Annotated in this window: 90 protein-coding genes and 1 riboswitch (1 of these 91 cut by a window edge); of the genes, 35 read left to right on the top strand and 55 right to left on the bottom strand. The window is 45.0% G+C overall.

Features of this window, described 5'->3' with window-relative positions:
- Together JJU34_RS09215 and JJU34_RS09210 are read left to right on the top strand one after the other, a co-directional pair.
- Window positions 1-401: T9SS type A sorting domain-containing protein (locus JJU34_RS09215; RefSeq protein WP_228692054.1), on the top strand; the 401-nt coding region annotated here is incomplete at its 5' end.
- Window positions 402-1,080: 679 nt separating this feature from the next.
- Window positions 1,081-1,548: a hypothetical protein gene (locus JJU34_RS09210; protein ID WP_228692053.1), complete on the top strand. Its 468-nt coding sequence runs from the start codon at window positions 1,081-1,083 to the stop codon at window positions 1,546-1,548.
- 235 nt (window positions 1,549-1,783) lie between these two features.
- Here JJU34_RS09210 and JJU34_RS09205 read toward each other — a convergent pair whose 3' ends face one another.
- A complete protein-coding gene (locus tag JJU34_RS09205) occupies window positions 1,784-2,077 on the bottom strand; it encodes a hypothetical protein (protein ID WP_228692052.1) in 294 nt (97 codons plus the stop codon).
- Window positions 2,078-2,230: 153 nt separating this feature from the next.
- Here JJU34_RS09205 and JJU34_RS09200 point away from each other — a divergent pair, with 153 nt between their 5' ends.
- Together JJU34_RS09200 and JJU34_RS09195 are read left to right on the top strand one after the other, a co-directional pair.
- A complete protein-coding gene (locus tag JJU34_RS09200; RefSeq protein ID WP_228692051.1) occupies window positions 2,231-2,710 on the top strand; it encodes a hypothetical protein in 480 nt (159 codons plus the stop codon).
- 207 nt (window positions 2,711-2,917) lie between these two features.
- Window positions 2,918-3,358 carry a hypothetical protein gene (locus tag JJU34_RS09195; RefSeq protein WP_228692050.1) on the top strand — a complete coding sequence of 147 codons (441 nt, stop codon included), beginning with the start codon at window positions 2,918-2,920 and terminating at the stop codon, window positions 3,356-3,358.
- A gap of 50 nt (window positions 3,359-3,408) precedes the next feature.
- Here JJU34_RS09195 and JJU34_RS09190 read toward each other — a convergent pair whose 3' ends face one another.
- Window positions 3,409-4,308, bottom strand: a complete 900-nt coding sequence (locus JJU34_RS09190; RefSeq protein ID WP_366512690.1) for a transposase — start codon at window positions 4,306-4,308, stop codon at window positions 3,409-3,411.
- A 14-nt stretch (window positions 4,309-4,322) separates the two neighbouring features.
- Window positions 4,323-4,865, bottom strand: coding sequence for a hypothetical protein (locus JJU34_RS09185; RefSeq protein WP_228692049.1), 543 nt, complete (start codon window positions 4,863-4,865; stop codon window positions 4,323-4,325).
- A 991-nt stretch (window positions 4,866-5,856) separates the two neighbouring features.
- Here JJU34_RS09185 and JJU34_RS09180 point away from each other — a divergent pair.
- Together JJU34_RS09180 and JJU34_RS09175 are read left to right on the top strand one after the other, a co-directional pair.
- Window positions 5,857-6,273, top strand: coding sequence for a hypothetical protein (locus tag JJU34_RS09180; RefSeq protein WP_228692048.1), 417 nt, complete (start codon window positions 5,857-5,859; stop codon window positions 6,271-6,273).
- A gap of 132 nt (window positions 6,274-6,405) precedes the next feature.
- Entirely contained in the window at window positions 6,406-8,619 is a 2,214-nt protein-coding gene (locus JJU34_RS09175) for a S8 family serine peptidase (RefSeq protein ID WP_228692047.1), read from the top strand.
- A gap of 250 nt (window positions 8,620-8,869) precedes the next feature.
- Here the strand turns inward: JJU34_RS09175 and JJU34_RS09170 are convergent, their stop codons facing one another.
- The 12 genes from JJU34_RS09170 to JJU34_RS09115 form a co-directional block, all read right to left on the bottom strand.
- A complete protein-coding gene (locus JJU34_RS09170; RefSeq protein ID WP_228692046.1) occupies window positions 8,870-10,660 on the bottom strand; it encodes an acyl-CoA dehydrogenase family protein in 1,791 nt (596 codons plus the stop codon).
- 124 nt (window positions 10,661-10,784) lie between these two features.
- The gene (locus tag JJU34_RS09165; protein ID WP_228692045.1) at window positions 10,785-11,138 is read right to left on the bottom strand and encodes a four helix bundle protein; all 354 of its coding nucleotides are present in this window, start codon (window positions 11,136-11,138) and stop codon (window positions 10,785-10,787) included.
- Window positions 11,139-11,236: 98 nt separating this feature from the next.
- Complete coding sequence (locus tag JJU34_RS09160; protein ID WP_228692044.1) at window positions 11,237-12,412, bottom strand: acetyl-CoA C-acyltransferase; 1,176 nt, start codon at window positions 12,410-12,412, stop codon at window positions 11,237-11,239.
- 51 nt (window positions 12,413-12,463) lie between these two features.
- The gene (locus JJU34_RS09155) at window positions 12,464-14,869 is read right to left on the bottom strand and encodes a 3-hydroxyacyl-CoA dehydrogenase/enoyl-CoA hydratase family protein (RefSeq protein ID WP_228692043.1); all 2,406 of its coding nucleotides are present in this window, start codon (window positions 14,867-14,869) and stop codon (window positions 12,464-12,466) included.
- 21 nt (window positions 14,870-14,890) lie between these two features.
- Window positions 14,891-15,331, bottom strand: coding sequence for a MarR family winged helix-turn-helix transcriptional regulator (locus JJU34_RS09150; RefSeq protein WP_228692042.1), 441 nt, complete (start codon window positions 15,329-15,331; stop codon window positions 14,891-14,893).
- 588 nt (window positions 15,332-15,919) lie between these two features.
- Window positions 15,920-17,593 carry an Ig-like domain-containing domain gene (locus JJU34_RS09145; protein ID WP_228692041.1) on the bottom strand — a complete coding sequence of 558 codons (1,674 nt, stop codon included), beginning with the start codon at window positions 17,591-17,593 and terminating at the stop codon, window positions 15,920-15,922.
- 74 nt (window positions 17,594-17,667) lie between these two features.
- Complete coding sequence (locus JJU34_RS09140; RefSeq protein WP_228692040.1) at window positions 17,668-18,495, bottom strand: class I SAM-dependent methyltransferase; 828 nt, start codon at window positions 18,493-18,495, stop codon at window positions 17,668-17,670.
- Window positions 18,496-18,557: 62 nt separating this feature from the next.
- The gene (gene mnmG / locus JJU34_RS09135) at window positions 18,558-20,423 is read right to left on the bottom strand and encodes a tRNA uridine-5-carboxymethylaminomethyl(34) synthesis enzyme MnmG (RefSeq protein WP_228692039.1); all 1,866 of its coding nucleotides are present in this window, start codon (window positions 20,421-20,423) and stop codon (window positions 18,558-18,560) included.
- A 97-nt stretch (window positions 20,424-20,520) separates the two neighbouring features.
- Complete coding sequence (ybeY, locus tag JJU34_RS09130; protein WP_228692038.1) at window positions 20,521-20,949, bottom strand: rRNA maturation RNase YbeY; 429 nt, start codon at window positions 20,947-20,949, stop codon at window positions 20,521-20,523.
- A 1-nt stretch (window position 20,950) separates the two neighbouring features.
- A complete protein-coding gene (locus JJU34_RS09125) occupies window positions 20,951-21,352 on the bottom strand; it encodes an ATP-binding protein (RefSeq protein WP_228692037.1) in 402 nt (133 codons plus the stop codon).
- 42 nt (window positions 21,353-21,394) lie between these two features.
- On the bottom strand, window positions 21,395-22,159 hold the full coding sequence (locus JJU34_RS09120; RefSeq protein ID WP_228692036.1) for an exodeoxyribonuclease III: 765 nt from the start codon (window positions 22,157-22,159) through the stop codon (window positions 21,395-21,397).
- A complete protein-coding gene (locus tag JJU34_RS09115) occupies window positions 22,160-22,522 on the bottom strand; it encodes a hypothetical protein (RefSeq protein WP_228692035.1) in 363 nt (120 codons plus the stop codon).
- Window positions 22,523-22,627: 105 nt separating this feature from the next.
- On the opposite strand from JJU34_RS09115, the gene JJU34_RS09110 reads away from it, so the two are divergent.
- Window positions 22,628-23,320 carry a phosphoribosyltransferase family protein gene (locus JJU34_RS09110; RefSeq protein WP_228692034.1) on the top strand — a complete coding sequence of 231 codons (693 nt, stop codon included), beginning with the start codon at window positions 22,628-22,630 and terminating at the stop codon, window positions 23,318-23,320.
- Here the strand turns inward: JJU34_RS09110 and JJU34_RS09105 are convergent, their stop codons facing one another.
- The 5 genes from JJU34_RS09105 to dapF are packed head-to-tail and all read right to left on the bottom strand — an operon-like array spanning window position 23,321 to window position 30,064.
- Window positions 23,321-24,103 carry a S1/P1 nuclease gene (locus tag JJU34_RS09105; protein WP_228692033.1) on the bottom strand — a complete coding sequence of 261 codons (783 nt, stop codon included), beginning with the start codon at window positions 24,101-24,103 and terminating at the stop codon, window positions 23,321-23,323.
- Between the two features lie 20 nt (window positions 24,104-24,123).
- On the bottom strand, window positions 24,124-25,311 hold the full coding sequence (locus tag JJU34_RS09100) for a M20 family metallopeptidase (protein WP_228692032.1): 1,188 nt from the start codon (window positions 25,309-25,311) through the stop codon (window positions 24,124-24,126).
- Window positions 25,298-25,840 (bottom strand): hypothetical protein, encoded by a 543-nt coding sequence (locus JJU34_RS09095; RefSeq protein WP_228692031.1) that lies wholly within the window; start codon window positions 25,838-25,840, stop codon window positions 25,298-25,300. The genes JJU34_RS09100 and JJU34_RS09095 overlap by 14 nt, the downstream gene beginning before the upstream one ends.
- A gap of 12 nt (window positions 25,841-25,852) precedes the next feature.
- On the bottom strand, window positions 25,853-29,233 hold the full coding sequence (gene secA, locus JJU34_RS09090; RefSeq protein ID WP_228692030.1) for a preprotein translocase subunit SecA: 3,381 nt from the start codon (window positions 29,231-29,233) through the stop codon (window positions 25,853-25,855).
- A gap of 33 nt (window positions 29,234-29,266) precedes the next feature.
- Window positions 29,267-30,064: a diaminopimelate epimerase gene (gene dapF / locus JJU34_RS09085; RefSeq protein ID WP_228692029.1), complete on the bottom strand. Its 798-nt coding sequence runs from the start codon at window positions 30,062-30,064 to the stop codon at window positions 29,267-29,269.
- 350 nt (window positions 30,065-30,414) lie between these two features.
- On the opposite strand from dapF, the gene JJU34_RS09080 reads away from it, so the two are divergent.
- The 3 genes from JJU34_RS09080 (at window position 30,415) to JJU34_RS09070 (ending at window position 32,954) form a co-directional block, all read left to right on the top strand.
- Complete coding sequence (locus tag JJU34_RS09080) at window positions 30,415-31,182, top strand: superoxide dismutase (RefSeq protein ID WP_228692028.1); 768 nt, start codon at window positions 30,415-30,417, stop codon at window positions 31,180-31,182.
- Window positions 31,183-31,303: 121 nt separating this feature from the next.
- Window positions 31,304-31,777, top strand: a complete 474-nt coding sequence (locus JJU34_RS09075) for a nucleoside triphosphate pyrophosphohydrolase family protein (protein ID WP_228692027.1) — start codon at window positions 31,304-31,306, stop codon at window positions 31,775-31,777.
- A 46-nt stretch (window positions 31,778-31,823) separates the two neighbouring features.
- Window positions 31,824-32,954 (top strand): P1 family peptidase, encoded by a 1,131-nt coding sequence (locus tag JJU34_RS09070; protein ID WP_228692026.1) that lies wholly within the window; start codon window positions 31,824-31,826, stop codon window positions 32,952-32,954.
- Between the two features lie 69 nt (window positions 32,955-33,023).
- On the opposite strand, the gene JJU34_RS09065 is transcribed toward JJU34_RS09070, so the two are convergent.
- Complete coding sequence (locus JJU34_RS09065; RefSeq protein ID WP_366512689.1) at window positions 33,024-33,983, bottom strand: DUF1080 domain-containing protein; 960 nt, start codon at window positions 33,981-33,983, stop codon at window positions 33,024-33,026.
- A 343-nt stretch (window positions 33,984-34,326) separates the two neighbouring features.
- Between JJU34_RS09065 and JJU34_RS09060 the strand changes: the two genes are divergently transcribed.
- Together JJU34_RS09060 and JJU34_RS09055 are read left to right on the top strand one after the other, a co-directional pair.
- Entirely contained in the window at window positions 34,327-34,506 is a 180-nt protein-coding gene (locus JJU34_RS09060; RefSeq protein WP_228692025.1) for a hypothetical protein, read from the top strand.
- A 49-nt stretch (window positions 34,507-34,555) separates the two neighbouring features.
- Window positions 34,556-36,349 carry an alpha-amylase family glycosyl hydrolase gene (locus JJU34_RS09055; RefSeq protein ID WP_228692024.1) on the top strand — a complete coding sequence of 598 codons (1,794 nt, stop codon included), beginning with the start codon at window positions 34,556-34,558 and terminating at the stop codon, window positions 36,347-36,349.
- Window positions 36,350-36,767: 418 nt separating this feature from the next.
- Here JJU34_RS09055 and JJU34_RS09050 read toward each other — a convergent pair whose 3' ends face one another.
- Window positions 36,768-36,959 carry a CsbD family protein gene (locus JJU34_RS09050; RefSeq protein ID WP_228692023.1) on the bottom strand — a complete coding sequence of 64 codons (192 nt, stop codon included), beginning with the start codon at window positions 36,957-36,959 and terminating at the stop codon, window positions 36,768-36,770.
- A 510-nt stretch (window positions 36,960-37,469) separates the two neighbouring features.
- On the opposite strand from JJU34_RS09050, the gene JJU34_RS09045 reads away from it, so the two are divergent.
- Window positions 37,470-38,006 carry a hypothetical protein gene (locus tag JJU34_RS09045; RefSeq protein WP_228692022.1) on the top strand — a complete coding sequence of 179 codons (537 nt, stop codon included), beginning with the start codon at window positions 37,470-37,472 and terminating at the stop codon, window positions 38,004-38,006.
- A 185-nt stretch (window positions 38,007-38,191) separates the two neighbouring features.
- Here the strand turns inward: JJU34_RS09045 and JJU34_RS09040 are convergent, their stop codons facing one another.
- The 3 genes from JJU34_RS09040 to JJU34_RS09030 all read right to left on the bottom strand — a co-directional run bounded on the left by JJU34_RS09040 (window position 38,192) and on the right by JJU34_RS09030 (window position 41,695).
- Window positions 38,192-39,646, bottom strand: a complete 1,455-nt coding sequence (locus tag JJU34_RS09040; protein WP_228692021.1) for a hybrid sensor histidine kinase/response regulator — start codon at window positions 39,644-39,646, stop codon at window positions 38,192-38,194.
- A 17-nt stretch (window positions 39,647-39,663) separates the two neighbouring features.
- Window positions 39,664-40,107 (bottom strand): response regulator, encoded by a 444-nt coding sequence (locus JJU34_RS09035; protein ID WP_228692020.1) that lies wholly within the window; start codon window positions 40,105-40,107, stop codon window positions 39,664-39,666.
- A gap of 178 nt (window positions 40,108-40,285) precedes the next feature.
- On the bottom strand, window positions 40,286-41,695 hold the full coding sequence (locus JJU34_RS09030; RefSeq protein WP_228692019.1) for an ATP-binding protein: 1,410 nt from the start codon (window positions 41,693-41,695) through the stop codon (window positions 40,286-40,288).
- Between the two features lie 163 nt (window positions 41,696-41,858).
- On the opposite strand from JJU34_RS09030, the gene JJU34_RS09025 reads away from it, so the two are divergent.
- The 6 genes from JJU34_RS09025 to JJU34_RS09000 all read left to right on the top strand — a co-directional run bounded on the left by JJU34_RS09025 (window position 41,859) and on the right by JJU34_RS09000 (window position 49,472).
- Complete coding sequence (locus JJU34_RS09025; RefSeq protein ID WP_228692018.1) at window positions 41,859-42,014, top strand: lmo0937 family membrane protein; 156 nt, start codon at window positions 41,859-41,861, stop codon at window positions 42,012-42,014.
- Window positions 42,015-42,253: 239 nt separating this feature from the next.
- Window positions 42,254-42,604, top strand: coding sequence for a response regulator (locus JJU34_RS09020; protein ID WP_228692017.1), 351 nt, complete (start codon window positions 42,254-42,256; stop codon window positions 42,602-42,604).
- Between the two features lie 4 nt (window positions 42,605-42,608).
- Window positions 42,609-44,033: a sigma-54 dependent transcriptional regulator gene (locus JJU34_RS09015; RefSeq protein ID WP_228692016.1), complete on the top strand. Its 1,425-nt coding sequence runs from the start codon at window positions 42,609-42,611 to the stop codon at window positions 44,031-44,033.
- 240 nt (window positions 44,034-44,273) lie between these two features.
- Window positions 44,274-45,341, top strand: a complete 1,068-nt coding sequence (locus tag JJU34_RS09010) for an acyl-CoA desaturase (RefSeq protein ID WP_228692015.1) — start codon at window positions 44,274-44,276, stop codon at window positions 45,339-45,341.
- Window positions 45,342-45,439: 98 nt separating this feature from the next.
- A riboswitch (TPP riboswitch) is annotated at window positions 45,440-45,536 on the top strand.
- Between the two features lie 83 nt (window positions 45,537-45,619).
- The gene (locus JJU34_RS09005) at window positions 45,620-48,025 is read left to right on the top strand and encodes a TonB-dependent receptor (RefSeq protein ID WP_228692014.1); all 2,406 of its coding nucleotides are present in this window, start codon (window positions 45,620-45,622) and stop codon (window positions 48,023-48,025) included.
- A gap of 661 nt (window positions 48,026-48,686) precedes the next feature.
- A complete protein-coding gene (locus JJU34_RS09000; protein ID WP_228692013.1) occupies window positions 48,687-49,472 on the top strand; it encodes a hypothetical protein in 786 nt (261 codons plus the stop codon).
- A 257-nt stretch (window positions 49,473-49,729) separates the two neighbouring features.
- Here the strand turns inward: JJU34_RS09000 and JJU34_RS08995 are convergent, their stop codons facing one another.
- From JJU34_RS08995 to dxs, 4 genes are all read right to left on the bottom strand, one after another.
- Complete coding sequence (locus JJU34_RS08995; protein WP_228692012.1) at window positions 49,730-50,602, bottom strand: mechanosensitive ion channel domain-containing protein; 873 nt, start codon at window positions 50,600-50,602, stop codon at window positions 49,730-49,732.
- A 175-nt stretch (window positions 50,603-50,777) separates the two neighbouring features.
- Window positions 50,778-51,554: an alpha/beta hydrolase gene (locus JJU34_RS08990; protein ID WP_228692011.1), complete on the bottom strand. Its 777-nt coding sequence runs from the start codon at window positions 51,552-51,554 to the stop codon at window positions 50,778-50,780.
- On the bottom strand, window positions 51,547-52,707 hold the full coding sequence (locus JJU34_RS08985; RefSeq protein WP_228692010.1) for a cellulase family glycosylhydrolase: 1,161 nt from the start codon (window positions 52,705-52,707) through the stop codon (window positions 51,547-51,549). The genes JJU34_RS08990 and JJU34_RS08985 overlap by 8 nt, the downstream gene beginning before the upstream one ends.
- Window positions 52,708-52,848: 141 nt before the next feature.
- Complete coding sequence (gene dxs, locus JJU34_RS08980; protein ID WP_228692009.1) at window positions 52,849-54,765, bottom strand: 1-deoxy-D-xylulose-5-phosphate synthase; 1,917 nt, start codon at window positions 54,763-54,765, stop codon at window positions 52,849-52,851.
- Window positions 54,766-54,951: 186 nt separating this feature from the next.
- On the opposite strand from dxs, the gene JJU34_RS08975 reads away from it, so the two are divergent.
- Window positions 54,952-55,698, top strand: a complete 747-nt coding sequence (locus JJU34_RS08975) for a segregation/condensation protein A (protein WP_228692008.1) — start codon at window positions 54,952-54,954, stop codon at window positions 55,696-55,698.
- Window positions 55,699-55,704: 6 nt separating this feature from the next.
- Window positions 55,705-56,796 (top strand): lysylphosphatidylglycerol synthase transmembrane domain-containing protein, encoded by a 1,092-nt coding sequence (locus tag JJU34_RS08970; protein ID WP_228692007.1) that lies wholly within the window; start codon window positions 55,705-55,707, stop codon window positions 56,794-56,796.
- Window positions 56,797-56,849: 53 nt separating this feature from the next.
- Here the strand turns inward: JJU34_RS08970 and JJU34_RS08965 are convergent, their stop codons facing one another.
- The 9 genes from JJU34_RS08965 to JJU34_RS08925 all read right to left on the bottom strand — a co-directional run bounded on the left by JJU34_RS08965 (window position 56,850) and on the right by JJU34_RS08925 (window position 71,858).
- Window positions 56,850-58,550 (bottom strand): DUF262 domain-containing protein, encoded by a 1,701-nt coding sequence (locus tag JJU34_RS08965; protein WP_228692006.1) that lies wholly within the window; start codon window positions 58,548-58,550, stop codon window positions 56,850-56,852.
- Between the two features lie 183 nt (window positions 58,551-58,733).
- On the bottom strand, window positions 58,734-61,949 hold the full coding sequence (locus tag JJU34_RS08960; RefSeq protein WP_228692005.1) for a type I restriction endonuclease subunit R: 3,216 nt from the start codon (window positions 61,947-61,949) through the stop codon (window positions 58,734-58,736).
- Between the two features lie 10 nt (window positions 61,950-61,959).
- Window positions 61,960-63,213 (bottom strand): McrC family protein, encoded by a 1,254-nt coding sequence (locus JJU34_RS08955; RefSeq protein WP_228692004.1) that lies wholly within the window; start codon window positions 63,211-63,213, stop codon window positions 61,960-61,962.
- The gene (locus tag JJU34_RS21800; protein WP_228692003.1) at window positions 63,203-65,794 is read right to left on the bottom strand and encodes an AAA family ATPase; all 2,592 of its coding nucleotides are present in this window, start codon (window positions 65,792-65,794) and stop codon (window positions 63,203-63,205) included. The genes JJU34_RS08955 and JJU34_RS21800 overlap by 11 nt, the downstream gene beginning before the upstream one ends.
- Window positions 65,795-65,893: 99 nt before the next feature.
- A complete protein-coding gene (locus tag JJU34_RS08945) occupies window positions 65,894-66,166 on the bottom strand; it encodes a helix-turn-helix transcriptional regulator (RefSeq protein WP_228692002.1) in 273 nt (90 codons plus the stop codon).
- 175 nt (window positions 66,167-66,341) lie between these two features.
- Complete coding sequence (locus JJU34_RS08940) at window positions 66,342-67,562, bottom strand: restriction endonuclease subunit S (protein WP_228692001.1); 1,221 nt, start codon at window positions 67,560-67,562, stop codon at window positions 66,342-66,344.
- The gene (locus JJU34_RS08935; protein ID WP_228692000.1) at window positions 67,559-69,169 is read right to left on the bottom strand and encodes a type I restriction-modification system subunit M; all 1,611 of its coding nucleotides are present in this window, start codon (window positions 69,167-69,169) and stop codon (window positions 67,559-67,561) included. The genes JJU34_RS08940 and JJU34_RS08935 overlap by 4 nt, the downstream gene beginning before the upstream one ends.
- Before the next feature lie 232 nt (window positions 69,170-69,401).
- Window positions 69,402-70,523: a TIGR03364 family FAD-dependent oxidoreductase gene (locus JJU34_RS08930; protein WP_228691999.1), complete on the bottom strand. Its 1,122-nt coding sequence runs from the start codon at window positions 70,521-70,523 to the stop codon at window positions 69,402-69,404.
- A gap of 6 nt (window positions 70,524-70,529) precedes the next feature.
- Window positions 70,530-71,858 carry a DUF5690 family protein gene (locus JJU34_RS08925; RefSeq protein ID WP_228691998.1) on the bottom strand — a complete coding sequence of 443 codons (1,329 nt, stop codon included), beginning with the start codon at window positions 71,856-71,858 and terminating at the stop codon, window positions 70,530-70,532.
- 301 nt (window positions 71,859-72,159) lie between these two features.
- Here JJU34_RS08925 and JJU34_RS08920 point away from each other — a divergent pair, with 301 nt between their 5' ends.
- The 4 genes from JJU34_RS08920 (at window position 72,160) to JJU34_RS08905 (ending at window position 77,273) form a co-directional block, all read left to right on the top strand.
- The gene (locus JJU34_RS08920) at window positions 72,160-72,744 is read left to right on the top strand and encodes a phosphonate degradation HD-domain oxygenase (protein WP_228691997.1); all 585 of its coding nucleotides are present in this window, start codon (window positions 72,160-72,162) and stop codon (window positions 72,742-72,744) included.
- Window positions 72,745-72,791: 47 nt separating this feature from the next.
- Window positions 72,792-74,366: a serine hydrolase domain-containing protein gene (locus JJU34_RS08915; protein ID WP_228691996.1), complete on the top strand. Its 1,575-nt coding sequence runs from the start codon at window positions 72,792-72,794 to the stop codon at window positions 74,364-74,366.
- 60 nt (window positions 74,367-74,426) lie between these two features.
- Window positions 74,427-75,023, top strand: coding sequence for an NUDIX domain-containing protein (locus tag JJU34_RS08910; protein WP_228691995.1), 597 nt, complete (start codon window positions 74,427-74,429; stop codon window positions 75,021-75,023).
- A gap of 96 nt (window positions 75,024-75,119) precedes the next feature.
- The gene (locus JJU34_RS08905; RefSeq protein ID WP_366512688.1) at window positions 75,120-77,273 is read left to right on the top strand and encodes an alpha-glucuronidase family glycosyl hydrolase; all 2,154 of its coding nucleotides are present in this window, start codon (window positions 75,120-75,122) and stop codon (window positions 77,271-77,273) included.
- Window positions 77,274-77,331: 58 nt separating this feature from the next.
- On the opposite strand, the gene JJU34_RS08900 is transcribed toward JJU34_RS08905, so the two are convergent.
- The 4 genes from JJU34_RS08900 to JJU34_RS21795 form a co-directional block, all read right to left on the bottom strand.
- Window positions 77,332-77,859: a hypothetical protein gene (locus JJU34_RS08900; RefSeq protein ID WP_228691994.1), complete on the bottom strand. Its 528-nt coding sequence runs from the start codon at window positions 77,857-77,859 to the stop codon at window positions 77,332-77,334.
- A 45-nt stretch (window positions 77,860-77,904) separates the two neighbouring features.
- Window positions 77,905-79,362, bottom strand: coding sequence for a hypothetical protein (locus JJU34_RS08895; RefSeq protein ID WP_228691993.1), 1,458 nt, complete (start codon window positions 79,360-79,362; stop codon window positions 77,905-77,907).
- A gap of 164 nt (window positions 79,363-79,526) precedes the next feature.
- Complete coding sequence (locus tag JJU34_RS08890) at window positions 79,527-80,306, bottom strand: LytTR family DNA-binding domain-containing protein (RefSeq protein WP_228691992.1); 780 nt, start codon at window positions 80,304-80,306, stop codon at window positions 79,527-79,529.
- 2 nt (window positions 80,307-80,308) lie between these two features.
- On the bottom strand, window positions 80,309-82,333 hold the full coding sequence (locus tag JJU34_RS21795; protein ID WP_228691991.1) for a histidine kinase: 2,025 nt from the start codon (window positions 82,331-82,333) through the stop codon (window positions 80,309-80,311).
- A gap of 669 nt (window positions 82,334-83,002) precedes the next feature.
- Between JJU34_RS21795 and JJU34_RS08880 the strand changes: the two genes are divergently transcribed.
- From JJU34_RS08880 to JJU34_RS08870, 3 genes are all read left to right on the top strand, one after another.
- Complete coding sequence (locus JJU34_RS08880; protein WP_228691990.1) at window positions 83,003-86,281, top strand: SusC/RagA family TonB-linked outer membrane protein; 3,279 nt, start codon at window positions 83,003-83,005, stop codon at window positions 86,279-86,281.
- A 23-nt stretch (window positions 86,282-86,304) separates the two neighbouring features.
- On the top strand, window positions 86,305-87,933 hold the full coding sequence (locus JJU34_RS08875) for a SusD/RagB family nutrient-binding outer membrane lipoprotein (RefSeq protein ID WP_228691989.1): 1,629 nt from the start codon (window positions 86,305-86,307) through the stop codon (window positions 87,931-87,933).
- A gap of 169 nt (window positions 87,934-88,102) precedes the next feature.
- Window positions 88,103-88,675: a hypothetical protein gene (locus JJU34_RS08870; RefSeq protein WP_228691988.1), complete on the top strand. Its 573-nt coding sequence runs from the start codon at window positions 88,103-88,105 to the stop codon at window positions 88,673-88,675.
- Window positions 88,676-88,886: 211 nt separating this feature from the next.
- Here the strand turns inward: JJU34_RS08870 and JJU34_RS08865 are convergent, their stop codons facing one another.
- Complete coding sequence (locus tag JJU34_RS08865; RefSeq protein WP_228691987.1) at window positions 88,887-90,179, bottom strand: hypothetical protein; 1,293 nt, start codon at window positions 90,177-90,179, stop codon at window positions 88,887-88,889.
- A 93-nt stretch (window positions 90,180-90,272) separates the two neighbouring features.
- Between JJU34_RS08865 and JJU34_RS08860 the strand changes: the two genes are divergently transcribed.
- From JJU34_RS08860 to JJU34_RS08850, 3 genes are read left to right on the top strand one after another with little or no spacing between them, the layout of a single operon-like run.
- Window positions 90,273-90,626: a phage holin family protein gene (locus JJU34_RS08860; protein WP_228691986.1), complete on the top strand. Its 354-nt coding sequence runs from the start codon at window positions 90,273-90,275 to the stop codon at window positions 90,624-90,626.
- A complete protein-coding gene (locus JJU34_RS08855) occupies window positions 90,627-90,956 on the top strand; it encodes a hypothetical protein (RefSeq protein ID WP_228691985.1) in 330 nt (109 codons plus the stop codon).
- Window positions 90,940-91,719, top strand: coding sequence for a geranylgeranylglyceryl/heptaprenylglyceryl phosphate synthase (locus tag JJU34_RS08850; protein ID WP_228691984.1), 780 nt, complete (start codon window positions 90,940-90,942; stop codon window positions 91,717-91,719). The genes JJU34_RS08855 and JJU34_RS08850 overlap by 17 nt, the downstream gene beginning before the upstream one ends.
- Here the strand turns inward: JJU34_RS08850 and JJU34_RS08845 are convergent.
- The 6 genes from JJU34_RS08845 to panC form a co-directional block, all read right to left on the bottom strand.
- Complete coding sequence (locus tag JJU34_RS08845) at window positions 91,699-92,631, bottom strand: helix-turn-helix domain-containing protein (RefSeq protein WP_209331020.1); 933 nt, start codon at window positions 92,629-92,631, stop codon at window positions 91,699-91,701. The genes JJU34_RS08850 and JJU34_RS08845 overlap by 21 nt on opposite strands.
- A 140-nt stretch (window positions 92,632-92,771) precedes the next feature.
- Window positions 92,772-93,911 carry an acyl-CoA dehydrogenase gene (locus JJU34_RS08840; RefSeq protein ID WP_228691983.1) on the bottom strand — a complete coding sequence of 380 codons (1,140 nt, stop codon included), beginning with the start codon at window positions 93,909-93,911 and terminating at the stop codon, window positions 92,772-92,774.
- A gap of 100 nt (window positions 93,912-94,011) precedes the next feature.
- Window positions 94,012-94,704, bottom strand: coding sequence for a zinc metallopeptidase (locus JJU34_RS08835; RefSeq protein ID WP_228691982.1), 693 nt, complete (start codon window positions 94,702-94,704; stop codon window positions 94,012-94,014).
- Window positions 94,705-94,725: 21 nt separating this feature from the next.
- Window positions 94,726-95,745, bottom strand: a complete 1,020-nt coding sequence (locus JJU34_RS08830; RefSeq protein ID WP_228691981.1) for a flippase-like domain-containing protein — start codon at window positions 95,743-95,745, stop codon at window positions 94,726-94,728.
- Window positions 95,746-95,749: 4 nt separating this feature from the next.
- Window positions 95,750-96,094 carry an aspartate 1-decarboxylase gene (gene panD / locus JJU34_RS08825; protein WP_228691980.1) on the bottom strand — a complete coding sequence of 115 codons (345 nt, stop codon included), beginning with the start codon at window positions 96,092-96,094 and terminating at the stop codon, window positions 95,750-95,752.
- 8 nt (window positions 96,095-96,102) lie between these two features.
- Window positions 96,103-96,948 (bottom strand): pantoate--beta-alanine ligase, encoded by an 846-nt coding sequence (gene panC, locus JJU34_RS08820; RefSeq protein ID WP_228691979.1) that lies wholly within the window; start codon window positions 96,946-96,948, stop codon window positions 96,103-96,105.
- Between the two features lie 127 nt (window positions 96,949-97,075).
- Between panC and JJU34_RS08815 the strand changes: the two genes are divergently transcribed.
- Window positions 97,076-97,891, top strand: coding sequence for a glycogen/starch synthase (locus JJU34_RS08815; protein ID WP_209331014.1), 816 nt, complete (start codon window positions 97,076-97,078; stop codon window positions 97,889-97,891).
- Window positions 97,881-99,230 carry a DUF4270 family protein gene (locus JJU34_RS08810; protein ID WP_228691978.1) on the top strand — a complete coding sequence of 450 codons (1,350 nt, stop codon included), beginning with the start codon at window positions 97,881-97,883 and terminating at the stop codon, window positions 99,228-99,230. Before JJU34_RS08815 ends, JJU34_RS08810 begins: the two co-directional genes overlap by 11 nt.
- Window positions 99,231-99,273: 43 nt before the next feature.
- On the opposite strand, the gene prmA is transcribed toward JJU34_RS08810, so the two are convergent.
- Both prmA and tpiA read right to left on the bottom strand, forming a co-directional pair.
- The gene (gene prmA / locus JJU34_RS08805; protein WP_228691977.1) at window positions 99,274-100,101 is read right to left on the bottom strand and encodes a 50S ribosomal protein L11 methyltransferase; all 828 of its coding nucleotides are present in this window, start codon (window positions 100,099-100,101) and stop codon (window positions 99,274-99,276) included.
- Between the two features lie 86 nt (window positions 100,102-100,187).
- Window positions 100,188-100,949 carry a triose-phosphate isomerase gene (gene tpiA, locus JJU34_RS08800; RefSeq protein WP_228691976.1) on the bottom strand — a complete coding sequence of 254 codons (762 nt, stop codon included), beginning with the start codon at window positions 100,947-100,949 and terminating at the stop codon, window positions 100,188-100,190.
- Between the two features lie 70 nt (window positions 100,950-101,019).
- On the opposite strand from tpiA, the gene JJU34_RS08795 reads away from it, so the two are divergent.
- Window positions 101,020-101,532: a regulatory protein RecX gene (locus JJU34_RS08795; protein ID WP_228691975.1), complete on the top strand. Its 513-nt coding sequence runs from the start codon at window positions 101,020-101,022 to the stop codon at window positions 101,530-101,532.
- Here the strand turns inward: JJU34_RS08795 and JJU34_RS08790 are convergent.
- From JJU34_RS08790 to JJU34_RS08775, 4 genes are read right to left on the bottom strand one after another with little or no spacing between them, the layout of a single operon-like run.
- Window positions 101,513-102,154, bottom strand: a complete 642-nt coding sequence (locus tag JJU34_RS08790; RefSeq protein ID WP_228691974.1) for an ATP-binding protein — start codon at window positions 102,152-102,154, stop codon at window positions 101,513-101,515. The two genes, JJU34_RS08795 and JJU34_RS08790, sit on opposite strands and share 20 nt — an antisense overlap.
- 4 nt (window positions 102,155-102,158) lie before the next feature.
- A complete protein-coding gene (locus JJU34_RS08785) occupies window positions 102,159-102,596 on the bottom strand; it encodes a hypothetical protein (protein ID WP_228691973.1) in 438 nt (145 codons plus the stop codon).
- A gap of 1 nt (window position 102,597) precedes the next feature.
- A complete protein-coding gene (gene uvrB, locus JJU34_RS08780) occupies window positions 102,598-104,634 on the bottom strand; it encodes an excinuclease ABC subunit UvrB (RefSeq protein WP_228691972.1) in 2,037 nt (678 codons plus the stop codon).
- Window positions 104,635-104,694: 60 nt separating this feature from the next.
- Window positions 104,695-105,885, bottom strand: a complete 1,191-nt coding sequence (locus JJU34_RS08775; RefSeq protein ID WP_228691971.1) for a DUF4105 domain-containing protein — start codon at window positions 105,883-105,885, stop codon at window positions 104,695-104,697.
- A 489-nt stretch (window positions 105,886-106,374) separates the two neighbouring features.
- On the opposite strand from JJU34_RS08775, the gene JJU34_RS08770 reads away from it, so the two are divergent.
- A protein-coding gene (locus JJU34_RS08770) for a T9SS type A sorting domain-containing protein (protein WP_228691970.1) crosses the window boundary here: on the top strand, window positions 106,375-108,494 show its 5' portion. It continues 1 nt past the right edge of the window; 2,120 of the gene's 2,121 nt are visible here — the first part of the coding sequence; its start codon is at window positions 106,375-106,377; only part of the stop codon is in view: it crosses the right edge, with 2 bases visible at window positions 108,493-108,494.

The raw sequence follows: 108,494 nt of genomic DNA, 5'->3' as shown, positions 1-108,494 counted from the left end.
TTAACGCCGACGTGGAGATTGACCTATGGCACAATCCCCTTCCTGCACAGCAGACCATCTACGTACGTGTCCGAAACCCGTGTGGGTGGAGCCTGTGGCAGGAGACTTTCTGGGATGTTGTAGGGGGGTGTAGCTTCTGTGCCTTTACGGTGTACCCCAACCCGGCAGCGGAGACACTGCATATCAGGCTGGAAAATGGAGAGGGCAAACCCTCCGGATCCAACAATTTAGCCAGCTATACCATCGGCATTTACAGCGAAAACGGCAATCTGGTCTGGGAGAAGGAGACGGACAGCACGGAGGAACAAATCCCAACAGCTGCCTGGAAAGAGGGCATCTACCACGTCCGCATCCATCACCCGGAAGGTAACTACAGCCAAAAGGTGATTATCAGGCACTAAACGGCAAAAAGCAGGGAAGCGGTATGGTGCCGTTTCCCTGCTTTTTAATGCCCGGACAGCATTGACTATCTCTTCCGTCATGGGAGAAAGGAAATCTGTATCGAGGCATTGGGGATGGTAGGTTATCCGATAAAAAAGGTTCACGCAAAGGCGCAAAGAAAATAGGGGTGAATTTGTCGCCCTCATTACAAGAAGCAACCAAAAATACCTGTAGGAAAGTCTTCTAATCACGCCAGGGGCGTTAGCCCTGATATCTTATTAGAAAATACCAGGTCGAGTGCAACCTCAAAGGGGCTGAGCCCTGTCATCTTCGTACGGTGTCCTCTAAGATAATCCTGGATATCGCTGTCCTGCCATTGTGTTCGTTGCGGGAAATGATCTCCTGGAATTCCTACCCTCTTCGTATTTGATAAATGGGCCGCATCCGGGGGGTATAATTGAAAATGCCTTTTGGCAACTGCACTTGGACTTTGTATGTCATTTGCTGGTTTGGATTTTCCAATACAAAACTCTTTTCTTTCACTTTGTAGCATTTTTCCGATCAAATACGTCTTGAAAAAAACTCGTTATTAATTTGTATAATTAAATTATAAACTTTAATTTAGTTGAGCTAAAGACAATATTAAGTTAACGTAATTTTTATTTATTATAAAGATAATTTTATTTAAATGGTATACCTATGAAGCTTTTTGAGAACTTTAATTTCAAATGGATTTTTTTAGTGGGAATCGTTTTTCTATTTCATTCATGTACTGAAACGGAAGAGGAACCCACTAAAATCGAAATACCAGTAGATACCTATTGGATGTACTCAAGTAGCTGTTTGGTGGATTTTGAAGAGAATTTCTTAAATCAGCAATCCATCCGTATCGCTGACAAGGAAGGCTTGGAAGTCGTTAATTCCTGCTCTGACGAAATTCCAGAAATAGATTTTGATAATTTTTTTCTTTTAGTTACTAGATTTGAATCAATGGGATTTCCAATTTTCAGGGATCAAGGATTGTATAGAGTAACAGGAACCGATCTTGTGTATGAAATTGAGATTAGTATTTCTGACTTTACTGGAAAGGGAATTATTTATTGCTTTGGAGTCATTCCCAACGATTTTTCTCAAAATGAAATTAAAGTCCAAGTTTATGAAAATTAAAATTTTGCACCCATTTTTCTTTTTAGCAATCGTTCAAGAAAAATATGCGTGTTCTCAAGTATTCATTCGTACCACGTGGTAAAAAAATCACCTCTATCCGCTCCATGCGCTGCCATCTCCATCTCTCCGATAAAAAAGGATCACGCAGAGGCGCCAAGACGCAAAGAAAATAGGGGTGAATTTGTAACCCTCATTACAAGAAGCAACCAAAAATACCTGTAGGAAAGTCTTCTAATCACGCCAGGGGCGTTAGCCCTGATATCTTATTAGAAAATACCAGGTCGAGTGCAACCTCAAAGGGGCAGAGCCCTGACATCTTCATACGGTGTCCTCTAAGATAATCCAGGATATCGCTGCCCCACCATTGCCTTCGTTGCGGGAAATGATCCCCTGGATATCTACCCTCGTCGTATTGGATAAATGGCCGCATTCGGGCGGCATAATTGAAATTGGCCTTTGGCAACTGCACTTGGACTTTATATGTCATTTGCCGGTTTGGATTTCCCAATACCAAACTCTTTTCTTTCACCTTGTAGCATTTTGCCAAATACTTACGTCTCGGGATGAGAGTGTACAAAGGTAATTTGTATAATTGGATCATTAACCTTAACTGGTGTTAAGACGATTAAACTTTGCTAAAGTTTTTTCTATATAAATAAGGTTTTAAGTAAACTAGATTAAGATGGAGTCACTAAGGATTTTTAGAATCAAATGGAGTGTTATTTTGGGCATGGTTTTCCTCTTGCCGATACTTGGGGGGTGCCAGGATGATGGTTTGCCGAATGAAATTAGGACAATTAATGACGCCTACGTTGCAATAGTTGGTTCTTGGGAGTGGGTTGAGACAGTCAGCCTGAATAGAATTGATAAATCCATCAGAAAAACAAGTCCCGCAACAGAAGATAAGTCGATTCAATATGTTTTCCAAAAAGACAATAAACTAACTATTACTGACGGTGGGCTAACAAATAACTATCTTTATAGTCTAGAATTGAATTCAGGAGGAGATGGTTTTAATAGCACCTTCTGGTTGATTTCACGTAATATCGAAAACGACTCTGAAACCAAAGAACCCATTCAATTTGGAAAAGATGGGATGTTAGTTTTCTATCATATGTCAGTTCCTATTTCTCACAGTTTTAGAAGAGTAATGTTAGAATAATTTCACCACGAGGGTAATTCGTTTCTAAGAAAATACCTTTTCCTTTCAATTTGTAACATTCTGCCGAAATATTAGCTCAGGTTGAGAAATTACTAAATCACTTCGTATAATTAAAATACTATATTTTATAAATTTTATGTTAAAACATTTTAAATCTATTCAAATTTCTGATAACATAAATCACGTTCTTAATTAAATAATATCAATATGAACGCTTTACGAATTTTCAGATCCATATGGATGGTTTGGGCAGGAATAATCTTTCTCCTTCCCCTGCTCGGAGGATGCCAGAATGACGAATTACCCGATGAAATTAGGACCGTGGATGAGGCATATAAAGCTATCGTGGGGAATTGGGAATGGAAGAAGTCTCTGGTTATTAATCGTAGGCAAGGAAACACCTTAGTTCAAACTCCCAAATCTGAAGGGATTACCAAACAATATGTTTTCCAGAGGAACAAATCCATGCAATATATCGAAAACGGCTCAATTTTGTGGAAATCGGAATATGAAATTGAAGTTAATGAAACGAAGTTACGCTTACAGATTTTGGAAACTGGTTTCTCAACGGGGATTTCTTTTAACTCTGACACGCTAGTTTTCATTAATAGAGTTTTCGGAGACAACGAGTTCTATATTCGGAAATGAGACGTTCATCAAGCCATTTCCAATTGTAGACTCCTGACTTCCGCAATGCGTCACCCAATTTGAGATTTCCAAAAATCATCCTCAAATAGTGGCGCGATTACTTTCTGTCTTTCTGTAATAATCATTGTCTTGTTGATCGTTTTCCCGCTTTGTGGTAGCTTTATTCTCAGAGTAGTGACCGTCTTGGCGATTTCCAAGACCTTATCTACACTTATCGTGTACAGATTTTTCTTTAGTACACGTTCCAGTTCCTTGTAGACTTTATAAGCTACAAAACACACACATACATGAGCTTCTATCCGTTTGGGAGTAAAGTGGAACATCGGCCTCATTTCAACTGTCCCCTTGGTAATTCTAAAAGCCCTCTCCACCTGCCATAAACTACTGTATTGAGCATAGACTTCTGCTGCCGGCAGATCTGTGTTTGTTATGTACCCCTTCAATCCATCCCATTTTGCATCCTCTTCCACTTTGCTTTTGTCTATGGTTACCTGGACATCTTTTGAGATCACCAAGAACTTGTTATAGCCACGTTTATTTATGTTCTCTTTAGAAATGGTACCTGCCTTAAATGCTTTTTCCAAACGGCTAATTCCCTTGGTACGGTTATGGGCATCCTTTTTAGCCCGCTTTTCAGAGTAACCCACTATCAATCTCCCATGCCAAACCGTTTTTTCATTAAATCTACCTTCCACCTTTTCTTGTGAGAGCAGCCACCCTTTTACTGCCTTGTTGGAATTTTTTATGCGTGCGCCTATAATATACCTGTACCCCTGGGCCCTAAGAAAGTCGATATTCTTTGTGTTTATTAAACCCGAATCAGCAACTAGCACAAAATCATCCAGCTTGAACCGTCTGACAAAATCATCTACAATCGGAATCATGGTATGTCCCTCGTATTGGGTGCCATTGAACATTGAATAAGATAATGGGTAGCCGTCCTCACTCACCAACAGGCCCAGTACTATCTGGGGTTGGCTGTGCTTGCCATTCCCAATACCTTTCTGGTATGTTCGACGCTGATTTTTTGGATGGATTCCTGTTGCGTATTATAGAGCTTGTCCATATACCGATAAATCTTATCCAATTGAAGGTCTTCATCAAAATGCGACTTCAGGTATTCAACCGTTGCCGATTTGCTCATCAGCTGACTTAATCTTGAGATGACCAGTTGCCTGAGGATATAATCATCTATCGCATCATATCCAATCGAGTCATACACCCTATTGAGTATAAGTTGGGTGCCATTGTGAAGGATGTTTTCAATGGTGGAAAGCAACATGTTGGTAACAAGCGCTTCTTCCTTCTCCCGGGTATGTTGCTGGAATAAATCCACTCCATTCGCATGATTATCAACCCATAGCTTGCCTTCCTTATATAACCGCTCAATCTCGGCCTCGTCCCGTGCGATACCAACTGTCTTAATCTCCTTAAATTTACCCTTCACCTTAACCGCGACAACAATGCTAGTGGTGCCAGAACGGTTCTTTTTTTTGCGGACAAACATGTCCAAATATAGCCCTTAATCGCTTTGCGTCACCCAAAGCGGTGATGCAAATTTGGTAATACAATGATTATCTGTATATTATGAAAAACCCCAAAAAACTGTGCGGAAGTCAGGAAATAAGTGTAAATATTTCAGATTTTCAAACTACAGGTATTATTTATTGCTTTGGAGTCATTCCCAACGATTTTTCTCAAAATGAAATTAAAGTACAAGTTTATGAAAATTAAAATTTTACTGTCATTCTTTTGTCTAGCAATCGGTCTAGTAAAAGATGCATATTCTCAAGTATTCATCAGTACCGCCTGGTAACAAACACACCTCTATCCGCTTGCTGCGCTGCTATTTCGGTCTCTCTGATAAAAAAGGTTCATGCAAAGGAAATGGGGGTGAATTTGTCGCCCTCGTTACAAGAAGCAACCAAAAATCGTTTTAGCAAAGGCTTATAATCACGGCAGGGGCGTTAGCCCTGAGATCTTATTAGAAAATACCAGGTCGAGTGCAACCTCAAAGGGGCAGAGCCCTGACATCTACATACGGTGTCCTCCAAGATAATCCAGGATATCGCTGCCCCACCATTGTGTTCGTTGCGGGAAATAATTCCCCGCCTACCCTCTACGTATTTGATAAATGGGCCGCATTCGGGGGGTATAATTGCAATTGGCCTTTTGGCAACTGCACTTGGACTTTGTATGTCATTTGCTGGTTTGGGTTTTCCAATACCAAACTTTTTTCTTTCTCCTTGTAGCATTTTGCCAAATGCTTACGTCTCTAGGTAAGAAAGTAAAAAATTAATTTGTATAATTGGATAATTAATTTTAACTTAATTGGTGTTAAGAAAAGAGTTTATACTGTAAGTGCCTAATTAAGTAAAATATTTAATTTGAAAGTCGAAACGGTTTTCGTAATGATAAAATTAAAAAATATGATTTTCATAAAATCTATTATTAGTGGATTTTTTATTTGTACATCCTTATTTTTATCCTGTACAAATATGGATACTGAAATTGTTGATTTTACTTCTTTAAAACAACTAAACGATTGTCCTGCTATTGTCATCAATAAACAGTTATCAGATGAGTTTTTGGTAATTAACTCACAAGAAGAATTAGAACAATCTGTCTTTTTTAGTGGAGAAAATCCATACCTATGTGATTTGCTTAAAGATGAATTAACGATAGACTTCACGAAGCAAACGTTGTTGATTGGTAAAAAAATAATTCCCCAAATAAGAGGGGAACTAGTATCTGAAAATGTGTTGCAAACCGATGGTAAAGATTATACCTACCGCATAGTGGTAAAGAATGGTGGTTACACCGCTTTAGGACTGTTCCTTTTTGGAGTTATTATTCCTAAAATCTCCAATGATACAAAAGTAAACTTGGATTTAACAATCCAAGAGCACTCATAAAGTTAATTTATACCTCAATCAATATGAAACGGAGCATGACGAGATCGTCACATAGTGGGTTGATATAGATTCGAGGTTCCATAGCCTGTTCCAACTAGTCGGGGTGGCCTTTGAAAAAACTATTATAATCATATGAAAAAGTATTTAATTATAGCTTTTGTAACTTTTGGACTTTACACTCCTGCTTATTCCCAAGTATTTAGTAATTTTCAAGGTAAGCAGTACGAACAAAAGAATAATAGATGGTATGATGAACATGGAAATATTGTAAACAGTAAGGTTATTACAATAAAACTTAAAAATAGTTCGCTGCAAACAGCTTCAATTGAATTCGGAAGAAGAATTAGGGAAAATGCATTGGGGTATATTGATATAGAACTTTCTAACAATATTGGCTTCTTTGAACAGTTGAGCACAATATCTGAAGATCCCAACTTTGAGTCGGTAGATATTAATACATTTGGAATGTATAATGCTATACAAGTTACACCAAATGATCCACAATTGGCCAACCAATGGTATATAGATCGTATACAGGCTCGAAATGCATGGAATCATACTATGGGCGGTGAGTGTGTAGTAGTTGGTGTATTAGATTCTGGAGTAGATTGGGAACACGAAGATTTGGGGATTGGGCATGACACATACCAGAATATTTGGCTGAATCCCGGGGAAGATATTTGGTCAAATCAAAACAATCCGAATACCGGTAACGGAATCGATGATGATACCGATGGCTTAGTCGATAATTGGAAAGGCTGGAATTACGACGTAAACTCTAACGATGTTCGAACGGGTAATGCCCATGGCACTCAAGTTTCAGGCATAATTTCGGCAAAAGCGAATAATGGCCGTGGAATTGCGGGAATAGCGGGAGGGAATAACAATGATGGCGTGAAGGTTTTAGGCCTCTGTATTGGAATAAATGCTCCTGATGGATCAGTTTTAGATGACGCCATTTTGCATGCTGTTGATAAGGGGGTACGCATAATACAAATAAGTGCTTCAGTGGGAGAAACATCTGCGATTAATGCTGCGATTCAACATGCGGTTGATAATGGCGTTGTAGTAGTTTGTGCTTCTGGAAATAGTACGACTAGTGTCAGCTATCCCGCAAGTAATAGTAATGTAATTTCTGTAGGGGCAACAGATCAAAATGATCAAAAGGCCTCATTTTCAAACTTTGGTAATAATTTAGTTCTTGCGGCTCCTGGGGTGAACATCCTTACTACTACTTCAAATAATGAGTATGGGCAATTCACCGGGACCTCGTGTGCAGCACCAATGGTTTCAGCAACGATTGCTTTGATGATATCAATAAATCCAACATTAACCCCAGCCCAAATTAGAAATATTGTTATTTCAACCTCAGATAAGGTCGGAGGGTATACTTATATAAACGGCCGCTGTGACGAACTCGGATTTGGTCGTTTAAATACGTATGCTGCATTGGCAGCCGTTTTGCCTACGGTAACCGGCCCCGACCGCATCTGTACCACAAACACAAACTTCACGCTACAAAACGTACCTGCCGGGCAGACGGTAAGCTGGGCGGTATCGCCCATTCACCTCTTCCCCACTACCGGACGAAGCGGCACCGGTGCCACCGCCGCACTTCGGGCAATGCACAGTAGCAGCAGCGGACTGGCTACGCTCACCTACACCATAGATACCGGCTGCGGGGAATTTCAGGTGCAGAAGCAGATCTGGGTGGGCGTACCCGACACCGGCATGCAGGTGGAGGCCAACTACTATCCCATCTGTATGAACGAATACACCTACATCAACGCCTTTTACGATCCGTACAACACCAATCCTGCCGGAAATAAGGCAAGCGATATTACCAACTTTATCTGGGAGCAGCCCTCAGGGGTATCCTGCTTTACGGCAGGTACTAAAAACGAAGTGCTGGCCTGCTGGTTTACCAATCCGGACAATTATATCGTCCGGGTACGGGCCGTCAACTCCTGCGGACAGGGGGCGCTGAGGACGGTCCATTTCAACGTCGATTCCTGGGGATGCTCCTACTTCTCCGTGGGAATCAACCCCAATCCGGCGAACGGCAACGTGACCATAGCACTTACCGAAACACCACTGGACGATGCGGCCAAATCGGTCCTGCAAGCTGAAAATAAAGGAAGCAGGGAATTCCAACAGTACAGCTTCAACACCCCGCCCCACCGCATACGGGTAGTTGATATCGTGGGCGCCGAAAGACTGTGCGTGGAGAATGTGCCGGAGGGCAACAGCTATCAACTGGACATCAGCCACCTCACGCCGGGCATCTACATCGTCCACCTGGAGCACCGCAACGGCACCGTGGTCCGGCAGCTTAGGGTGGAGTAAAGACCGTGCCTAAAGACACTAGCAAAGAGGGGCCATGCTACGGTATTCACTAGGACGAGCAGTTACCGAAGACACCTCTATCCCAACTATGCGCTACCATCTCGGTCTTTCCGATTCACGCAAAGAAAAATTGCAAGGATATATTCGCCGCTATGGTAAAAAATAGTAAAATACAAAGGCCTTTGCCCATTCCGTAGAATGAACAAAGGCCTGTTTAATCAATCGGGCCAAGCCAATGGGATTACCTTATTTACTGGAAGAACAGGTACTTCCCTTTGGCTATCAACGCATCGGCTATTTCCCGGCGAAGTTCCTTTACATTGACAGCTTCCATTTTCGTAAACCGCTTCAACCCCATCAACAGAACCTTTTGTTCATCTCCTGAAAGAAATGAATTGATAGCTTCTTTTCCGGCGGTCTGAATTTTTTCCACTGCTTCAAAAAGGTAAACCTGGGTGGCAGCCTGCTGAATCCGGGTATGCGCTACGCCCCTTTGCGAAATAAGCTTCTCTGTGCGGAGCACGGCAGATTCGGCTGCATAGATCTCAATCATGATATCCGCAAGGTTCATCATAATCTCCTGTTCAGCGTCGATCTTGGCACCCAACACCTGGGCGGCCCTTCCTCCTACCATGAGAAACACCTTCTTAAGCTTATTGAGCACGTCCTTCTCAGCCGCCATGGGCTGCGAAGTGTCCACCTGCTCAAAGCTGGGCACCGCCTTCAGCTCCTCTCCTACCGCCATGGCAGGGCCCATCAGATTAATCTCCCCCTTCAGGGCACGTTTCAACAACATCCCTACCATCAGGATGCGGTTAATCTCATTGGTTCCTTCGTATATTCTGGAAATTCGGGCGTCGCGGTAGGCTCTTTCCATCGGTGCATCTGCCGAATAACCCATACCTCCATATACCTGCACGCCCTGATCGACCACATAATCCAATACCTCCGAACCGTGTACTTTGGCTATGGCACATTCAATCGCAAACTGCTCCAGTCCTTTTAGCTTTGCCTCGGCATCACTCAAGCCCTCGGCTTCCAAAGCTGCCATGCGGTCTTCCACATCCTGGCCCGCTCTGTAACAAAGCGCCTCGCAGGCATAGGTGCGGATGGCCATCTCTGCAAGTTTTTGTTTGATGGCCCCAAACGTGTTGATGCTCACTCCAAACTGCTTGCGTTCACCGGCATACTGGATAGCATTTCCCAGCACTGTCCTACATCCACCCAGCACGCCGGCACCCAATTTGATCCGGCCTATATTCAGGATATTGACAGCGATTTTAAATCCGTTGCCACGTTCGGAAAGCAGGTTTTCCACGGGTACCTTGCAATCGTTAAAGAATACCTGCCGGGTGGAAGATCCCTTGATGCCCATTTTTTTCTCTTCCTCGTTCATGGTGATTCCGCCAAAGGTTTTCTCCACGATAAAGGCTGAAAGGTACTTGTCATCTTCAATGCGGGCAAATACAATGAATAGATCCGCAAAGCCTCCATTGGAGATCCACATCTTCTGTCCATTGATCAGGTAATGCTTGCCATCCTCGGTGAGGGTAGCTTTGGTCTTTCCGGAATTGGCATCAGATCCGGCGTCCGGCTCGGTAAGGCAATAGCAGGCTGCCCACTCCGCATTGGTGAGCTTGGGCAGGTACTTTTGCTTTTGTTCCTCCGTGCCGTAGTAGAGAATGGGCAGTGTACCTATTCCGGTATGGGCACCGTAGGTGGTGGAAAAAGATCCGGCCGAGCCTATGATATCGGCTATCAGCATAGAGGTATTGAAACTCATCCCCAAGCCACCATATTCCTCCGGCACCGAGACACCTAGTAAACCCAATTCACCGGCCTTTTTCAAAATACCCGGAACCAAGTCCGGATCCTTCATGCTGTCTATGGCGTCTGCCTTGGGCATGATTTCCATATCCACAAAATCCTGGCACGCCTGTGCCATCATCAGCTGCTCCTCGCTAAATTCCTCCGGAATAAATACATCCACAGCCTTGGTTTCTTTGATGAGGAATTCTCCTCCGTTTATTGGGGTTTTCATTTTTTTAGACGTAAGATTTAAGACGTAAGATTTTAGACTTTTTAGTCGTCTTGAAATTGAGTATAGTACATATTTGGAAATACGACTCGTTTAGGACAATAAGTCATACAAGAATTAACGTGCCTCAATTATCAAATTTCCTAATCAGCGAAAATAGAATACGCTGAACCTCGGACAAACTGTTGGCTACCGATAGAAAATCTTCTTCGTTTACCAACTGCAACTCTTTGCATACATGCAGTTGGGACTCCAATTCACACACAGAGGCATGAGAAATGCCGAGAAAATGTGCAAATTCCTTGTCGGTCCTTCTACCTGCACCTTCTGCAATGTTGGATGAAATAGATATGACGCTGCGGCGCATTTGGGAAACCAGCCCGAATTTTTCAGTATCCGGAAAATCACCTGATATCTGATAAATTTGAGTAGCCAAGGCTATCGCCTTTTTCCATACCAAAAGCTCCTTGTAATTATGCATTCTTCAGGTGCGTTTTTCGACTTTATCCATTCTTGGTTTAATTCGCATCGTCGATACTAAGACTAAAGATCTTATGTCTTATGTCTTAGTACTTATGTCTATCTCAATAGCTCCACCACACCCGCAACACCTTGGCCGCCTCCGACGCAGGCGGTGACGAGGCCGTATTTTCCGTTTCGGCGTCGTAGTTCGTTGATGATCTGTACGGTGAGCTTGGCACCGGTGCATCCGAGCGGATGGCCTAGGGCCACGGCGCCGCCGTTTACGTTGACGATATCTTCGTTCATGTCAAGGGCTCGGATCACCGCCAAGGCCTGTGTGGCAAAAGCTTCGTTGAGCTCGATAAGGTCGATATCATTCAGGGTCAATCCTGCCTGCTTCAACGCCTTGGGTACTGCCTCTTTGGGACCTATACCCATAATTCTAGGCTCCACGCCGGCCACACTGTAAGACACCAAACGCGCCACAGGCTCCAAGTTGAGTTCCTTCACCATGCCCTCTGACATGACCATCACAAAGGCCGCTCCATCGGAAGTTTGGGAGGAGTTGCCGGCAGTGACTTGTCCGCCTTGCTTGAATGCTGGCTTCAAGTTTGCCAACACATCCAACGTGGTACCGGGACGGGGTCCTTCATCTGTGTCCACGGTAAACGTTCTGGTTTTCTTCTTTTGGTTCTCATCCAAATAAGTTTCCTCTACCTGTACTGGTACGATCTCATCCTTGAATCTACCTCCTTGGATGGCACTGATGGCCCGCTCGTGGGAACGTACCGAAAAGCGATCTGCATCTTCCCGAGTGATGCTATAGTCCTTCGCCAACTCCTCTGCGGTGAGGCCCATGCTAAGGTAATAGTCCGGATTGTTGGAGGCAATGTCCCAGTTGAGGGCTGTGCGGTATCCCATCATGGGCAGCATGGACATGGACTCCGTACCTCCGGCAATGATGCAATCGGCCATGCCGGATTTGATTTTTGCCGTCGCCAATGCGATGGCTTCTATACCCGATCCGCAATAGCGGTTCATCACAAACCCGGGGACATCCTTGCCCAAGGCCAGCAAAGCGATCATCCTTCCCATTTGCATGCCCTGTTCTGCCTCTGGAATGGCATTGCCCACAATCAGGTCGTCTACCTGCTTTGGCGATACCTGCGGTACCTTTTCCATCAAAAACCTGATCACATCCGAGGCCAGATCGTCCGGGCGGTAAAAACGAAAACCTCCCTTCTTGGCCTTTCCTACTGCTGATCTATATCCATTTACAATATATGCTTCCATCTTTTTTCAGTTATTGGGGTTAAAAACATGCTGATTTTTTCCGTAAATACATCAGTTTCTCAGGGGTTTGCCCTTAAAGAGAATGCTGTGAATGCGTTCCAGCGTCTTCTTCTCTCCGGTCAAACTCAAGAAGGCCTCTCTTTCCAAATCCAGCAAATACTGCTCGCTGACCTCTGAGGCACTAGATAGATCGCCACCGCTCATGACATAGGCCAATTTACGGGCAATCTTCGCATCGTGATCGGAGATATAGGATCCGTAGATCATTCCCGTGATGCCGGCTTCAAACAACGCAAGAGACGTCTTTCCGAGCACTTTGATGTTGGTCTGCTGAATGGGTCGGGAATATCCCTGTTCATAGAGCGACAGCACCTTCGATTTTGCGTCTGCGAGCTGCCTTTTGCGGTTTAGCGTAATGGCGTCCTTCGCTTCAAGGTAACCCAATCCTTTCGCTTCCTGAGCGGATGTAGAAACCTTTGCCATGGCGATATTCATAAATATTTCCTGCAACCGGTTGAGCTCCACATCTCCGGGTACAATCGCATTGGCAAAGCGACGGGTCATTTCCTTTGTCCCGCCACCTGCAGGAATCAATCCAACCCCTACTTCCACCAAACCCATATACAATTCCGCATGCGCTTGAATGGCATCTGCATGAAGCGACATTTCGCATCCCCCGCCTAGTGCCATATTGTGCGGTGCTACCACCACCGGCACGTCTGAGTAGCGCACACGCATCATGGTATTTTGGAATTGTGCAATCATCAGGTTGATCTCGTCATACTCTTGATCGCCTGCAAACATGTACAGTATCGCCAGGTTGGCACCTGCGGAGAAATTACCTCCCTCGTTTCCGATGACCAGGCCTTTGTAAGACTTCTCTGCCATGGATATGGCCGTATTGATACCCTGCACTACTTCTGCACCCAATGAGTTCATCTTGGTATGGAACTCCAAAAGCAAGACCTCGTCGCCCATGTCGTACACAGTGGCACCTTCATTGCCCCATACTTTCTTTTTAGCTCCTTTGAGCGTGTCGATGAGGATAAAGTCACCCTGTCCAGGGATTTCCTTGTACGATTTGGAAGGGATGTCGTAGTAATTGCGCTTACCGTCTACCACCTTATAGAAGGAATCATTTCCTGCCTCCAACATCTCATATACCCAATCGGCGGCCTTATGACCGGCCTTCTCCATGTTGGTGACGGTTTCTTTTACTCCCAATATGTCCCAGTTTTCAAAGGGCCCATATTCCCAGCCAAAACCGGCACTTACAGCTTGATCTATGCGGTAGAGCTCATCAGCGATCTCTGGAATTCGGAAGGAGCAATACCTGAACAAATCATAAAACGTCTCTCTAAAAAACTCTCCGGATCGATCGTTATAGTTTACCAGGAAGCGGATGCGTTCTTTGAGGTCTTCGATAGGTTTGGCTTCGTCGAGGGACTTCAATCTTGGCTTTTCAACATCTTTGTACTCCATCGTCTGGAGATCAATCTCCTTGAGCTCTTTACTGCCATCCTTATGCCGGATCATTTTAAAATATCCCTGTCCGGTCTTATCGCCCAGCCATTTGTTTTCGTGGAGCACTTTCATGCTCTTTGGCAACTCAAAACGATCCTTGGATTCGTCGTGAGAAAGCACCTGTTTTAAGTTGGTAGCCACATTCACCGTGGTATCCAAGCCCACTACATCCATCGTACGGAAGGTGGCAGATTTAGCCCTACCTATGACGGTACCGGTAAGTTTATCCACCTCAGATACGCCCATACCTAATTTTTCAATGGTATGGATAGCGGAAATGATGGAATATACACCGATCCTATTCGCAATAAAAGCCGGTGTGTCTTTACACAACACGGTTTCCTTTCCCAAAAAACGGTCACCGTATCCCATCAAAAAGTCAATGATCTTCGGATCGGTTTTAGGACCGGGAATGATCTCAAGCAATCGTAGGTACCGCGGTGGATTGAAAAAGTGGGTTCCAGCAAAATGCACCTGGAAATCCTCCGATCGGCCTTTACACATCAAGTGCATGGGAATACCAGATGTATTGGAAGTAATGAGGGTGCCCGGCTTCCGATGCTGCTCTACTTTTTCAAATAAGGATTGCTTGATTTCGAGTTTCTCTACAACTACCTCAATGACCCAATCGTAGTCTTTGATTTTGGGCAGATCGTCGTCGAAGTTGCCAGTAGAAATCCTTGAAGCAAAGGCTGTGTCATAAATCGGAGAGGGTTTTGATTTAAGGGCATTTTGCAAGGCCTCGTTCACTAGGCGGTTTCTTACCTCCTTGTCTTCCAGGCTACGTCCTTTTTTCTGTTCCTGTTCGGTGAGTTCGCGCGGGACAATGTCCAGCAAAAGTACCTGCACGCCTATGTTGGCAAAGTGGCAGGCGATCCTGGAACCCATTACTCCAGAACCTAAAACGGCTACTTTCTGAATGATTCTGTTCATAAGCTATATTTCGGTTTATTATTAAAATTCGCTTTTTTGATTCTGATGTATTACGTCATTGATTTTCCGGAAAATTCGAAAAAAACTTTTCAATTCTTTTTCCGTCAATGCCTTTTGCACCTTTTGGTTGAAATCCATGACCGTCTCTACAGACTTTCCTTTTTTTTGCCTACCCAATTCTGTTAAGAAAATACGCACAGACCTGCGATCTAGGGGATCGGGTCTCTTTTCAATCAATCCCTTATCTTCCATACTTTTCAATACCCTGGTGAGGCTTCTGGTCTCCAAGCCCAACATAGGAGCGATTTTAGTTGCTGGCGTGCCATCCTTTGAATGTATATTGATCAACACATAGCCGATAGAAGCGGTAATGTCCTCCTGAGCGGCTTTTTGATTGTACATTCTCGAAATAGAATGCCAACAGGACTTTATGTGGAAATCGAAGGTCTCCTCTTTCTTCATTTGACTAGTATACGTAATTTCAGCAATGGCTACCTAAATTTACAGAAAAAAGTTATGCATGCATACTAAATAGACCCGATATTTTTCAACGGATTGCCAAAATTCATTGGCCCGGAAATTGGCCTTACCGGCAGTTAAAAAAGATGGGAGACCTTAATCCTACAAAGCTGAATGGAGTAGACAAGCCGTTTTTTTTGGGTTATCCACGTTTTTATAAAAACCGTTTTGATTAATTAAAAAATATCGGTTGTCTTTATTAAGGTGTGGATTTGTGGGTAACTCAGTGAGTATGGTTTATTCACGTTCGTTGAAACATTTTATCTCCTCTTTTCCCTAGTTTATCCACTGTTTGGTTTTTGCTAGTCGGTTGGTTTTCTTATGTTTAGTTTCGTTTGTATGTTGATTGTGGATAAGGCATTTTTTTCTAGGTGTTCGTAAGTTTGTGTGGGTGTGATTGTGTGTATGTGTGTGGAAGTTGTGCGTTATCCCCATGTTAAGGGGTTATTGGTCAGTGAGCGTTTTTCCGCTGTGCATAATAGAGGGCTTGTACCAGTTTTTATTCATGTTATCCACCCGTATTCCACATCCTCATTTTCGAGGATCTGTGTTAAATTCTGGTAGCTCAAAAGTATCAATTTCCTTCAGTTCTGTAGTGGTTTCAGTTGTCGATGTATCTGGATAGTAGCCGCTGTCCTTACGCTTTTCAAGCAGTATGTCCGTTAGTGTCCATCCCGCACGTAGGATAAATTCCTGGGATTTCGTTTCGGAATCGTAGAAGAAGTAGATGGGTTCCGGCTGGGTGTTTTTGCGGAAGTTTCCAGGGTCCCATCTGCGGTTTCTGTTTCGGTCGATGATAGCCCGTAGCTTATAGTCGGTTGCTTCAATGCGGTTGAATTCGAAGGTGTTCGTATCTTCTAGATACAATTCTTTGACGATTTCGTCTTTTTTGTTTAAGAGTTGGATCAGTATGGGTCTTTCATCTGTGTTGACAGACCCGCTTACACCATCTGCCAACCGGTCCTGTTTTAGTTTTTTGTAGTTTGCCTCTAGTTTGTCTTTGTTTGCTATTCCTTCTACATCGATCACTGAAGAGTCCCCAATATAAACTTTGTAGGTTTCAAAGGTTAGTGAATCGGGAATAGTTAATTCTAGAATGGCTTTTGTGAACTTGGTACTATCTGTAAAGTAAATGTGTTTGGGTTCTATTGGAATAATTCCGGCGGTATCGAATCTTACCATGAGAGAGTCAAAGTTGATATGTGCAATGGGTTTATTGAAAGTTAATTCGGCGCGGAGGTTTTGCACAAAACTCAGTCCCGAGTTGGCTTTGATTTCTAATGCCTCCTGACGTCTGTCGCTTTCTTCAAACTTTGCATAGAGAGTGGTGTCTATGGAGAAACCTACCGAATCTTTTAAAGAGAGCGTTACTTCAGTACTATCGTTGGATAGTTCGGTATGATAAAGACGTATGGTTCGGTCGTTTAGTCGGGAGAACAGTTTTTTGCCGGTTTCCGGGTGTTGGATCTCGTAAGTGATAGGTGCTTTGCTGAGTACAATGTCGAAGTTTTTTCCGATTGGTGAACTTCGATTTACTTTTAGGTCAGATAAGTCAGCTCTGAAAATATTTATGTGAAATCCTTCCATATTTTGTTGAATATCAATTACTTCTGGGTAAAAGCCATGGGCTTCACTTCGGTATTCTGCTTTCAGGGAGTTATTTTCATCGTGCCAGGCGTAGAGTCTGAATTGGCCGGCCTTGATATTGGTGATTTCGAATTTACCAGCTGTATCTGCTTGTGCTATGTAGTACGGTGAAGCTGTAAAAAGGTCAGTGGTATCCGATTCTTGGTATAGACCGACCAAAATATCTTTCATCTCGCGCTCTTTGCGTGGTTGCACATAGGCTACTCTTCCTGAGATGGTTAGACTGTCGATATAGTCTCCGGTTGAGAAAACCAGTTTGACGTTTTCAGCTGGATTCTTTTCGGTGATATCTTGAATGCTTTTCTGAAAATTGAATACGTAGGTGGTATTTTCTTCAAGATCTTGATTGAGTTTGATGTTGATTCGATTTTTGTTTGCTAGGAATTGGACCTCATCAGTTTTGATTTTGGGGGTGATAATGATCTGTTTTGTAGGGTTATCCAAAGCGACGAATTCATTGAATAGTAAGTTGATTTCATTAGGAGATAGGTTTGTTTGATTGTTTTCCGGATCTGTTGAAAGTAACACCGGTGGGTCTTCGTCTTTGGGACCTCCCATGGGCGAGCTTTGCTTAGCGCATGACGAAGCTAGTGCAGCGAGTATAAAAATAGCTATTATAGTAAAGAAACGGCTCATTTCTTTTTGATGATGTAAAGAAGGCTAGAATGTGTATTTGGTTGCTTTGTTGCTTGTTGATTATAGCGATACCCGTTCAAAAAGGATACTATTGGATTATTTTGGCCCATATACTTATCGGTTAATAGAGAAACGTAGTAGGCGTCAAATATAAGCGGCTTTTTTTCAATGATTTTTAAGCCGTACTTGTCGGCAAGGCGGTTCATGGCTTCATTGGTAAAGTGGTATAGGTGTCTGGGCACGTCTAATGCTGCCCAGTTTTCTTGATGTTTTTTGAAATCGACCGAATCTAGATTTGGAACAGCTATAAAGAGGAATCCACGTTTCTTGAGTAAATCTAGAATTATTTTTAGGGTTTTGTTCAAATCATGTATGTGTTCTAACACGTGAAAGAGCGTGATGGCATCGAATTTTTTCTCTTTTTTTAGCGTAGTTAAGCTAGTTACGGGGGTTAAACCGTTTATATTTTTAGCCTGTTTACATGCGGTGGGGTTTGGTTCGTATCCTATTACCTGCCATCCGTTTTTTTGGGCTGCTGCAAGTAGGTATCCTGTACCGCAACCATAATCCAAAAGACGTCCCTTTTTCTTTACTCGAGTATTGATCCAATTAATTTTTTGGCGTATGGTATATCTTCTTACCGCTTTATAGAGGATATGTATTAGGTTTTTGGATTGGTTGGTGTGGGATATGTAGTCTTCGGATTCATAATATGTATGGATGTATTTTTGCTCTGGCCGTGGATTAGTAAAAATTAGTCCACAATCTGTGCATTTACAAAGTGTAAAAGATTCCTTTGATATGGCGTGGTCTTTTACAACCATGTAGTTAAGAAAAAGCCCACTCTTGCATAGCGGGCATTTTGTTAGTCTCTCGTACATGATAGCTATCTCCCTAGGTATACGGTTAGAATCGATAGGTCTGCAGGTGTCACACCACTAATTCTTGAGGCCTGTCCCAAAGTCTCTGGCTGGATTTTGTTTAGTTTTTGGCGTCCTTCAGCCGATAGTGCTTTTACCTGTGAATAATCGAAGGTGGTAGGTATCCGATGGTTTTCAAGGTTAGCCATTTTTTGTACCAGTTGTTGTTCTTTGTCGATGTAGCTTTCGTATTTAATCTGTATTTCCGCTTGTTCCCGTACATCCTTGTCAAATGTCGAAAGGTATTGGTCTAATTTTGGGTCTAGTGTGCGTACTTCTTCCATGCCGATCTGCGGTCTTTTGAGTAGTTTTTCCACCGTTATCTTTTCCCGTATCTCTGCTGTATTCATACCGGTCAGTTCGGCATTGACGAGGTTTGGCTCTACTTTCAGCTTTTTTAATTCGTTAATTAAGGTTTCAGTAGCGGTTTTTTTGTGGAGGACGCGCGCCATACGTTTTTCGTCAGCGAGTCCCAAGAGGTATCCTTTTTCAGTTAAACGTAGATCGGCGTTGTCTTGCCGTAGTAGCAAGCGGAATTCAGCTCTTGAAGTGAACATGCGGTAAGGCTCTTCGGTACCTTTATTTACCAAATCGTCTATCAATACCCCAATGTATGCTTCAGACCGGTTTAATATGAAAGGTTCTTTTTCCTGGACGTTTTGATGTGCATTGATTCCGGCTATTAATCCTTGGGAAGCAGCCTCTTCGTAGCCCGTGGTTCCGTTAATCTGTCCGGCAAAAAATAGGTTTTTTACCAGTCTGGTTTCCAAGGTTGGTTTCAATTGGGTAGGTGGAAAAAAATCGTATTCTATAGCGTACCCGGGGCGGAACATTTTTGCTTGTTCGAATCCAGGTATCTTACGCATAGCCTTGTATTGCACATCTTCCGGAAGCGAGGTCGAAAATCCGTTTACATAGATTTCTACAGTATCCCAGCCTTCGGGTTCTACAAATATTTGGTGCCTTTCCCTTTCTGCAAATCGGTTTATTTTATCTTCGATCGATGGGCAGTATCTTGGGCCAAGCCCTTTTATTCTACCGTTGAACATCGGAGATCGGTCGAATCCGGTTTCTAGTGTTTCGTGAACATCTTTGTTGGTGTAGGTGATCCAGCAGCTGCGCTGTTGCTTCAAGGGTTGTGTGGATGCGGAATAGGAAAACTTTTCCGGGAATTCGTCGCCGAATTGCTCTTCCATCTTGCTAAAGTCTAACGATCGACCGTCCACTCTAGGAGGCGTACCGGTTTTCATTCTACCTGATTCGAATCCCAAATCAACGAGGTCTTCTGTGATTCCTTTAGCTGCGGATTCCCCAGTTCTACCGCCTCCCATTTGCTTTTCTCCTATATGGATGACGCCATTGAGGAAGGTTCCGTTTGTTAGTACTACTGTTTTGGCAGGTATTTCGATGCCTATTCCGGTACGTACCCCTTTAATTCTACCGTTCTTGACAATGAGGCCTTTGATCATTTCTTGCCAAAAGTCTACATTGGGCGTCTGTTCTAACGCGAGGCGCCATTCCTCGGCAAATCGCATTCGGTCGTTTTGGCTCCTCGGAGACCACATCGCCGGCCCCTTGGATCTGTTTAGCATTCTGAACTGAATCATAGACTTGTCTGAGACAATCCCTGACATTCCTCCCAGCGCATCAATTTCCCGAACAATTTGTCCTTTAGCGACTCCTCCCATAGCGGGGTTACAGGACATCTGGGCGATAGTATTCATATTCATCGTACAGAGAAGTACCTTCGACCCCATCCTTGCCGCGGCGTGTGCTGCTTCACAACCCGCGTGACCTCCTCCTACTACTATTACGTCATATTCTGGAAACATTCCTAGATTTGTTAAGTGTTCCACGTGGAACTATTTCTTGTCTGAAGTTCGATCTCTTGGATAGCTTCTCCAACTGTTCCACGTGGAACAGTTGGTTCTATCCTACAGCTTCAAATAGTTCGATCGCTGCTTCTTCCTTTTTTCTCATTTTTGCTGCCTCTGTTGCAGTCTTATCCTTGTATCCACAAAGATGTAGCAAACCGTGACTGATTACTCTTCTTAGTTCTCTGTCGAAAGATTGATTTAAATGGGTGGCGTTTTCCTGTACCCTATCTATACTAACGTAAATTTCTCCTTCAATAGTGTTTTTGGTTTCGCTTTGATCAAATGTGATGATATCCGTGTAGGTGTCGTGATCCAGATAGGTTAGATTGATTTGATGCAGATATTCATCGGAACAAAAAATATACAAAAGCTCTGTGATTTTTTGTCCCTCTGAAGTTGCCACTGCATGCAACCATTTCTTATATCGATTTTTTTTGGTCAGCCTAAAAGAGGTGTCTTCTTCAAAGAAAAGGATCGCCATCTCAATTCAGGTAAAAGGTGAGCGTTGTCCTGCTCCCATTCTCTTCAAATAAGACCTCATCGCAAAGGTGCTTCATCAAGAAAACCCCTCTTCCACCCGCTTTTTCTAAATTTTCGGGAGCGGTTGGATCCTTAAGGTGATGATAGTCGTAGCCCTCTCCTTCGTCTTCTATGATGAACTTTATCTGATCGTCATGAAACTCCAAAATTAGGATTACCTGCTTTTTGGGATCTTCTTTGTTGCCGTGAACAATAGCGTTGCTGACACATTCTGTCACAGAAATCATGATGTTTCCGTATATGTCGTCGTTAATGTGATATTTCACCTTCGCATTATCGATGAAGCTTTCTACGATTGTTATATTTTCAATCAAAGACGGAATAGAAATTTTGATCGATTTCATTTATATTCTTTTCTTAAATGTTGAAATACTTTAAATATATTTTCAATCAATTTCGATCAAAATTGGACAATGATCGGAGTGTTCTGCTTCATGTAAGATGGTCGAAGTTTTTATACGATCCGACAAGGGAGTCGTATTCATGTGGTAATCTATGCGCCATCCTTTATTTTTTGCTCTTGAATTTGCTCTGTAACTCCACCACGTATAGTTGGAAGGCTCCTCCGGATGCATTTTTCGAAAACTGTCCTCAAAGCCGGATTCGGTGAATTTGTCCATCCAAGCGCGCTCCTCCGGAAGGAATCCAGAGGATTTTTTGTTGGAAATTGGATCATGTATATCAATGGCTTTGTGACAGATATTGTAATCGCCGCTCCATATAAGGTTTGGCCGCTCCTCCCTAAGATCCTGCGAAAAACCGAAGAGGTCATCCAAGAATTCGTACTTGAAGGATTGTCTAGCCTCACCAGTCGTTCCTGATGGAAAATAGGTGTTTACAAAGCTGAAATCACCGAGATCTAGGCGTAGCACTCGCCCCTCATCGTCGTATTTTTGCATATCCATTCCGTAGACTACCTGGTTTGGCTTTACTTTGGTAAGCGTAGCAACTCCACTGTAGCCCTTTTTTACCGCAGCATGCCAGTATACGTTGTACCCCATATCTTTAAAAATTTCTGTATCAACTTGATCTTCGGTGGATTTCACTTCCTGCAAGCCGATCACATCTGGGTTTATTTGGGCTAACCAGTCTATAAAACCACGTTTGATAGCGGCTCTGATTCCGTTCACATTGTAAGAAACTATCTTCATTTAGTTAATCTCTATTTCAAATTCTTTTTCAAAGTATTCCAATACATGCAGTTTCAGGAGTTTTTCCTGTTCTGCGGCATCTAAGTGTGGAAGGTCGTGAACCAAATCCCAATGAGGCCAACCGTCTTGGTCGATAAAGGCCAATTGGTAAAATCCGGACAAGCTAAGTACCTTGCAAACGGCAATGTGCATCAAATCCTGCTTTTCTTCCTTTGAAAAGATTCGGTTTCCCTGACCCAGTTCCTGAACACCAATGATGAATAGAACGGCATTCAGGTCAGAGGGTTTTTTGTTGAGCAAATTTTCCAGACCGCTCAATAGTTTGCCCCATCGAAAATCTAAGTCTAGGTCTTTCTTAAACATAATTGACTTACAGCCTGATTTTTATTAAATTAACTGAAAACTACCCTCAATGTACAAATATAGTAGGAATTGACAGTACTTGTAACTTAACAACCCTTTTTACCTATGCGTTTCACCTTATGGGATGATTTTTTGGCGTTGGTATTTCCAGTTACCTGTAACCTGTGTAACAGAAGCCTCTTTGCATTTGAATCGGAGCTTTGCCGCACGTGCGAAGCCTCCCTCCCGGTCACACTTTTCCATCAATCGCCTCTAGAAAACGAACTCACGCAGAAGCTAATGGGTCTTACCGATATCCGTATGGCATTGGCTTACTTGCGGTTTTCCAAGCGAGGAAAAAGCCAAAAACTGCTGCATCAACTCAAGTATCGAAATAGGCCGATGCTTGGGGTCAAACTGGGTAGAATGTATGGGGAGTTGCTTGTTCAGCAGGGTTTAGAAAAGGAATGGGATCTAATCATACCTGTGCCCTTGCATCGCAGTAAAGAAAGGAGAAGAGGCTACAATCAAAGTCGATGCTTTGCGGATGGTCTAGGCGAGTCTTTGGGTATAAGGGTGGTCAATGGGCTGGAAAGGACGGTAAATACGGCAACCCAAACGAGAAAAAACAGGCTTCAGCGATGGGAAAATGTTTCGGAGGTTTTCCATATCGTGGATGAAGTCTCCTTAGTGGGAAAACGGATTCTTTTGGTAGACGATGTCATGACTACCGGGGCTACGTTGGCTGCCTGTGCGAATGTGCTACACACTGCTAGACCTAGTTATGTAGATCTAGCAGTGATTGCTGCTGGAAGGTAATTATCGGCCGTAGATATCGTTTAATATTCCTGCAAGGCGTAAGCCACCGGCAAGTAGGCGTTCTTCGATCACGGGAAAGGCCACATAGTCGTACTCATAGCTCAAGCGTCCGTCTTCAGGGAGGTCGTACACTATGGGTCTAAGAGCTACCGCTTCCTGAAGCCAATCTTCTATAGATGCTTTTTGATACCTTTGTATGATGCTTGGTTCTGCTCTCCGGTTGAGATGTTCGGACAATTCGGTGTAGCTAAGTTGTTTTCCATCAATGATCTGACTATCCCAAACCCGGTGAATATTGGAGTTTTGGTTGAAGTAAGTCACCCGGATATCGTTTCCTCCCCGATCATCGCCCCTTCCTACATGCAACGGCTGATGAAGATCTCCTACCAAATGGACGAGCATTTTTAAGTATTCGGATTCTTCTTTTGCCGACAATCCGCCTTTCTTCAGCACTTGGATGATCATCTTTGTTTTTTCATAAGCGTCACCCTCTTTTTCCTGAATGGCGGGGTTGTAAGCTTTCCCGTCTTCGATGCTGAGGTAGTGCCAGGTATTCAGGTGATCGTATCGCCTGTCAGACTTTACGTTGTCCATCCAGTTGGCTACCATTGCAAGCGACTCTGACCCCAACAGGGCATCGATGCGCTTTTTTGCCTTTTTGTTTAAGTGCCACTCGGCAAGCTGACCAACCACCCGATGTCCGGTCTGTCCCCAGCCCCAACTGTCAATTACAGAAAGCTGCGAGATAAGCAATAAGAAAAACCATTTTTTTAACGTAGGCATAGTTCCTAGGAGTTGTTATTTCATTTTTTGAGTTCTTCCAGTGCCAGCCAAGCCATCAATCCAGTACTAACTTCCAATGCATCTTCTTCGATGTCGAATGTAGGTGTATGGACGCCGGATACAATTCCCTTGGCTTCATTTCTGGTGCCCAGTCGGTAAAAACAACCCGCCATCTCCTGCGTGTAGTAGGAAAAATCCTCTGCGGCCATCCAAAGGTCTAAGTCCAAGACGTTTTCTTCGCCTAGATACTCTTTTGCCGCTAGTATAGATCGTTCGGTAAGTTCCGGATCATTTTTCAGATAGGGATAACCATGCAAGATATTTACTTCAGCTTTCCCTCCCATGCCCTCGGCTATGCCTGTGGCAATTTGATGGATCAACTCTTTGGCTCTTTTTCGCCAGGCCTCATCCAGCGTACGGAACGTACCTTCTATCTTCACCTCGTTAGGAATAACATTCGTGGCTCCATTGGCTATTACTTTCCCAAAAGATAGTACCGATGGAACCTTTGGGCTGGCGTTTCGGCTCACCACTTGTTGCAATGCTACTATCAAATGTGAAGCGATTAGCACGGGGTCTATGAGTGTTTCCGGCATCGCTCCATGGCCTCCTTTGCCCTTTACGGTGATGTAGATTTCATCTGCACTGGCCATATACATCCCGGGGCGAAACCCCACTTTTCCAGCAGGTATGTGGGGCATGACGTGCTGACCGATGATGGCGGAAGGTTTTGGGTTTTCCAGACACTTGTCTTTGATCATAAATGACGCTCCCCCGGGGGCCTTTTCCTCGCCAGGTTGAAAGATCAGCTTTACGGTTCCTTCAAATTCGTTTTTCAAGCGGTGTAGGATATGGGCTGTTCCCAATAGGGACGATGTATGCACGTCGTGTCCGCACGCATGCATGATTCCTGGTTTTTTGGATTTGTAGGGCACGTCATTTTCCTCAGTGATGGGAAGTGCATCCATGTCTGCCCGAAGGGCGATTGTCTTGTAGCTTGGGTTTTTACCCTCAATCAGCCCAACCAGGCCAGTAGTGGCTTTTTTCTCTATCTTATCGATGCCTATAGCCCGAAGCCGAGATTCTACGTACGCTGCTGTTTCAAATTCTTCGAACGAAAGCTCGGGATGCTGATGCAGATGACGCCTTGTAGCAATGGCTTCTTCTTTGATTTCCTTGGCAATGTCCTTGATCCTATTCTTGAGCATTCTCTATTGGGTCTTGTTGTTGATTTGGCAAATTGCGTTCGAATCGGTCTTGAATGATTCGTGCGGAAGGGAAATCTTCTTTGATTTTCTCATACCAGGCCAAGGCCTCGATCCGGTTGATGTAACGCCCCACTTTGACCAAATAACGTGGCTGCTGGTACTGCATAAAGGTGGTAATGTCCTTATAATCCGAATACAATGTGTTTCTGGTTTTGAATGCCAGCTCCCGATCCACTCCGCTATATACCAAAATCGTAAACCCGCTGAAAAAGTTTTCTCTTTCATTGGCTTGTATATAGTTTTTTATGGCTATCGCCAAATCGTCGTCTACCGGAGCGACGGGAGAGGCCTTGCTGCTAACTACTGCCACCGGACTTGGAAGCGGTTCATAAGATTTCAGGCTAGAACTCAAGTCCTCGCGGTAGTCGGCATATTTTTCTGCAGATCCCCCACTTTTGGAGATCGTAATGAAACCGCATCCGGTGGACATTCCCAGCCAAACACCGGCGAGCATGATTCGTCTAAACATTGTTTTCGGGTTTTATTCTTCGATTACCACACATTTAGCCTCGGCAATATCCTGTTCCACACTTTTGTATTTCACATCCTTTTTTATCGCTCCGTCCATGTAGCGTACAGAAACCCGGTCATTCCTCCCGTATACTTTTTCGGTTTTTCGTGGCATTACAGCTTCTCTCCGTGCTCCAGCAGACTGAGCAACAGCTGCTCGCTGGGCAGCCGGGTTGCCACCTAAGGTACTACCAACTTCCTCTTTAGAGGCGGTGACCTGGGGCTCTTCCTTTCGGGTCGTTTGTGCAGCTTTCACCTGTTCTGGGTCCTGCTTGGGCAGATCTGATTTAGCTATAAAGGATATGATATCATCATTCAGCCGTCCTACAAAGCGCTTAAACATTTCAAACGCTTCGAATTTGTAAATCAATAGCGGATCTTTCTGCTCATAGACGGCATTCTGCACAGACTGTTTTAGGTCATCCATATCCCGAAGATGTTCTTTCCAGTTTTGATCGATGATCGCAAGCGTAACCGTTTTTTCAATGGCTCGGATAAGGTCTCTCCCTTCGTTGTTAACGGTAGATTCCAAGTTGATGACTACGCCGATCTGCTTGATACCATCGGATATGGGAACCATAATTTCCTTGACAGTGGCTCCACGTTTTTGGTAAACATCCCGAAGGATCGGCATTGCTTTGGTTAGAATTCCGTTGTTTTTGGCCACGTAATTTTTGTAAGCGGCGTCAAACAGTTCCTTGGTCAATACAGTGCTATCTTTACTTTTAAGGTCTTCGGAAGAAATCGGATAGTCGATACCGAGTGAACTGAAGATATTCATCCGCAGATTTTCGGAGTCTTCAGTAGATTTAGCCATTTCGATGATGCTCTCGGCGACATCGTACATGATGTTCAATATATCCAACTCCAATCGATCACCGATCAACGCATTTTTACGTCGTCGGTAGACCACTTCCCGCTGACTGTTCATCACGTCATCGTACTCCAACAGGCGTTTTCTTACACCAAAGTTGTTTTCTTCGACCTTACGCTGTGCACGTTCGATCGACTTGGTGATCATGGAATGCTGGATTACCTCTCCTTCTTCCAACCCCATGCGGTCCATCAGTTTGGCAATTCTTTCTGAACCAAACAGACGCATGAGGTTATCTTCCAAGGAAACAAAAAACTGAGAGGAGCCCGGATCTCCCTGCCGGCCGGATCGACCCCGTAGCTGCCGGTCTACCCTTCTGGATTCGTGGCGCTCCGTTCCGATGATGGCCAGTCCACCGGCAGCTTTGGATTCTGCCGTTAGCTTGATATCGGTACCCCTACCGGCCATGTTCGTGGCGATGGTTACGGTCTTTGGCTTGCCGGCCTCAGCGACAATGTCTGCCTCACGCGCGTGCTGCTTTGCATTTAGTACCTGGTGCTTGATTTTGCGTATGGTGAGCATTCGGCTGAGAAGCTCCGAAATTTCCACGGAGGTGGTACCCACCAAAACGGGGCGATTTGCCTCGGTAAGCTCGTTGATTTCGTCTGCAACTGCATTAAACTTCTCACGAACGGTTTTATAGACTTTGTCTTCCCAGTCTTTGCGCTGAATGGGTTTGTTTGTGGGGATTACAATTACATCAAGCTTGTAGATCTCCCAAAACTCTCCTGCTTCGGTCTCCGCCGTTCCGGTCATCCCGGCCAGCTTGTGGTACATTCGGAAGTAATTCTGAAGTGTGATGGTCGCATAGGTTTGTGTAGCATCTTCGACCTTCACGTTTTCCTTTGCTTCGATGGCTTGGTGCAGGCCGTCAGAATACCTTCTGCCTTCCATCACCCTACCCGTTTGTTCGTCCACGATCTTCACCTTTCCATCCACCAAAATGTACTCGGTATCCTTTTCGAACATACAATAGGCTTTCAGCAACTGGTTTACCGTATGTATCCGTTGCGCTTTGACCCCATAGTCTTTGATGATTTCCTCTTTTCGAATCAGTTTTTCCGTATCGTCCAACTCAGCATTCTTTTCCATTTCAGCGATTTCCATCCCAATATCCGGTAGAATAAAGAAGTTGGGATTTTCGTTTTTGCGCGTGATGGTTTCGATACCATTGTCTGTCAGGTCAACGGTATTGGACTTCTCTTCAATCGTAAACAGCAGCGGTTCATCTGCCTCCGGCATGTTCCGCTTATTGTCTTGTAGGTAGTAGTTTTCCGTTTTCTGAAGGATCACGCGGATCCCGGGCTCAGAGAGGTATTTGATCAAGGGCTTGTATTTTGGCAAGCCTCTATAGGCCCGAAATAAGGCTAAGCCTCCTTCTTTTTCATTGCCTTCTTTGATGAGTCGCTTGGCGTCGGTTAGATACCCCTGCACCAGTTTTCGTTGTTCATCTACTAGGGTAGAAACCCTGGGTTTCATCTCGTAAAATTCGTGTTGGTCTCCTTTGGCGACAGGACCGGAAATAATAAGTGGCGTACGCGCATCATCGATCAATACGGAGTCCACTTCATCGATCATGGCAAAATGGTGCTTGCCCTGTACCAAGTCTCTGGAATCCCGCGCCATGTTATCCCGCAGGTAATCAAATCCAAACTCATTATTGGTACCATATACGATGTCGCAGGCATAGGCCCTTCTTCTAGCTTCGGAGTTTGGTGGGTACTTGTCTATGCAGTCCACCTTTAGCCCATGAAACTCAAAGAGTGGAGCGTTCCATTCCGAGTCCCTTTTGGCTAGGTAGTCATTGACGGTCACAATGTGTACTCCCCTACCGGAAAGGGCATTGAGGTATGCGGGTAGCGTGGATACCAGGGTTTTTCCTTCACCCGTAGCCATTTCTGCAATGTTACCCTTGTGTAGGGCCACTCCACCAAGCAATTGTACATCGTAGTGAAGCATTTCCCACGTTACTTCCACCCCGGCAGCAGACCAAGAGTTTCCCCAGGTCGCTGTTTCGCCTTCTAGTTGAACGTAACTTTTGGTAGCGGCGAGTTCCTTGTCCCACATGGAGGCCGTAACTTGCAGCTGCTTGTTTTCCTTTAACCTACGCGCAGTTTCCTTCACTACAGCAAAAGCCCAAGGAAGGACTTTCTCCAGGCTTTTTTCCAGCTCTTCGTTGCGGCTTTTCTCTATTTTATCAATCTCGTTGAACAGAGCGTCTTTGGCGTGTACCTCATCGGGGGGAAGCGCGTCGATCTTAGCCCTGGTTTCAGCGATGTTGTCGTCAAAGCTTTTCAGATCTGCATTGATTACCCCTTTGATTTCCTTGGTTTGTTGCCTTAGCTCGTCGTCTGTTAGCGTCGCCAATTTTGCATACTCGGCCTTGATCGATTCTACGAATGGCGTGAGTAACTTGATGTCTCTATCAGATTTGGTACCGAATACCTTTGATAGCCCTTTTGCAATAAAATCTAACATAGTAGGTTGTCTGTGTCTAGTCTATTAAGTTGGTTACAGGGAAGAGGTTTCTTCCCGTTTAATCGCAATGGTCCCGCTGAATACCTGCGTGGCAGGTCCTATCAGCTGGATCTGGTGAAACCCACCGTTTCCGTCATCCTCGAAGCTGACCCTCAGCAGGCCGCCCTTGGTATGTATACTCACTTCGTTTAAGCCATTTTCTTTGCCGTACAGCAGTGCGCAGGCAGTTACACCCGTGCCACAGGATAACGTTTCATCCTCTACGCCTCTTTCATACGTCCTCACTTGTAGGGAATTGTCCGGGTTGGGCATGACAAAGTTGACGTTGGTGCCCTCTGGATATAGCTCCTTGTTATAACGGATTTTTGCCCCCTCTTTCACTACGGGGTAATGAGAAAGATTTTCTACGTAGCGAATATGATGTGGCGCACCGGTATGGATGAACGTATCTCCTTCAACGTCTTTGAATTCCCTTACAGGAATCATCTCCAGCCGTACTTCGTCGCCAAAAATCTCCGCATGGTGGGCACCATCTACCGCTAGGAATTGGGTGCTGACATCACACATCCCCAGAAAATGCGCAAAGGAAACCGCACATCGAGCTCCGTTCCCACACATGCTTTGGGAACCGTCTGCATTGAAGTAGATCATCTCAAAGTCAAACCCTGTAGCGTTTCGTAGGATGATCAATCCGTCTGATCCGATACCCAAACGGCGGTGACATAGCTTTTGTATCAAGGCTAGGTTATCGCTCTCAAACCGGTTGTCCCGGTCATCGATCATGACAAAATCATTCCCGGTTCCCTGATATTTATAAAATTGAATGGTCATTTCTACTTCACTTAATACGAGATGTACTCCAGCTACCAATTCTTTCTAGTTAGCTGAATTACAAAAATAAGGAACTTGACCGAATATATGGTCTTATCGTTTAGGTTTCCCAGAAACGATGCCTAACTTTCACAGCCTTGAACAACAGGCCAAATTTGCGAAATAGTCTGACAAATTGGCTTGTTATTGGTGTTTATTTTGATTTTTGGACGCTAAAAAGCGTCAAAGCAAACTTTTTGACTACTTAAGGATTAGGTGTGCTACATTTTAGGGATTAATTGGTTAATTTAGCATACGTTATACTGACCAATTATTGTCTAACCAAAATCATGCAACAAACCACTTCAAACATGAAAAAACCAACATTGCATACCTCCAGGAGATCATTTATCGCACAAAGTACCAAAGTCACCCTTTCCCTGGGGTTGGGTAGTAGCCTGGTGGGTTCCTCCTTGTTATCGTCCTGTTCATCGGGATCGGAATCTAAGGCGAAACCCACGATCGTAACGGGTTTTTCGCAAAAACCCCTACCGTACGATTATGCTGCGCTAGAGCCTCACATCGATGCGATGACCATGGAAATCCATTACACCAAACATGCCGCCGCATACGCCAATAACCTGAAAGAGGCTGCGGCAGAAGAAGGCGTGGACACCGAAAAACCGGTGGAAGAGCTCATGGCAGAGATTTCCAACTATTCAACAAAAATGAGAAATAACGGCGGTGGGCATTACAACCACGAGCTTTTCTGGTCCATCATGTCGCCTAATGGCGGAGGTGAACCTGAAGGAGATTTGGCGGCTGCCATTGCAAAAGATTTTGGTAGCTTTAGCGGCTTTGCCGAAAAGTTTGAAGATGCCGCCAAAACCCGTTTTGGGTCGGGTTGGGCCTGGCTTGTTTTGGATGGAGGCACACTGAAGGTGGGTTCCACACCCAATCAGGACAATCCACTCATGGATTTATCGGAGTTGAAAGGACAGCCGCTCCTTGGCATCGATGTATGGGAACATGCCTATTACCTAAACTATCAAAACGAGCGACCTCGCTACATCAGTAGCTGGTGGAATGTGGTCAACTGGGCAGCCGTACAAGAGCGATTTGACGCTTTCAAGGCCTGATTACCTTTTGAAAGGTACGAATACACCATGGCTCCTGCATGTACGTAGGAGCCATTTTTGATAAATGTGTTCAAGAACTTTTACCTAATTTATTGACCGATCACCCCGACTATTACTTAAAATGAAAGAACCTGAAAGTTTAACCTCTGTTGCAGCATTTCACAAAACCTTCAAACATCCCATTCTGGAGGCCCCGGCCATTCCATCTGAAAAGCGGTCCGCGCTAAGGGTAGCCCTGTTGGCGGAGGAGGTGAAGGAACTGGAAGCAGCAATTGCAGAGAACGACATCGTGGAGATAGCGGACGCGCTCTGCGATATCCAATATGTACTCGCCGGAGCCGTTTTGGAATTTGGCCTGGCGGATCATTTTAAGGCCCTTTTTGACGAGGTGCAGCGATCCAATATGAGCAAAGCCTGCCAGTCCGAACAGGAAGCTCAAGAAACCGTTGCCCATTACAAGCAGATGGGGGTTTCCTGCTTCTATGAAAAGGATGGAGACAAGTTTTTGGTATTTAGGGAGGAAGACCGAAAAACACTTAAGTCCATCTACTATTCTCCTGCGGACCTAAAGAAAATCCTGTTTCCTAAGCCTTAATCTGGCATTCAGGACGCATATTCCTTTAACCACTTTCCATACAACAATGAAGAAACTTCTAGTAGGCGTTTGCTGTGTTATGATGGCCCAAATGGCCGAAGTGAAAAGCCAAGAGCGGGCCCGCGATTTTGGATTCGAATTCGGTGTAATACCGCCCGGGCCGCTCAATGCGATTACCGATGTAGTCGGAGTAAAGGTGGGTCAGGTCACTTTGTTGGAAGGAGAATCCATTCGAACCGGAGTTACGGCCATTCTTCCTCATGACGGAAACATCTTTCGGCAGAAGGTTCCAGCGGCTGTATACGTCGGCAACGGCTTTGGAAAACTGGCCGGCAGCACTCAAATTCAAGAGCTGGGCAATTTGGAATCGCCCATTGTGTTGACCAATACGCTGAGTGTGGCGGCCGGCCTCGATGGCATCATTGACTATGTGTTTTCATTTCCTGAAAATAGTGGGGTGCAGTCAGTCAATGCGGTAGTGGGTGAAACCAACGATGGCGGTCTAAACGATATACGGGGCCGGCATGTGAAATCGCACCATGTGCTATCTGCTATTCAGAATGCGTCGGGCGGACCGGTTCCAGAGGGGAATGTAGGTGCAGGGACCGGTACGACGGCTTTTGGATTCAAAGCGGGGATCGGAACCTCCTCACGCAAACTACCTGAATCGATGGGTGGCTACACGGTGGGTGTATTGGTGCAAGCCAATTTTGGAGGAGTCCTTCAAATCGACGGTTTGCCGCTCGGTAAGCTATTAAATCAATACAGTTTTCGGCAAAACCTGGAGTCGGTGGATGGTTCTTGCATGATCGTGGTAGCCACGGATGCTCCTGTAGACCACAGAAACCTGGAGCGGATCGCCAAACGTGCCATGTTGGGGTTAGCAAGAACAGGTGGGATTGCCAGTAACGGGAGTGGTGACTATGTTATAGCTTTCTCCGTTCATGAGGGAATGAGAATTCCATTTGACCGGCGGGAGTACCTGACAGAGGGACCATTGCCCCTTCTCAATGACGAAGTTTCGGGGTTGTTTTTGGCAACTATTGAAGCAACGGAAGAAGCGATTGCCAACGCACTCTTCGCTGCGGATGACATGAAGGGCAAGGGTGGCCGCGAAATGAAAGCCCTACCCAAGCAGATGGTCCGAGAGTTCATAAAAACCCACAAGCCTAAATAAGAAACCCGAAGACTATTCTACGAGATAGTCTCCGGGTTATTCAAACTTCCGGTAATATCAAACGAACGTTTATTTAGCCGGAGTAATGATCAACGTTTTAAACTCGATGGGTCCATGGTCACCTTGCAGCATCATGGGCCCTGGCTCGCCTTCTTTGCTGTCCAGCGCACCTCCAGTAATTCCGGGGATAATCTGGTCACAAATGATGGTTTTGCCGTTTGCTACTATGGTCACGCGTCTACCGATAAGCGTGACTTCGTAGCTTTGCCATACCCCTGGGCCTTCTGCCACCATTTCGTTGGGAGTGAGAAAACCATAGATGCCTCCGTAATAGACGTTTGAGGGTTCTGTGCCTTTATTGTCTTCGATCTGAAGTTCGTACCTGCCCCGTAGATAAATACCACTGTTGCTTCCCTCAGGATATCGGAATTCTGCATACAATTTAAAGTCGTCGAATTTTTGATCGGTGATCAAATTTGCTCCTGCTTTATCGCTGGTTAGGATGCCATCCTTTACTGTCCATTGGTTTTCCGTCTTGTCGGCATGCCAGCCATCCAAGTTATTTCTGTTGAACAGTTCAATGGCTTCTCCCCATTCGGGTTGCTTTTCCCGTACCAGGGAAGGAGCTCTTTCACCCACAAAGGAATGTTTTTTTCCTGAACTGGTCGTTAAGACGCCGGTCAGCTTTCCGTTTGAGAGACTAGCTTTCAATTTGGTGTCTTTCTTTCCAGGATCCCACTGCGGGGGTATACTGAAAGACACTTCGTTGTTTTTAAAGTTCACCCGCGAAACCGGTCGGGCACTTCCGTGTTCTTCCACAAAATAGCCCACCAAAGTCCTATAACCGGAAAGTTTTACTTCCATCCAAGAGGGGAGTTGTTTTCCGTCTACATCCACGGTAAGGTTCCACCTGCCGATAATGTCCCCATTTGAAGATTGCGCGGAGGAAGTCACCTGTACCGCCATAATGAACGATAAGGTAAGCATTGATGCCTTAAGGATACATCGTTGAATTGCAGATTTTAGCATAGTATGAATTCGATTTTGGTTCCTTCAATTTTCGATTTGAATCCAAATTACGGGTAAAATTGCCTTAACTCCAAGGTGGTGTAGAATTTTGCCCTCACGAACCCACACCCTCTGACCGATGGCGGAGCGAAAGGTTCCATGATTGAAACCGGGACAGATGGGAAAAATAATTCCTATCCTGTGGCGGCAATTAAATAGAACGATCGCTCCGAAGGGAAAAATCTACCCCCTAATATTTGAATAGGTAAAAACGTTGTGCGGATTAATACTAAAATCAGTCCCCTAGAAAAGTGGTAGAGGAATTGCTATCAGCTTCAGTACGATTTCTCTAGATTTTGAAGCCATGAGTACGAATAGACTGATAATAATAGGTACATTGTTCGGATTGATGATTTCCTGTGATAGCAACAACCCGGATCTCCTTAAGGCAAATGCCAACGGGCACGAGGAGGGCGTTGAACGGATGGAACTGGTTTTACAATTGGGAGTAGGAGACGTAATACTTCCGATGGAAGGTATGTAACCATCGTCTAAAAACCAAAATTCGTTACACCTAACATTTCCGTAAAAACATGAGTATGGACCGTTATGCCGGCATGGGCGCTATAGTGGGGCTTGAAGGCGTTACTTTTAGAGTATGGGCTCCCAATGCCAATCAAATCTATGTATATGGATCATTTAACGACTGGCAGGAAGATCAGTATGAAATGAATCATGAGGATAAGGGCTATTGGTCTTGCAGGGTCAGTGAGGCTAAAGAAGGAGATGAATACAAATACCTGATCAAGACAGGCGAAAAAACGTTGCACAGGAATGATCCTTATGCGCTGGAGGTTACACATAGCGAAGGGAATAGTGTTATCAAGAACTTGTGGAAAGATTGGGAAGACCACAATTTTCGCCCAAGTCCGCTCAATGAGTTAATAGTATATGAGTTGCACATAGGTACTTTCAACAAAACCGAACAATCCGGCTCAAACGGTGATTTTTATTCTGCTGCTGAAAAACTGGATTACCTGAAAAATCTCGGAATCAATGCAATTGAGGTAATGCCCGTCTCCGAGTTTCCAGGAGATTTTTCTTGGGGATACAACCCTTCCTACCCCTTCGCTGTAGAGACTTCTTACGGAGGTCCAGATGGTCTGAAACACTTTGTTTTCGAGGCTCATATGCGTGGAATTGCCGTAATCATGGATGTAGTATACAACCATTTTGGACCCGGAGACTTGGACATATGGCAATTTGATGGCTGGGAGGAGAATGGTATGGGGGGAATTTACTTTTATAATGACCATAGGGCAAAAACTCCATGGGGCAATACGCGTCCGGATTATGGGCGTCCGGAAGTGATAAACTACCTTCGCGACAATGCAATGTTATGGCTTGAGATCTATCAGTGTGATGGCTTGCGCTTTGATGCCACAGCTATTATCCGACTTTTGGACACCGAGGATACCTCAAATGCGCGAGCATTGGAAGAGGGCAACCGGTTTCTGAAAAACCTCAATGGGGAAATTCAAAGCAAATTTCCGCACAAGATACTCATAGCGGAAGATTTGCGGATGGATCCGAATGTGACTGCTCCTCTGTCGGAGGGAGGGTTAGGTTTTGACTGCCAATGGGGGACTGGCTTTTCACAGGAGCTTCGCGATACGCTGACGCAGCGTGATGACACAGCACGAACGCTTCAGGGCATAGAGCGTTTACTTTTTGACAGATTTAATGGGAATGCCTTTGAGAAAGTGATTTTCACGGAGTCTCATGACGAGGTGTCAAATATCAGATCTACGCGTTTGCCCGAGGAAATACAGCCCGGTGATGCCGAGGGTGAATACGCCAAAAAGAAATCAACGTTGGGAGCCATCACCATATTCACGGCCCCTGGCGTTCCTATGATTTTTCAGGGTCAGGAGTTTTTAAGCTATGAGCATTTCAACGACGATTTACCGTTGGATTGGGGCAGAGAGAAGAGGTTTGAAGGGATCGTTCGCCTATATAGGGATTTGATCACTCTCCGAAAGTCAAACGAAGCAACAGCTAGAGGACTGAGCGGCCAAGAGATATCCATGCTGCACAAGGATGATACTTCGCTCGTAATGGCCTATTCGCGCTTTCATGGTGACGATCCGAACAATCCGGTGCTGGTTGTGTTGAACTTCGGCGTGGAAACAAAGGTAGGTTATCGTATTGGGGTTGATGTTGGAGGTACTTGGCGGGTTGTCTTCAACAGTGGATGGTCAGGGTATGACGAAGTGTTTGCTGAAGTTGACTTGGTGGATGTGCGAGCAGAAGACGGATATCAGGACAAGCCATACAGCATCGTGGTGGATATTCCTTCCTATGGAGGATTGATTTTGGCGAGATAACCCCCGTTTTTTTAGGTAGGTAGAGGCTGATTCGATTTGCCTAAGAAGCGTAGAGCGTGGCTGGGGTTTTGGCTATTTGGATGCGAGGGGGAATGTAATTCGGGATGAAGTAGAAAATTACGGGCAAAGACTCTGATTTTCGTAAAAGAGACCTTTCGGAGGCTAGCGAGAATGGGGATATAATTTGCTTCGTAAATACAGCTGCTTATTTGATGCACCTCTACGAAAGTGAAGCGCACAGGTTTGATCTTGCTATAAATCTAGTGGTAGAGAAAACCACCAAATGGCAAGCCTATCCCGATGAAGGTTACTTAAAAGAGGAACTATTAGATGTATAAAAAAACCTCTCTGAAATTTTCAGGGAGGTTTTTAATCAAGTAACCTAAATTACACACTTACTTTAACCAATGAATTCTACTTAAATACTGTCGATGAACTTTTTGACCTCCTCTTTGGATTGGCCGGTTTTCTTTTGGATTCTTCCTACAAGTTCATCCTCTTGACCTTCGGCATACGCCAGGTCATCATCGGTCAGCTCTCCATATTGTTGCTTGAGCTTTCCTTTGACCATATTCCAATTACCTTTTAATTTATCGCTAATAGCACTCATAATAATGTTGGTTTAGTGTTTATGATTTATTTACGTTGTATTACTTGTAATCTTTCATAATCCATGCCGATCTCGAACCCAACCTATTTTTTATTTTTTAAAGTGCACATAATCAATACAATACGTCTTTATTTTAGATTTCAACTGGAGGCTATTGTTCGTATTTTGGAGAAATAGCCGCCACATTTTGGGGAATTTTTCATTTGGAACCGGTAAGCCAACAGTAGAAATGACATTTTAGGGCACTTAGATTATTCGGGGAAGATTCAGCCTAGATCCGTAAATAATATATAACGAATAGGGTACCAACTTCCGAATTTTGTGGAACAAATTCCACATTATCGAGCCTTACTTTGACAAAGGTAGGTTTAGTGAAAATTATCTAACTGTCAGATATAGAGGGATATATGTGATGATTGGTTCGCTAACTAGGCGTGTTTCGATTTGGGTACACGGGTTGTATGGGTATATGCTGAAAACCAATTATTATGTTCATTAACCCGCAATAAAATGAAAACGACTCAATTGATGCTATTGGGAGGCGCGATGGTTGCCTTCCTAGCTTGCGAAAACGAAAATTCAGCAGAGCGCTTGTATGATGAGCGAATGGACGAGCTGGAGGATTTTGTGGACAGCGTAGAAACCGCTGTGAACAGGGATGCCAACCACGACTGGTCTAGACTTGACAGTCGGTTTACTCGACTCACCAATGAAGTGAAGAATTTGGAGCCGAAGGTGTCAGATCCGGATACAGAAGACCGGCGGAAGATTGCAGAGCGGTATGGAGAGGCCAAGCAGAAGTCTGTGAATCAATCACAAAACAACATTGAAACCGAGGCTGAGGCACACTTGAATAATTTGGAATCCTGGTGGGACGAGCATAAGGTAAGAGCAGAGGGAACTATAGAACAACGAGCGAGCAATGTTGGTGATGATATAGAGGAAGCTGCTGAGGAGAGTATGGCCTGGTTGGAGGAAAATTTCGAACGCCTTGGTGACAATATCAAGGAGCGATATCAGAAAGTAAAGGCTGATATAGAGGACTAACCCTTGAAACTTTCCTAAAGCAATTTGGGTGAATATTTTTCGGAATTACGCTTTTGGGCGAAGGGAGTGGAAATTTAAGCTCCCTATTTTTCTCTGTACTTTGTAAAGCGATACTGTTTGATGTAAAAGGCGGCTGATGGGCATTTGCACTATCGGCCGCTTTTTGCTTTTTAAGAGTCTGGCAATCAATTAAGGTTTTTGGCTAATTCAAACGTGATGTAGAAAGTAGTACCTTCGTTTGAGTTACTTTTGACGCGAATTGCTCCACCGTGACTTAGAATAATATTTTGAGTATTTGTGAGCCCAAGGCCCGATCCTGTGGGTTTACTGGTGTAAAAAGGTTCGAAGAGCCGGTCCATATGTTCTTTGGGAATCCCTTTACCATTGTCGGAAATTTCAATCTGACATTTACTTCCTTTGGATCGCGTACGTATCCTAACTACGCCTTCACGCGTATCCATTGCTTCAACAGCGTTCACCAAAAGATTGACAAAAGCGATTTTTACCTTATCAGCATCTACTTTAATGTTACAGATTGAACTTTCATAATCCTTGACTACTCGCACCTGCTGAAGATCAATCCGGTCCTTAACAAGTTCTAAAGACTCATCCAATAAGTCGTTGATATTATGCTCCTGTAGATCAACTTCCGTAAACCGTGTTGAATCAAGTAGTTGGGTAATAAGCTGATTGATACGAGTGCAGTTTTTTTTAATCACACCGATGAGGTCACCACTTTCATCTAAGGCATCTTTAGGTAGCTCAAATTCGAGTTGCTCGGCAGATAGCAAAATAGTCGTTAGCGGATTTTTCACCTCATGGGCTAGGATTCTAGCGATTCGGCCAGTAGAGGAAAATTTTTTCATGTTATACAAATCCTCTTCCTGAACCTTTAATAGCGTCAGGTCCTTGATCATTAGCTGAAACAATTCCTTTTCCGAATCATCCTGTGCAATGCTGATGAGTGCCTCAATCGTCTGACCACTTGGAATAGTGAGAGTTACTTGGAAATCCGAAAATTCCCGTTTACTATGGAGCAATGAATCAAATTGCGATTTTCCCGCTTCCTCGACGACAATATCTTTTAGATAGAAAGGGTAGAAATCTTTTTTGGATGGATCGTAGCCAAATTTTTGACTAAAGGATGGGTTGGCATCTAACACCAGTGACTCAGCATTTACCAACACAATAGGATCAGCGGAGCGCTCAAAGATGTTCTTGAATTTTTTTCCGGCAATATCCAGGCTCTCATGCAAAGCGGCGTCTCTTACAGCGTATCGAATGGTGCGCTCCAGCATTTGGGCATTAAACCCTCCCTTTACCAAGTAATCCGATGCGCCGAATTCCATTGCTTCCTTGTCTGCATCCGTATTTTCCATTCCAGTAAGAATAATTACTGGGGCATGGCGGAGACGTTTTTTGATTGCTTCCAATACATCTATTCCGGTGTTTTTTCCCAGTTTGTAATCTACCAGAAACACATCAAACTCCTGATCAAGCATATCCAATGCCGTTTCGTATGAATTGGAATGAACAAGTTCAAATCGGGATGATTGGCATTGCCGAAGCAAAGATTGGACGAGCAGAAAATCGTCGATATCGTCGTCTACATAAAGTACCTTGAAATAGTCTCGATTCATGTTGCCACAAAACAGGTTTAGCTCGGTAGAAGTACGGTTTTGGCCCAATAATTTTCCAGTTCTTTGCCCAACGCGAGCAGTCCTTCAAACGATCCTGGCTTGGAGATGTAACTGTTTGAGCCCATGTTGTAGGTGACCATGATGTCGTCCTCGTTTTTGGAGGTGGTGAATATGATTACCGGAATTTTCTTAAACGACTCGTCGGATTTTATTTCCTTCAGAGCTTCCCTCCCGTCTTTTTTGGGCATGTTAAGATCTAAAAGAATGATTTGTGGCAGCGGATACTGTTCATCGTCACTGTATTTTCCCTGCCGGTTTAGGTATTGTAAGAGTATTTCTCCATTTTCGACGCAAATGAGTCTCGCTTTGGAGAAGCTTTCATTAAGGGCTTTGGTTATCAAGAGTCGGTCATCAATATCATCTTCTGCGATGAGGAGAACCATGTTTTTTTCGCTTTTCATTGGTAGTGCTGGTTTGTAGGTAATTTTTCGATGTATGTGAATCGATATAAAACTACAATGAATATTTAAATTTTTGCAATGATTGGTTGAAAATATGTTTTCTATAAAAATGAAATTTACATTTCTGCGTATTCAGATATGTCGATTTCCCCTCAATTTTCGGGAGCTTCTATTGAAATCAGACTTTCGAAAAAAGTAAATGAAAGGTGGAACCCTCATTTACCTCTGACGTTGCAAAGATCGTGCCTTCATATCTTTCCATGATTTTTTTGCAAATGGCAAGGCCTATTCCGGTACCTTCATATTCATCTTTTCCATGTAGGCGTTGAAAGATCGTAAAGATTTTTTCCGCGTAGTCTGATTTGAAGCCGATGCCGTTGTCGGAAACCCGAATATGGAAGTAGGGCTTTGCTTCGGAATAGTTAAAAAGTTTTTCGCGCAATAGTTCGGGGCTGGCTGGCTCACAGGTTATTTGGATAGTAGGAGGAACGCCATCCTTGCGGAATTTCAGCGCATTGCTTATCAGGTTTTGGAAAACCATTCGCCAGTCATTGTAATGGCCGAATAGCGTGGGCAAATCCTTTTGTGTGATAGTTGCACCGCTCTCCTCGATCTGTAAGCTTAGGTCTTCTATAACCTCCCCTAAGAGTTCACTCAGCTTAAGTTGTTCTCGCTCCTCGGAATACCTGCCTGCTCGGCTATATTCGAGCAGATCGGTGATCAATCGTCGCATGCGTTTGGCGGCATGGGCCATCCGGTCAAGGTATAGCTTACCTTCTCCTTCAATGGAATCCTTGTATTGGTCCTGAAGCAGGTCGTTGAACGCAGTTATTTTTCTGAGCGGCTCTTGAAGGTCATGGGAGGCCACATAGGCGAATTGCTCCAGCTCGTGATTGGTCTGATTGAGTTGATCAATTTGTAGCTTCAGTTTTTCCTGATAGGATCTGATTTCGTTGGTTGCGGCCTGCTGTGCGTGATAGTATTTCGAAATTGAGATAAAATTCAGAAAAGCAGTTATAATCCCTATGAGCGTTATGACGAAAATTACCGCACTTAACGTAGTGAGGTTTACCGAAACGCCGGTTTCCCGTTCTTTGATTTGCTCCTGCTGCCTTTGCACGATAGCGTCTGTCTGGGCTTTTATCCTTTTGCCTATGCGCAGGTAGTTTTTCTTTCTGTTTTCGATAATGTAGGGTAGGTATTCCTCAGGGCTTCCATAATCCTGCAGGGAGCTCTTGAAGTAAACAACCCGTTCATCTAAAAGCAGGCGAATGGAATCGATGCGGGATTCTTCCAAGTCGTATTCTGGGAAGAAAGCTTCCAAGGTCTCGAGATTTGTGTGGATTTTGCGATAAATAACCTCTAGGCTGTCAAGGAAAAGCGAGTCAAAGGTCGTGGCATAGCTGAGCATGGTAATCTCATTTTCCAGTACACTGGAGTTGATGCTGTTGGCGAGAGCCAGTACTTTTTCGTGGACTTGGTTGGATCGCTGGAGAAAGTTAATCCTGTAGATCGTGTAGATGGATATCCCACCACAAAGGACGATAAAGGAGAGTGTAATAAACGTGTATGTTTTTATCCTTTCCATAAATTTCTGGGGAAAATAATTCCCGTTTTTTCGAGTTTTTAATCCGCTGACAACAAAAAAGGTTTCCTACAGGCTTTAATTGGCCTTTTTGCTTTAGGCACAGCATTTGGAATCAAACAGAACAGAATTGAAAAGTATACATTAAAACTTAAATTTTAAAGAAATGGGAAATTTATTGTATTTGATCGCAGTGATTCTGGTAATAGGATGGCTGCTCGGCGCGTTTGTTTATAGTGTAGGTGGGTTGATACACATATTACTTGTGTTGGCCATCATTGCGATTCTATTTCGCATTATTAGCGGAAGGAGACCGGTATAATTGGCGATATTGCATGGGTGGGTTTGGTAAATGGGCTGTACTAAATAAAGCGTTGATTTTCCAACCCACCACGGTATGATTTCCACGCTCAATGCATAACTTTGAGCGAGGAGCTGGTAAAAGGTGCTCAAAGCACCTTTTACTTTGATTTTTATGTGATCGAAGGGTAATACCAAGACAGGTAGGTGAAGTGTGCAACGCTTTGCGATTTCCTTCATAGACCGTTACAAACGAAGAAAATGGGAAAAGCTGTAATTCTGATTGTTGATGACGAGCAGGAAATTTTGAACATGCTTTCAAGGTTTTTGAAGAGGAGGGGTCACAAAGTATTTACCGCTGGAAATATTACCGAAGGGAAGGATCAAATGCGTACTGCTAACCCCGACTTCTTGTTTTTGGATGTTAATCTTCCGGATGGTAACGGTTTGCAGGCCGTTCCGGAGTTTATTCAGTTGAACCCCCAAATGAACGTTATTTTGATGAGCGCATTTAGCGATAGCGGAATGCAGGTTTTGGCTAAAAAGAAAGGAGCAAAAGCCTTTTTGAGCAAACCGTTTTCTCTTGAGGCAATTAACCAATTGATTGAATAGAAGTATGGCAAGTATATTAGTGATTGATGATAATCTGGACATCTGTCAGCTGCTCCAGCGGTTTCTCTCCAAAAAAGGCCATCAGGTAGAGACTACATTGAGTGGCGAAGATGGAATCGCTATGATCAAGGATAAAACCTACGATTTGATTTTTTGTGATTTCAATCTCCGTAAGATGGAGGGAAGGGAAGTATTGCAACAGGTAAAGGCTATCAGTCCTCAAACCAAAGTTGCCATAATCACTGGCTATGCGGATGTGAGGATAGCCGTGGAGGTGATGAAGAAGGGTGCATTTGACTACGTGGTCAAGCCGCTGATTCCGGACGAACTACTTAGCCTAATCGATCGGGCAATGAAGGTGCAGAATGAACCCGAAATAGTGCGTGAGCAGGAGACCGTGCGTAAAGCGCCCAAGTCCCCCAAGCCCGGTGTGGCCAATGTGGATTCCGAATACATCTGGGGCAAAGATACAGCCTCTGCCAACCTATTGAGCGAAGTCAGTCTTGTAGCACCTACTAACTTTAGCGTAATTATTTACGGAGAGAGCGGATCGGGCAAAGAAAACATCGCTAAGACAATACATGAACTCAGCGACCGAAAGGGCAAACCCTTTGTGGCTATCGACTGTGGTGCGCTCACCAAGGAATTGGCTGGCAGTGAATTGTGGGGACATGAAAAGGGAGGGTTTACCGGTGCCGTAAGTGCCAAGCCAGGGCAGTTTGAGGTAGCCGATGGAGGCACCATCTTCCTCGATGAGATTGCCAATCTTTCCTACGAGATTCAGGTTGGTCTACTTCGGTTGGTTCAGGAGAAAAAGCTACGTAGGATCGGCGCGATCAAGGATAAGGAAATAGATGTACGGATCATCGTGGCTTCTAACGAGGATTTAAAAGAAGCTGTAAAAAACGGAAAGTTTCGAGAAGACCTGTATTATCGTTTTAACGAGTTTACGATTACGGTACCTCCATTGAGAAAACGTGGCAAAGACATCATGGCCTTTGCCGAGCATTTTTTAGCGTTAGCGAATCAAGAGCTGAATAAAGAAGTGAAGGGATTTTCGAAGGAAGTGGTGGGACTGTTCAACAAATACGACTGGCCTGGAAACCTTCGGGAGATGCGAAACGTAATCCGGCGTTCCCTTTTATTGACACAGACCGGAGAAATACACCTTTCGGCTTTGCCACAGGAAATCATCTATGCTCCAATGATAGCCTTTTCAGATGAAAACAGCCCGATCCAGCTTGACGAACGTAAACTGGACGTCAGTGGGCCGATAAACTTAAAGGACATAGCTGCAAATGCAGAAGCCGAGGTGATCAAAAAAGTCTTGGAAGAAAATCAGTATAACAAGACCAAAGCCGCGCAGCAATTGGGGATAGATCGGAAGACACTTTTCAATAAACTGAAGCAGCATAAAATTCAATCTTGAGTATTCATATAGCTCCGTAGTTCACTGATGGAAGCCAAAATACTGTTGGGTGTTTTGGCTTTCCTTTTCTGTCCTTGTTAATTTCTGTTAAATGTTGAAAACTCCCACAGCAAAGCGAAAAAGATTTTTCTGTTAGGTCGAAAATCAACAATTTTTGGATATCTTTGTTATAGTTTAATTCAAAGGTCCCGCCTAATCGCCCTCCAAATTCAATTCCGATTTCTTTCTTAATATTATTCTATGCGTCCGCCCCGATTTAACCAGGCTACGTCCTTTCATGCTGAGCTTAAAAAACGTATCAAAGATTACTTTGCCAAAAATAACCTTGATCCTACTGGCAACCGATCCTTGCATCTAAAAGCACTGCTATTTGTTATAGCATTCGTAGCCGTATACATTCATTTAGTATTTTTTACACCTCATTGGGCAATTGCCTTGCTCGAGGCCGTTTTTATGGCTGCTTTGGCAGCGGGTATTGGCTTTAATGTCATGCATGATGGAGCACATGGTAGTTTTTCCACGAAAACCTGGGTAAACGAACTTGCAGGAATATCGATTAATTTCTTGGGTGCCAACGTGTTTATGTGGAAGACCAAACATAACGTAGCCCACCATTCATTTACCAACGTGGCTGACCACGATGATGACATGAACGCCAGACCACTACTCCGACTTTGTCCTACTCAGAAACGGTATGCGATCCACAAGTATCAGCATAGGTATTTCTTGCTCGTATATGCTATCCTGTACCTGTATTGGGTGTTTGTCACGGACTACAAAAAATATATCACACGCAGGGTAGGATCCATAGCGATCAAACCCATGAGTTGGAAGGAACATTTCTCTTTTTGGTTTTACAAAGTGGTTTACACCATTCTATTCATCGTTTTACCCATATGCCTGCTAGGATTTACTACTTGGTTAGTCGGATTTCTGGTATTTGGCGTAGCAACGGGTGTGTTTTTGAGTGTGGTGTTTCAGCTTGCCCATTCCCTTGAAGAAACGGTATTTCCACTACCCGATGATACTACCAATAAATTGGAGGATGATTGGGCCGTGCATCAATTGCGGACCACATCGAATTTTGCGACAGGAAACAAAATTCTGTCTTGGCTAGTTGGCGGCCTGAATTTTCAGGTAGAGCATCATTTGTTTCCACATATATCCCATATCCATTACAGTGAGATCAGCAAGATTGTTAAGGCAACCTGCGCAGAGTTTGGTGTGCCCTATTTAGAGCATCCGAAGATGCGGTTGGCGTTTGCATCTCATGTAAGTCACCTGAAGAGCTTGGGATCAGCGGTTTAGAGGCCTAGTTCGCTTTTCTTCTATTGGATTAGCGGAATATGGAATCCCAACACCGTTTTATTTTGTTTGGTTTTTTGAATACCATGGTCTAAATTCGCAGCGATCATTAGGGGTGCCCTAACATTACGGGCTGAGATCATACCCATTGAACCTGATCCGGGTAGTGCCGGCGAAGGGAAATGACATAAGCCACCATTCGGCTTTTGGGTGAACAGAAAAGGAGGAGGTTCCCCCTTTTATCTCCTTCGTGTTTAACCAATTTTATGTAATACCACATCATGAAAAAATCATTGTTGAGTCTGTTTTTCGGACTCCTGGCATGCTATGCCTCAGCACAACACAGTCTAACCGGAAAAGTGTTGGACGGTGCCTCTGGAGATCCGTTGCCCGGTGCCAATATTCTGGTTGTAGGAGCCAGCAAGGGCACTGTCTCCGGAAGAGACGGAAGCTTTATCCTTCAAGAGTTATCGCCACAAAACCTTTCCTTACGCATTAGTTACATCGGATTTGAGACTCGTAGGATAGACCTCACTATCCCCTTTTCTGATGAGCTCATTGTTTCACTCCAAGCAGCGACTCTTTCGGCAGAGGAGTTTATTGTAGCCGCTACTCGCGCGTCGGAGACTACACCCACTACCTTTAAGGTGATTTCTAGTGAAGAGATCAGACGCAATAATCTGGGTCAGGATATCCCGTTTCTTCTCAACTATACGCCCGGTGTGGTATCTCATTCCGATGCAGGCGCGGGCGTGGGATATACAGGCTTGCGGATTCGCGGGTCGGACCAAACCCGCATAAACGTCACGGTAAATGGTATCCCCATGAACGACGCAGAGTCCCACGGAGTATTCTGGGTAAACATGCCGGACTTCGCTTCATCGGTGGAAAACATACAGATTCAGCGGGGTGTCGGTACTTCTACAAACGGAGCGGCGACGTTTGGGGCATCCATGAATATCCAAACCGATACCAAGAGGGAGGAGGCATACGCCGAAACCGACAATAGTGTAGGCTCTTTTAATACCCGGAGACACACGATCAAAGCCGGAACCGGTCTTCTCGACGGAAAATGGGCAGTGGATGCACGCCTCTCACAAATCACCTCCGATGGCTATATAGACCGTGCCTTTTCGGACCTCAAATCCTATTTTGTTTCCGCAGGATACTACGGTGAAAACCATGTGCTGAAATTTAATATGTTTTCAGGAGCGGAGCAAACGTACCAAGCATGGAATGGCGTTCCTGAGCACTTGCTCGAAACCAACAGAACGTACAATAGCTATACCTATGAAAATGAGACCGATAATTATCAACAGGATCATTACCAGCTGATTTATGCGGGAACTATCGGGAGTAACTGGCGGGCCAACGGCGCGCTTCACTACACCTACGGGCGTGGGTATTACGAGCAGTTCAGGCCAAATGATAGACTGCTTCGTAACTACGGCATACAGCCGATCGTGATAGGCAGCGAGACAATTGAACGGACAGATATTATACGGAGAAGGTGGCTCGACAACGATTTCTATGGGGCCGTGTTTTCCCTAAACTATATTTCAGACAACGGTACCACTGACTTGACTTTTGGTGGCGGTGCAAACCGCTACGATGGAGACCATTTCGGTGAAATTATCTGGATGGGTGTGGCCGGAAACACCAACATACGGGATCGCTATTACGATAATGTGGCTGTAAAGGATGACCGAAACCTATACGCCAAACTCACTCAGGAGATACGCGAAAACTTCTACCTGTTTGGGGATCTCCAATACCGAAACGTCTTTTACCGGTTCAATGGTACCAACAACGATCTACGAAATATTTCAGGAAACCAAAATTATGGCTTTTTCAATCCAAAAATCGGAATCTCCTACGAAATGGCTCCTGGGAAAACGTGGTATGCATCGTATGCTGTAGCAAATCGCGAACCTGTTCGACGCGACTTTACCGACTCCCCCCTAACCGAAATCCCTCAACCTGAACGTTTGGGGAACATTGAAGCTGGGCTCCGGGTAAGCCAATCCCAATTCCAGTATAATTTTAACGCCTATTACATGGGTTATCGGGATCAGTTGGTGTTGACCGGGCAGCTAAACGATGTGGGCGCCTACATCCGGGAAAATGTGGATAATAGCTATAGGGCTGGCATAGAGTTAGACGGAGCCTATCAGGTCAACTCCTCTTGGTCATTGGGGGGCAATATCGCATGGAGTAGAAACAAAATTCAGGATTTTGTTTCCTACAATGATATTTACGATGGAAACGGGAGCTTGCTCGGGCAAGAGGCCACCTCCCATTCGAATACCGATATCGCATTTTCTCCCAATATAGTGGCAGCTGCCATATTGGATTATTCGCCCGTTTCGGCGCTCCGTTTGAGTCTCATGAATAAGTACGTAAGCGACCAATATTTGGATAATACCCAAAATGAGAATAGAAAACTGGATGCTTTTTGGACGACCGATGCGCGGGTGTTTTACTCTATTTACCCACGTTTTGTCCAACAAATCGACCTAAACCTTACCGTGTACAATGTTTTCAATCGGCTCTACGAGCCAAATGGATATACATTTAGCTATTTTGTACCAACAGAGGGAGGTGATACCAGAACGCTGGTAACTGAGAATTTTTACTATCCCATGGCTGGCACCAACTTTATGGCGGGTATTAGCATTAGATTTTAGAAGATTTTTGTGTGAAATCAAAAAGCCACCAAGAAGTATCCCTTTTTGGTGGCTTTTCAGTGGTATTGACTTGACTTCCTGTATCAGGATGCCAAAAAAGTAGCGAGACAGCGATTTCCTGTCCATCGGAAGATCGCATATAGAACAATTATCTAACTATGTGACCTATCCATCTTGATTTTCGACCTTTTGAGTACCTGATTTCAACTGGACATGATCTCACAATTGTCACTTTCATGGGCAACCATGACAATAAGTAGCTCTAGAAGCTTTTTTTAGTTTTCGGCAAAGACCCCCTCATTGAAGCTTTGAAGCTTGGTCTCTCTCCACAGTATATCCAATTCAACATATAGAATATAGCGCCTACAAGATTTTCAGAAAATAATAAAATAGGAAGAATATATTTATTTTTTTTCATCGAATCTCGTAGTGATTTTCCTATCGGACACATGGACGCAAAATAATACGCATTTTTTTTGGGAGGAAAGACATAAATCGAGATGTTTAAAAATTCCGAATATAATTTTTTGTATTTTGAAAACACTTATATGTTTTGTTAATTATTGATGTTAAATAGGTTGTTAATTGTTATGAATTAAGGTTTATCCCCACTAATTTCAAATTGAAAATAACGCAAAGACACCTTTCAAAGAGTAAGGTGATGAAAGATATCCAAATATATTTCAGTACCGGCTTGGTACTTTTCTCATTCTTTCTTTTGGCGTCTTGCCAGACAATAGAAGGAGAATTTCCCAGCCAGCCAGACATGATACCGGCTGAAAGGGGAACAGAGATGTTGTCGATTTTTGAGGAGATTGATTTGATTGCACTTTCTCTTGTTCAGCAGGAGGTGACAAATGGAAGGAGTATTAAATCTGCATTGGAACATTATGGCGACAAGGTCACAATCTCCAGAAGTCCGGGTGATAATTCGGTGACGGTAGATTTTGGAGCTGGTAGTGAGAGTGATCGGGGGGTGAAATTCAGAGGGATTTATAAAATGTATCACCCGCTCAATTTTTGGGCAAAAGGAAGTGTCACACAGATTGAATTGGATGGCTTCTTTGTGGATGGTGTGCAGGTATCAGGCGTAAGAACACTTAGCAACGTGGGCTTCGAGGTGAGCAATAAGACGCTGACGTTTGAAGCAAACATGGAAAAAGGAACGGTCACATGGCCGGGAGAGGAATCGATAGAAGTTAACTATCATCACCGGCGAAACTTGGAAGTGGCCTCGGTAAGTGCCAAACTGAGGTTTCACTTAACCGGCAAAACAGAATTGAAAGACAAGTACGGTCGCCGACTAATTGCTGAGGTGGTGAAGCCAATGGTGTTTCAAGAAACCTGTATGGTGTATGGAAAACCAGATCCATCCAGCGGTAGCCTGCTGATATCAAGAGGAGACTCTGAGAAAATAGTTAAAGATTTCTACAGAGATTGCAAATAGATGGTGGGTTGGTGATTGGTTATAACAGCTTATTTTTAAAATTACTTTTTAGGTAAACTATCGTGTGGATGATTGTGGCGTAAGTGCGGTTGGAGGTGTAGTTGGTTGAGGAGAAAGTGTTGATGAAATGGTGTGGTTGATTGGAGTGGAGAAGGAATTGGAAGATAGTTTGATAGTTGGTTATTTTTTTAAGTAGGGTTTATCCGGAGCCTCTTAAACGTGGTAGTGTGGAGGCTCCGGTACTTTTTCCTATTGTATTACTTTTCTGTTTGTTGCGTTTCTACCCTCAACTTACCCTCCGGAAAGATATGATGTACATCTCGCTGTGGGAATGGTATTTCAACACCTTGTTCTATGAACACTTCATTTAATCGCTCCATACTATCCCAATAGACCGGCCAAAGGTTTCCGGCGTCTGCCCAACAACGCACCGTTAGGTCCAGTGAGCTGTCACCAAAATTGGTAAACAAAACTACCGGTTCGGGGTCTTGGTGGATTCGTTCGTCCTTAGCAAGGGTATCCAAAATGATTTTCCGGATTTTCTTTATATCGGACCCGTAGGCCACTCCTATGGACATCTCTACCCTTCTAGTGGGCTTTTCGGAAAAATTGGTGATGTTGTTGTTTGCCAGTGTCCCGTTTGGAATGGTGACCACCTTATTGTCAAAGTTACGGACGGTGGTGTAGAGTATATCTATCCGCTCCACCGAACCCAGCGTACCTTGGGCTTCGATGGTATCCCCAACTTTGAAGGGTTTGAATACCAAAATCAGGACGCCGCCTGCAAAGTTGGCTAAAGACCCCTGTAAGGCCAAACCAACGGCCAAACCTGCGGCACCTAAGACAGCGATAAATGCGGTAACCTCAACGCCCACGGTGGACAATACGGCTAATACGAGCAATACATAAAGCACGCCGTTTAAAAAGCTGCCTAAAAAAGTAGCCAATGAAGGCTCTATATCGTATTTGACAAACAGTTTGTCGATTGTCCGAATGATGAATCGAATGATATATTTACCAATAAAGTAGGTTAGTATTGCCAAAATGGCTTTGGGAATGGCAACCATCGAAAATGCTAAGCCTTGCTCAATCAGTTTTTCCATGGTGGATACATCTAAAATTTCTTCCATAACTAGTTAATTTACGTTTAACAATAAAAAACCTGCGCCCTTTGGCAGCAGCCAAATAAATTTTCAATTCTATGCCACAAACAGCCTGCCACGAACTTAAGGTGACGCCCCACTCTTTTAAGTCGTCGTGGCTAATAGGGAACCACCTCCCCTAAACCATTTGGGCCTGTGTGCATTAGTCTTCCAAGGTTTTTGCCAGGAATTGTTCCAGGTACATGAGTGTCTCGTTTGGTTTTTCAAACATGCCCATATGCCCGGTTCCTTTCAATTCAAGGTAGTGGTCCACCCAATCCGAATGCTTTCGGCTATTTTCTAACGTTACGGCGGTATCTAGCTCTCCGGCAATCATTCCCTTTCGAGTGGGGAGAGTCCTTAGCAGCTCGCTGCTATCCGGCCTATCCCGCATTGCTTTGGTGTAGGCGATCAATACGTCTACTGGGATCATCCGAGCCTTTTCCAAAAGTTTCTCTATCGTATCTCCAAGCTCTCCCCGCTTGTCTTCTGGAAAAAGTTGAGGTAGAAATGACTCCACAAAGGGCTTGGCTCCGTGTTTCTTGAAAAACGTCAACGTTTTGTTACGTGTCTTCCTTTTCTCATCGTCGTCCGGTAAAGCAGTGGAATGAAAAAGGCAAAGTCCTTTGACGCGGCTTCCCAACTGTTGGGCCAACGCAAGTGAAACGTAGCCCCCAAGGGAATGTCCAATCAATACGGGGTGGGTGATGTTATTCTGTTCCATCCAATCCTGGAGACAGGTGGCCACCTCTGCGATCGAAAACTCACTTGTCTCTGGCAAAGGTGACTCTCCAAAACCAGGCAGGTCGGGACAATAAACAGTGTGAGTTGCTGCTAGGTTGGACTGGAAGGACTCCCACATCTCCTTTGATTCACAAAATCCATGAATAAGAATTGCAGCGGGACCATTTCCTTTCTTTGTGTAAGCGATATCAGGCATATTTCATTAACAAGTTCAACATGGCACGGTCGAGTTTTTCCCCGTACCAATCTTCATATGCAATATCTGTCCGGCCCGAGTTGAGTACTCCGAAAGTACCGGAGAACTCCCAGATTCCAAACCCAATTCCATTTTCATGCAGTATGTCCAGCACATCCCCAAACCAAGCTAAAAACACCTTATGGGGAGTTTTGTTGTAGCACCCGCATTCTCCGCAATGGACACCAACACCCTGCTTGAGAAGCGCTATCCAGGGGGCATAATGTTTTTCCAATTGCTCCCTCCCGTAGTAATTCGTGTTGTGCTCTCCGGGCCAAGCTGGATCTGGTAGCGCATCGGGGTCTTTGTATACCCAGGAAGCTTTATGGTGTGATATGTGCATCGGAAAGTATCCGCGGCAGCTTTGGGACAGGTCCAGATCGGCAAGCTCGGGAACGGCAATTCCACCACCGCCATTGCCATCGGCTATGACCAGTCGTTTCTTATTTACCCCCTTTATCGTTGCCAAAGCGGCTTTTGCAACTTTACGGTATTCTTCTACCGGCACCGGCCCACCCGGAGAATGCTGGTCGTTGGGATCTTGCCGTTTGTAGGGTTCGTTTACCAAATCAAAACTTAATTTCTTGGAAGAGATATTTTTATACCTTTTAGACCACATTTCCCAATGCGCGCAAAAAGCCTGCAACGCTTCTTCGTCCTCCCAGAGATTATAAGGCTCAATGAATCCCGCGTTGATGCAGAACCCCGGAGCCCGGTGTAGATTCAGGCTAACGTGTAACCCGTACTTGTGACTCAGATCTACCAAACGATCGATTTCCGCCAATCGTTCCTCGTCAAAGTTGAGTACCTCATCGGGTCGAATTGGTTTGGACCGGTCAAAATTTAGATAGCTGGGGTAGGATATGGGAATACGAACGAAGTCAAACCCCCAATCAGCCATCCACTTGAGGTATTCCTCTTTATTCTTGCGTCCACGCTCCATCTCAGGAGAAAAGAAGTCGAGCAAGTTAAAACCTCTCCATTTAGGAAGTTTGTTTTTTGGCTTTTTTGAAAGCTGCGCCAAGGATGCGCCAGAAAGGCCCAGCCCTAGTGCCGAAGTGGCAAGCGCCGTCTTTTTGATAAAGTCTCTACGGTTTTTGGGTTCAGTGTTCATAAGGATTTCCGAGTTGGCTTGATAGATGTAATAGCGAAAATAGAAAAAAACAGAATTTCAGCAACATAGAAGGGCTGAAAAATCCATTTTCACTGGAAAAACAAAGCCTAAAGTTGCTTCTCGGCGTGCGCAGTCTTTTCCTTAGTACCGGGAGGCCACCGGTGCTAACATCTTTTTTACCGTGGAAGCAATGCCTTTGGCATCGAATCCGCATTCTTCATGCAACTGTTCTTGTTCGCCATGTTCGATTACCTTGTCAGGAATACCCAGCCTAACCACTTGGCTTTGGTAGTCGTGGTCGGCCATCCATTCCAATACAGCTGACCCAAATCCACCCATTAAGCAGCCGTCTTCTACGGTTACCACTTTACTAAATTTTTTGAAAACTTCGTGAAGCAGTTTTTCATCCAGAGGCTTTACAAAGCGCATATCGTAGTGGGCCGGTGTTATACCGTCTTTTGCCAGAATTTCAGAAGCTTGGGCAACGTAATTTCCTATGTGTCCAATTGTAAGAATGGCCACATCCTCTCCTTCCTGTACACACCTACCTTGCCCAACAGGGATCTCCTCGAGAGGAGTCCTCCAGTCAGTCATTACACCTTGGCCTCTGGGATACCGGATTGAATAGGGACCGTCGTGCATAGTGGCGGAATACATCAGGTTTCGGAGTTCCTGTTCATTCATCGGCGCGCTTACCACTAAATGGGGTACGCAACGGAAAAATGCTAAATCGTAGGCACCGTGGTGAGTGGGGCCGTCAGCACCCGCAAATCCGGCTCTGTCTAAGCAGAAAATAACCGGAAGCTCTTGTAAACAGACATCGTGAATGACCTGATCATAGGCACGTTGCATAAAGGTGCTGTAGATGTTGCAGAATGGCTTGAGGCCTTGAGTAGCCAATCCCGCTGAAAACGTCACGGCGTGCTGTTCAGCGATGCCCACATCGAAAGACCTTTCAGGAAAAGCATTCATCATCAGGTTCATGGATGAACCGGAGGGCATGGCAGGTGTCACACCCACGATTTTGTCATCCAATTCCGCCAGTTCCACCAATGTATGTCCAAATACGTCTTGATATTTCGGAGGCTGTGGGGTAGTATAGACCTTTTTGGCAATCACCCCGGTGATTTTGTCAAATTTTCCAGGTGCATGCCACTTGGTTTGGTCTTTTTCTGCCGGGCCGTATCCTTTGCCCTTCATCGTCACACAATGAAGAATTTTTGGTCCGGGTATATGTTTCAGATCGGTGAGAATCTCTACGAGGTGGTTTACGTCGTGACCGTCTACCGGGCCAAAGTACCTTAGATTCAGTGATTCGAACAGATTACTCTGCTTGAGCAAAGCGGATTTTACGGCACCCTCGACTTTTGATACGACATCTTGGGCACTGAAACCAAATTTGCTCACTTTACCGAGTAGATTCCAAACTTCGTCTTTTACCTTGTTGTAGGTACGGGAGGTAGTGATGTCCGTTAGGTAATCCTTCAACGCCCCCACGTTGGGGTCGATAGACATGCAGTTATCGTTGAGGATGATGATCAGGTTGCTGTCTGAAACACCGGCGTGGTTCATCGCTTCGAAGGCCATGCCGCCTGTGAGCGCCCCGTCTCCAATTACAGCCACGTGTTGGCGGTGATTTTCTTTTTTGTATTTAGAAGCCATGGCCATGCCCAAGGCGGCAGAAATGGACGTGCTGGAGTGTCCCACACCAAAAGAATCGTACTCGCTTTCTTTTCGCTTGGGAAATCCCGATAGCCCATTGTATAAACGGTTGGTATGGAACCTATCCCTTCTCCCGGTCAAAATTTTGTGACCGTACGCTTGATGGCCCACATCCCAAATAAGCTGGTCATCCGGAGTGTTCAGCACATAGTGCAAAGCCACCGTCAACTCCACCACACCCAATCCGGCACCAAAATGGCCGCCGTAAACGGAGACCTGATCGATAATGAACTGTCGAAGTTCATCACAGATTTGTACCAACTGATCTTTGCTGAACTTCTTAAGATCGTCAGGAGTTTGTATTTGAGCGAGTAGCTTTCCAGGTTGAATTTGCATGCTAGCGAATGTTCTTAATAAAAATAATTAACTTCTATTACTGGTTAATGTTTTGGTACGGCAGTAAAAGACATCAAATCCCAGACCGATGCTGTAATTTAACTAGAGGAACGCAGATTTAACTAGATATGTGATATCTTTGATATTAAATATACGCACAAAATTAACAAATTATCAGAGTATCCAGTGAGTTTTGAAATCAAATTGCCGCTTTTTGAGGGACCTTTTGATCTGATGCTGTTCTTTATAGAGCGGGATGAGTTAGATATCTATGATATTCCCATCTCAAAGATTACCCAAGATTTTCTGGATTATATCCACGCACTGGAGAAGATGGAAATCGAGGTGGCCAGCGAATTCATCCTTTTTGCGGCAACTCTGATGAAGATTAAGTCGAAAATGTTACTGCCGAGGCCGGAATTGAACGAAGACGGGGAAGAGGTTGATCCGCGGGAGGAGTTGATCCGGCATTTGCTAGAGTATAAGAAGTATAAGTCTGTGGTGGGGGAATTGGCGGATTTGGAAGAAAAGAGACTTGCCAAGTGGAGTCGTGGAAATGTGCTTCCGGAGTTGAAGAAGCTAGCGAAAGTAGACGACGTGGATGCTGAAATGCAGGATTTGGATCTCTTTAAGTTGTTGAAAGTATACCAAAAACTCATGTTTCGGTTTGCTGCTCGGGCAGACGATACCAAGCATACCGTGATCCAATATCCGTACACCATTGAACAACAAAAAACCCTCGTCCTAGATCAACTCATGAGAAACCCACGTATCCCATTCAGCGAGTTTATAGAGATGAAGCCGGATAAGATATTTGTTATTTATACCTTCCTTGCTATTTTGGAACTGCTTCAACTGTCTTTGGTCACCATCACCATAGGCGATGGGTTTAACAACTTTTGGGTGGAGAAGTTAGAGGCTATTCCCGTGTAGTGTCCTATGAAAATAGACAATAAGGAAATTTTTAAAACGCTGAATCCAAACAAAGTATGGGTACCAGTATTCATCGGGTTACTGATCGTATTCCTGATGTTTTATCTGGATCCAAATGTCAATGCACAAAACCTACGGGGAGTGTTTGATGCCTCCATTCCTTTTCTTTTGTTGGCGGGTTTCTTTATTTTTCTACGGGATGCCGGGTATGTGTATCGGATTCGCGAAGTAACCGACAAACACCTGACTTGGACCCGGGCCATCTATGTAATTGTCCTGTGGGAATTTGCTTCGGCAGTCACCCCGTCAATCGTCGGGGGCACAGCAGTAGCTGTATTCATCCTCCACAAAGAGGGCATTCCTTTGGGCAAAGCACTGGCATTTACCATGCTTACCGCCATCATGGACAACCTGTTTTTTGTCATAGGAGCACCCATCATACTATTCTTTGCGCAGGGACATATTTTTCCAGAGAGCAGGGTATTGGAGATGCGACTCGGTAACAGCTTGCAATTTTTGTTTTGGGCAAGTTATGGGCTGTACGCGGTGTATTCTCTTCTGATGGCACTGGCACTGTTTTACCGACCCAGGGTGTTTAAATGGATTCTATTACGTCTCTTTTCTATCAAGTGGATTCGGAAATGGAAATACAATGCCCACCAATATGGGGATCAAATTATAGAGGCCTCCAAGGAACTAAAGGGTAAGAATCTGAAATATTGGTTGGTTATCGTATTTTCCACCGTATTTATCTGGTCGTCCAGATACCTGATGCTAAACGCATTGATTTCAGCCTATGAGCACTTGGATGCGTTTGAACACATCATTGTTTTTGCCCGTCAGATCATCATGTGGATCGTGATGATGATTTCTCCCACTCCGGGTAGTAGTGGAACAGCGGAGTTTTTCTTTTCCCAGTTTTTCAAGGAGTTTCTGACAGGCTACACGTTTGTGACCAGTATCCTTTGGAGAATGTTTTCCTACTATCCCTACTTGATTCTCGGAGCCATCTTCCTGCCCCGTTGGGTCCGGCAGGTGTTTTTTTCCAAGAAGAAAGAAGGTAAAAAGAAGAAAAAGGAAGGGCCAAAAACCAAGTGACCCCTTGGTGCCAAACGATTCGGTGAGGTTCCCCAAAGTTATTTGTACAGAGCTTAACGATCGAATGGAGAAAAACGCCAAATGGACGTGGCTTGAGTTGACATCCATTGTTGTGTTTGATCGATTCGTGAAGTGTCCCAAAAATTGTTTTCCGTTGCAATTCTTCTCACATGGTGAAATTCACTGTTTTGGTAGATGATGCGTTTTTGATCAAATCCTTGGTTTCCAATCTCCCTATTTTGCCCTGTAGGTAATAAACAAAGATTACCGAGGCGATACACAAACATTTCATGATCTAGGTCGCTGATCTGACTCCAGTAATCCGATAGATTCTCCGGCATGATATGCTCAAGATTGAAGCGATCACTATCTATATCAAGTTCATTACCACTTAAATGCTGCTCCAGTTTAACAAGGATATATCTAGCGATCCTTTTATTGCGTGATTGGGTTGTTTTAAGCATCTTATTGGAAAATGCATGTTTGAAATCTCTGTCAAGAACGTATAGAGGCCGCAACTCCTCAAGGGAATCCCGAACACTTAAATTTTGTGATTCGATCTTTTCCGCTATTTGGTTGTAAATTCTCTCTTGTTCATTGGTTGGATTATTTGAAATTACGTTGTATCGAAATGAAATAATACTCACAGCTTTTAAAAGATTGGTAAATTCTTGGGGGTTAAATTTTCTAAATCCAGCTAAGAGTAGTGGATACACCTGACGAACATTGAACATTCGTAACTCTCCAATAAAACTTCTCTGATCTGTCGTCCACAATTCGTCTTCCGGTTTTGAGAGTGCTACATACGTATCCACATCGGTTTGCATCTTTCGGATCAATTCAAATACCTGTCCTCTGTCCCTTATCTGATCTCGAATCCTTTTGAACAATTCGGAATGTCGTAAAAATCGATTCCGGCTGTTCCAGTGTGTCCGTAAGAAATCAGGGAAACTTTCGCTTCCTAGTTTGCCGACAAGCTGCTCCCATTGATTCTCCAAATTGGCTAATTCATGTTCGTCTTGATTCTGAGCGTGAACCACTGAGAATAAATAATTTTTGAGTAGATCTGTGGAAGAAAGTTTTACACCACGCGCATTGAGTGTTTCAAATACCTTGTAAGCATTCAGTTCATCGGAAACCGTTATGACTGTAAAGAATAGTTTATCTGTAAGTTTATCGATGAAACCTGCAAGTTCTTCTCCAGTACGAAAACTTCTTCCTATTTGAGTTTGCCACCACTCAAAAGCCTTGCGCATTTGATGCTCAGTGGCTTTCAGATTTCTCCGAGGAGCTTGCTGTAATGGAACTAAATAGTTCTGATATAAATTATCGTTGTTGCGGTTCAGGTTGAGTTTCGATTTGGCGATCAATGTCACAGGGTCTAGGTATCCAATCAATGAATTTCGGAGTTGTTCTTGCCTCCGTTTATTGTTTTCTGGATCCTGGCCATTTTCGATTAATTTTTGGAGGTTAGATAATACAGCGAGCACAATTATGCTTAAAGTTGTTAAGCGCTGCTGCCCATCAATGATGTCGAAATTCTTGCTATCTCGGCTTTGTAATACTAGATAGCCCATGTAATGGGCAGATTCGCCCTCTGGGCTTAGAACATGCTCTATATCCCGCCAAAGATCATCCCATTCCTCATCAGACCAGCTGTAGTCCCGTTGAAATCTGGGCACAGAGTAAATCAATCCATTTCCCATCAGCATGCGATAGGTCTGATTGGCTGTGCTGAAGTTTCCTACTGCCATATCTCTATTTCTTGACGTTGCAAATTAATTTTAACAAATCTATTCATTCTTTATTAATCGGGCATTTTTAAACTTTGTAAATCAATTTTGCCAAAAGACTCGCAACCTATGAATAGGTTCGAATGAGAGATATTCCAACGGGTCAGTTCACCTACAATCAAGGGATTAAATGGTTTTTGCTCTTCAAGCACCCCGCTGATACACACTCTTCCCTCCACCGTAATAGCTTGAATAGATATGCTGATACACGCTGACTGTTTTCAGGCTGACTTCTTCGTCGGAATACACTTCCTGGGGGAGCCATAGGAGATTGTCATAAATCATCCCTTTCACTTGTGCCGTAATCTGTCGGCTTTCTCTCCACCGATCAATTTTCAATTTTTCAGCCTTGAGCTTTTCCAAGGTTTGTTTGGCTACCTTCTTGACCTCCTGCTTATCTTTTTGTCCCAACTCCTTTCCTTCCCGGAGTAAGTCAAAAATTGCAAGGGTTTCTTGATCATCTAGGTTTTCACGTACAGCACGCTGCTCTTCTTCCGATAGAGAGGCCAGAAATTCCGTGAGTCGATGGAAAGCCCTTACCGTGTTTTCTAGGGATTTCCCACTGTTGTATTCGTCAATGATCTCCTTGTAGCGATCGTAAAACTCTAGCCTGAGTGGGTTTTCCTTAAGCATCTGCTCCAGCTTTTTTTCAATCGCCCGTTGGAGGTCGTAGGTTATGGTGTTCTTCCTTGGAGCCTTTTGGAAGGCGGCTTTTAGCTTATCAAAATCCAACTTACTGAGATCCACATATACTTCCTCCTGTGATTCTGCTACTTGATGTTCGAGAAACACACTTTCACTAACCACTGATTGAAGTTGCAAGATCACTTCAATCACATCAGCTGTCTTCGTTTTTTGATTCAAAAGGCCATAAATAGCTTCTATGGCATTGTGTTTTTTCACATAGGGCTTTACCAAGTCCTCGGGATATAGGGCTTTAAACTTTCTGAAGACATTTCGTGCCATCATCTCGAAAGAGGTTCTTGTTGTCTCATTGAGACTGATACAATCCCCTGCCTCCTTGATCTTTCCAAGCTTCTGCATCGGCTGGGCATTTACCAAATCGACGAGGTTAAAATGTAAGGTTTGCAGGTATTTTTCAACCTTCTTGATAGCCTCTTTCAGTTCTTCTGCTAGGCTTTCCAATTCTTCAACAGGCTTGCTTGGGCCTTTATCACTACCCTTTCCATTGCCTCCTTTGCTACCTTCCCCATAAATCGAATAGGCTTTCTCCAATTGCTCGTAGACATTCCCATAATCCACGATCAACCCGTTTTCCTTCATGTCGTCATACACCCGATTCGCTCGGGCGATGGTCTGCATGAGGGTATGCCCTTTGATAGGCTTATCTAGGTAGACCGTGGAAACGCATTGGGCATCAAACCCCGTGATCCACATGGCGCAGACAATGGCCAATCGAAATGGATTGTCCGGATCTTTGAATTCCTTCTCCAGATTCCGCTCCACCATTTTCCTACGATGAGTTTCGATGTCCAAACCCATCTTACGGAATTTGTCCACTTCGTTTTGCTCACTACTGACCACCACACAGATTTCGGTTGACTGCACCTTATCGTATTTTCGTTGGAGTTCTTGTGCCTCCTGCAGATCAGTTGAGGAATGGATCTTGGCTTCCAATTCGGCCAGGTACTCGGGCCAGTAATTCACCACCAATTGATGCATGCGGACAGCTGTAGGCTTATCCAGCGCAACAAACATGGCTTTTCCCTGATACCCACGTTCGTTGAAGTGCCATACCAAGTCCTTGGCTATTGCTTCAAGCCTAGGCTCTGCGGTCAGGATGGGGTAGTTTTTCTGAAATAGGTAGGTGAGTTTTCTTTTTTGGTCATCATCCAGGCTTTCGTCTTCCAGAATTTCTGCCATTTGCTCATCCAACTCTGGATTTTCAATATTTAGTTTTTCTCCTCGGTTGATGTATTTCAAAGGAAGTGTTGCTTCATCCTGAATAGCCCGTTTGAAGTCATATACCGAAACATATTCCCCGAAGATGTTTTTGGTCAGTTCTTCTTCATCCTTGATGATTGGCGTACCGGTAAAACCAAGAAAGGAAGCATTTGGCAAGCCATGGAAGCGCATGTTCCGAGCGTAGGTCCCTCCTTGTGTTCTATGCGCTTCATCAGAAATGACTATCACATTTTTTCTATCGGTGATTAAGGGGTATTCACTTTCCTTTTCAGGGTCAACAGAAAATTTATGGATGAGACTAAAGACGTATTTATGGTTTTGGGCTAATAATTCTCGTAAATGTTCACGTCCAGTTAGACCTGATTTGTTTCCCGCAACAATCGATTTATCATTCACCACTCCCACACCTGAGAAGGTATCGTACAATTGGTTTTCCAATTCCTGTCGGTCCACAGCGATCAGAAAAGTATACGACCCGCCCAGTTTTCTGTGGATCTTTTCGCAGAGGAATACCATGGAATAAGACTTCCCGCTTCCCTGGGTATGCCAAAACACCCCTAACTTACCCTTAAGCTTATCGATATGTTTGACATTGCCTATCACCTCGTTTACACCGATGTATTGGTGGTTTTTGGCCATCAATTTCATCACGTCGCCTCTGGATTCATCAAAAAGCAAGAAGTTTTCGAAAATGTCCATGAGTCTGCTTGGTTCACAGGTCCCTCGCAGCATGGTATCCAAGGAGACAACTCCTTCCTGATCTTCATGGATTCGCTTCCAATCCAGAAAGTATTTGTACGGACTCGTGACTGTCCCCACCTTGGCATCTGTTCCATTGCTGAGAATGATGAAAGCATTGCAATGAAAAATCGGGGAAATGGTGTCTTTGTAATCCCTTAGGTTGTCATGATAGGCATTTTGAAGGTCATGATGATGGGCTTTCAATTCCATAAACACCAAGGGAATCCCATTGACGAAACATACCACATCCGGTCTTCTCAGGTAGAGTTCACCGAGGACCTCCAACTGCCGTACGGCCAAAAAGTGATTGGATTGATACTCATTGAAATCAAAAACCCGAAGCTTTTTCTTGACCAATTCCCCTTTGTCATTGGTATAACTGACCGGAACCCCATTTTTCAGCAATTCGGATTTTCCTTTATTTATTTTTCCCAAAGATTGATCTGCAATCTTTTGGGTGACTTCAGTAATTGCTTGTTGGTAGGCAAGGGAGGGCAGATCGGGATTTAGTTTTTTCAATGCTTTTTCCAGGTATCGGGTAAGGACAACTTCTGATTTGTCGTCTCTGCCAAGCAAGCCATTTTCTCCAAACTTTTCCTTCTTCCATGCGGTCAGGACTTCCCAACCCATCTCTTCCAATACCTGCTGGGTCGCTTCTTCGATCAGTCCGTCTTCTGAGTATTCGTAGCTCATTTGTAAAAAATTAATTTGCCCATGAATTTACCATTTCACCAATGCTCGACTGCCAATCCTTTACGGTGGTTTCGACTTGGCTGAATAATAGCCCACATTCCATGCCTTCTTCAGGTTCATCCTTTTCTATTGGAACAAATGAACCTTGGATATATGGGTTTTTGCCTGGATACAATAACGCCACCTTTTTTGCACTAAAATAATGATGATACGCATACATCTGTCGCAAATCATCCATAGAAGGTTCATTGGATACCAGCTTCCACTTGGTATCAATAACGTACATCTTCTCCCCTTTCTTGATAGTGATATCAGGCCTGATGCTTCGCTTGCTACCACCCTTGGGCTCCCAAAAGGATTTGCTTTCTTGGCCTCTTGTGATAAGACTATGAGCTTTTTTGAGGCTTGCCAACGCAAATTGCTCCCACAAGGCATTCATGTCAAACATCAAGGCAAGCACATCATTGCGACCGCTTTTCAAGTCAGGATGGAAATGTAGCAAAATCAGCCGGGATATTTCCAAAGCTTTCAGGTAATCCTGTGTCTTGCGATTCAGAACAATCTTGTCAAAATCTGCGTGAGTGATTTTTTGATCCGGCATTTCCGGAAAGTTCAAAGTCAGGGCATTGATTCGCCCGACTAGAGATGAATTGGTATTGATTCGCCTGAGCAAATGGATGGTTTTGTAGAGGATGATATGAAGCAGGTGCTCCACATCATAAATGGTATGCCGGGTATAAAACCGCTCCCTGTGGATCAAATTATGATTCACCTGTTTGTTGAAAAGGAGGGTGCCTTTCAGGGCATTCAGGTTCCCTTCAGTTTTTCGGTATTTTTTCGCCAAGCCCCGGTGGAGGAGTCCTTCTACTTCTGTGACAAAAAGTTCAAAGTATAGATCCAATACCGAGTTGTTTTTGAGATTCAGATCTGAATTGCTGGTGGCTTTCACCTCGAAACCATTCACGACTCGAAGCATATCCACCAAAATGGAATTCCACTTGCTCTTTTCATTTTTATCCTCGTTTTGATACCTATCGGCTTTAGGTAACACACTGATGAGCAGATTCCCAACCTGAAGGGCTCCCACGTATTCATTGAATCGGATTCCATTACGGATAAGGGAAAAATAGGAGACCCCTTTGTCAAAAAACGTGATCAACGCATCCAGTTTTTCTTGATTAAACACAATCCCCTCTTCAAATTCCTGATTCAGAAAAATGGATTGGTGTTCAAAAACCTGAATATGTTCCCTTTTAGCTGTCAATTCCTCGATCGATTGGTAAATTCATGAGAAGTCTTATAGCGTTCTGAAATTTTTCCGCTTGGTCTGTCTGTTTCCCTCTGTAATCCTCTATTTGGTAAATATCTCGATCCCTGTCACCCTCATTTCCGAAACCACTGGCAAAGTGAAATTGGTTGTCATCCTCCTTTTTTCGGATGAATCCACTGCCAAGTATCGCCCCAATTTTAGCGTAATCTCCATAAAAGTATTCCTGCAAAAGCGGAATAAGGTGCTGATAAAAACACTGAATCAGTTTACTTTCGGGGTCTTCGTCTTTGGCTTTAATAAAAAAGGAATGACCAATCAAATGATCTCGATCCAACAGCATTTCAATTCTTCTATTGATTGTTTTTAGAAGGTCTGATGCTTTTACTCCGGAATATTCGTAGTCGAGCTCTGGCAAATCATACACCGGAGGCATTTCAGTAAAGCTGAATCGACGTCTGAGCGCTGTATCCAATGCCTCCACACTACGATCCGCCGTATTCATGGTACCAATGATATACAGATTAGGCGGGACACCAAACCTATCTCCGCTGTATGGAAGGGTTACTTTCAATTCCTCGTCTCTACCCAAGCGTTTATCCCTCTCTATCAATGTGATCAATTCACCGAAAATCTGTGAGACATTTCCTCTATTGATTTCGTCAATGATCAATACAAAGTTTTTCCCACTGGAAGTTTGAAATTCTTTCCTTGTCATTTTCCTGACTACCTCTAGCTTGTCAGCAAATGAATAGGCCTTTTCTTCGGTCTTTACCTTGCTCCCTTTGTGGCCTTGCTTGATAGCATTTAATACTGACCAATAAGCTGAGGAATTACTACCTCCAATCACTTCTCGAAATTCATCATGAATGTTGTTGACTTCATCCAAATTTTCAAAAGCTGTATTTAGCTTGGTCAATCTAGCCTTTGAAACAATGTATTCTCGCGAGCCATTGGGGTGTTTTATAACTACATTTCCTTGGGGTGAAATTCTTTCAAGTAAAACTGTACCGCCAGATTTGGTTTTTAATTCTACAGAATCATTATTAAGAAGCTGCTCCTCAGTCTTTTCGATGAACCTTTCATACATCATAGAAAAATCAAGGGTTACTTCAGTCTCTTTAGACATGTGAGATTTAGCCAAATTAAATGATGCTTCTATACTTAAGTTCTTGAAAATTCCTGGTTCAATCTGATATTCCAGTTTTTGTTCTTCCTCTTCACCATCCATTATTTTGGGTTTGATTCCTTCGATGAACTCCTCATAGTTCATACTTTGATGGAAAGTAGTAAAGATAATTTGACCTTCCATGAGTTTTTTATCGAACTCGGCCTTGATTTCTGCTCTTGTCTTATCTTTGATTTCGACTCCCACAACCCTTAGAGCTTCATTGATGGTATGGTAGGTCTTCCCCGTACCTGGAGGCCCAAAAAAGATTTGATTGAGTGGAATATTTAAATTTTTCTGGATCATAAGCTCTTTTTCATTTTGGAGCACCTCAATTGGTGGAGTTTTACGAATTGGCTGAAGATTATCTTGTGTAGGTGCTTTATGCTTATCGAAAAATTCAAATTCCGAAACAGGTATAGGACTCAACTTTTCAATAGATTCAGCGAGAAAAACAATGGAAGCTTTAAGCTTTCCATTTACATAATCTTTGAAGTTTGGTTTGTAATTCTTTGTTTTTTGTTTATCCCAATTCTTTGATTCTAATTCACGTTGGTCTAAAGCATAGTCAATCACCATAATTTTATACCTCACCATGTTTTGACTACTGACATACAGAGGGAAGGATTCGCCTTCCTTAATTTTATCACTTAAAAACTTTAGGACTTTAGCACCTCCACTAGGCTTTTTACTATTCCAAACAATGATTCCTGAATATTGCCTATCTAAATTTAGCTCTCCTTCATGCCATCCTGTCCCATCTGAAACCATCAAGCCAATTACCTCATCTTTCCATTCATCCTGAAAATTATAGACTAAATTAGCTAATAATAAGGTGTAATTATCTGGATTCTTTGTAGCAAGAAAATAAGGAGAAAAGAAAGATTTAAGGTTTGCAATAAAGTGTTCTTTGGAATATGATTTCCCCAAAAAGTTGGCTGATACGGACTCCCTCATTTTTTCACTCAACATAGGGGAATTTTCAGAAGGATTGAGGAGATAATCTATGGCATTAAGGACTGAAGGACTAGTTTCTTTTTTTGATACTAACTTATATTTCACTAGGTGGGCAACCCAATCTCCCATCCGAACACTTGCCTCTGCTAGGCAACGCTTATCATCATAGCGATTATAGATATGCTTTTCCTTGGCTCGAATGTCACAATACGAGATGATTTCAAAAAGTATATCCTTAATTTTTCCTATTTCGGGATTAATTTCTGCGATTTCCTGGAACTGGGCATAATCAGATGAAAGTCGAATAATATCTTCTTTCAATTGTTCTGAAACCGAAAAACTCAACCAACGCTGAAGAGCTTCTGTACCTTTGGAAAAGTGAAAATCTTCTTCTTGGATGATTTTTTGGATTTTTTCTTCCTCTATAATCTGATTTATTTCCTTCTCTGTCACAGGCTGTATTTTTATAAGGTTTCCTAGATAGCAACCACTGTTAAGTTCATTACATCTTTTATCTTGGGATATTTACTTCAAAGTTTTCTTTGAAATGCCTTATCCCCTTTTCTTCGGAACAGTGATGATACATTCACCCAATTCTGCTTGTAACTTGGCTATCGAGCGCAGCGTAAAATTATGCTCACCATTCAGCCATTTACTGATTTCTGAAGGGTTTTTCCCAATACTTTCGGCGAGTTCCTTTTGTGTGTAGCCTTTTTCGGTAATCAATTCATTGATGCGAACCACAATAGCTGAATAAAGGGAAACAAATTCCTTTGTTTCGTTGGAGGTCTTGTCGAGTAGTTTTTGTGCGATCTTGCTTCTCATGGTAGTTTCACTTTTTTCCTCTGAAATTCTTCAATCTGCTAATGGTTTTGTAGTTCTAAATCAACTCGTTCTTGTCTAGTTAAAACAACTCATCTACCAAGTCTTCATTAGCACACGTTTGACAACTAAACATATTCACTTATAAGTTAATTTCCAAATTTGATTCACTTTTAAGTTAATTTTGATTGATCACTTCATCATTCTTTTTTTTTATGGAATAGCTTCCTTCCGGCTCCGCCGCCATCAGCATCTTATCCCCATCCCCATTTTCAAAAGCACTCAAGTCCAGCTGATCCACGTCGATCATTCCTGTCATTAAGCGAGGAAGAAGAATGTCTCGAGCTTCTTTGAGGAGTTGGTTTTGCTTTTTATAATTTTCGGAAAGGTCAAAAAGGTCCTCAACAACCAAGTCAAATTTTTCTAAGATTGATTTTGAAGGAAGAAATGACTTGTGCAGATAAGCTGAGCTTCTATTTAGACCTGGAACAGCAGCATCATTATTAATGAACCTTTGGCCTTTCAGGTTATAGTAGCAAAAATAAAGGCTTACATCACTACTAACATAGTAGACTGTATCAATTGGGTAAAAGTCCTTAGGTTCCCAAAATACCGAACCAACATTTCCTTTTCTACCAACAATAACTCCTGGTCCTTCAATAAGAGCTTTATTATGCGTACCTACTTCACCGGAGGAACCGTAAACTTTAAATGGACCCGGTATTCGTTCACCTGCCTTTAATGCTTTTCCATAGTTTAAGGTTAAAAAGTCCCCTAAGGTTAAATTTCTCCACCCCTCTGGTAATCCCGTTTCCTCATTGATCGGAGTACTCTCATGGCCGGGGAATTTCATGCGGACAAACCACTCCTCGTAGGTGATTTGGGCTTTTTCTTCCAGTAGCTTGATGCGCCTCAGGTTGTTTTCGATCAGGTCATCATAGGCCGATAGGATGGCTGCTATTTTTTTGTAGCTACTAGGTGCTTCAAACTTGAAACCATTGATGTCTTCTTTTCTTAGATTTGGAAATGTTCCTCCACCAGTTATTTGCAGAAGGGCTGGAAGGTTATTGGTTAATAGATGTTTCAAAAACTTTGTTGTAAGGTCATCTTTACCTCGGATAGAACATACCCCTCTACCTAAAGCATAAGGTTTATCTGCCCAATTCATTCTTCCAGTTGTAGAACCTCGGACACAGAAAATTAAATCTCCTTTTTTACAAATCCTTTTAGGGTCAGTGGTATACAGAGTACAATCAGGAAAAGTGTCCCCAAATTCTGTTGGTCCATTTAACAATCCAATTCCAATGTTTGAATTATTATAGGAATCTCCTTTTGGAGAAAGGCCCATTGTTACTTTTGCCAAATCATACAGTCGATATTCTTTCCAACCTTCTTTCATATCACAAGTGATTGGATTTTAAACATCAGCTTATTTGCTTCCTCATTGAGCAGACCTAGTTCAGCATGGATTTCCTTTATCCTACTCTGATAATCAAAATCCATATCCAGTTCAATGCTTACACCCACATAGCGTCCGGGAGTTAAGCTGTAATCCTGCTCGATGACTTCCTCCAAGTCTACTATTTTACACAAGCCCTCTACGTCCTGATAGTTCCCCTCAGGGAAGTGCTCTTGTAACCATTTATTGTTGTGAGATTGCTTCGTTCCTCGCAATGACGGACTTAAAAGGGAATCATCCCCTCTAAACGCATTGATGATAGCCGTGAGGCCTTCGAGTTGCTCATCTGTAAAATCATTGATGGTGGTAGTCACTTTGCGATACACATTGCGTGCATCGATCATCAGGATTTTGTTTTTGTTTTCGGGCTTTTTGCCTTTGTTGTAAAACCACAAGTGGCAAGGCAAACTTCGGGTATAGAAGAAGTTGTTGCCGACGGATACGATGCATTCGATGGCACCTGTTTCTATTAACTTTTGGCGGATCAGCTTTTCGGCATTTCCGGCATCCGTAGCGGAAGAAGCCATGACAAAACCTGCTCTTCCTGTTTCGTTCAGGTAGGAGTAGAAATACTGCATCCACAGGTAGTTTCCGTTGCCAATGGTTCCTTTTCCGGTCAGTGGTGCACCGAAGGGCAAGCGCTCGTCTTCGGTAAGGAATTTGTTTTTAGCATCTACTTTATCCACGTTGAAGGGAGGATTGGCCATAACAAAGTCACATTTCCCAGTCAGGTTGAAGGGGTTGGTATAGAAGCTATTGCTTTCCATAATCTTTCCCTCAATCCCATGGATCGCCAAGTTCATCTTGGCTAGTTTGGCGTTGTTGCTTTTGAGTTCGGTGCCATAGACGGTAATGGCCTCATTGACGGATTTGTTGCCATCGTGGCTTTTGATAAAGTGGGCGGTCTGTACAAACATCCCTCCCGATCCACAGGCCGGATCATGGATAATACCACGATTGGGCTGTATAAAGTTGATGATCAGATTCACCAAAGAAGGCGGCGTGAAGAATTCTCCCCCCTCTTGCGCACCAGCACCCTGCATGGAAAATTTCATCAGGAAGAATTCATAGATTCTGCCAAAAACATCTCCTTTGGCCTTTTTGACGGCATCGGAATTAAATACCCTTACCAAGTCTCGAAGAAGTTTAGCGTCAAACTCCTGATAGCTTTTGGGTAGTATACCGGCCAGATCGGGATATTCTGCTTCAATCAGCTTCATGGCTGTATTGATGGCCTCTGCGATATCTTCGCTTTCCGGTAAGTCTACCAGGTAGTCGTATTTGGCTTTTTCAGGTAGCTTGATCGCTCCTGCTGCGGCAAAGTCGTCTTTGTTGGCATCACGCTTTTCACCCGTTCGTGGATTGATGGAAAGGTTTTTCTCCACCTCTACTTTTGCATCCTCGTATCGGTTTTGGGCAAATCGGAGTAGCACGAGGCCTAGAAGGGGATCTTTGTATTCGGCAGCGGTTAATTTAGAGTTGCCTCTAAGGTCGTCCGCAGCATCCCAGAGTTCTTTCTCCAGGTTCTTAATATCTGATTGAGTCATGTTTCCTGAAACAGTGAAAAATAATAGATGGAAAAGTTAGTTTGATTAGTTGAATTAACCAAGGGAAATGGGGAAGAAGGTGGCATACGTACTAAGCCCAAATCAGATGGAACGGATCATTGGATTGGTCCTATAGCTGGGTTTAGGGTTACAGTAATCAACCATCGCCACGTCCAAAGCGGCCAAATTGCCCGATTTTAAGATAAAATGCCGGCTGGTAGGTAAATGGTCATCAAAGCCTGCCCATCCATACTTCTGCCAAGCCAAACGACAATGTCATACCAGCGCCGCCAAGCCCGTTTAGTATCCAAATACCGCGCTGCACTTCTGAGAAGTAGTAGCAGCTTCCGTCGATCGGTTTCGCATAGATGCCATGCCAGGTCTGATGCAACTTCGGGATGGCGATGTTCAGCCGCTCTAGCAGAAAGTCAAATACTTCCTGGTTGATCGCCATATCGTCAAACGGAGACAGATCCTTTCCGTACTGATGCGTGTCCCCGATGGTTACTTCTCCGGCGGCATTTTGTGCTGCCATGACATGCACTCCCCACTTCACAAAATTCGGGTAGTGATCAGCCAGTTCAGCGGTGAGCTTATGGATGGAGGGTGCTACTTGAAAAGTTGGATAATGGACCAGACTTAGGCCAAAGGCTAAGGGAGTAGGTAGTTGCCAGCTTGTAGGCTGCGGCTGGGTCCGCATCATCTGAAGCTTGCATTTGATCAGCGGAAAATTTGCTGCCTGGTCTGGAAAAAGTGTGCCGTACTCGGATCCCGTGCAGATTAAGACCAAGTCAGCCTCCCAAAACCGTTTGCCGGCATATACCTTGTGTTGGCTGATTTCGGAAACAGCGGTGTTCCAAAAAAAGGTTATGTTTTCCTGCGAATCCAAGTATGCCGCCAGTTTGCAAATCGCCTCCCTGGGGTCCATCAACATTTCTTCCTTAGACCAAAGGGCTCCTTGGAGCCCCTCCACCTGTACAGCGGAACATTTTTTGCGAACGGCAGCCGGAGGGATATAGTTAGCGGATCGTTCCGGAGCGGCCTGATGGACGTACTCTTGCATTACTGCTGCCTCCAAGTCTGAGTAGGCCAGGTGCAGGGACCCCGTTTCTTGTAGCCAAAATCCCGCTTTATCTCGCATCTCCAGCCAGATTTTACGGGATCTTTGCGCCATCTCCAATCCCTCGCCCGGCTGCTGTCCGATGGGCCAAAACAGACCAAAGTTTCGAATGGATGCACCTTGGGGAGCAGGTGATTTTTCCAGGAGGGTAACTGCAAATCCGGCTTGGTGAAGTGCTCTGCATATAGCCAAACCAACAATGCCTGCGCCTACGACAATGGCTGTCTTCTTCATAAAAGGCTAATTGGTAGAAACTGGGTGGGTGATTGATGTGGATACCTTGGAACGTTCGCTGTGGGTCAGTTTTCGATAGAAATACAGCCCGTTGATGAGCATAAACACGATGCCCAGACTGAGTAAAATCAACAAACTATTGCCATAGAACTGCAACCAGCTAAGCTCCTGCACGTTTCCAAACTGCTTAAACACCATGATACCGGCAGAACCCAAATACCCAAAGCTATCTATGAGGTACATCAGGTACCCCACATTTCCCACGTATTTGAAAGCCGCTAAGAGTCGGTCAAACAGCAGGCAGTTAAAAGGGATATACGCCATGTAAATTCCCGTACCAGTAGCCACTACCCACCAAAACGGGGCGATCAATTCCCCACGAACCATCACCGTGGTCCCCACACACAGTAGTAGTCCGCCGATGATGATGCCATGGTACAGAAAAAGCGCTTTTTGATTGTTCTTGACCAAGACCAGAAGGCTCATCATCAGCAATAGGATCAAGGTGATGGGGATCTCTGTTTGGGTGAGCAGTTCGGGATTCACCTCGATATTTAGCCCTTCCCATATCTCAACCGCAAAATTATCTCTAATGTCTCTCAATGCAGTCAGCATCATGTACACCAAAATCAACAAGATGATTCCCGGGCGAAAATTGCGAAAAAACGCTCGCCGATGTTTTTTGGACATGGGTAGTCGCTCGGTTTTGAGCGCAATGTCGTCTCCACTGGGGTCAGGTGTTTGGTTTAGCATGAGCACCGCAAAGGCCAACAGAGGCATAAACAGGGCTCCTGTCCAGAATGGCATCCAGTAGGGGTTTACTTCCACGGTGTCCAACAGGAATTTGCCGACCGTTTTGACAAATCCGGAAGAGAAAACAAAGCTTACCGCCAGGATACTGCCCATCATCTCGGTAAACCTTCGTCCTTCCAAGTAGTGAAATACCAACCCCCAAATTAAGCCCAGCGGAAAGCCGTTGAGTAAAAAGCATAGAATATTCAGCGGGGCTGGTAATATAGCAAAGCCCAGCAAAGCCAACCAAGAAACACCGATCAACCCAAGAATAAGGATGGCGCGCCGTTCCTTGGTTAGCTCGGAGATCATCTTGATTCCGTAAAATTTACTTGCCATGTAGCCGAGGGTTTGGGCCAGGATCAGCCAAACCTTCAGGTCCATACCCCAGAGGCTCTCCCCGTCAAAAGTGGCCGCGGCAAAGGGTTTCCGAAAGGCATACATGCTGCTGTATGTCAAAAATGCCATGCAGGCCGCGAAGAGGCTCATGGCGAAAGGCCCGCTGGAGGATAGCTTGTTAGAAACGGATGGAATTCGGAGCATGTGTAGTGGTTAGGCCTATGGTTTGGTTCAGAAGGCAGGAATTAGCTTAGTGGTCAATGCCCCTCGGGTGTGCAGGAGATGGGCGTGGGAAAGCCAATCTCCGAGCAGTCACCAATTGGTCATTCGATGCGCTAAAAATAAATAAACAAACGGACTTGCGCGGATCACGAAAGTAAAATATTTGTTATTTTTAGCAGATGATTTTCTGCTTCGCAGATTTGACCTCCATAGGGAGGATCTTTTGCCGTAGCTGCAGACGATGCAATTTTGTTTTACAACCATCTAATGGTCCCCGCCGAATATGAGAAAAGATTATTCTTCGCTGAGCACTGAACAAAGGATTCAGGAAGCATTCAAGTTGTACGAGTCCTTTGGCGATGCCGACTATATAGGAGAGCCCGTCTCCCAAATGGAGCACATGTGTCAGGCAGCACAGTTGGCCGAGGCAGAAGGGTACGATGACACCGTTGTATTGGCAGCCTTATTTCACGACATTGGTCACCTTTTTGCCCAGCAAGAACAGCTCGAGGAAATGGGAGGCTTTGGTGTGCTGGATCACGAAAAGATAGGTGCAGATTTTTTAAGAGATCTGGGTTTTCCGGAATTAATGGCCAAGCTGGTGGAAAGCCACGTGGAGGCCAAGCGCTACCTTACCTTTAGGTATCCTGAATACTTCCAAAAGCTTTCCGAAGCAAGCAAACAGACGCTTAGCTATCAAGGAGGCGTCATGACAGCAGAAGAGGCGGCGGCATTTGAGGCCGACCCGGACCACCCGTTGATTCTTAAGATGAGGGAATGGGATGAAAAGGCAAAGGAAATGTCCGTGCCCTTGCCGGACCTGGATGGTTACAAGTCTATGGCAAGGTCTATTTTATCCTCCAATTAGCCTATAGCCTGAGACCATTCAGGTCCATACGGTTAAAAAGCATGTATATGAAAACTACCCTACTCTTTTGCTTCGGATGTTTGATGGCCATAGCCTGCAAAAGCCCTCAGGTAGAAACCGCAGATGAGGCTGGGAGTTTTTCAAGCACCCCCGGCTATGTGGTTCCGACCTTTGAGGACAGTACTTCCTTTCATCGATTGGGGGACGCCTATCCCCTGGTACAGCAGATGTTTTTTGATTTCGCCGAGAAGAATCACTATCCCTCGTTGAGTTTCGGCATCATTGCGGGAGGTCGGTTGCAATACAGCGCCAGCATGGGCACGGCCAATTTAGAGACCGGTCAGGAGGCTAGCAGTCGAACGCTGTACCGCATCGCTTCCATGAGCAAAAGCTTTACAGCCCTTGCGATTTTGAAATTGAGGGACGAGGGGAAGCTGGATCTAATGGATCCGGTAGTCAACTACCTCCCCGAGATGGAAAAAGCCGGTAGGCTCACAACCGATGCGCCGGAGATCACCTTACAGCATTTGTTGACCATGTCTGCCGGGTTTCCAGAAGACAACCCTTGGGGGGATCGGCAGTTGGACGTCTCGGACGAGCAGCTATTGGATGTGCTGAGGCAGGGCCTATCGCTTTCCAATGTGCCTGGAATAACCTACGAGTACAGTAATTTGGGCTATGCACTTTTGGGAAAGGTCATACACGTGGTAAGTGGAAGAACCTATCAGCGGTATATTACGGAAGAAATTCTGATTCCATTGGGTATGCACGACACCAAATGGGAATACACGGATATTCCGGATGAGACGCTGGCTTGGGGATATCGGTGGACAGGCGGCACATGGGAACCCGAACCCTACCTGCACGATGGCGCCTATGGGGCTATGGGCGGTTTGATCAGTTCGATCGATGATTTCAGCAAGTATGTGGCGTATCACTTGGATGCTTGGCCGCCGAGAAACGAGGCTGAGGCAGGGCCCGTAAAGCGTAGCACCCTACGCGAAATGCACCAACCGGTTCGTTTTAATAGCCTACTGGTTCATGCCAAGACACCCTTAGGGACAGACTGTGCATCCGCAACTGCCTACGGCTACGGGCTTAGTTGGCTAAAGGATTGCAGGGAGCGGGTGAGGATCGCCCATAGTGGAGGACTGCCCGGGTTTGGCAGTGAATGGCGTATCTATCCCGAATATGGAATTGGCATTGTTTCATTCAGCAACCGTACCTATGGATCGCCGGGGGTGTTAAATGCGCAAGCTTTGGATACGTTGATTGCGTTGGCGGATCTGAAGCCCAGAAAACTAAAACCTTCACCCCTACTTGAACAACGAAAGAATGAGCTCCTGGAAGTCTTAACGGGCGGTTGGCCGGAGGATCGGCTGGCTATTTTTGCGGATAACTTTTTTCTGGACAGCTCTTATGAAAGTAGAAAGTCCCAAGTGACCCAAGTGCTGGACCAAGCCGGATCTATCCTGCGCGTTTCGGAAATCACACCACTGAATCAGTTGAGGGGATACCTGGTGTTGGAATGTGCCAACGGTAACGTGGAGGTCTTTTTCACGCTGAACCCTGAGAAGGAGGGGTTTATTCAGCAGGTGAATGTGAGGTTACTTGATTCCTGACCAAGATTGGGGGAGTGCTTGCAAGACGGTTTTTGGGTAGGGTTTAGACGATTTAGAAATATGAGTGATAGAGCTAAGATATTGACCACAGAGATTCTCTCGGATAACTATTATACGCTGAAGAAGGTGACTTATGCATATAGGCGTAGCGATGGAATCACGGAAACGGTGGTCCGGGAGGCCTTTGACCGGGGCAATGGTGCAGCCCTGCTTTTGTATCACGAGGAACGGAAAACGGTAGTATTGACCAGGCAGTTTAGGCTTCCTGCCTTTATCAATGGGCATGAAAGCGGGTTTTTGATTGAGGTGTGTGCCGGGATGATAGACGAGGGAAACCCCGAAGAAACCATCAAGCGCGAAGCCATGGAAGAGACTGGGTATCGGGTCAAAAATGTTCAAAAAGTCTTTGAAGCTTACAGCTCTCCCGGTGCGGTGACAGAAAAGCTTCACTTCTTCGTTGCTGCATACGATGACCAGATGAAGGTGGAGGATGGTGGTGGCCGCGACGAGGAACAGGAGGACATCGAGTTGCTGGAAGTTCCCCTAAAGCAGGCCATGGAAATGGTCTATGCCGGTGAAATCCAAGATGCCAAAACCATTCTCCTGTTGCAGCATTATGCGCTGAAATTGGCAGGCGCCTCGGTACCAGGTTGGTGAAATTGCCCAAAAGTGCGGCTAGTATGGGGATCTGAATTGGTTGCGAAGCCAAAATCATGTATTTTGGTTTTCCAAACCTATTCAAACCAAATAACAATGATGAGTTACTATCGCAAATTCTTGTGGGCATTCTGCCTGTTTGTTTGTTTTCAACTTCCTGTACAAGCCGATCCGGGTTACAAGCTGTGGCTGCAATATGCCCCTATTGAGGACGCTAGGGAGCGGGATAGCTACCGGGTTTTCTTCAGTCAGATCCAAGTGATGGGGCATTCCGACACGGACGCAGTGATCCGTAAGGAGCTACAGCTAGCTGGAAGTGGTTTTTTTCCTGGGGATGATTTCTCCTCAGTGGGAGAATCCGCCGATCCCAAAATTTGGATTGGTAAGGTATCCTTACTGCCCAATTCCGTCGCTAGTGCTCAGGCAGATAAGCTCGCATCTCTTTCAGAGGATGGATATGCCTTATTTGCGTTGGAAGGACGCGTGTTTGTCACCTCGAATACAGAAATTGGGTTGCTGTACGGCACCTTTGGCTTGTTGAAGGCCATTCAGACCAGGCAGCCACTGACCTCGCTGGAGGTGCTGGAAAATCCGAAAATTCAAACCCGCATGCTCAATCACTGGGATAACCTCAACCGCACCGTTGAGCGGGGTTATGCCGGATTCAGTATTTGGAACTGGCATCGACTGCCCAAACACATAGACCAACAGTACATAGATTATGCGCGGGCCAACGCATCCATCGGTATAAATGCCACCTCCATCACCAATGTCAATGCGAATGCGTTGGTGCTCACTCCTGTGTATTTGGAAAAGGCAGCCGCGCTTGCAGATGCATTCCGGCCCTACGGTATCAAGGTATTTTTAACGGCCCGGTTCAATGCTCCCATGCAGCTGGACGGGCTGGAAACAGCCGATCCTTTGGATCCTGCCGTGCGGGAATGGTGGAAGAAGAAAGCCGACGAGATTTACCGGTACATCCCTGACTTTGGCGGTTTTCTGGTTAAAGCCGATTCAGAAGGACAGCCCGGCCCTCATAACTACGGGAGAACCCAAGCGGATGGAGCCAATGCGCTTGCAGAGGCGCTAGAGCCGCACGGAGGGTTAGTGATGTGGAGGGCCTTTGTGTATAGCGAAAACACGCCCACAGACCGCACCAAGCAGGCATTCGACGAATTCAAGCCATTGGACGGAAAATTCAACGATAATGTGATTGTTCAGGTGAAGAATGGGCCGTTGGACTTTCAGCCCAGAGAGCCCTTTCACCCGCTTTTTGGTGCCATGCCGGAAACTCCTCTGATGATGGAGTTTCAGATCACAAAGGAATACCTGGGTCAGGACACCCATTGGGTAAATTTAGCCTCTATGTGGGAGGAGGTCTTACAGGCAGACACGTATGCCAAAGGTGCTGGAAGCACCGTAAGCAACGTGTTGGATGGGAGTTTACATGGATATCGGCATACCGCTATTGCCGGTGTCGCCAATATCGGTACAGATCGAAATTGGACCGGTCATCCCATGGCACAGGGAGACTGGTATAGCTTTGGCCGCCTGGCATGGAACCCGGATGCCGATATCCGTGAAATTGCCGAGGATTGGTTGAAGATGACCTTTACGAACGATCCGTCCTTTGTGGATCCGGTGGTGGATGTGATGATGAAGTCCCATGAGATCTTGGTCGACTACATGACGCCGCTAGGGCTCCATCACATCATGGCCAGAAGTCATCATTGGGGTCCGGGGCCCTGGGTGACCGGTGGCAGGAGGGATGATTGGACGGCCACCTATTACCATCGCGCATCCGAGGACGGGATTGGCTTTGATCGGACGGAATCGGGAAGCAATGCGTTGGAGCAATACGCGCCCGAGGTAAGAAATCAATGGCGCAATCCGGACAACATTTCATTAGATTACCTGCTGTGGTTTCACCGAGTGGCTTGGGATAAGAAACTCTCAACAGGAAACACCCTTTGGGAGGAAATGGCGTTGAGGTATCAGCGGGGGGTGGAAGGAGCCCGATGGATGGAGCAGACATGGTTGGCACTAGATGGCCGTATCGATGAGGCAATGTTTGAGCACATGCGATCCTTCCTGGCTATTCAAGTTTCCGAAGCCGAATGGTGGAGGGATGCCTGCCTGTTGTATTTCCAGCAATTTTCTCAGCAACCGTTACCTGCGGGTGTAGAGGCCGCAGCACATGATTTGGAATACTATCAAGGATTTAGAAGGTTTTTTGTGCCGGGAATTTGATGAAGAGATCATTAAATAAAAAACGGTAGCTGTCCTAGTTTGTGGCTACCGTTTTTTTTTATCTGGGGAGGTTAAATCGTCCCTCGACGACCCTTAGTTCTGCGCCTGTTTCGGGAGCGGTTAAGGTGAATTCGAAGTCGCCCGAGATTCGAGTATCGGTGACTTCACGTATTCGAATAAACCCCCGGTCCAGCTCCGAGTAGATGGTTGCTTGTCGGTTTTCATCCCACCAAGTTACCCCGGCACCAAAGCGGCCGGTTTCCCCGCCTGCGAGGTAGCTATTTCTCATGCTGTATAGACCAGTGCTCGGTTCCCAGGGTTGCGAATCATAGCGGCTGATCCCTATTAGGAAGGTTGATTCAGTAATATTCAGCTTGTCCGTAAATTCGAAGGAGGTTACATGGAGATCATCAAAGCCACTTGGAATAGATAAAAACTCTCCAATGGCATTAAACTCCGTATCGTTTACGAGAAAGGAGGCATTGAAGGATTCCGGGAGTGTGTCATCATCTTCACAGGATACCAATCCCAGGCTAAAGGTAATAAGTATAAGGATTGATAATTTCTTTAAATAGTTGATCTTCATCTGTTTTTAACGTTTAATTTATCGTACATGTGAATACTCGGTTGGCTAGTCTATGTTGGTAAATGGTTCGGGCATATTTACCACGCTGATGTTTTCTCCCATATTGAGGTCGGGCCGCGACACGAAGTAGGCAATGGCGTAATTGTTCCCTCCATCGATAAATGTGGCGTTGTCTATCGCAAGCTTACCTCCTCGTAGCAAAATGCTTGCGCGAGGTGCGCCAGAAGTCAGCCCGCTGGACCCTGCCCCTCGGATCTCAATGTGTTGTAGTAAATTGGAGTTTTCTGATCGAAAGTAGATGCCTCTCCATTCTTCTGGACGGGATTCCACACCCTCTATTCTTATAGGTTCATCTGACGTTCCTTCTGCAGTAAGTGTTCCGTTACCACTCACCAACATGGCCGTGTTTGGCCCAAACTGGAGGTGCACACCGGGTGATAGCGTCAATTCGGTAGTGACTGTGATCTGACCTGTTCGATAGGGGACATTAAGTTTTTGCCAAGTGAGAGAGCCTTGGGTTAGGTTTATCCCGCTTTGTATGGCTACTATGGCGTCGATATCGTTACCAGTGTAGTCGGATTCTCCATCGAGAACGTGGTAGTAGCTTGCGCTGGTGTATACCGATCTTTCGTTGTTTTTATAGTCATTTTTCAAATGCGTTATTTGGAGGCCTGAGCGCGAAGTTACAACCCCAAGTTCCAGGGCGCTATTTTGAGCATTACTCAGCCTACAGGCTTCTATATGCAGGCGGGCGTTAGCGGCAAAGGTAACCATACCACGGTCGTTGTTTCTATTTCTTCCTCCGTCGCTAAGGTGTACGTGTACCAGTCGGTTGTTGGAGCTGCCACTGGCGAATCGAAGGCTTGACCAGTATCCTCTCGTTTGTTCTGTGCCTCGGATCGTTATGGGTTCATCTTCTGTGCCTACTGCATGAAAGAAGCTACCGGTATTTACTGTCAGTGATGCGTTTTCTGCCATTTCGATCACTACACCTTCCTCTACAGTTATCTCGGTATCGTTGAGCGAAATGGGACCTTCAACCCGGTAATCAGGAATTCCTTCAGGGGTAGTCTTGCGCCATTGTTCCACAACTCCAATTCGGTTTGAACGAATGATAATTGTTTCAGCGTCTACAATCACACGGATCCGGCCTTTTTGCTGCTCAAACTCCGTCGAGGCAGTTACCTCGAAGACAAATTCACCTACGTTCATAGGTGTAAATTTGGCTATTGCCGTCCGGTCTTGGTCTAATGATTTGGGGTCAAAGTGATCCCCTGGAAAGCTTACCACCTCCCAATGATAGCTAATTGGTAGACCCGCCGCGTCTCTTGAGGCAGAAGCATTTAGAGAGATAGGTTCGTTGAACCATCCAGAGACTTGGCTGGGTAAATCTAGGGAGAGTGTACTGGGCCGATCATCGATACTATCCTCTTCACAGGCAACAAAAATCAGCATAAAAAGCATAGGTGTTACCCATCGGTAGCATCTAGAAATAGTAGTCATTGAAATGTTGTTTAATGGTGCGTTTTTAAAAGAACGCTGCAATATCCGCAGTTATACCTCGGGTAAAAACAGGCAATGATTAAGGTGTGGTTATCAATGAGTAATTTTCAGGCTTCGGTTAGTACGTGTTTGGTCGAATGGGTGCGTTGGAGCAATCTGAATTGCTAGCCTCGGCTCACAATCTCAAAAAACTCGGTCAAAAGACCTCGTTTTGTTTTGCCTACCGGCAGTAGTGCGCCTCCTTTCATCTCAACAAATCCACCGTCTGTTTTTCTGAATCTGCGTAGATAATTGGGATTGATAAGGTAGCGTTGGTGTATCCGTAAAAATAAAAATGAGGTGAGGGTTCGCTCAACCTCCTTTAGGGTTTTCGAGATAAGCACGTGGGTACCATTTGACAGAAAAATCCGGGTATAGTTACTATCACTCTCGCAGTACTCGATCTGGTCGGTTTCGAGAAACTCGAACCCGTCAGAGACCGGAACGGCAATTTTATTTTTGATTAGTCCCTCGTTTTTGATGAGTTTTACCAACTGCTTTGCGACAACACCGTTGATGAGGTATTGCGTACTTGCATTTTTTTCAGTCCAATCGGAAAGGATTTCTTCTAGGTCGTCGAGATCTACCGGTTTGAGCAGAAATTGAAAAGCTTTGTTTTTAAATGCCTCCAGTGCATATTCACTGTGTGCGGTGACAAAGACTACATCGAAGGAAATAGGGTCTATCTGATCCAGCAATTCGAACCCGTTTAAAAAGGGCATCTCCACATCCAAAAAGAGAATGTCTATGGGCAACTTGGGTATCTCCGCCAAAGCAATTTTTGGGTTTGGGGAGCTAAATATAATCTCTACCGGTGTAGATAGCGACTCGAAGTCTAGTTCCAAACTCTCTATGCAATGCCGCTCATCGTCTACGATAGCTATTTTCAAAGGTGTTTCTGTCATGGTTACTCGATATCTAAGACAATTTCTGTACCGGAATATTCTGTTAAGTCGGTATCATGGTCGATGATTTTTAGACTCAGCTTGGTGGTTGAAAGTTGATTGTATAGCGCAATGCGTTGTTCTGTAATTTTTAACCCCATACTCTTATGGGTCTGTGTAGAAGGGAAGGCCGTTTTTTTTCTACCAACGCCGTTGTCCCGAACGCTGATACGATAGCCGTTTTCTTTTCGTCGGCAGGATATCTCCAGCTTTTTATGTTCCTCTGTGCTAGGCAAGAGTCCATGCCATATGGCATTTTCTACAAAGGGTTGTAGAATCATGGGAGGCAGTTGGATGGCTTTTAACTTTTCTTCGCCTACGTCTCCTGAACATACCTGTACAGAAAGTTTTTCCTTAAACCGGTTTTCCTCTAGGGCGATGTATTTTTTTGTGAGCTGTAGTTCATCCGGCAGGGAGATTGTAGGTACGCTACTAGTTTGCAACATATCCCTGATGAATTTGCTGAGGGAGGAGAGGTATTTGATTGCTTGTTTACCCTCGTTTTTCTGTATGAGCAGTTTTATAGAGTTCAAGCAGTTGAAAAGGAAATGAGGATTTAGCTGCATCCGGGTAGCGAGTATTTCAGCCTGAAGCAGGTTGTTTTGAAAGGTGGACTCTGCCTCTGACCGTGCTTGTGCCTCTCTTTGAAGGGCCAAAGATTTTTGCAGGTTTTTGGTACGTAACCACAGCAAAACGATTCCCAAACTTACTGTCAAGAATAGCAAGATGCCCAGGAGGAGTATGCGCTCCCGCGTGTTTTTTTCTTTTTGCAGTTCAATTTCCTGATGCCTTAACTCGTTTTCGGCTCGGAGTAGCTGGATTTCGTTTTCTTTTTTCTGAAAATCGTAAGCCAGTTTCAAACCTGCTATGGTGACTTCCTGTTCAGTCAGCTTTATGCTGTCTTTATAAGCGTCGGCGATTTTGTAGTATTTTAGAGATCTGCGGAAATCGCCTAGGGTTTCCATGGTTTCTGAAAGTAACCCGGCACTTTCACTAGCAATATTTTTGGCACCTATATCTTTAGCGATCTCTAAAGCTCTGCCAAATCGATCCATAGCAGCGCTTTTTTGATTAAACTTCAATGCTACCTTGCCTAGCGCAAGGTGTATTTCGGCTACCTTATGGGGGAGGTCTTGCTTCTCAAACATAGTTAATGCCTGAAGATAATAGCGGTCGGCGTTTGCAAGATCCTTGTTTTCCTCATAGTAGGCATGTCCCATGTATTCATAGGTCATTGCGAGCCCATGCTTATCTTTACGTATCGTATTGATCGATTCTAGCTCGGCTAAGTACTTACGGGCTGTATCGTATGCCTGACTATTAATGTGGTGACTACTGATGGACAGAAAGTTCATGGCCATGCCTAGACTGTTTTCCCGTTGCTTCTCCACCTCCAGCGCTTTTAAGTAATAGTACAGCGCTGCTTCTTCATTCCCTTCAAGTTGGCTAAAGGAATTACCCAAACCGTTACTGGCTATGGCGATATTTCGTAGATCACCCTCTTTTTCTGCTATTTTTAGTGCATACAGGTAGTGATCAACCGCCACATCAAAAGCCCCGTGGTAGCGTGCAGCTACGCCTGCGTTGTTAGCGAATCGCATCTTAAAATAGGCATCAATTGGTTTTTCCCTTATCAGCTCCAATGCTTGGCGATGTAAAGGAATCGCTTGCCCGAACCTTGAATGGAATCGATGGAGTAGGCCCATGTTGTCTAGACTCTCTGCCCAAAGGAGCGTATCGCCAAACTCTTCGGAGATTTTAACTGCAAGCTCTGCGTAGTAAAGGTCTTCTGGATCATTGGGGTCGATGCGATGTACCTGTCTAGATAGATCGATATAGGCCCGTATCCGGTTAGGTTTTTTTTCCGCGGTTTCTGCGGCATTCCTCAGACTATCCAATGCACCCTGTGCAGAAGCCACCCCCTTTATTAATATCAAAAATGCAGCAACCCAAAGATTGATCTTTATGGTTATTGTTCCTTTTCTCACCTTTCCTCCATCAGTTTGTGTTAATTATACCAAAACTCATGCTAAGTAGGCTACCGGATAGGTACAGACGGGCGAAGGGTAGTGCAAGTGGAATTTCGAATACTGGAATATCTATGGCGGGCCATAGCTTCTGGCTTCATTCCTTACTGAATAATCTTAGACTATATTATCCATCAAAGGGAATAGGAAATAAAGGGTTCTATAAATAGATAGTTATGTATATCGAAAAAATAGGGTTGTAAAAAATCAAATAGGGACGTAAAACGGTCTGATAATAATAAAATAGGTAAAAAAATAGACAAGAAGAAAATTGTTTAAATACCTTATTTAAAGGCAATTTAAATAATAAAAATCTATATTAAATCAGTTGGAAATAGTAAAATGGTAATTAAAAGACTTAAGTAGTAAAAATTTGGTAAAAATAGGTAAGAGTAAAATTTAATTCAGATAGGTTTTTGCAATGATTTTTGCCGATTTTTTGTGCGAGTATGCGTAAATAGGTGTTTTTTAGGCGAGTGTAACTGATATAATTCAATTTTTAATTCATTTTAAATAGCTGAAAAACAGCGTGTTGTAATCGTTTAATTTTTGAATGTTCGGAATTTTTTAAACGGAGGGTGAAATTTTCTTTGAGCATCCTAAATTCCCTTGTCACCAAACCCTCGTTTTATGAAAAAATGGTTATTAGTTATTTGGCTTATTGCTTTGAGTGCAGAATATTCGTTTTCTCAAGAAGTGGGTGTATCCGGTATCGTCGTTTCCTCAGAGGGCAATGAACCTATTCCGGGAGTAAGTATCCTCGTAAAGGGTACCAGTGTGGGTACCGTCTCAGATATGGACGGAGCCTATTCCATAGAGATGCCGGCTGGAAGTAACGTTCTGGTGTTTTCGTTTATAGGCATGTCTAAGCGTGAAGTAGAAGTCGGTGGCCGCTCCGTGGTAAACGTCACCATGCAGCCGGACGTCAGCAGCTTGAATGAGGTAGTGGTAACCGCTATCGGTATTGAGCGGGAGAAGAAGGGCCTTGGCTACGCCGTTTCAGAGCTGGGCGACAGGGATATTGCTCAGCGTTCGGAGCCGGACCTGATTCGCTCGTTGAATGGAAAGGTAGCCGGCGTATTGATTCAAGGAAGCGGGGGTGTAACCGGCGGAAACACGAACATCACCATCCGGGGAAGTTCTTCACTGACCGGTAATAATCAGCCTTTATTTGTCGTGGATGGGATCCCTTTTGACAACTCCATTCAAGGGCATGCAGATAATCGGGGCAATACCTCCACCAACCGGGCATTTGATATTGACCCCAATATTGTGGAGTCAGTGACGGTTTTGAAGGGTGCAGCCGCAGCTGCTTTGTATGGTTCGAGGGCCCAAAACGGAGTGATTATCATCACCACCAAAAACGGTAACAAGCCTTCGAATAAGGGAATGGAGGTAAACTACCGGGCCAGCTACGGTACCGAGGAGATCGCGAAACTTCCCGACTATCAGACCGAGTATGGTCAGGGGGGCAATGGCAACGTGTACATCGAAAATTATTTTGGGTCATTTGGTGCTCCGTATGCTGCCTATGAAACGGTGCCCCACCCCTATACCAATCCTGCGTTGGGACCCTTCCTAAACTTACCTTCCTTTCAGGCAGTTGCTCGGCGTGGGGATAATGTTCCCTACGAGCCGCACATTGATAAATACCGGAATTTTTACGAAACGGGACGATTGCAGGAACATGCTGTTTCTGTTCAAGGTGGCTCCGAGGCCGCATCGCTCTCCGCGGGACTATCTTGGATGGATAATACGGGCATCATCCCGAATTCTTCTGTAAATAGAATCAGCGGAAATATTGGGGGCAACGCCAAGTTGGAAAACGGCCTAAAAATCAGTGCAGGCTTAAACTATGTGAACACGGTGCAGAAGAATCCTTCCTTAGGTAGTGGAAACTTTGGTGGTCAGTCAGCTTCTCAGTTGGTGCAATGGATGCCAACCAGCTTCAATGCAGATGCCTACCCCTTCCAACGGGAAGAAGACGGAGGAGCCATGTATTACCGTACAGTGAACCATCCACGATGGGTCGCAAACAATACCTACAACGATAGCCATGTAGATCGATATTTTGGCAACTTAAAGTTGGCCTATGATATCACCGATTGGCTAAATGTTTCGTATCAATTTGGGTTTAATGCCTATACCGACCGACGGTTTTCCATGCTTGAACCAAATGGATTTGGCTCCGCGATAGAGCAATCTGGAACCATGGAAACGGCCACTTTCTCAAACGGAGAATTGGATGGAAACCTGCTGATCGGCGTAAATAGAGAGCTTTCGAGTAAGTGGTATCTCAGTTCTTTGCTCGGTTGGAATATCAACCAAAGAACCAATTCTGTGTCCCAATTTGGCGGCAACGGCATCATCGAGCGAGGCATTAGAACCTTATCCAACACCTCGGCTCAATTTGTGCTTCAGGATCGGTTTGCCAGACGAAGATTTGCGGGCGTGTTTGCCGACGTGTCGTTGGCATATGACGAATGGGCGTTTGTCAACTTCACTGCCAGAAACGACTGGTCGTCGACATTGCCCGAAGAAAACCGGTCCTATTTTTATCCCGGCGTTTCCACTTCCTTTATTCTGACGGATGCATTGAACATAGGCGGAGGTTTCTTAGACTATGCCAAGGTACGGGCAGGTGTGGGACAGGTAGGTAATGACGCAGATCCTTACCTTACTGTCAATAATTTCTTGCTTAACCAGCGGGTAAATCAAAGTGGAAGTTCTACGCAGTTCCCATTTGCAAATCAGTTTGGAACAGTCAATGGTTCAGCGGTAAACACCAACAGAGGGAACCCTCAACTGAAGCCTGAACTGACCACCGAGTTAGAGTTTGGTACCGAGTTGATGATGTTTAATCAGCGTATTGGACTGGACATTACCTACTACGACCGTGTCACCCGCAATGGCATCACAGCGATCAACGTGCCACCATCCAGCGGTTCAGCAACCCAAGTGGTCAATATCGGTAGGGTAAGAAACCATGGCATTGAGCTAGGGCTTGACTTGAAATTACTCACTTCGCCAACCGGGTTCAATTGGAATGTATATACCGTCTTTACCCGTAACCGAAACGAGGTGCTGGAACTACAAGAAGGTGTGGATCAAATCGTACTTACCAGCCTGGCTGGATCCAGTGAGATTGTACAGATTGTACATCGTACCGGTCAACCCTTTGGCGTATTGGTGGGGCGAAAAGCCATCCGCGATGCAGAAGGAAACTTGCTGATTGACGGATTGCCGGGTACCACCTTCGGAAAGTACCTAGACGACCCCGAGCCGAGGGTGATCGGTGATCCTAATCCCAATTTTGTAATGGGTATTACCAATAATTTTAGCTACAAGGGCCTTCAGATGTCCGTGGTATTTGACTGGGTACAGGGGGGAGATTTGTATTCTAAGTCCAACAGGGAGATTGTAGGTCGTGGGTTGACCAATGACCCCGGTGACAGAATGGTTTCCCGCATTATGCCAGGGTATATCGCAGCCAGAAATGCCGATGGGAGCCTGGTGAGAGATGAAAGTGGCAACTATCTTGCCGCCACAGATGCAAACGGTAACAAGATTGCGAACACGATCAATATCACGAATTTTAACTGGTGGTATGACCGGGGAAGTTTTGGTTGGAATGGTGCGGAGGAGTTTCATACGTTTGATGCCACGGTGTTCCGACTGCGTGAGTTGGCAGTGACCTATAGTCTACCTTCCAAGCTGTTGCAAAAGACGCCATTTGGTAGTGCAAATTTTGGCGTGTCCGGAAGAAACCTGTGGTTTATAACACCCAATTTCCACCCAGGCTTAAATCTGGATCCTGAAACGAGCACCTTTCCAGGTCTCCGGGGGATCGATTTTATCGGCGTGCCTTCCACGCGAAGGTTTAGCGCAAATCTTTCTGTTACCTTTTAATGAGACTTTAACCAGCGATAAGTATGAACACGCAGCTAAGAAAAATAAAGATATACGGGCTAGGATGTTTGTTGAGTTTGATGGGCTTGTTTTCCTGTGGAGAGGACTTGCTTAACATCAACGACGATCCGAATGTCTCCACCCAGTTGGTCTTGCCCAGCACACTGTCCTATGCACAGGTGTCCTTGGTGTCAAACCTGCTGGATGACCCCAATACAAATGCCGGTTCATTTACGAGGATGTGGTACATCACCGCACTTCGTAATTACGAACAAAACCAGGGTACTTATAGCAATTCTTGGATAAACATGTATTCCAGACCCTTGGCAAACCTACAGACCATCATCGATGGAGCTACGGAAGCATCTGTTGGGTATAGAGGAATTGCCCGTCTGCTGAAAGCCTATACATTTAGTGTAATGGTAGACCTGTACGGTGATTTGCCTTACTTCGATGCATTGAAGCCTGAGGTGACATTTCCCGGCTTGGACCGAGGTGCAGAAATCTATGCAGATATTCTCACAGAGATTGACCTTGCGCTGCAGGAAATATCCAGTCATACCGGTGCTATCCAAGGGGATGTCATTTACAACGGTAACCTCGCAAATTGGAGGAAAATGGGTAATACGCTGAAGTTGAAAATGTACGCTCAGACCCGTAAAGAAGGGAGCATTAACTCAATACAAGGTTTTTCACAGATGATTCAAGGAGATCTCATTTCTTCCATAGGCGAAGACTTCCAACTCAAGTATGGATCCCAGCAAAGCCCTAATCAAAACCGGCATCCGCTGCACGTCAACCATTACAACCAGGCCACTTCTTACTGGATGGATAACTGGACAATGGCAAACTTATTAAATGACGGTAGGATCAGTGCGACTACAGGCAGAAGAGTTTCCTACCGAAACACCGAGGATCCCAGGTTGAGGTATTATATTTTCCGTCAGGTACCCGGCGATGGTAGTGGCGCCGTGGTAACCTGTGCGGGTGGAGGTTGTCCCATTGGATTGATAGGTACCGGTTACCTAGGTCGAGATGCTGGTGATCCTTCCGCCTTTTCCAATGAGGGAGCCTTGATCGCTACGTTTGGTGTATATCCAGTGGGAGGATTGGTAGATACCGATGCACCAAAAACAGTAACGGCAGCCGATGGTACCGGCAGGGGTATATTTCCCATGTTGACTTCTTACATGGTGAAGTTTCTCCACGCTGAGATGGCGCTAACTACCGACGTCAGTGGAAATCCCCTGTCTCTACTTCAGGAGGGCATACGCTTATCCATGCAAAAAGTGAAATCGTTTGGTGCGGACGAGATGCCTTCCATCGTTGGTAGCCCTTTTGAAATGAGCGATGCCGCAGTTGAAAACTATATCGCCGACATCACCAACGCCTATGCCAGCGCTCAGACAGACGACGAACGCTTGAATATCATCATGACTGAATACCAATTGGCATTGTGGGGCAACGGGATAGAGGCGTATAACAACTTCAGAAGGACCGGATTTCCAGATTTTGCCGTGACAGCTCCCGTTATGGGAAGTCCAGCCTATCCACAGAGGTTCATCATTCCGGTTTCTGAACTGGAGACCAACCCTTCTCTTACAGGCTATCAACCAAACCCATTTGAGCCCGTGTTTTGGGCAGTTCCATGACCTTTAGCAAACTGGGACCGGTTTTCGAACCAGCCTTTTGGACGAAGTTATGATCATTCAAAGACAATTATAAACAGATGAAATCGAGCATGACGTAGCCGTCACACAGTGGGATGACTATCCGCCATGCGAGATTCCATGTGACCATTGAAAAATCAATTATAGACACATGAAACGTACATATTATTTCTTTACACTAATAGCACTAGTTGGCTTGTTGTCTACCGCCTGTGTGGTGGATGACAGCATCAAAATGCCAGACTATGAGGTCGGTATCATCGCCCGAGCCGATATTGAGCCCGGCAAGTATTGGTTTAATATCAATCAACTAGAGACTTCTGAGGTTGCGTTCAACCTGGACTACGAAGGGTTTGATGTGCATACTGCGGAGAGAATCGACATATTCCTAAGCAGGGGTACTGCTACGGTATCGCTAGGGAGCTACACGGCATTTCCCAGCCGGATTGCGATGACTGGCGCAGAAGCGTATGCTTTGTTTGGGCTAACGCCTCAAGCTGTCGCCCAGGCCGGTATTGTTCGGGATGAGTTTCGCATCACCTACGCGATCACAACCTCGGATGGGGTCGTCTTCTCTCAGTACGGGCAATATTACAACTACAATCCCTCGTTGGATGGGAGGTTTACTGGCCGGTATGCACAGTTTTATACCAATCTGCCTGGATTTGGGACCTTGGTATTGGAAGCAAGGGTACCCAATCCCCAAAACCCGAACGAGCTGTAAGATTGTAAATTCCGTGTAGTTGGCGGGCTGACCCTGAATCGCCTCAGGCTATGGGAGACAATCCGTTGTTGGGGTTTCTTTCCATGGGAAGAATTATGGAGCCAGTGGATGGTGTGTGATGCAGCATTCACTGGCTTTTAATCTATCATCCATTTAGGATTTCGGAATCTGATATCTTGGGTTATCAGCCTTTCGAGGGGCAATTGGATGACTATTCCAGCCGAATTTGGTACTGTAGTATAAAGGTGTTTTTTCGGATGACCTGTTTAAAAACTTCGGGACTGATTTCGTCGAAGACGGGCCGGTTTTGGACGGCCAGGCTGAGTTTGGAGCGTTGGCCATCCAGCAGTAGGTTGATACCACCTTCGAAAAAAGTAACAGCTTCGTTTAAGCGGGCGTAGTTGGCGTATTGACCGGATATAAAAGGTTGCCATTTTTCTTTCTTTTTGGGTGATCCGAATAGGTATCCCAGTTGGAAGTATCCGATGTGTCCTGTGCCGATAGCCGGCCATGCATTGCCGGTTCCACTGAAGGTTCCGGCCGTGGTCGTACCACCGCCCACGTTGTTTAATCCAATAATCCGGATATAGTCGGGACCAAAGTCATAGTAGAAATACCCTGCATAAAAGGTTGCAGCTCGTTTACGGGCCAGGGGTATCTCTCCAAACAAATCCACGGCCAGCATATTCATGGGCGTTAGTACAGTATCTGCTGCATCATTCAAATGCCACATGGCCTTTTGTTGGGTTTCGAAGCCGGCACCAAGTGCCAAAACCTTTCGATTACCATCGTAGGTGCCCACATGAAATGGGGACACCAAAGTTTCGTGTTCAAAAAATTGGTATTTGACGTATGCGGCGGTCTGTACACCACTTTTCACATAGGAGAAACTGGATACCTGCCCAATCCGTGTATTTGCCACGGGTGCGTAGGGTCGGCTAAATACCAATCGATAATCCCATTTTTCCCATTGCCCATTTACGTAGGCGCTCAGTTTTCGGAGGATGTTGTCGGTTTGGTTGATGGTAGGCATCACCACTGCCGGGACATCCAGCGTAAGCATGCGTCCGGTATGGGGGGAAGCGAAGCGGGATACGCCGTTCCATCCTGATTGGCCACCACCGACAGTCAGGTATTTGTGGAGGCGGTGGTCTATGTAAAAGTCCAATAGTCGGATTTCTCCCGATCGTGCCGTCAGGTAGTTGATATTGTTTTGCCCCAGTGTGAGCGTTACGTTGGTTCGATCATTGAGTCTGGCATAGGTTTGAAACCGAAGCCTCCGCACCGAAATGTCAAAAAAGCGGGAAGCTTCTTCCCCATTAATCAGGGTGCCGGGGTTGTTGTAATTATACCGTGCCCACAGTTGCCCGTTGATACGAACGCCTGCGTAGGAAGTGCTGTCGTCGTTGAGAAAAACCCGCAGAGGACGGTTTTGCGCTGCTACCTCTATGGAAATACTCCAAATAAGCATGGCAGTGAATAAGAATGCGGTAACTTGTCTCATCGAGCTTCCAAATTACGAAATTTGAGATTTCCAGCGCGGTTTTTGTGATATTCGCATTAAATTAGTAACTAGTACTATTCGCCAAAAATAAACATGATGAATCTTTCCGAAATAGTTGAAACCCTCAAGAAGCTCGTTGAGGTAAGGATAAAAATTGCAATCAGTAAATTTGCCGATGACCTGACTACCATCATTACGCGGGTGGTTGTTTTGATCCTAATGGTGATGACTGGTGTGATGGTCCTGCTATTCGGCAGCATTGCGTTGGCCTTCTTTCTAGCCGAGAAGATGGAAAGTGTCTACTTGGGTTTTTTGACCGTGGGTGGAGTTTACCTGCTAGTGCTCTTCTTGTTATATTTAATCCGCAATACCTTGTCGCTCCAGACCACTTTAAAAAGTGGCCTTACGAAATTTATTTTCTTGTTTAAGCAAAAAAGATCCCGGTAGATGAGCCTATTTGACCTAGAGAAACAATCGGAGGAACTGGAGCAAACCCTCCAAAAACAGTTGGAACTGGTAAAAAAGGATTCCGATGTTTACCTCAAAATTGCGGGCATAGCCCTGGTTTCGGGGTTGGTAACAGCCACTGCCTACCGCCTAACGCGCTCCAAACCGGCGGCCAAGGGGAAGAAAAAGAAGAAATCGAAAAAGAAAGGATACTCTTTTTGGGGCAACCTGAAAAGTAGGATGTTTTGGCTTGCGTTGGATTTTGGCAAGCAGGCGCTTATTCGGAAGGTGCAGGAAAAAATGGAGGCCGAGCATGCCAACGAGCAATAACCGGGTAGGCGAACGTATCCGGGCATTACGTAAGACGGGAAAGAAAGGGGTAGCTTTTTTGATAGACCCTGACGATACTTGGCCGGGTGATCGCTTCGAAAAAGTGATGGAAAAGGTGGGAACCTATACCCCTTTGATAATCCTAGTGGGTGGAAGTTTGGTTCAGAAGGAAAACGTGTCGTCGGTGATAGACCGGATCCGAGCAGTTTCGCAATCCTTACCGGTGTTGCTTTTTCCGGGCAGTGTATTGCAGCTGGCTCCTAATGCCGACGGTGTCCTCTTCATCTCGTTGATCTCGGGAAGAAATCCGGATCTGCTTATCGGTCAGCAAGTGGCCGCCGCACCTCTACTGGCCGCGTCCAACTTGGAGATACTGCCCACCGGTTACCTGCTAGTAGATGGTGGAAAGATAAGTAGCGTACATTATATGAGTCAAAGTGTCCCTCTGCCCAACGATAAACCTGATCTTGCGGTAGCAACCGCCTTAGCGGGGTACTTTTTGGGTATGCAGTTCATGTACCTGGAGGCCGGTAGTGGAGCAGTTAACCCCGTCTCTAGTGAAATTATACGGGCCGTCAGCAGCGACGTACCTTGTCCGCTCATAGTCGGCGGAGGGATTGATTCGATTGATAAGGCAAAAGCTGCATGGAAAGCTGGCGCAGATTGGGTGGTTATCGGAAATGCTGCACAAAAAAACCCCGATTTTTTCGTCGAGGTTTTGCATTGTTTGGAAGTATTCAATTTATCCCTGAACGTTAATTAGGGACTCTCGTCGTCTCATTTTTCCCGCAGGCAGGCCGTACATCATCTTGAATCGCCTACAGAAATACGCAGTATCTTTGTATCCGACCTCTTTTCCAATGTCCCGGATGCTCTTCTTGGTCGTCCGCAACAGGTCCACGGCAGCCTCCATGCGTTGGTATTCAATGTAATCTTGTGGATTAATTCCTGTCAGCATTTTGAAGTATTGTCCCACGTAGTCCTCGGATACGTTCGCAACCTTTGCCAAAACTTTGTTTGACAAGTCACCTCCGATGTTCTTCTTGATATAGTTGAACATATCGATCAACCTCGGATCTTTGAAGTAGGTGCTGTTGGTAGACAGTTCCTCAACAAATAGTCTATTTTTCAGAATATGCCGTACAATTTCAACCACGAGCAGTTCCGTGTAAAGCTTGGTAACGCGCTCTTTTCCCGGAGTCGTTTGCTCCGATTCTTTTACGATGTCTTCTGCTATGGAAGCTATTCGATCGTTGAATCGGATGACGAATGGCGGTATACCCAATGAATTGAAGAAATTTACTACGTCGAAAACCTTCGCTTCAAAGTTTACCGTAGTGACGCAGTCGTCTTCCAGATTTTTGATTTCCTTGAAGCTGATTGTTTGAAGATACTTCTTCTTGCTCTCAATGAAGCTTTCATTCGAAGTCTCGTTGCGTTTGGTTACGGTTCCAAAAGAAACTTTGGTGGATCTTCCGGCCGGGATAAACAATAGTTCTCCCTCATTTACAGTCTCTTGGTCATCCCCAAAATGTAGGTTGCCGCGGTGTAGGAGAATGATGGTGTTTTCATTGTCCAGGTAGTCTACGACAGTCACAGGGCGTTCGATTTTGTAGTTATTGCCCCTTAAATATCGCACTCCGACTGATTCTATTACCTTATTGTAATATTCCATGACAGGTGTCTTTAGGTTGAGTTTGTTAAAAGTATTGGTTTTTTCTGTGTTACGAAGACAATATTAAACAAAAAATTAAAATAAACTAAACAATGATATAAAAATTTATATTTATTTTTCAGATGCCTACCAAAAGATAATTATCTTAATAGGTTTCGAGATATCACTATTTTTTGAATCTCTGAAGTTCCTTCGTAAATTTGGGTGATTTTTGCATCTCTCATGAGCCTTTCGACATGATATTCTTTGACATATCCATATCCGCCATGGATTTGTACAGCTTCTACCGTTACCTCCATAGCGACCTCCGAGGCATACAGTTTTGCCATTGCGCTGGCTTGGGCATAATCCATACCCTGATCCTTTAGCCAGGCAGCCTGGTACACCAATAGCCTAGCAGCTTCAATTTTGGTTGCCATGTCCGCCAGCTTGAATTGGATGGCTTGATGTTCGCTAATCGGTTTGCCAAATGCTTTACGCTCTTTGGAATAAGCCAAGGACAATTCATACGCCCCGCTTGCAATCCCCAACGCTTGTGCAGCGATACCGATGCGACCGCCATTGAGTGTCTCCATGGCAAACTTAAACCCGAATCCTTCTTCTCCAATCCGGTTTTCAACAGGTACCTTTACGTCGGTGAACATCAAAGAATGGGTATCAGAGGAGCGTATGCCTAATTTATCTTCTTTTTTGCCAACGATAAATCCCTCCACTCCCTTTTCTACAATGAAAGCGGATATGCCACGGTGTCCCTTTGCCGGATCTGTCTGCGCAATGACCAAATAGATGTCTGCTGTTCCCCCGTTGGTAATCCAGTTTTTGGTGCCGTTGATGATGTAGTGGTCCCCTTGACGGTTGGCGGTGGTTTTTTGAGAGGTAGCGTCTGAGCCAGCTTCCGGCTCGGAGAGGCAAAAAGCACCTAATTTCTTTCCGGATGCCAAGGGTTTTAGGTAGTTGTCTTTTTGGTATTTATTACCGTATTTCTCCAGTCCCCAGCAAACAAGGGAATTGTTTACGGACATGATCACAGCGGCGGAAGCGTCAATTTTAGAAATCTCCTCCATGGCGATTACATAGGAGATGGTATCCATCCCGCCACCAAGGTATTCAGCGGGAGCCATCATACCCATAAAGCCAAGCTCACCCATCAGTTGTACCTGTGTTTTGGGAAAGCGGCTTTCTGTGTCTCGTTCAATCGCATCTGGAAGGAGATGGCTCTGAGCGAACTCTCTTGCAGCCTCTTTCACTGCCAAATGTTCCTCTGTTAAATCAAATGTCATAAAAATGGTTATTTTTTCTCGGAATCTAAACAAAAAAAAATAAAGGGACAATTTCTTGCCCCTTTATATGAAATAAGTTGGTTTAACTTTCACTGTAGTGTTAGTCTCTGTTTCCAAAGAAGATAAATGCATAATAGGCTAGCGTGGCCAAAGAGGCCATTGCAGCGACCACGTAGGTCATAGCTGCCCACTTGAGTGCATCTTTGGACATACCGTATTCTTGAGGGGTCACAATATTTCTTGTTTTTACCCAAGCCAATGCCCTTCTACTCGCATCAAACTCTACAGGCAATGTAACAAGAGAAAAGAGGGTCAGTACACCATATGAACCAACGACTATGGCACCCACGGCCTCATAAGGAAGGCCAAAGAGTGCAATCCCTCCGAATAATGCACCTATTAGTACAATATTTAGGATCTTGCCACTCACATTCTGAATAGGTACAAGCGTAGAACGCAACTGCAGCCAGCTATAACTCGTGGCATGCTGCACCGCGTGTCCACATTCGTGGGCTGCCACCGCAGTCGCAGCGGCATTTCTTCCATAGTAGACGTCCGGGCTGAGATTCACGGACCTGTCCATGGGGTTGTAATGGTCGGTAAGCTGACCGTCCACACAGTTCACTGCCACATTATGTATATTGTGGTCAGCTAACATCAGTTCTGCAATCTCCTTTCCGGAAAGATTGGCTCGTAGCGCTATTTGGGAGTATTCTTTAAATTTATTTTTCAATTTGCTGCTGACAGCATACCCCAATATGCCAAATACAACTACAATCAGTATCAGAATCATCTTTCTCTTTATTATTTTAAACTACACATCCTTACGTAATGACCCCAATGGAGGTTTGATTTTCCAAGTTAATTTTCCCAACATCAGTACGCTGACTAATCCTACAATCAGTACAGTAGCGACTTGAGAACCGTGAACGATCAACGCAAATATCTTGCCTTCTGATTCTGCTATGCCATAAAAGAAGAGGATAAAGGCAACCAAGGCATGGAAGGTGCCTATGCCTCCCTGCACCGGCGCGACCATACCAATACTGCCCATTACCAGCACCATCAATACCGAAGAGGCTGACAATGAGGCTGTGCTGTCCATGGACCAGGTGATAAAATACATCATGGCGTAATAGATTACCCAAATTCCTACAGAAGAAATCCAAAATCCACTCGGACTTCGCAGGTTTGAAATGCTCTTTACCCCAGTGACAAATTGGCGGAAAAAACCCTGAAACTTTGACATAATAGCGCTTCCCTGAAGTCGGCGGTAGACCATCCAAAGGGCTATGCCCAAAATCAATACCACTCCGATGGAAGCTAGTACCTGGGTTGCCGAGATATTTAGAAGGTGTTCGCTGGAAAAGAGCTGTTGGAAGATTTTGAGAAAAACCCGAGCCTCCAAGGTAAATGCCAGGAAAACCAACACCAACATAAACCCAAAATCCACGGTTCGCTCCAACACCACTGTGCCCAATAGCGACCCCATTTTTAGTTGATTTGTCTGTTTAAGCGCGGCACAACGGGCTACTTCCCCTGCACGGGGGAGTAGGAGGTTTACCAGATAACCAAACATCAACGCCCAGAATGAAGTGGAGGTCTTAAGGTGTCCTTCGCCTGTGGCATCGATGAGTAGTTTCCATCTCCATGCCCTTAGCCAATAACCAAACAATGAAAGGAGGATGGAAAAACCTACCCAAAAAAAAGAGGTTTGGCCCAAGGCATACTTTAGCTGCGCAGCATCGAGGTCCCGATATACAAAGGCAAAGATCCCTAATGCCACCGCTAGGGAAATAAAAAGTTGAATAAGTTGCTTTACAGTTAATCGCACCTAGTTATAGTCGGTTGTATTCATCGGGAAAGACAACCACTGGCTGGTAGGTTTTTGCTTCAGTCACTGACATCGAGCAATAGGTAATAATTATGACCACATCCCCTACCTGTGCTTTTCGGGCGGCGGGCCCGTTTAAGCAAACCTGCCCGCTTCCGCGTTCTCCCTTGATCACATAGGTTTCCAGCCGCTCTCCATTGTTGATGTTCACTACCTGGACTTTTTCGTTTTCAAGAATGTTTGCCGCGTCCATCAAGTCTTCGTCGATGGTGATACTGCCTACATAGTGAAGCTCCGCCTGTGTGATTTTCACCCGGTGAATCTTTGATTTCAATAGTTGGATATGCATTATTTTTTCTAGTCCAGTATGATATTGTCTATTAATCGGACGTCACCTACATAAGCAGCTATGCAAATGCTTTGCTTTATTTCTGGTTTTCGGACTTCCGACAGCCGAAAATCCTCTAAATCTACCAAAGCAAGGTATTCCAGCTGCACGTCCTTTGATCTGCAAAACTCGCCTTCCAGCCGAGTTTTGGTATCAAACCAAGGATTACCGCCTGAAAGTTCAGTTTTTGCGGATTCGAGACATTGGTACAGGGATAACGCCTGCTGTCTTTGGGTAGGCGTTAGGCGTAGGTTCCTGGAGGATAGTGCCAGGCCGTCTTCCTCTCGGACGGTGGGAACTACTTGGATGTGAAGGTCAAAATGGAGGTCGCGCACCAATCGGCGGATGATGCTGACCTGCTGTAGGTCTTTCTGCCCAAAATAGGCTATGTCTGGCTGGATGATATGAAAAAGTTTGGAAACTACAATGGCCACACCGTTAAAGTGTCCGGGTCGAAAAGCACCCTCCAATACCTCGTCCAAACCTGGAAAATGAAACGTTACGTTTACTTCTGAAGGATACATTTCACCGGTTTCCGGGACGAAGACCACGTCCACCCCTTCTGCCTCCAAGAGCGAAAGGTCAGCAGACAGTGTTCTGGGGTATTGGGCCAGATCTGAAGGATTATTGAACTGCGTGGGGTTAACAAAAATGCTGACGACTACAAATTCGCTTTCTGCTCGTGCCTGACGTACTAGGTGTATGTGACCTTGGTGAAGTGCTCCCATGGTAGGAACCAGCGAAACCGACCTAGAACGCCCTCTGAGGGGTTTTAATAGCCTTTTCAGTTCCGAAATCTGCTTTACTACTTCCAACGTTCTGTGGGTTCAGTTTAGGAAAATAGCTGCAAAAGTATACGATAAAAAATAAAAACCATGGATTTCAGTAATTTTTTTTGTAAATTTGTAGTCCCGTTATATCCCTAAACAAAACACACAAGATATGTCTAAACTTCGTATCCTCTACGTAGCCAGTGAAATCAACCCTTTTCTTCAAACCTCGGAAGTGGCCAATTTCGTACGGGCACTGCCTCAGGCGATGCAGGAAAAAGGAATGGAAATCCGTATTCTTGTTCCAAGATTTGGTTTGATCAATGAGCGAAAGAACCGGTTGCACGAAGTTGTCCGGCTTTCGGGTATCAATATTTCCGTAGGCGAGGAAGAGAAGCCATTGATAATCAAGGTAGCATCCATTCCCAATGCAAAGTTGCAAGTTTATTTCATTGACAACGAAGACTATTTTCAACGAAAAAGCGTTTTCTTTGACAAACACGATAAATTTTATGAGGACAATGACGAAAGAGCCATTTTCTTCTGTAAGGGTGTGATAGAGACCGTTAAAAAACTGGGATGGGCTCCGGATGTTGTTCACTGCAATGACTGGATGACTAGTTTGATTCCGCTGTATTTGAAGACTACTTACCGAAACGAGCCATTGTTTAAAGAGACAAAATCCGTGTTCGCTATGTATAATAACGGATTTAGTCATAAATTTGGCGATGATTTGTTTGAGAAGATCAAAATGGTCGATATAGACGATCAGTTACTCGCTCCGCTCAAATCAAAGGACTATGAAGGGTTTCTCAAGCTTGGAATGGCCTACGCAGACGTGGTCATAAGAGGTGAGGACGCATCCGGTACCTTTACTCACTTAATCGAAGAAAATGCCAATAATGATAAAAAGTTTGAAATCAATAGTGAGGAAGAAGAACAGCTTTTCGAGAGCTATTACAATATTTACACAGAACTTGCCGGCTAAGCTGGCAGCCAGTTTATTTATCGTCTTACATCTAGCGGGTTCTTGTACGGACCCATCCGAGATAGGGTTAGTTCTGGACCCAAGCACCAATCAGATAGGGGTTTTCTACGCAGAAATACCCCTTTCTGCTTCTATGGTATTGTATGATTCTTTTAACACCACTAGTCAGGGTAGACTGGTTATCGGAGGGGATGTGGATGATTTCTTTGGCAAAACCGAAGCAATCGGATACAGTCGTCTTTCCTATAACCCCAATGCCGCCAAGCCCAATGCAGAGGCTATTTTTGACTCGGCAGTGTTTACCATAAACGTACAGTCGGTCTTCGGGGTGGATTTCGATCAGCCAAAGACGTTCAGTGTACATCGGCTGGAAGAGCCCATACTGGATACTTCCTATTACAATTTCAATAGTTTGAGGTTCTCAGATGAGACGATTGCAGGGGGCTCCTTTTCACTACGCCCTGACACCGTGAATACGCTGCGTATGCCATTGAATCCAGACTTGGCGGGGGAGCTATTTGATAAGCTGACGAATAGTGACCCGGCATTTTCGAATATTTTTAATTTTAGGGAATATTTTCCCGGTATAGCCATTAAGGGAAATCCAGAGGAAAACACCAGTGTATCTGTTGCCGTGGGCAATGGTACGGGCATGATGCTTTACTATCACTACGATGAAGATACGGTATCCAGAAGTTTCCCGATTTCGACGTTGCAGTCGAGGCACTTTGTAGGTGTCACCAGTGACCGCAATGGCACCCCCACGGAAGTAATTACCGAAAGGGGTGTGGCCTACGACGTACCCGGCAATTTAGTAGGTGGAAAATCTACCTTGGGACTTTTTGTCAAATTAAATACCCAAGCGCTCGAAACGTTCCTAGATACCTTGGAAAGTACCACCTTCAATCAAATCCTGCTTGAAGTGGGCCCCATTGAGGAATACCCGGAGTTTAAATGGCCCACGCGAAACATGGTGATGTTTTTTTCAGGAGAAAATAACCGATTGTACCGACGTTTTGATGGAGCCGTGATAGCCGTTCAGTCGGAGGGGGCGAGCCAAACAAGCCGTGATCAGGCTGGAAATATTGTTCCATCGGCTGGAAGCCAGAATTCGCTCAACCTGAACGAAGAAACGAGGGTCTTTAGAAACCAGGTTACTTCGTATGTGAATGCGTTGTATCGGGATGGTTTGATACGAACGGATTTGATGCTCTATCCGAATTTTCCTAGCACTCAGAACAATCCGGTAACCTCGGATGAGTCGAAGCGATCTCTGCGTCAATACAAAGTGAACAAAGACCGTATTGTATTGAAAGTCTATTATACCAAAGTCCGGTAAATCCGGACTTTTTTTGATTGGATCGACACTTTCTTCATCTTTATTAGTTCGAAAGGACCAAGGCTGCCCAATCGTTTCTGCTTTGTTGTGCTTGAAGCGTAAGCTTGAAAGTCGCTGCACAGGTTAGCAGGTCTGGGATATCGGATTCGTAGAAGCCACTGAGCAGTAGACGGCCTGAGGGACTCAATAGACGGGCATACTCTCCCATTTCGTCCAGGAGTACATTTTTGTTGATATTGGCTAAAATGATATCAAAGGTGCCTTTGGGAGCCACTTCCCGGATGGTTCCCAATCCCATGTTGATGCTGTCGATACCGTTTATTTGGAAATTTTCGTTTCCATTTTCCACACACCAATCGTCGATGTCAAAGGCTTCCACCTCAGCCGCTCCCAGGCGGTGTGCCATAATGGCCAAGATGCCGGTTCCGGATCCCGCATCCAATACCCGCCTATCAGCTACCGGAACACCTAAGAGTAGCTTAAGCATCAGGTAGGTAGTTGCATGGTGTCCTGTTCCGAATGACATTTTTGGATTAATGATAATCTCGTGGGAAACGTCCTCTCGTTTTGGGTGAAAGGATGCCCTCACATAGATAGCCTCATCTACTAAAATAGGGTCGTAGTTTTTTTCCCATTCCTCGTTCCAATTTATCCGAGGCATTTCTTCCATTTCAAAGGCGATCGGTTCCTGTTTCTTGTACCTATTCACCACCTGCTCAAATGCGTCTGCGTTTAAAAGGGCTTCGCCGATGTATGCTTCAATGCCAGTGTCGGTTTCAATGAAGGACTCAAAACCGATTTCTGCCAGTTCGGCCATCAAGATTTCTCCCAAAGAAGGGGAGCAGGAAATGGTGTATTTTATGTAATCCATGGTGTCGGAAATTAAAAAAGCTTGGATACAATAAAGCGCACTAGGCACTTTTTTTATCCAAGCTTTGAGGGAAGGACGAAGATGTGTTAGAATGAAGTGACAATATCTGTAAAGTCCCGAGACTTAAGGGAAGCCCCTCCAATCAAGCCCCCGTCTACATCCGGTTTTGAAAAGATGTCTTTGGCATTGTCCGGCTTGCAACTGCCCCCGTATAGAATGGAGAGGTTGTCTGCGATTTCCGTTCCATACTTCGAAGCGAGGTGTTCCCGTATTCCAGCATGCATTTCCTGTGCTTGGTCGGAAGATGCAGTTTTCCCGGTACCGATTGCCCAGATGGGCTCGTAGGCGATGACCAGTTTTTTAATGTCTTCTTCCCCAAAACCGAACAAACTTTCGGTAAGTTGATTGGTCACATAGGCCAAATGGGTTCCATCTTCACGGATATCTAGCGGTTCTCCGCAACAGAAAATTGGGGTCAATCCATTTTCTAGGGCAAGTTTAACCTTGTCTGTAAGCATGGCATTCGTTTCACCGAAATACTCGCGGCGCTCGCTATGGCCGATGATGACATAAGACACACCGAAAGAGGCCAGCATGGATGCGGAAACTTCGCCGGTGTAGGCGCCGGAGGCTTTGTCCGAGCAGTTTTGAGCACCGAGGTGTATATTACTTGCTCCATCAATCAATTTTTGAACTCCTTGTAAATGTACAAATGGAGGATTTAAAACCACGGATACATCTTGGGTGGATTCATCTTTTATCATATTTACAATTTCAGATGTAAGTTTTTGGCCCTCCGTTTGGGTTAAATTCATCTTCCAGTTACCGGCTACTATTTTTTTTCGCATGATAATTTCTATAACGTTTTATATATTTGAAACTTGGTATGTTTCGTTACCATCTTCAAAAGTACATAAAATGTCCCTTCCAGAAAAAGAAAACCTTGGCCAAATGGCTAGTTTCGAGTCGGTACCCTCTGCGGTGTGGGAGCGAGTTGCCTCTTATTGTGCCTATCAGGAGCGTTGTGAATCCGAAGTAAGGGCTAAATTGGAAGAGATGGAGCTGCCTGATACGCAGATAGATGTAGTGGTACGTAGGCTTTCTGAGGAGGGTTTTTTTGATGAAAGACGCTTTGTAGAGGCCTTTGTGCGGGGTCGTTTTTCGATAAAGAAGTGGGGCAGAGTGAGAATTCGGCAGGAACTGAAACTCCGGGGTATTTCCGATGAGTTGATTCGGTTTGGGATGGAGTTGATTGAAACCGAAGACTACCTACAGGTACTGAATAGCCTTGCCGAACGAAAATGGCAGGCGACACACGAATCTAATTTGTTTACGAAAAAGGCCAAGGTCCAGCGTTTTCTGGCTTTTAGGGGATTTGAAAATGAGCTAATCCGAGAAATCATCGACCGCCTCAGCCAGCAGCCTTCATGACGAACAGGTCTTCATTTTCCTTAGGAATGACCTGAAGGACATTTGCCAATACAAGCTTGATCAGCGTCTTGGAGGCAATGAAGATGGGGATTTTTGCGAGCCGCATAAACTCCTTTACCGTGATGGTGGTGTTCTCTTCCAACGCCTGCATCAAAATGCGCTCCTTCTTTCCAAAGTGGAAGACAATGTTTTCGTCTCGTTTTTGTCGTTTTAGGATTTCCCATACTTCTTTGCTGGCCTGAATACTTCGGTCTTCCACCCTCACATACGCTTTTTTTCGGTTGTTTTCAAAAAGGAAGTGGGGACGACAAGCGCTTTTTTCGATGCGGTATATGGCGACACCTTTTTTAGGGTTCAGATGAAGTACCTCCTTTTCCACGTGGAGTGGTGGATGGATCAATTCAGCTATTGCCTTATCCATCACGAAGATTTCTTCTTCGATATACCGCTGACCACTGACAGTACCATCATCGTCTACGCCAATAAGTAGGTATCCCCCCTCGGTATTTGCAAGGGCAATGATTTCCCGGACGATTTTCTCGGGATGCGCTGCTTTCTTCTTAAATTCCAGCCTAAGCCCCTCGCCCTCCGAAGCCAATTTGATGATTTCCCGGAGTCCCATGTGATCAGTTAATCAATATTCCAATACCTGCCCTTAGTCCAAACACATTCGTGGCAACATAGTAGTCTGCCATTCCTTCCAGTCTCACCCGATAGCTGATATTATGCGTGTAACCGGCACCTGCCGCGAAATCGGACCGGGACCCTACTAATCCCCTAGCCCGAATGAAGAGTTTCTCCAAGGGATAAAACCTAGACCCCAACGTCACTTGGTTGCTGTATGAATGATTAAACTCGTAACCGCCGGAAAAGGATAGGTTGTGTCGGTAAAAATAATTTCCCTCCATGCCGATCTGATATCGTCTTATGACGCCCGGAGCGTCGGTTTTTGCTAGGTCCAAGGCTCCGGATAGGAGGATACTTCCCTCTGCCTGCTGTGCCTGAGTCTCGTACGCGGTGCAAGCGATGAGGGTTAATGTCAAAAGTGCGCTCCAATACTTCATATTAAATTCCCCGGTTTAGTTCTTCCAATCGGTTTTTCAATCCTTGCCACTCGTCCCGCAGCCTCGCTGCTTCCATGAAATTCAATTCTTTTGCTGCTGTTTCCATGCGTTTTTGGGTCTGCTGTACAAGTTTTTCCAGCTTGTCTTTACTGAGGTATTGAACCACCGGATCGGCGGCCACACCATTTTCAGTGTGCAAGTCCTCGGCATATACCTTTGCATTCCGTTTACTGTCCGCCACTTTGGTCTGACCCATAATCTTCTCCCTGGACTTTATTACAGTCTTGGGAGTAATACCGTGTTCTTCGTTATAGGCCTGCTGCCTAGAACGCCTTCGGTTGGTTTCTTCAATGGCCACCTGCATGGAATCGGTGACCTTGTCCGCATACATGATCACTCTGCCCTTTTCATTCCGTGCTGCCCTGCCTATGGTCTGAACTAGGCTTCGTTCATTACGAAGAAAACCCTCCTTGTCTGCATCCAGGATGGCTACGAGCGATACCTCCGGCAAGTCCAGTCCCTCCCGCAACAGATTTACGCCGACCAAGACATCAAACACTCCGAGACGCAGCTCCCTGAGGATCTCGACCCGATCGAGTGGTTTTACTTCTGAATGAATATACCGGGATTTTACCCCGGCACGCTCCAAAAACTTCTGCAATTCTTCCGCCATCCGCTTGGTTAGCGTAGTTACCAATACTCTGGCCTCTTCGGATATGGTCTGGTCGATTTCCTCCAACAGGTCGTCAATCTGGTTTGCACTGGGCCGCACCTCGATGATTGGATCTAATAGGCCGGTGGGTCGGATGATCTGTTCCACCACCACGCCCCCAGATCTGGTGAGTTCGTAGTCGGCAGGTGTGGCACTCACATAGATGACCTGATTTGATAGCGCCTCAAACTCTTCAAATTTCAACGGTCTGTTATCCATGGCAGAGGGTAATCGAAATCCATACTCCACCAGATTCGCCTTTCTGGAGCGGTCGCCCCCCCACATGGCTCTTACTTGCGGCACGGTGACATGGCTTTCGTCGATGACCAATAAGTAGTCCTCCGGAAAGTAATCCAATAGGCAGAAAGGCCGGCTTCCTGGGAGTCTGCGGTCAAAATACCTGGAGTAGTTTTCCACTCCCGAACAGTAGCCCAGTTCACGGATCATCTCCAGATCAAATTCCGTCCGTTCCTTCAGCCGTTTTGCTTCCATCAGCTTCATATCCCGTTCGAAAAACGAAACTTGTGCCACCAAGTCATCCTGAATCTCGTGAATGGCCTGGTCGAGCACATCCCTTCCGGTGACAAATAGATTTGCCGGATAGATGGTGATGATTTTTTCATCAGCCAGTTTTTTCCCAGATTCCGGATCTATACGTTGAATGGCCTCAATCTCATCACCCCAAAAGTATATGCGGTAGGCGAAATCGGCATAGGCAACAAAGATATCCACGGTGTCACCCTTCACCCGAAAAGTACCCCTGGTAAACTCTGCACTGGAGCGGCTGTACAAAACTTCCACCAGCTTGTATAGCAGCTGGTTTCTTGGAACCCGATCCCCTTCTTGCAAATGAATTACGTTCTTTCCAAACTCTTCCGGGTTTCCAATGCCGTAGATACAGGACACCGAAGCCACCACGATGACATCTCTCCTGCCAGATAACAATGCCGAAGTAGCGGAAAGTCTTAATTTTTCGATTTCATCGTTTATCGATAGGTCCTTCTCGATGTACGTGCCACTGGTTGGGATATAGGCCTCCGGCTGATAATAGTCGTAGTAGGAAATGAAGTATTCAACCGCATTTTCAGGAAAAAACTGCTTAAACTCCCCGTACAATTGCGCGGCAAGGGTCTTATTGTGGCTAAGCACTAGCGTGGGTTTTTCCACTTGCTGGATCACATTTGCTACGGTGAATGTCTTTCCAGATCCAGTGACACCCAGAAGCACCTGTGCTGGTTCGTTATTCTGTATGCCCTCCACGAGAGAATGTATAGCAGTAGGCTGATCTCCGGTAGGCTGGTAGTCTGAGATAATCTTAAATCCCATGGTGAGGCATTGTTAGGTAACTATAACGCTTCTTGCAGGCAGAATAGTTTGAATAAACGATCAGTTCTTTGCCAACATCCACTTGTCCAAGTGGTAATATAGAAAATTACTCCTTAGAATGGTTGCCAGTAACAGCGGTAAGACGCTGGGGTGAAAGGATTGTACACCAACCAGCCACAGGATCAGTCCCAAGTCGGCAATTATCAGGGCAAATAGCAAATATTTTTTTAGCCAGGAGGGATTCTTTCTTCTCGTCAACATGAATGCAACTAACAAGTGAAAGGGAAAAGCCCACAGGAGGTTCCAGTTCATCTTTGTTTGGGAATGCTCTGTAAAGAACCAAAGGTATACGATCACGATTCCCAGAATTCCCAAGGCTCCAAAAAGCACGATGTCTATGGAGGCGTACAGTTTTTTTCGCTTAAAGCCTAAAAAGGTAATTACTGCGATGAAGATTGCTACCACCCAAAGGATGATATAGGGATTTAACAGGCTAAAGGCAATTTCCCTGTCGGGAAAGTCATAGATAACGTGGGTCTCTTTTACCAAAGACCTACGCGGGCCGTCACCCACCACGTCTGCTCGGGCAACTGCCGCCTCCAAGTAATCCGGTAGAAAGAGCTTTTCGTGCTCTCGTGCTTCCCGATCTATCACTGCGCCCAATGCTAGGTCTATACCCAAGTCGGACCAAGGAAGCGGGTACACGTATTCATCAATCAGTTGGCGGAAGGATTTTCGCTCCCCAGCTTCCGGTTCATTCCATTCGAGGTTATTGCCCAACACCGACTCCATCATGTCCCTGATCCGGGTGGCACAGTTGTCAAAGAAAAAATCGTATCGGTATTTTCGGTTCTCTGGTTGGTAGTTGATACGCAGGAACTGCAAGATTTCCGCTGTCTGCCTTGGAGACAGATCTAGCACCTGTTCCCGAACGCTGCGTTTAAAATAGTTGTATTCATACAGAAATTGCTCAAACGTCGTGAGGGCTAATTGGTAGTCTAAGGTTCTTCGGCTGAATTTTACGTAGAAAAAAGGTGTGTTAAAGTCAAAGGTTCCGTAGTTGTATACCAAGTCGGTTCCGGATGTTTTGTCTAGCACCCGGATGGCACTATGACCAAAGGTTGAATAGAGTTCGTCGCCCGGATCGCAGGTGATCAGGCTGATTTGATAATCTTGCGCGGTTGCTTCTAAAGCCCCGAAGGACAGCCCTAGAAAAATCAATGGAACAAGGAGATAGGCTCTGGAAATCATGGGTGTCAACGGAAATTTTCATGCTGATGGTCTAACTATACCAGATTAGGCACGACGGACCATTCGCAAATTTACAGGAAATAAATGGTTTTTTGGGATGGATTGCTCCCGTTATCGTGGTGGGTGGTACCCCGCTTTTAACACAATGCCTAAATTCCTCTCGACAGAAAATTTTTTGCATAAAAAAAATATTATTTGATTGACAAGAAAGATTGAAATGCATAAATTTATTGACTTTTCTATCTTAATATGGATGTATTGGTGTACATATCGTTATTAAGGTGTTTTTTATGTTCCAAGCTAGTTCTTTTAGTTGGAGCCTTGGTCCTAGTATGGGCATGTCCATCCTTTTCTCAGCAAATTAATCCCAATTCCGATACGTATAGAACTGCGCTTCCGGTTGGTGAGGCTGGGGATTGGGGGGATCCGATTACTTGGGAAGTTTACCTAGAGGGCATTTGGATTCCGGCTACAATACCGCCAGCCCGAATGAACGATGTGTTCATCTTGCGAGGCCATGAGGTGAGGCTTAGCGAACCCGCTGAGGTGAATAACCTGTACTTGTTTGGGCAGGGGGAATCTCCCGGGAAAAAGCTTAACCTACAGCATTTTGATTTGGATATTTATGGGGCATTGCGAAGTTTTGGCGAGGATCTGGATGGGGAATGGGTCCTGCATAACAATGCGCATCCTTCCACAGATTGGATCTACCCGGAGCAGGGTTCATTGGTGTTTCGAGGGGAATCCCGTATCGTGGTAGATAGAAGTTCTTGGAGTGGATTGACAAGTTATAGCAGATTCACGGTACGCTTTAATCCCGATCCCGGGGAAGTGCTAACCGTGAATGCAGGATTTAAGGCAAACGCATTTATCGTTGAAAGTGGCACCGTGTATCAGACTGTCAATACCGATGGAATGCCTGCTACCTCGACGTTTTCCTTTAATATTCACGATAGTTTCGGGACCGGTGCCTATGGCGGGTTGGTTGTTCGTTCCGAAGCCCGCCTTATTTCCGAGGCTTCCGCGGGTTCCGGTCAGATTTTGCGCAGGACTACTGCACGTCCTGCAGCCGAGTTTTGGCTGGAAGAGGGTGCTGAGTTAGTACTTTTGGGAGAGCGACCTCAATTGGAGGCCGCAAATGTGCAGTTGGATGGAACGGTTGTCTACAGATATGAGGGTACGGGTGCGCAGCGTTTTTTGACTAAGACCTTTGCAGCAAGTCAAGAAATCCGCACCTACCATTCGTTGGGTTTTGAGGGAGATGGCTCCAAGTTGCTTCCAGCGGAATTGATTCTCCGAGGGGATTTTTTGGTGGATGGAGGTGCTGTGCTTGATGGAGGTACCTCACTGACCTTAGCGGGAGGCATTGATCAGCGTATCGATTGGGAAAGTTTCCGGGTGACGGATTTGTCTGTAGCTAAATCGGGAGGATTGGTACGTATTGCACAGGACATGGAGGTTATGAGAGACTTTGACATGGTAGCGGGAGACATGGATTTTCAGGGAAATCGATTGCTGCTGAACACCTCTATGGTGGGTAGTTACCGCTACGAGGGTGGCTATTGGAAAAATCTACATGCACTGGTTCAACACAATCTCCCCGAGAATTTGGATGATTTCAATGGTATCCTTCCGTTTTTTGACGAGGTATTGGGTAGCCCAAGGAAGTTGAGGCTGATAGCTAGTTCGGTACCAAGCAATCAGGACCTTTCCGTCGCATATCGTCAGCAAGCGGGCGTGGGAAATGGAACAGGGCTGATAGATCATGACGGAAAGGAAATCGTTTACTATCTGAACAGTCATTTTGTTATAAATCACTCGGGAGATCATGAAGGAGTGCTGGAAATTTGGATTCAGGGCGATGACATGGTGTTAAACGATCATACCGACCTACGGATTTCCGGTGACGGTGAGGTAGCTCCTGGTCTGCATATGGAGTCCGTGGTTTTGAATACAAGTCTGTGGGCAGGAAGACTATTGGAGTTTGGGGATCTGGCAGATGCGACCTTTGCGTTGGCTAGCACTGAGGCGTTAAGTATCCTTCCCTTGGAATGGGTACATTTTTCTGCTACAGAGGTGGACCATGGTGTTCAGGTTGCTTGGCAAACTCAGGTAAAGGAGGGTACTCGGTTCAGGCTAATGCGATCCTTAGATGCAGGGGAGTCGTTTTATGATGTTTTGGAGGTAGATAGTGACGAATTAGTTAGGCAGGGAGGGTTATTTTATGTTTTAGATTCTTTGATAGGTGTTTCCGGAGTGCGGGTTTATTATCAGCTTATCGCGTCGGAGCAAGGCGGTTCCACAAGTGAAAGTCCAGTGTTTGCAGTAACCCTTGCTGGTAGGCGAAACCAAGCCGAGGCAATGATCTTTCCAAATCCCTATTTTTCTGGAGAGGTAAATTTGATTCTTCCGCAGCAGTATATGCGAGGTGATACGCGGTTGCTAGTCTATGACAGCAGGGGAAAGATGTGGGTGGATCGGGTATTGGGAAGTCAGCAGGAGGTGATGGATATCGTTTCGACCCTGACGGAATTCAGCCAAGGAATCTACATTTTTCACTTATTAAAAGAGGGAAATTCGCAGAGTCTAAAGTGGCTTAAGAAATATTG

The organism is Lunatimonas sp. (assembly GCF_020832325.1).
Lineage (GTDB): Bacteria > Bacteroidota > Bacteroidia > Cytophagales > Cyclobacteriaceae > Lunatimonas.
The sequence above is the reverse complement of the archived record's forward strand: the minus strand, read 5'-3'. Positions and strand labels throughout refer to the sequence as shown.

Coding starts and splice junctions, on each gene's coding strand:
- JJU34_RS09210 (WP_228692053.1), top strand. CDS start 1,081: ATGAAGCTTTTTGAGAACTTTAATTTCAAATGGATTTTTTTAGTGGGA.
- JJU34_RS09200 (WP_228692051.1), top strand. CDS start 2,231: ATGGAGTCACTAAGGATTTTTAGAATCAAATGGAGTGTTATTTTGGGC.
- JJU34_RS09195 (WP_228692050.1), top strand. CDS start 2,918: ATGAACGCTTTACGAATTTTCAGATCCATATGGATGGTTTGGGCAGGA.
- JJU34_RS09185 (WP_228692049.1), bottom strand. CDS start 4,865: ATGTTTGTCCGCAAAAAAAAGAACCGTTCTGGCACCACTAGCATTGTT.
- JJU34_RS09180 (WP_228692048.1), top strand. CDS start 5,857: ATGGATACTGAAATTGTTGATTTTACTTCTTTAAAACAACTAAACGAT.
- JJU34_RS09175 (WP_228692047.1), top strand. CDS start 6,406: ATGAAAAAGTATTTAATTATAGCTTTTGTAACTTTTGGACTTTACACT.
- JJU34_RS09170 (WP_228692046.1), bottom strand. CDS start 10,660: ATGAAAACCCCAATAAACGGAGGAGAATTCCTCATCAAAGAAACCAAG.
- JJU34_RS09165 (WP_228692045.1), bottom strand. CDS start 11,138: ATGCATAATTACAAGGAGCTTTTGGTATGGAAAAAGGCGATAGCCTTG.
- JJU34_RS09160 (WP_228692044.1), bottom strand. CDS start 12,412: ATGGAAGCATATATTGTAAATGGATATAGATCAGCAGTAGGAAAGGCC.
- JJU34_RS09155 (WP_228692043.1), bottom strand. CDS start 14,869: ATGAACAGAATCATTCAGAAAGTAGCCGTTTTAGGTTCTGGAGTAATG.
- JJU34_RS09150 (WP_228692042.1), bottom strand. CDS start 15,331: ATGAAGAAAGAGGAGACCTTCGATTTCCACATAAAGTCCTGTTGGCAT.
- JJU34_RS09145 (WP_228692041.1), bottom strand. CDS start 17,593: ATGGGAGGTCCCAAAGACGAAGACCCACCGGTGTTACTTTCAACAGAT.
- JJU34_RS09140 (WP_228692040.1), bottom strand. CDS start 18,495: ATGGTTGTAAAAGACCACGCCATATCAAAGGAATCTTTTACACTTTGT.
- mnmG (WP_228692039.1), bottom strand. CDS start 20,423: ATGTTTCCAGAATATGACGTAATAGTAGTAGGAGGAGGTCACGCGGGT.
- ybeY (WP_228692038.1), bottom strand. CDS start 20,949: ATGGCGATCCTTTTCTTTGAAGAAGACACCTCTTTTAGGCTGACCAAA.
- JJU34_RS09125 (WP_228692037.1), bottom strand. CDS start 21,352: ATGAAATCGATCAAAATTTCTATTCCGTCTTTGATTGAAAATATAACA.
- JJU34_RS09120 (WP_228692036.1), bottom strand. CDS start 22,159: ATGAAGATAGTTTCTTACAATGTGAACGGAATCAGAGCCGCTATCAAA.
- JJU34_RS09115 (WP_228692035.1), bottom strand. CDS start 22,522: ATGTTTAAGAAAGACCTAGACTTAGATTTTCGATGGGGCAAACTATTG.
- JJU34_RS09110 (WP_228692034.1), top strand. CDS start 22,628: ATGCGTTTCACCTTATGGGATGATTTTTTGGCGTTGGTATTTCCAGTT.
- JJU34_RS09105 (WP_228692033.1), bottom strand. CDS start 24,103: ATGCCTACGTTAAAAAAATGGTTTTTCTTATTGCTTATCTCGCAGCTT.
- JJU34_RS09100 (WP_228692032.1), bottom strand. CDS start 25,311: ATGCTCAAGAATAGGATCAAGGACATTGCCAAGGAAATCAAAGAAGAA.
- JJU34_RS09095 (WP_228692031.1), bottom strand. CDS start 25,840: ATGTTTAGACGAATCATGCTCGCCGGTGTTTGGCTGGGAATGTCCACC.
- secA (WP_228692030.1), bottom strand. CDS start 29,233: ATGTTAGATTTTATTGCAAAAGGGCTATCAAAGGTATTCGGTACCAAA.
- dapF (WP_228692029.1), bottom strand. CDS start 30,064: ATGACCATTCAATTTTATAAATATCAGGGAACCGGGAATGATTTTGTC.
- JJU34_RS09080 (WP_228692028.1), top strand. CDS start 30,415: ATGAAAAAACCAACATTGCATACCTCCAGGAGATCATTTATCGCACAA.
- JJU34_RS09075 (WP_228692027.1), top strand. CDS start 31,304: ATGAAAGAACCTGAAAGTTTAACCTCTGTTGCAGCATTTCACAAAACC.
- JJU34_RS09070 (WP_228692026.1), top strand. CDS start 31,824: ATGAAGAAACTTCTAGTAGGCGTTTGCTGTGTTATGATGGCCCAAATG.
- JJU34_RS09065 (WP_366512689.1), bottom strand. CDS start 33,983: ATGCTAAAATCTGCAATTCAACGATGTATCCTTAAGGCATCAATGCTT.
- JJU34_RS09060 (WP_228692025.1), top strand. CDS start 34,327: ATGAGTACGAATAGACTGATAATAATAGGTACATTGTTCGGATTGATG.
- JJU34_RS09055 (WP_228692024.1), top strand. CDS start 34,556: ATGAGTATGGACCGTTATGCCGGCATGGGCGCTATAGTGGGGCTTGAA.
- JJU34_RS09050 (WP_228692023.1), bottom strand. CDS start 36,959: ATGAGTGCTATTAGCGATAAATTAAAAGGTAATTGGAATATGGTCAAA.
- JJU34_RS09045 (WP_228692022.1), top strand. CDS start 37,470: ATGAAAACGACTCAATTGATGCTATTGGGAGGCGCGATGGTTGCCTTC.
- JJU34_RS09040 (WP_228692021.1), bottom strand. CDS start 39,646: ATGAATCGAGACTATTTCAAGGTACTTTATGTAGACGACGATATCGAC.
- JJU34_RS09035 (WP_228692020.1), bottom strand. CDS start 40,107: ATGAAAAGCGAAAAAAACATGGTTCTCCTCATCGCAGAAGATGATATT.
- JJU34_RS09030 (WP_228692019.1), bottom strand. CDS start 41,695: ATGGAAAGGATAAAAACATACACGTTTATTACACTCTCCTTTATCGTC.
- JJU34_RS09025 (WP_228692018.1), top strand. CDS start 41,859: ATGGGAAATTTATTGTATTTGATCGCAGTGATTCTGGTAATAGGATGG.
- JJU34_RS09020 (WP_228692017.1), top strand. CDS start 42,254: ATGGGAAAAGCTGTAATTCTGATTGTTGATGACGAGCAGGAAATTTTG.
- JJU34_RS09015 (WP_228692016.1), top strand. CDS start 42,609: ATGGCAAGTATATTAGTGATTGATGATAATCTGGACATCTGTCAGCTG.
- JJU34_RS09010 (WP_228692015.1), top strand. CDS start 44,274: ATGCGTCCGCCCCGATTTAACCAGGCTACGTCCTTTCATGCTGAGCTT.
- JJU34_RS09005 (WP_228692014.1), top strand. CDS start 45,620: ATGAAAAAATCATTGTTGAGTCTGTTTTTCGGACTCCTGGCATGCTAT.
- JJU34_RS09000 (WP_228692013.1), top strand. CDS start 48,687: ATGAAAGATATCCAAATATATTTCAGTACCGGCTTGGTACTTTTCTCA.
- JJU34_RS08995 (WP_228692012.1), bottom strand. CDS start 50,602: ATGGAAGAAATTTTAGATGTATCCACCATGGAAAAACTGATTGAGCAA.
- JJU34_RS08990 (WP_228692011.1), bottom strand. CDS start 51,554: ATGCCTGATATCGCTTACACAAAGAAAGGAAATGGTCCCGCTGCAATT.
- JJU34_RS08985 (WP_228692010.1), bottom strand. CDS start 52,707: ATGAACACTGAACCCAAAAACCGTAGAGACTTTATCAAAAAGACGGCG.
- dxs (WP_228692009.1), bottom strand. CDS start 54,765: ATGCAAATTCAACCTGGAAAGCTACTCGCTCAAATACAAACTCCTGAC.
- JJU34_RS08970 (WP_228692007.1), top strand. CDS start 55,705: ATGAAAATAGACAATAAGGAAATTTTTAAAACGCTGAATCCAAACAAA.
- JJU34_RS08965 (WP_228692006.1), bottom strand. CDS start 58,550: ATGGCAGTAGGAAACTTCAGCACAGCCAATCAGACCTATCGCATGCTG.
- JJU34_RS08960 (WP_228692005.1), bottom strand. CDS start 61,949: ATGAGCTACGAATACTCAGAAGACGGACTGATCGAAGAAGCGACCCAG.
- JJU34_RS08945 (WP_228692002.1), bottom strand. CDS start 66,166: ATGAGAAGCAAGATCGCACAAAAACTACTCGACAAGACCTCCAACGAA.
- JJU34_RS08940 (WP_228692001.1), bottom strand. CDS start 67,562: ATGAAAGAAGGTTGGAAAGAATATCGACTGTATGATTTGGCAAAAGTA.
- JJU34_RS08935 (WP_228692000.1), bottom strand. CDS start 69,169: ATGACTCAATCAGATATTAAGAACCTGGAGAAAGAACTCTGGGATGCT.
- JJU34_RS08930 (WP_228691999.1), bottom strand. CDS start 70,523: ATGAAGAAGACAGCCATTGTCGTAGGCGCAGGCATTGTTGGTTTGGCT.
- JJU34_RS08925 (WP_228691998.1), bottom strand. CDS start 71,858: ATGCTCCGAATTCCATCCGTTTCTAACAAGCTATCCTCCAGCGGGCCT.
- JJU34_RS08920 (WP_228691997.1), top strand. CDS start 72,160: ATGAGAAAAGATTATTCTTCGCTGAGCACTGAACAAAGGATTCAGGAA.
- JJU34_RS08915 (WP_228691996.1), top strand. CDS start 72,792: ATGAAAACTACCCTACTCTTTTGCTTCGGATGTTTGATGGCCATAGCC.
- JJU34_RS08910 (WP_228691995.1), top strand. CDS start 74,427: ATGAGTGATAGAGCTAAGATATTGACCACAGAGATTCTCTCGGATAAC.
- JJU34_RS08905 (WP_366512688.1), top strand. CDS start 75,120: ATGATGAGTTACTATCGCAAATTCTTGTGGGCATTCTGCCTGTTTGTT.
- JJU34_RS08900 (WP_228691994.1), bottom strand. CDS start 77,859: ATGAAGATCAACTATTTAAAGAAATTATCAATCCTTATACTTATTACC.
- JJU34_RS08895 (WP_228691993.1), bottom strand. CDS start 79,362: ATGACTACTATTTCTAGATGCTACCGATGGGTAACACCTATGCTTTTT.
- JJU34_RS08890 (WP_228691992.1), bottom strand. CDS start 80,306: ATGACAGAAACACCTTTGAAAATAGCTATCGTAGACGATGAGCGGCAT.
- JJU34_RS08880 (WP_228691990.1), top strand. CDS start 83,003: ATGAAAAAATGGTTATTAGTTATTTGGCTTATTGCTTTGAGTGCAGAA.
- JJU34_RS08875 (WP_228691989.1), top strand. CDS start 86,305: ATGAACACGCAGCTAAGAAAAATAAAGATATACGGGCTAGGATGTTTG.
- JJU34_RS08870 (WP_228691988.1), top strand. CDS start 88,103: ATGAAACGTACATATTATTTCTTTACACTAATAGCACTAGTTGGCTTG.
- JJU34_RS08865 (WP_228691987.1), bottom strand. CDS start 90,179: ATGAGACAAGTTACCGCATTCTTATTCACTGCCATGCTTATTTGGAGT.
- JJU34_RS08860 (WP_228691986.1), top strand. CDS start 90,273: ATGATGAATCTTTCCGAAATAGTTGAAACCCTCAAGAAGCTCGTTGAG.
- JJU34_RS08855 (WP_228691985.1), top strand. CDS start 90,627: ATGAGCCTATTTGACCTAGAGAAACAATCGGAGGAACTGGAGCAAACC.
- JJU34_RS08850 (WP_228691984.1), top strand. CDS start 90,940: ATGCCAACGAGCAATAACCGGGTAGGCGAACGTATCCGGGCATTACGT.
- JJU34_RS08845 (WP_209331020.1), bottom strand. CDS start 92,631: ATGGAATATTACAATAAGGTAATAGAATCAGTCGGAGTGCGATATTTA.
- JJU34_RS08840 (WP_228691983.1), bottom strand. CDS start 93,911: ATGACATTTGATTTAACAGAGGAACATTTGGCAGTGAAAGAGGCTGCA.
- JJU34_RS08835 (WP_228691982.1), bottom strand. CDS start 94,704: ATGATTCTGATACTGATTGTAGTTGTATTTGGCATATTGGGGTATGCT.
- panD (WP_228691980.1), bottom strand. CDS start 96,094: ATGCATATCCAACTATTGAAATCAAAGATTCACCGGGTGAAAATCACA.
- JJU34_RS08815 (WP_209331014.1), top strand. CDS start 97,076: ATGTCTAAACTTCGTATCCTCTACGTAGCCAGTGAAATCAACCCTTTT.
- prmA (WP_228691977.1), bottom strand. CDS start 100,101: ATGGATTACATAAAATACACCATTTCCTGCTCCCCTTCTTTGGGAGAA.
- tpiA (WP_228691976.1), bottom strand. CDS start 100,949: ATGCGAAAAAAAATAGTAGCCGGTAACTGGAAGATGAATTTAACCCAA.
- JJU34_RS08795 (WP_228691975.1), top strand. CDS start 101,020: ATGTCCCTTCCAGAAAAAGAAAACCTTGGCCAAATGGCTAGTTTCGAG.
- JJU34_RS08790 (WP_228691974.1), bottom strand. CDS start 102,154: ATGGGACTCCGGGAAATCATCAAATTGGCTTCGGAGGGCGAGGGGCTT.
- JJU34_RS08785 (WP_228691973.1), bottom strand. CDS start 102,596: ATGAAGTATTGGAGCGCACTTTTGACATTAACCCTCATCGCTTGCACC.
- uvrB (WP_228691972.1), bottom strand. CDS start 104,634: ATGGGATTTAAGATTATCTCAGACTACCAGCCTACCGGAGATCAGCCT.
- JJU34_RS08775 (WP_228691971.1), bottom strand. CDS start 105,885: ATGATTTCCAGAGCCTATCTCCTTGTTCCATTGATTTTTCTAGGGCTG.